This is a genomic window from Streptomyces hygroscopicus (assembly GCF_026168105.1).
Classification (GTDB): domain Bacteria; phylum Actinomycetota; class Actinomycetes; order Streptomycetales; family Streptomycetaceae; genus Streptomyces; species Streptomyces hygroscopicus_D.
The window spans coordinates 1-115,343 of sequence record NZ_LBMW01000004.1 but is presented as its reverse complement, the minus strand read 5'-3'; the positions used below and the strand labels follow the sequence as shown (position 1 = coordinate 115,343).

91 protein-coding genes and 5 pseudogenes are annotated in these 115,343 nt (G+C 70.1%); 43 read left to right on the top strand and 53 right to left on the bottom strand.

What is annotated here, in order from left to right; all coding sequences use genetic code 11:
* Window positions 1–58: 58 nt before the first annotated feature.
* Together ctaD and AAW14_RS05850 are read left to right on the top strand one after the other, a co-directional pair.
* Entirely contained in the window at window positions 59–1,732 is a 1,674-nt protein-coding gene (gene ctaD, locus AAW14_RS05855; RefSeq protein ID WP_265560577.1) for a cytochrome c oxidase subunit I, read from the top strand.
* Window positions 1,729–2,118 carry a cytochrome c oxidase subunit 4 gene (locus AAW14_RS05850; protein ID WP_265560576.1) on the top strand — a complete coding sequence of 130 codons (390 nt, stop codon included), beginning with the start codon at window positions 1,729–1,731 and terminating at the stop codon, window positions 2,116–2,118. The genes ctaD and AAW14_RS05850 overlap by 4 nt, the downstream gene beginning before the upstream one ends.
* On the opposite strand, the gene AAW14_RS05845 is transcribed toward AAW14_RS05850, so the two are convergent.
* From AAW14_RS05845 to AAW14_RS05825, 5 genes are all read right to left on the bottom strand, one after another.
* Window positions 2,045–3,592 (bottom strand): cytochrome b, encoded by a 1,548-nt coding sequence (locus tag AAW14_RS05845; RefSeq protein WP_265560574.1) that lies wholly within the window; start codon window positions 3,590–3,592, stop codon window positions 2,045–2,047. The genes AAW14_RS05850 and AAW14_RS05845 overlap by 74 nt on opposite strands.
* 239 nt (window positions 3,593–3,831) lie before the next feature.
* On the bottom strand, window positions 3,832–4,020 hold the full coding sequence (locus AAW14_RS05840) for a hypothetical protein (protein ID WP_265560572.1): 189 nt from the start codon (window positions 4,018–4,020) through the stop codon (window positions 3,832–3,834).
* A gap of 283 nt (window positions 4,021–4,303) precedes the next feature.
* Window positions 4,304–5,359 carry a cytochrome d ubiquinol oxidase subunit II gene (locus tag AAW14_RS05835; RefSeq protein ID WP_265560570.1) on the bottom strand — a complete coding sequence of 352 codons (1,056 nt, stop codon included), beginning with the start codon at window positions 5,357–5,359 and terminating at the stop codon, window positions 4,304–4,306.
* Entirely contained in the window at window positions 5,356–6,744 is a 1,389-nt protein-coding gene (locus AAW14_RS05830; RefSeq protein WP_265561020.1) for a cytochrome ubiquinol oxidase subunit I, read from the bottom strand. The genes AAW14_RS05835 and AAW14_RS05830 overlap by 4 nt, the downstream gene beginning before the upstream one ends.
* A 71-nt stretch (window positions 6,745–6,815) precedes the next feature.
* The gene (locus AAW14_RS05825) at window positions 6,816–7,655 is read right to left on the bottom strand and encodes an SDR family oxidoreductase (RefSeq protein WP_265560569.1); all 840 of its coding nucleotides are present in this window, start codon (window positions 7,653–7,655) and stop codon (window positions 6,816–6,818) included.
* A gap of 295 nt (window positions 7,656–7,950) precedes the next feature.
* On the opposite strand from AAW14_RS05825, the gene AAW14_RS05820 reads away from it, so the two are divergent.
* Window positions 7,951–9,828 carry a glycoside hydrolase family 15 protein gene (locus AAW14_RS05820; protein WP_265560567.1) on the top strand — a complete coding sequence of 626 codons (1,878 nt, stop codon included), beginning with the start codon at window positions 7,951–7,953 and terminating at the stop codon, window positions 9,826–9,828.
* Window positions 9,829–9,906: 78 nt separating this feature from the next.
* On the opposite strand, the gene AAW14_RS05815 is transcribed toward AAW14_RS05820, so the two are convergent.
* Genes AAW14_RS05815 through AAW14_RS05800 form a run of 4 tightly spaced genes read right to left on the bottom strand, consistent with a single transcriptional unit; the run spans window position 9,907 to window position 14,756 of the window.
* On the bottom strand, window positions 9,907–11,049 hold the full coding sequence (locus tag AAW14_RS05815) for an XdhC family protein (protein WP_265560565.1): 1,143 nt from the start codon (window positions 11,047–11,049) through the stop codon (window positions 9,907–9,909).
* Complete coding sequence (locus AAW14_RS05810; RefSeq protein WP_265560563.1) at window positions 11,042–13,180, bottom strand: xanthine dehydrogenase family protein molybdopterin-binding subunit; 2,139 nt, start codon at window positions 13,178–13,180, stop codon at window positions 11,042–11,044. Before AAW14_RS05810 ends, AAW14_RS05815 begins: the two co-directional genes overlap by 8 nt.
* The gene (locus AAW14_RS05805) at window positions 13,177–14,169 is read right to left on the bottom strand and encodes an FAD binding domain-containing protein (protein ID WP_265560561.1); all 993 of its coding nucleotides are present in this window, start codon (window positions 14,167–14,169) and stop codon (window positions 13,177–13,179) included. Before AAW14_RS05805 ends, AAW14_RS05810 begins: the two co-directional genes overlap by 4 nt.
* Window positions 14,166–14,756, bottom strand: coding sequence for a 2Fe-2S iron-sulfur cluster-binding protein (locus AAW14_RS05800; RefSeq protein WP_265560559.1), 591 nt, complete (start codon window positions 14,754–14,756; stop codon window positions 14,166–14,168). The genes AAW14_RS05805 and AAW14_RS05800 overlap by 4 nt, the downstream gene beginning before the upstream one ends.
* 257 nt (window positions 14,757–15,013) lie before the next feature.
* On the opposite strand from AAW14_RS05800, the gene AAW14_RS05795 reads away from it, so the two are divergent.
* Window positions 15,014–15,613 (top strand): TetR/AcrR family transcriptional regulator, encoded by a 600-nt coding sequence (locus AAW14_RS05795; protein WP_265560557.1) that lies wholly within the window; start codon window positions 15,014–15,016, stop codon window positions 15,611–15,613.
* Between the two features lie 82 nt (window positions 15,614–15,695).
* Here the strand turns inward: AAW14_RS05795 and AAW14_RS05790 are convergent, their stop codons facing one another.
* Window positions 15,696–16,265 (bottom strand): PfkB family carbohydrate kinase, encoded by a 570-nt coding sequence (locus AAW14_RS05790; RefSeq protein ID WP_265560555.1) that lies wholly within the window; start codon window positions 16,263–16,265, stop codon window positions 15,696–15,698.
* Between the two features lie 20 nt (window positions 16,266–16,285).
* Window positions 16,286–16,681 carry a bifunctional 4-hydroxy-2-oxoglutarate aldolase/2-dehydro-3-deoxy-phosphogluconate aldolase gene (locus tag AAW14_RS05785; protein WP_265560553.1) on the bottom strand — a complete coding sequence of 132 codons (396 nt, stop codon included), beginning with the start codon at window positions 16,679–16,681 and terminating at the stop codon, window positions 16,286–16,288.
* An 11-nt stretch (window positions 16,682–16,692) separates the two neighbouring features.
* On the opposite strand from AAW14_RS05785, the pseudogene AAW14_RS05780 reads away from it, so the two are divergent.
* Window positions 16,693–16,824: pseudogene (locus AAW14_RS05780) on the top strand (NADP oxidoreductase); the annotation flags it as partial.
* Between the two features lie 54 nt (window positions 16,825–16,878).
* Here the strand turns inward: AAW14_RS05780 and AAW14_RS05775 are convergent.
* Window positions 16,879–17,301 (bottom strand): secondary thiamine-phosphate synthase enzyme YjbQ, encoded by a 423-nt coding sequence (locus AAW14_RS05775; protein ID WP_265560552.1) that lies wholly within the window; start codon window positions 17,299–17,301, stop codon window positions 16,879–16,881.
* Window positions 17,302–17,523: 222 nt separating this feature from the next.
* On the opposite strand from AAW14_RS05775, the pseudogene AAW14_RS05770 reads away from it, so the two are divergent.
* Together AAW14_RS05770 and AAW14_RS05765 are read left to right on the top strand one after the other, a co-directional pair.
* A pseudogene (locus tag AAW14_RS05770) lies at window positions 17,524–17,646 on the top strand (sulfonate ABC transporter ATP-binding protein); the annotation flags it as partial.
* Between the two features lie 232 nt (window positions 17,647–17,878).
* Window positions 17,879–18,961: an NAD(P)-binding domain-containing protein gene (locus AAW14_RS05765; RefSeq protein WP_265560550.1), complete on the top strand. Its 1,083-nt coding sequence runs from the start codon at window positions 17,879–17,881 to the stop codon at window positions 18,959–18,961.
* Window positions 18,962–19,072: 111 nt separating this feature from the next.
* Here AAW14_RS05765 and mltG read toward each other — a convergent pair whose 3' ends face one another.
* The gene (gene mltG, locus AAW14_RS05760; RefSeq protein WP_265560548.1) at window positions 19,073–19,909 is read right to left on the bottom strand and encodes an endolytic transglycosylase MltG; all 837 of its coding nucleotides are present in this window, start codon (window positions 19,907–19,909) and stop codon (window positions 19,073–19,075) included.
* 43 nt (window positions 19,910–19,952) lie between these two features.
* On the bottom strand, window positions 19,953–21,755 hold the full coding sequence (locus AAW14_RS05755; protein WP_265560546.1) for an ABC transporter ATP-binding protein: 1,803 nt from the start codon (window positions 21,753–21,755) through the stop codon (window positions 19,953–19,955).
* 193 nt (window positions 21,756–21,948) lie between these two features.
* On the opposite strand from AAW14_RS05755, the gene AAW14_RS05750 reads away from it, so the two are divergent.
* Window positions 21,949–22,419, top strand: coding sequence for a MarR family winged helix-turn-helix transcriptional regulator (locus AAW14_RS05750; protein ID WP_265560544.1), 471 nt, complete (start codon window positions 21,949–21,951; stop codon window positions 22,417–22,419).
* A 193-nt stretch (window positions 22,420–22,612) separates the two neighbouring features.
* Here the strand turns inward: AAW14_RS05750 and AAW14_RS05745 are convergent, their stop codons facing one another.
* Both AAW14_RS05745 and AAW14_RS05740 read right to left on the bottom strand, forming a co-directional pair.
* The gene (locus tag AAW14_RS05745) at window positions 22,613–24,298 is read right to left on the bottom strand and encodes a peptide-N4-asparagine amidase (RefSeq protein ID WP_265560542.1); all 1,686 of its coding nucleotides are present in this window, start codon (window positions 24,296–24,298) and stop codon (window positions 22,613–22,615) included.
* An 88-nt stretch (window positions 24,299–24,386) separates the two neighbouring features.
* Window positions 24,387–25,202: a hypothetical protein gene (locus AAW14_RS05740; RefSeq protein WP_265560539.1), complete on the bottom strand. Its 816-nt coding sequence runs from the start codon at window positions 25,200–25,202 to the stop codon at window positions 24,387–24,389.
* Between the two features lie 274 nt (window positions 25,203–25,476).
* Here AAW14_RS05740 and AAW14_RS05735 point away from each other — a divergent pair, with 274 nt between their 5' ends.
* From AAW14_RS05735 to AAW14_RS05720, 4 genes are all read left to right on the top strand, one after another.
* On the top strand, window positions 25,477–27,285 hold the full coding sequence (locus AAW14_RS05735; RefSeq protein WP_265560537.1) for an ABC transporter transmembrane domain-containing protein: 1,809 nt from the start codon (window positions 25,477–25,479) through the stop codon (window positions 27,283–27,285).
* Window positions 27,282–29,099, top strand: coding sequence for an ABC transporter ATP-binding protein (locus tag AAW14_RS05730; protein ID WP_265560535.1), 1,818 nt, complete (start codon window positions 27,282–27,284; stop codon window positions 29,097–29,099). The genes AAW14_RS05735 and AAW14_RS05730 overlap by 4 nt, the downstream gene beginning before the upstream one ends.
* A gap of 260 nt (window positions 29,100–29,359) precedes the next feature.
* Window positions 29,360–29,830, top strand: a complete 471-nt coding sequence (locus AAW14_RS05725; protein ID WP_265560534.1) for a DUF5709 domain-containing protein — start codon at window positions 29,360–29,362, stop codon at window positions 29,828–29,830.
* 28 nt (window positions 29,831–29,858) lie between these two features.
* Window positions 29,859–30,134, top strand: a complete 276-nt coding sequence (locus AAW14_RS05720; protein WP_265560531.1) for a type B 50S ribosomal protein L31 — start codon at window positions 29,859–29,861, stop codon at window positions 30,132–30,134.
* A 143-nt stretch (window positions 30,135–30,277) separates the two neighbouring features.
* Here the strand turns inward: AAW14_RS05720 and AAW14_RS05715 are convergent, their stop codons facing one another.
* Window positions 30,278–31,072: a metal-dependent hydrolase gene (locus AAW14_RS05715; protein ID WP_265560529.1), complete on the bottom strand. Its 795-nt coding sequence runs from the start codon at window positions 31,070–31,072 to the stop codon at window positions 30,278–30,280.
* A gap of 145 nt (window positions 31,073–31,217) precedes the next feature.
* On the opposite strand from AAW14_RS05715, the gene AAW14_RS05710 reads away from it, so the two are divergent.
* Complete coding sequence (locus AAW14_RS05710) at window positions 31,218–33,731, top strand: DEAD/DEAH box helicase (RefSeq protein ID WP_265560526.1); 2,514 nt, start codon at window positions 31,218–31,220, stop codon at window positions 33,729–33,731.
* 19 nt (window positions 33,732–33,750) lie between these two features.
* Window positions 33,751–34,623, top strand: a complete 873-nt coding sequence (locus AAW14_RS05705; protein ID WP_265560524.1) for an acyl-CoA thioesterase — start codon at window positions 33,751–33,753, stop codon at window positions 34,621–34,623.
* Window positions 34,624–34,672: 49 nt separating this feature from the next.
* Here AAW14_RS05705 and AAW14_RS05700 read toward each other — a convergent pair whose 3' ends face one another.
* Together AAW14_RS05700 and AAW14_RS05695 are read right to left on the bottom strand one after the other, a co-directional pair.
* A complete protein-coding gene (locus AAW14_RS05700) occupies window positions 34,673–35,761 on the bottom strand; it encodes a DUF6397 family protein (protein WP_265560522.1) in 1,089 nt (362 codons plus the stop codon).
* Window positions 35,762–36,061: 300 nt separating this feature from the next.
* A complete protein-coding gene (locus AAW14_RS05695; RefSeq protein ID WP_265560521.1) occupies window positions 36,062–36,475 on the bottom strand; it encodes a roadblock/LC7 domain-containing protein in 414 nt (137 codons plus the stop codon).
* Between the two features lie 93 nt (window positions 36,476–36,568).
* Here AAW14_RS05695 and AAW14_RS05690 point away from each other — a divergent pair, with 93 nt between their 5' ends.
* Window positions 36,569–36,997: a PPOX class F420-dependent oxidoreductase gene (locus tag AAW14_RS05690; RefSeq protein WP_265560519.1), complete on the top strand. Its 429-nt coding sequence runs from the start codon at window positions 36,569–36,571 to the stop codon at window positions 36,995–36,997.
* A 3-nt stretch (window positions 36,998–37,000) separates the two neighbouring features.
* Here the strand turns inward: AAW14_RS05690 and AAW14_RS05685 are convergent, their stop codons facing one another.
* The 5 genes from AAW14_RS05685 to AAW14_RS05665 form a co-directional block, all read right to left on the bottom strand.
* Complete coding sequence (locus tag AAW14_RS05685; protein WP_265560517.1) at window positions 37,001–37,606, bottom strand: GTP-binding protein; 606 nt, start codon at window positions 37,604–37,606, stop codon at window positions 37,001–37,003.
* Window positions 37,607–37,805: 199 nt separating this feature from the next.
* A complete protein-coding gene (locus AAW14_RS05680; RefSeq protein ID WP_265560515.1) occupies window positions 37,806–38,219 on the bottom strand; it encodes a DUF742 domain-containing protein in 414 nt (137 codons plus the stop codon).
* Between the two features lie 19 nt (window positions 38,220–38,238).
* Window positions 38,239–38,676 (bottom strand): roadblock/LC7 domain-containing protein, encoded by a 438-nt coding sequence (locus tag AAW14_RS05675; RefSeq protein WP_265560513.1) that lies wholly within the window; start codon window positions 38,674–38,676, stop codon window positions 38,239–38,241.
* Window positions 38,673–41,192 carry a nitrate- and nitrite sensing domain-containing protein gene (locus AAW14_RS05670; RefSeq protein ID WP_265560510.1) on the bottom strand — a complete coding sequence of 840 codons (2,520 nt, stop codon included), beginning with the start codon at window positions 41,190–41,192 and terminating at the stop codon, window positions 38,673–38,675. The genes AAW14_RS05675 and AAW14_RS05670 overlap by 4 nt, the downstream gene beginning before the upstream one ends.
* Window positions 41,193–41,235: 43 nt before the next feature.
* Window positions 41,236–42,009, bottom strand: a complete 774-nt coding sequence (locus tag AAW14_RS05665) for an MHYT domain-containing protein (protein ID WP_265560508.1) — start codon at window positions 42,007–42,009, stop codon at window positions 41,236–41,238.
* 152 nt (window positions 42,010–42,161) lie between these two features.
* On the opposite strand from AAW14_RS05665, the pseudogene AAW14_RS05660 reads away from it, so the two are divergent.
* Window positions 42,162–42,746, top strand: a pseudogene (locus AAW14_RS05660) (class I SAM-dependent methyltransferase); the annotation flags it as partial.
* 17 nt (window positions 42,747–42,763) lie between these two features.
* On the opposite strand, the pseudogene AAW14_RS05655 reads toward AAW14_RS05660, so the two are convergent.
* Both AAW14_RS05655 and AAW14_RS05650 read right to left on the bottom strand, forming a co-directional pair.
* A pseudogene (locus AAW14_RS05655) lies at window positions 42,764–43,148 on the bottom strand (alpha/beta hydrolase); the annotation flags it as partial.
* Window positions 43,149–43,199: 51 nt separating this feature from the next.
* Window positions 43,200–44,105, bottom strand: coding sequence for an oxygenase MpaB family protein (locus AAW14_RS05650; protein ID WP_265561018.1), 906 nt, complete (start codon window positions 44,103–44,105; stop codon window positions 43,200–43,202).
* A gap of 97 nt (window positions 44,106–44,202) precedes the next feature.
* Here AAW14_RS05650 and AAW14_RS05645 point away from each other — a divergent pair, with 97 nt between their 5' ends.
* The 3 genes from AAW14_RS05645 (at window position 44,203) to AAW14_RS05635 (ending at window position 47,038) form a co-directional block, all read left to right on the top strand.
* Entirely contained in the window at window positions 44,203–44,499 is a 297-nt protein-coding gene (locus AAW14_RS05645) for a hypothetical protein (RefSeq protein ID WP_265560506.1), read from the top strand.
* A gap of 123 nt (window positions 44,500–44,622) precedes the next feature.
* Window positions 44,623–45,498, top strand: coding sequence for a hypothetical protein (locus tag AAW14_RS05640; RefSeq protein ID WP_265560503.1), 876 nt, complete (start codon window positions 44,623–44,625; stop codon window positions 45,496–45,498).
* Between the two features lie 163 nt (window positions 45,499–45,661).
* Window positions 45,662–47,038, top strand: coding sequence for a tannase/feruloyl esterase family alpha/beta hydrolase (locus AAW14_RS05635; protein ID WP_265560501.1), 1,377 nt, complete (start codon window positions 45,662–45,664; stop codon window positions 47,036–47,038).
* Between the two features lie 19 nt (window positions 47,039–47,057).
* Here the strand turns inward: AAW14_RS05635 and AAW14_RS05630 are convergent, their stop codons facing one another.
* From AAW14_RS05630 to xylA, 3 genes are all read right to left on the bottom strand, one after another.
* Window positions 47,058–47,240: a hypothetical protein gene (locus tag AAW14_RS05630; RefSeq protein ID WP_265560499.1), complete on the bottom strand. Its 183-nt coding sequence runs from the start codon at window positions 47,238–47,240 to the stop codon at window positions 47,058–47,060.
* A 124-nt stretch (window positions 47,241–47,364) separates the two neighbouring features.
* The gene (locus AAW14_RS05625; RefSeq protein ID WP_265560497.1) at window positions 47,365–47,793 is read right to left on the bottom strand and encodes a hypothetical protein; all 429 of its coding nucleotides are present in this window, start codon (window positions 47,791–47,793) and stop codon (window positions 47,365–47,367) included.
* Between the two features lie 131 nt (window positions 47,794–47,924).
* Window positions 47,925–49,091 (bottom strand): xylose isomerase, encoded by a 1,167-nt coding sequence (gene xylA / locus AAW14_RS05620; protein ID WP_265560495.1) that lies wholly within the window; start codon window positions 49,089–49,091, stop codon window positions 47,925–47,927.
* Window positions 49,092–49,287: 196 nt separating this feature from the next.
* Between xylA and xylB the strand changes: the two genes are divergently transcribed.
* The 5 genes from xylB (at window position 49,288) to AAW14_RS05595 (ending at window position 56,237) form a co-directional block, all read left to right on the top strand.
* Window positions 49,288–50,733: a xylulokinase gene (gene xylB, locus AAW14_RS05615; RefSeq protein ID WP_265560493.1), complete on the top strand. Its 1,446-nt coding sequence runs from the start codon at window positions 49,288–49,290 to the stop codon at window positions 50,731–50,733.
* 17 nt (window positions 50,734–50,750) lie between these two features.
* Window positions 50,751–51,959, top strand: coding sequence for an ROK family transcriptional regulator (locus AAW14_RS05610; protein ID WP_265560491.1), 1,209 nt, complete (start codon window positions 50,751–50,753; stop codon window positions 51,957–51,959).
* A gap of 551 nt (window positions 51,960–52,510) precedes the next feature.
* On the top strand, window positions 52,511–53,062 hold the full coding sequence (locus tag AAW14_RS05605) for an N-acetylmuramoyl-L-alanine amidase (RefSeq protein WP_265560490.1): 552 nt from the start codon (window positions 52,511–52,513) through the stop codon (window positions 53,060–53,062).
* A 121-nt stretch (window positions 53,063–53,183) separates the two neighbouring features.
* Window positions 53,184–54,497, top strand: coding sequence for a GAF domain-containing protein (locus AAW14_RS05600; protein WP_265560488.1), 1,314 nt, complete (start codon window positions 53,184–53,186; stop codon window positions 54,495–54,497).
* Window positions 54,498–54,713: 216 nt separating this feature from the next.
* Window positions 54,714–56,237, top strand: a complete 1,524-nt coding sequence (locus AAW14_RS05595) for an aldehyde dehydrogenase family protein (protein WP_265560486.1) — start codon at window positions 54,714–54,716, stop codon at window positions 56,235–56,237.
* Between the two features lie 445 nt (window positions 56,238–56,682).
* Here AAW14_RS05595 and AAW14_RS05590 read toward each other — a convergent pair whose 3' ends face one another.
* The 3 genes from AAW14_RS05590 to AAW14_RS05580 form a co-directional block, all read right to left on the bottom strand.
* Window positions 56,683–57,066, bottom strand: a complete 384-nt coding sequence (locus AAW14_RS05590) for a transposase family protein (RefSeq protein ID WP_265561017.1) — start codon at window positions 57,064–57,066, stop codon at window positions 56,683–56,685.
* A 220-nt stretch (window positions 57,067–57,286) separates the two neighbouring features.
* Window positions 57,287–58,858 (bottom strand): S1 family peptidase, encoded by a 1,572-nt coding sequence (locus AAW14_RS05585; RefSeq protein WP_265560484.1) that lies wholly within the window; start codon window positions 58,856–58,858, stop codon window positions 57,287–57,289.
* 310 nt (window positions 58,859–59,168) lie between these two features.
* The gene (locus tag AAW14_RS05580; RefSeq protein ID WP_265560482.1) at window positions 59,169–59,609 is read right to left on the bottom strand and encodes a hypothetical protein; all 441 of its coding nucleotides are present in this window, start codon (window positions 59,607–59,609) and stop codon (window positions 59,169–59,171) included.
* Window positions 59,610–60,015: 406 nt separating this feature from the next.
* On the opposite strand from AAW14_RS05580, the gene AAW14_RS05575 reads away from it, so the two are divergent.
* From AAW14_RS05575 to AAW14_RS05555, 6 genes and pseudogenes are all read left to right on the top strand, one after another.
* Window positions 60,016–63,981 carry a polymorphic toxin-type HINT domain-containing protein gene (locus AAW14_RS05575; protein ID WP_265560480.1) on the top strand — a complete coding sequence of 1,322 codons (3,966 nt, stop codon included), beginning with the start codon at window positions 60,016–60,018 and terminating at the stop codon, window positions 63,979–63,981.
* A complete protein-coding gene (locus AAW14_RS39705) occupies window positions 63,863–64,378 on the top strand; it encodes a DUF5958 family protein (protein ID WP_416223260.1) in 516 nt (171 codons plus the stop codon). The genes AAW14_RS05575 and AAW14_RS39705 overlap by 119 nt, the downstream gene beginning before the upstream one ends.
* 119 nt (window positions 64,379–64,497) lie before the next feature.
* Window positions 64,498–64,938, top strand: coding sequence for a hypothetical protein (locus tag AAW14_RS05570; RefSeq protein WP_265560479.1), 441 nt, complete (start codon window positions 64,498–64,500; stop codon window positions 64,936–64,938).
* Between the two features lie 1,114 nt (window positions 64,939–66,052).
* Window positions 66,053–66,355 (top strand): annotated as a pseudogene (locus tag AAW14_RS39435) (alpha/beta fold hydrolase); the annotation flags it as partial.
* Between the two features lie 378 nt (window positions 66,356–66,733).
* The gene (locus tag AAW14_RS05560; RefSeq protein ID WP_416223262.1) at window positions 66,734–67,498 is read left to right on the top strand and encodes a YqjF family protein; all 765 of its coding nucleotides are present in this window, start codon (window positions 66,734–66,736) and stop codon (window positions 67,496–67,498) included.
* A gap of 503 nt (window positions 67,499–68,001) precedes the next feature.
* A complete protein-coding gene (locus AAW14_RS05555; RefSeq protein ID WP_265560477.1) occupies window positions 68,002–69,849 on the top strand; it encodes a M1 family aminopeptidase in 1,848 nt (615 codons plus the stop codon).
* A gap of 209 nt (window positions 69,850–70,058) precedes the next feature.
* Here AAW14_RS05555 and AAW14_RS05550 read toward each other — a convergent pair whose 3' ends face one another.
* The 9 genes from AAW14_RS05550 to AAW14_RS05510 all read right to left on the bottom strand — a co-directional run bounded on the left by AAW14_RS05550 (window position 70,059) and on the right by AAW14_RS05510 (window position 80,081).
* Entirely contained in the window at window positions 70,059–71,258 is a 1,200-nt protein-coding gene (locus AAW14_RS05550) for a M6 family metalloprotease domain-containing protein (RefSeq protein WP_265560475.1), read from the bottom strand.
* A gap of 84 nt (window positions 71,259–71,342) precedes the next feature.
* Entirely contained in the window at window positions 71,343–72,608 is a 1,266-nt protein-coding gene (locus AAW14_RS05545; protein ID WP_265560473.1) for an alpha/beta fold hydrolase, read from the bottom strand.
* 183 nt (window positions 72,609–72,791) lie between these two features.
* Window positions 72,792–73,517: a GntR family transcriptional regulator gene (locus tag AAW14_RS05540; RefSeq protein ID WP_265561013.1), complete on the bottom strand. Its 726-nt coding sequence runs from the start codon at window positions 73,515–73,517 to the stop codon at window positions 72,792–72,794.
* Between the two features lie 62 nt (window positions 73,518–73,579).
* Entirely contained in the window at window positions 73,580–74,983 is a 1,404-nt protein-coding gene (locus AAW14_RS05535) for an aldehyde dehydrogenase family protein (protein WP_265560471.1), read from the bottom strand.
* A complete protein-coding gene (locus AAW14_RS05530; RefSeq protein WP_265560469.1) occupies window positions 74,980–75,984 on the bottom strand; it encodes a proline racemase family protein in 1,005 nt (334 codons plus the stop codon). Before AAW14_RS05530 ends, AAW14_RS05535 begins: the two co-directional genes overlap by 4 nt.
* A gap of 30 nt (window positions 75,985–76,014) precedes the next feature.
* Window positions 76,015–76,935, bottom strand: a complete 921-nt coding sequence (locus AAW14_RS05525; protein WP_265560467.1) for a dihydrodipicolinate synthase family protein — start codon at window positions 76,933–76,935, stop codon at window positions 76,015–76,017.
* Between the two features lie 79 nt (window positions 76,936–77,014).
* Window positions 77,015–78,577 carry an NAD(P)/FAD-dependent oxidoreductase gene (locus AAW14_RS05520; protein WP_265560465.1) on the bottom strand — a complete coding sequence of 521 codons (1,563 nt, stop codon included), beginning with the start codon at window positions 78,575–78,577 and terminating at the stop codon, window positions 77,015–77,017.
* Window positions 78,558–78,878: a (2Fe-2S)-binding protein gene (locus AAW14_RS05515; RefSeq protein WP_265560462.1), complete on the bottom strand. Its 321-nt coding sequence runs from the start codon at window positions 78,876–78,878 to the stop codon at window positions 78,558–78,560. The genes AAW14_RS05520 and AAW14_RS05515 overlap by 20 nt, the downstream gene beginning before the upstream one ends.
* Window positions 78,879–78,920: 42 nt before the next feature.
* Window positions 78,921–80,081 carry an NAD(P)/FAD-dependent oxidoreductase gene (locus tag AAW14_RS05510; RefSeq protein WP_416223259.1) on the bottom strand — a complete coding sequence of 387 codons (1,161 nt, stop codon included), beginning with the start codon at window positions 80,079–80,081 and terminating at the stop codon, window positions 78,921–78,923.
* Window positions 80,082–80,346: 265 nt separating this feature from the next.
* Here AAW14_RS05510 and AAW14_RS05505 point away from each other — a divergent pair, with 265 nt between their 5' ends.
* The 5 genes from AAW14_RS05505 to AAW14_RS05485 are packed head-to-tail and all read left to right on the top strand — an operon-like array spanning window position 80,347 to window position 86,123.
* Window positions 80,347–82,095, top strand: a complete 1,749-nt coding sequence (locus AAW14_RS05505; RefSeq protein WP_265560458.1) for an ABC transporter substrate-binding protein — start codon at window positions 80,347–80,349, stop codon at window positions 82,093–82,095.
* Window positions 82,096–82,112: 17 nt separating this feature from the next.
* Window positions 82,113–83,066, top strand: a complete 954-nt coding sequence (locus tag AAW14_RS05500) for an ABC transporter permease (RefSeq protein WP_265560456.1) — start codon at window positions 82,113–82,115, stop codon at window positions 83,064–83,066.
* A complete protein-coding gene (locus tag AAW14_RS05495) occupies window positions 83,063–84,049 on the top strand; it encodes an ABC transporter permease (protein ID WP_265560454.1) in 987 nt (328 codons plus the stop codon). The genes AAW14_RS05500 and AAW14_RS05495 overlap by 4 nt, the downstream gene beginning before the upstream one ends.
* Window positions 84,049–85,083 (top strand): ABC transporter ATP-binding protein, encoded by a 1,035-nt coding sequence (locus AAW14_RS05490; protein WP_265560452.1) that lies wholly within the window; start codon window positions 84,049–84,051, stop codon window positions 85,081–85,083. Before AAW14_RS05495 ends, AAW14_RS05490 begins: the two co-directional genes overlap by 1 nt.
* Window positions 85,080–86,123: an ABC transporter ATP-binding protein gene (locus tag AAW14_RS05485; protein ID WP_416223258.1), complete on the top strand. Its 1,044-nt coding sequence runs from the start codon at window positions 85,080–85,082 to the stop codon at window positions 86,121–86,123. Before AAW14_RS05490 ends, AAW14_RS05485 begins: the two co-directional genes overlap by 4 nt.
* 76 nt (window positions 86,124–86,199) lie before the next feature.
* On the opposite strand, the gene AAW14_RS05480 is transcribed toward AAW14_RS05485, so the two are convergent.
* Window positions 86,200–87,417: a M6 family metalloprotease domain-containing protein gene (locus tag AAW14_RS05480; protein WP_265560449.1), complete on the bottom strand. Its 1,218-nt coding sequence runs from the start codon at window positions 87,415–87,417 to the stop codon at window positions 86,200–86,202.
* Between the two features lie 99 nt (window positions 87,418–87,516).
* Here AAW14_RS05480 and AAW14_RS05475 point away from each other — a divergent pair, with 99 nt between their 5' ends.
* The gene (locus tag AAW14_RS05475) at window positions 87,517–88,482 is read left to right on the top strand and encodes a LysR family transcriptional regulator (RefSeq protein ID WP_265560447.1); all 966 of its coding nucleotides are present in this window, start codon (window positions 87,517–87,519) and stop codon (window positions 88,480–88,482) included.
* 1,038 nt (window positions 88,483–89,520) lie between these two features.
* On the top strand, window positions 89,521–90,405 hold the full coding sequence (locus AAW14_RS05470; RefSeq protein ID WP_265560444.1) for a transcriptional regulator: 885 nt from the start codon (window positions 89,521–89,523) through the stop codon (window positions 90,403–90,405).
* Window positions 90,406–90,743: 338 nt separating this feature from the next.
* Here the strand turns inward: AAW14_RS05470 and AAW14_RS05465 are convergent, their stop codons facing one another.
* From AAW14_RS05465 to AAW14_RS05455, 3 genes are all read right to left on the bottom strand, one after another.
* Window positions 90,744–91,898, bottom strand: a complete 1,155-nt coding sequence (locus AAW14_RS05465) for a glycosyltransferase family 4 protein (protein ID WP_265560442.1) — start codon at window positions 91,896–91,898, stop codon at window positions 90,744–90,746.
* Window positions 91,899–91,914: 16 nt separating this feature from the next.
* A complete protein-coding gene (locus AAW14_RS05460) occupies window positions 91,915–92,649 on the bottom strand; it encodes an FkbM family methyltransferase (RefSeq protein ID WP_265560440.1) in 735 nt (244 codons plus the stop codon).
* A gap of 285 nt (window positions 92,650–92,934) precedes the next feature.
* Complete coding sequence (locus AAW14_RS05455; RefSeq protein WP_322741013.1) at window positions 92,935–93,147, bottom strand: MbtH family protein; 213 nt, start codon at window positions 93,145–93,147, stop codon at window positions 92,935–92,937.
* Window positions 93,148–93,536: 389 nt separating this feature from the next.
* Here AAW14_RS05455 and AAW14_RS05450 point away from each other — a divergent pair, with 389 nt between their 5' ends.
* A complete protein-coding gene (locus AAW14_RS05450; protein WP_265560436.1) occupies window positions 93,537–94,340 on the top strand; it encodes an alpha/beta fold hydrolase in 804 nt (267 codons plus the stop codon).
* 120 nt (window positions 94,341–94,460) lie between these two features.
* On the opposite strand, the gene AAW14_RS05445 is transcribed toward AAW14_RS05450, so the two are convergent.
* The 4 genes from AAW14_RS05445 to AAW14_RS05430 all read right to left on the bottom strand — a co-directional run bounded on the left by AAW14_RS05445 (window position 94,461) and on the right by AAW14_RS05430 (window position 100,354).
* Window positions 94,461–96,890: an aminotransferase class I/II-fold pyridoxal phosphate-dependent enzyme gene (locus tag AAW14_RS05445; protein WP_265560434.1), complete on the bottom strand. Its 2,430-nt coding sequence runs from the start codon at window positions 96,888–96,890 to the stop codon at window positions 94,461–94,463.
* On the bottom strand, window positions 96,887–97,906 hold the full coding sequence (hppD, locus tag AAW14_RS05440) for a 4-hydroxyphenylpyruvate dioxygenase (protein WP_265560432.1): 1,020 nt from the start codon (window positions 97,904–97,906) through the stop codon (window positions 96,887–96,889). The genes AAW14_RS05445 and hppD overlap by 4 nt, the downstream gene beginning before the upstream one ends.
* A gap of 76 nt (window positions 97,907–97,982) precedes the next feature.
* Window positions 97,983–99,569: an MBL fold metallo-hydrolase gene (locus AAW14_RS05435; RefSeq protein ID WP_265560430.1), complete on the bottom strand. Its 1,587-nt coding sequence runs from the start codon at window positions 99,567–99,569 to the stop codon at window positions 97,983–97,985.
* 569 nt (window positions 99,570–100,138) lie between these two features.
* Window positions 100,139–100,354: an MbtH family protein gene (locus AAW14_RS05430; protein WP_322741012.1), complete on the bottom strand. Its 216-nt coding sequence runs from the start codon at window positions 100,352–100,354 to the stop codon at window positions 100,139–100,141.
* A 471-nt stretch (window positions 100,355–100,825) separates the two neighbouring features.
* On the opposite strand from AAW14_RS05430, the gene AAW14_RS05425 reads away from it, so the two are divergent.
* Complete coding sequence (locus AAW14_RS05425) at window positions 100,826–101,623, top strand: alpha/beta fold hydrolase (RefSeq protein WP_265560426.1); 798 nt, start codon at window positions 100,826–100,828, stop codon at window positions 101,621–101,623.
* A 30-nt stretch (window positions 101,624–101,653) separates the two neighbouring features.
* On the top strand, window positions 101,654–103,591 hold the full coding sequence (locus AAW14_RS05420; protein ID WP_265560423.1) for an ABC transporter ATP-binding protein: 1,938 nt from the start codon (window positions 101,654–101,656) through the stop codon (window positions 103,589–103,591).
* Between the two features lie 273 nt (window positions 103,592–103,864).
* On the opposite strand, the gene AAW14_RS05415 is transcribed toward AAW14_RS05420, so the two are convergent.
* The gene (locus tag AAW14_RS05415) at window positions 103,865–105,337 is read right to left on the bottom strand and encodes an amino acid adenylation domain-containing protein (RefSeq protein ID WP_265560421.1); all 1,473 of its coding nucleotides are present in this window, start codon (window positions 105,335–105,337) and stop codon (window positions 103,865–103,867) included.
* A gap of 278 nt (window positions 105,338–105,615) precedes the next feature.
* On the opposite strand from AAW14_RS05415, the gene sbnA reads away from it, so the two are divergent.
* Window positions 105,616–106,599 carry a 2,3-diaminopropionate biosynthesis protein SbnA gene (gene sbnA, locus AAW14_RS05410; RefSeq protein ID WP_265560419.1) on the top strand — a complete coding sequence of 328 codons (984 nt, stop codon included), beginning with the start codon at window positions 105,616–105,618 and terminating at the stop codon, window positions 106,597–106,599.
* Window positions 106,596–107,621 carry a 2,3-diaminopropionate biosynthesis protein SbnB gene (sbnB, locus tag AAW14_RS05405; protein WP_265560418.1) on the top strand — a complete coding sequence of 342 codons (1,026 nt, stop codon included), beginning with the start codon at window positions 106,596–106,598 and terminating at the stop codon, window positions 107,619–107,621. Before sbnA ends, sbnB begins: the two co-directional genes overlap by 4 nt.
* Before the next feature lie 343 nt (window positions 107,622–107,964).
* Here the strand turns inward: sbnB and AAW14_RS05400 are convergent, their stop codons facing one another.
* Window positions 107,965–108,453: a YbaK/EbsC family protein gene (locus tag AAW14_RS05400; RefSeq protein ID WP_265560416.1), complete on the bottom strand. Its 489-nt coding sequence runs from the start codon at window positions 108,451–108,453 to the stop codon at window positions 107,965–107,967.
* Window positions 108,454–108,793: 340 nt separating this feature from the next.
* The gene (locus AAW14_RS05395; RefSeq protein ID WP_265560414.1) at window positions 108,794–109,654 is read right to left on the bottom strand and encodes an ATP-binding cassette domain-containing protein; all 861 of its coding nucleotides are present in this window, start codon (window positions 109,652–109,654) and stop codon (window positions 108,794–108,796) included.
* A gap of 613 nt (window positions 109,655–110,267) precedes the next feature.
* Here AAW14_RS05395 and AAW14_RS05390 point away from each other — a divergent pair.
* The gene (locus tag AAW14_RS05390) at window positions 110,268–111,284 is read left to right on the top strand and encodes a threonine ammonia-lyase (protein WP_265560412.1); all 1,017 of its coding nucleotides are present in this window, start codon (window positions 110,268–110,270) and stop codon (window positions 111,282–111,284) included.
* 26 nt (window positions 111,285–111,310) lie between these two features.
* Here the strand turns inward: AAW14_RS05390 and AAW14_RS05385 are convergent.
* A partial coding sequence (locus AAW14_RS05385; protein WP_265560410.1) for a non-ribosomal peptide synthetase occupies window positions 111,311–115,343 on the bottom strand: 4,033 nt, incomplete at its 5' end.

Below are 115,343 nucleotides of genomic sequence, written 5' to 3'. Positions count from 1 at the left end.
TCGTCCGGCCCCTGGGACCGGCATGACGCCGCGGGGCGAAGGCCCGTGGAGGAGGACGATGACACAACTGTCGGAACGCATCATCGCCGCCGGGCGCAAGACCACATCCACGTCCTCTCTCGGCCGGGCGCTGGTGCGCTGGACCACGACGACCGATCACAAGGTGATCGGTCGTCTCTACATGGTCACGGCCTTCTGCTTCTTCCTCCTCGCCGGGCTGCTGGCCATGGGGATGCGGGCGGAGCTGGCCCGTCCCGGGCTGCAGTTCATGTCCGAGGAGGTCTACAACCAGTTCTTCACGGTGCACGGCACGGTGATGATGCTGCTGTTCGCCACCCCCATGTTCGCCGGGTTCGCCAACGCGGTGATGCCGCTGCAGATCGGCGCACCGGACGTGGCATTCCCCCGGCTGAACGCCCTGTCGTACTGGATGTACCTCTTCGGCGGCCTGATGGTCGTGTCGGGCTTCCTGGTGCCCGGTGGTGCCGCCTCGTTCGGCTGGTTCGCCTATGCCCCGCTGAACAGCGCGTACCGCACCCCCGGCGCGGGCGGCGACCTGTGGACGATGGGCCTCGTGGTGACCGGCGTGTCGACGACGCTCGGCGCGGTCAACTTCATCGCCACGATCATGTGCCTGCGCGCCCCGGGCATGACGATGTTCCGGATGCCGATCTTCACCTGGAACATCCTGTTCACCTCGATCCTGGTGCTGCCGGCCTTCCCCGTGCTCACCGCCGCGCTGCTGGCCCTGGAGTCCGATCGAAAATTCGGATCGCACGTGTTCGATGCCACGAACGGCGGTGCCATCCTCTGGCAGCACCTGTTCTGGTTCTTCGGCCATCCGGAGGTCTACATCGTCGCGCTGCCGTTCTTCGGGATCGTCACGGAGATCCTGCCGGTTTTCTCGCGCAAACCGTTGTTCGGCTACCTGCCGCTGATCGGCGCGACGATCGCCATCACCATGCTGTCCGCAGTGGTGTGGGCGCACCATATGTTCGCCACTGGCGCCGTGTTGCTCCCGTTCTTCTCCATGATGTCATTCCTGATCGCGGTGCCCACCGGGATCAAGTTCTTCGCATGGATCGGCACGATCCACCAGGGGTCACTGTCGTTCGAGACGCCGATGCTGTGGGCGTTCGGGTTCCTGGTGTCGTTCCTGCTGGGCGGTCTGAGCGGCGTGCTCCTCGCGTCCCCGCCGCTGGACTTCCATGTCACCGACTCGTATTTCGTCGTGGCGCACCTGCACTACGTGCTGTTCGGCACCGTGGTCTTCGCGATGTTCGCCGGCTTCTACTTCTGGTGGCCCAAGTTCACCGGGAAGATGCTGAACGAGCGGCTGGGCAAGCTCCATTTCTGGCTGCTTTTCCCGGCCTTCCAGCTGACCTTCCTGGTGCAGCACTGGCTCGGGGCGGAGGGCATGCCCCGGCGCTACGCCGACTATCTGCCGGCGGACGGCTTCACCCTGCTGAACACCCTGTCGTCCACGGGGGCGTTCCTGCTCGGGATCTCCACGCTGCCGTTCCTGTACAACGTCTGGCACACCGCCCGGCACGGACGGCGGGTCACGGAGGACGATCCCTGGGGGTACGGGCGCGGGCTCGAGTGGGCGACGTCCTGCCCGCCGCCGCGCCACAACTTCCTGGCCCTGCCGCGGGTGCGGTCCGAGTCGCCTGCCTTCGACCTGCACCACCCCGAGGTCGTCCGGCAGGAAGTGGAGGAGGGACGGCGATGAAGATCGAGGCACTGCTCTTCGGCGGCGTCGCCGTGTTCTTCGGGGGCGCCGCCGCGCTGTACGGCGCGTGGTCGCACGATCCGGCCGGTACCGCGGTGCTGATCGTCGCGTTCGGGATGGCCGGGGTGATCTCCTTCTTCTGCACGGTGCAGTACCGGCGCAGGGGGATCCGGCCCCAGGACCGGCCAGACGCCGAAGTGGCCGACGGCGCCGGGCCCCTGGAGTTCTTCCCGCCCCACAGCCCGTGGCCCGTGGTCACGGCGTTTGGCTTCGCCGTCGCAGCGACGGGCGTGGTCTACGGCCTGTGGCTGTTCATCCTCGGCGTCGGGATTCTCGCGCGGGGAGTTCTCGGTCTGGTTTTCCAGTACGCGGCGCGCGGGAGCTGAGCGGCTTCCTCGGTGCTCCCGGCGGGAACCGGGTCACGGGCCGGTGGTCGCTCGCATAGCCGCCTTCCACGGTCTGGCGCACCTCCCCTGTCTCGTCCCCCTTCGCCAGGCGTTTCTGCTCCGTCTCCGCCAGGGCGTGGCAGACCTGCCGGGTGAGCAGGAAGGCGATGACCGGCGCCACCACCAGGGCGATGCGCAGGATCCACGTCATGGCGTTCAGCGAGACCCGGAAGGCGTTCGCGATGATGTCGTTGCCACCGGCCAGCAGCAGGACACCGTAGAAGGTGATTCCCGCGACGCCGAGTCCGGTGCGCACGGGCCGTTCCCGCGGCCGGTCGCACAGGTGCTGCTCCTCGTGCCACTCCCCCGTCAGCCGCTGTTCGACGAACGGGTGGGCGTACAGCACGAGGAACAACAGCGCCGGCAGCACGACCGCCGGCAGCAGGACGTTCCACATGATCGTGTGACCGGCGACGACGGTCTCCCACGGCGGCACCAGCCGTAGCGCGCCCTCCAGGAAGCCGACGTACCAGTCGGGCTGCGAGCCGGTCGACGCCTGGTCAGGCCGGTAAGGACCGTACGCCCATACGGGGTTGATCTGGGCGAGACCGGCGAGAAGGGTCAGCACACCGAAGACGGTGAGCGACAGGCCGGTCGAGGACGCCGTGAACTGCGGGTAGAGCGGCTTGCCGATGACGTTCCGGTTGGTCCGGCCCGGCCCGCGCCACTGGGTGTGCTTCAGGTGGAAGACCAGGATCAGGTGCACGGTGACCAGGGCGATCAGTGCCCCGGGCAGCAGCAGGATGTGCAGGGCGTACAGGCGGGGGACGAGGTCCTCGCCGGGGAACTGGGACCCGAACACGAACATGCTCACGTACGTCCCCACGATCGGCAGGGACAGCATGATGCCCTGCGCGATGCGCAGCCCCGTGCCCGAGAGCAGGTCGTCGGGGAGCGAGTACCCGGCGAAGCCCTCGGCGAGGGCGATCATGAACAGCGTAACGCCGATGACCCAGTTCATCTCTCGTGGCCTGCGGAAGGCCCCGGTGAAGAAGATGCGCAGCAGGTGCACACAGATCGCGGCGACGAACACCAGGGCGGCCCAGTGGTGCATCTGCCGGATGAGCAGTCCGCCGCGGACGTCGAAGCTGATGTGCAGGGTCGAGTCGAATGCCTCCGACATCAGGACGCCGCGCAGCGGCACATACGGTCCCTGGTAGACGACCTCGCGCATCTCCGGCTTGAAGAAGAACGTCAGCCACACACCGGTCAGGATGAGGAGGATCAGACTGTAGAGCGCGATCTCACCGAGGAAGAACGACCAGTGCTCGGGGAAGGCCTTGCGCAGCAGCCGCCCGCCACCGTCCAGCACGGGCAGCCGCGCGTCCAGGGCGTCGGCGAAACGCTCTCCGGGACGGCCGGCCCCGGCCGTCGGCGCGGGTGCCGGCGGCGATGGTTCTTGCTCCTCGCTCATCGCGCGTCCATGTCGTGGTCGGCGGACCCTTCATGCCGGTCCCGGTGCACGGACCGCCTCCTTCCACAGCCTCTCACTGACCGCTCTCTGCCATGCCTTGCCCCGCGGCGGCAGGACGAGCACGCCGTGACGGCGAAACACTCGCGCGCCCGGGGCGGTACACCCGTTCGGATGTGTACGGACCCGGCCCCCGCGGGATGCCAGTGGTCAACCGACCCGGCCCCGCGGGATGCCCGTGCTCACGGGAAGAGCGCGATACCGAGGACCACCAGCAGGACGACGACGGTGACAATGGCCACCATCGCCCAGGGCCCCCCGGGGTTCACCGATTCCCCGGGCTGCGCTCCCCGTGGCCGGTCCTCCGCCAGCGTGGGGTGTGCGGGACGGTCGCGCTCGTAGAACTCTTCGTCGCGTCGGTGTTCGGCCATCGGACCTCCTCGGAGGTGTTCCCCTGTGCCTGTCGGGGCGCGGGTTCCCCGTTCTCGCCCGGAGATTCCGGCCGTTCAGGCAGTGGCTCCCGGGTGCGCAGGGCCCTGCGTCCGCCCGGCGCGCGTCGCTCCTGCACCACGCGCTGCTCCCTACCTTCAGTCGACGGACGAGACCTTCACCCGGAGAATGATGAACCGCCGCACCCGCCTGTGGCGGAGGCTGCACGACGACGGTGCCCAGGACAGGTGACGCGCACGGATACCGCAGTGGCCGGACGGCCCGTCAGACCGTCGGCGGAGTGTCACGTGCGGCCGCGGGTCGCCGCAGGTCCGTGTCGGAGAGCGCTTCCAGCCTTCCCCGGGTGTCCAGGCGGTACAGCAGCACCAGCGCAGGCCCGACGACCACCACCGCGACGACGATGACGAGGAGCAGCCAGCGCAGGGTCGTGGGGGCCCCGGCGGCCTGCGCCACGGTCAGCGAGGTGGGCACCAGGTAGGGACGCTGGGCGATGCCCCAGCCGAAGACGACGGCGGCCACACAGACGACGGCGGTGACCCTCGCCCATCCGAAGGCTCCCCGGGCCAGCAGCCAGGCCGTGCCGAGCGCGCCGACGACCGCGGCCAGGACGAGCACGAGACCGGCTCCGCTCGTGAGGCCGCCGTACACATAGGGCGCGTCGTCGCGGGTCACGACGGCACCGGCGAGGGCCAGCACGGCGAGCACGACAAGGCTTGCCCAGGCCCGTCGCCGGAAGTACCCGACGAGGTCCACGGCGGCCAGGCCGTGAGCGTCGGCGGTGAGGAACACCGACCCGAGGAAGGCGGTCGCGGCGACGGTGAGCAGTCCGGCGACGATGGAGGACGGGTTGGCCCAGGTGTCCGCGGACGCCTGGGTCCCCGGGGCCACACGCCCGGAGGCGAGGCCCCCCACAGCCGCACCCAGGAAGAAGGGCGTGAGCAGGGAGGCAACGGCGAAGGCCGCGCCGTAGACACGCCGCTCGGCCAGCCGTCGCGTCGGTTTGCGCAGGGCGAAGCCCGCACCGCGCAGCACAAGGCCCACGGCCGCCAGCGCGAGGGGCAGCCACAGGGCCGTGAACAGGGTCTGGAAGAACACCGGGAACCCTGTCCACGAGATCACCATGATGAAGATCAGCCAGACGTTGTTGGCCTCCCAGACGGGCTCCATGGAGTGGTCGATCAGCCATCTGGGCCGCTCACCGCGTACGGCGCCGCCGGCCACCAGGTCCCAGAAGCCCGCCCCGTAGTCGACGCCTCCCGCACAGGAGTAGGCGGCGACCACGATCAGCAGCACCAAGGCCACCAGGCCCCCGGCGCTCATCGGCCGCCACCGGGTACGGCTGTCTCGGGGCGGGGTCCGTAGGGCGTGACGCTTTCGGGTCCTTCGCCCTCCAGGCCCTCGTCCGCCTGCCGCCAGCGTGTCCGCATCTTCAGCACGATGGCGAGGAAGGCCGAGAAGACCAGCGCATAGACCACGATGACCAGGCCGAGCATCGCCCACAGGGCCCCGGCCCGGGTGCTCGTGACCGCTTCCGACACACGCATGTGCCGGTAGACGATCCATGGCTGCCGGCCGACCTCGGTGGTGACCCAGCCGCATTCCACCGTCAGCACCGAGGCCGCCCCAGCGAGGGCCGCGCACCGGTAGAACCAGCGCGACCCCGGCATGTCACGCCGCCGCAGCCAGGACCAGCCGTACCAGAGCGCCAACAGGATCAGCAGACTGCCGACGCCGACCATGATGTCGAAGGCCCAGTGCGCGATGGTGGCCTGGACGACGGTCGGATGGTCGCCCGCGGGGACCGAGGTCAGTCCCGTGACCTGGGTGTCCGGGCTGAATCCGGCGAGGATGGAGTCGAGTTGGGGGATCCTGATGCCGCCCTTGACGGTTCCGTCCGGCTGCAGCCGGCCGAACAGGTACTCCGGTACGTGCCGGTCGGTGGTCCACACCAGTTCGGTGGCCGCGAACTTGACCGGCTGCTTGTGGAAGACGGCCCGGGCAATCGCGTCACCGAGCACGAACTGCACCGGAGTGATCACGGCGGCAACGGTGAACGGCACACAGAAGCCGAGCCGGTGGTAGCGGTCCCTGCGGCCGCGCAGCCATCCGACGGCGTACACGCCCGCCACCACGTACCCGGCCGTCAGAAACATGGCGACCGCGAAGTGCCAGTACTGCGGTCCGAACATCGGTGTGAACACCGCTTGGCGCACACGGACGTCCACCGGGCGGCCCGCGGCGCCGAGACTGAAGCCCCCCGGTGTGTTCATCCAGGAGTTCGCGGCCAGGATGCCGAACGCGCCCAGCATCGCCACGAACGGCAGGGGTACGCCCAGCCAGAAGTGCGTCCAGGGCCTGAGCCGGCGCCAGCCGTAGAGGTAGATGGCCAGCAGCACGGCTTCGAGGAAGAAGGCCCAGCCCTCGATGCCGAAGCCGAGGCCGAACACGTCGCCCCAGCGCCCCATCATCGCAGGCCACAGCAGTCCGAACTCGAACGTGAGCACGGTGCCGGTGACGACGCCCACGGCGAATTGCACGGCCATCACCGCCGACCAGCGCCGGGCCAGCAACAGGGCGACGGGGTCACCGCGGCGCAGGCCCCGATGGTGCATCACCAGGGTGATGAACGGCAGCGCCACGGCCAGCGGCACCAGGACGATGTGGGAGGCCAGCGTGAAGGCCATCAGCTCCCGGGCGGGCAGCATCTGGGGCGGCGCGTGCGCCGAAAGCAGCGACAGGGCCGACGGAGCGGACGGCACTGCCGGGCCGCTCACGGTCAGCCCCCCGTGGCGAAGCCGGGGAACAGCGTCATGCCGCCATCCACGTAGAGGGTGCTCCCCACGACGTAGTCGAGCAGGTCGGAGGCCAGTACGGCGACCGCCCTCGCGATGTCCTCCGGTTCGCCCACCCTGCGGTAGGGGATGAGGCTCAGCAGGCTCGCCTCGGCCTCGGGGGTGTCCCAGGCGCTGCGGTTGATGGGCGTTCGGATGGCCCCCGGCGCGACCGCGTTGACCCTGATCCTGTGCGGTGCCAGTTCCTGGGCCAGGGTCTGCATCAGCATCAGTACTCCGCCCTTGGATGCCGCGTAGTTCACATGGCCCGCCCAGGGAATGATCTGGTGGACCGAGCTCATACAGATGATCTTCCCGGCGGAGGACGACACCTCCGGGACCACTCCCCGGCGCAGAAACTCCTTGGCCGCCTCGCGTGCGCACAGGAACTGCCCGGTGAGGTTGACGTCCAGGACCTTGTGCCACTGATCGACGGTCATGTCGGTGAGGGGCGCATCCCGTTGCAGGCCGGCGTTGGCCACCAGGATGTCGATGGTGCCGAGTTCCTCCACCATGCGGGACACCATCCCGACGACCTGGTCCTCCGAGGAGACGTCCGCCTCGTGGGCGTAGGCGCGCACCCCGAGGCTCTCGATCTCCTGCACCACCTTCTCCGCGGCGTCACGGTCGGCGACATAGTTGACGACGACATCGGCGCCCATCCGCCCCAGACCGATGGCGGTGGCCTTGCCGATCCCCGAGTTGGCGCCGGTGACCAGTGCCTTCTGCCCTCTCAGAAGCGGGAACGCGGTGATCTGCCCATCCACACTCACGCTGGTGCCCACGGTTGCCTCCAGTCGCTGCTGCCCCGGAACACGGCCCGGGACCGCGCGGATCGTCGGGGCCGATCACCCATGACCACACCACTGGCGAGAGCGTCCGGACCGCCGCGAAACCCATTTGTAGGCCGACCGGGACCTGATGTCAGACCAACGGCCCAGCTCCGCTTGCCGCCCCGCGCCGTGCAGCCCCGCGCCGTGCAGCCCCGTGGAGCAGGGCCGGACGGTGGACCGGCCTGCACCCTCGCACACCGTCGCGACTCGCCGCGCGCCAGGGCGCCTGATGCCGCACATTGGTGATATGGATCGCTATCCGCCGATCGCTGATCACGGGCTTGTCGGCGATCTGCAGACCGCCGCCCTGGTCTCCGCCAAGGGCGTGGTGGACTGGTTCGCCGCTCCTCGGTTCGACTCACCCAGTGTCTTCGCGGCCCTGCTGGACCACGATCGGGGAGGGTATTTCCGGCTGGCGCCGGAAGGCGCGGACGCGGGGAACTGGCGGCAGCTCTACTATCCGGACACCGCCGTGCTCGTGACCCGGTTCATGTCGCCCGACGGCGTGGGCGAGGTGGTGGACTGCATGCCGGCCGACCGGTCCGCGCAGGCCGGCGACCGCCATACGCTGATCCGGGTCGCACGTACCGTGCGCGGCACGGTCCGCTTCGCCCTGGAGTGCCGTCCCCGGTTCGACTACGCCCGCGCCGGCCACCGCCTCGATCTGCGGCCGGAGGGTGCGGCCTTCCACGCCCCGGACCAGACCGCCCATCTGCAGAGCACCTTTCCGCTCGAGCGCGACGGTGACGACGTCACGGGGCATGTGACCCTGCGGGAGGGACAGGCCGCGGCGGTGCTCTTCACCGTCTGCCGACCGGGCGGGCCCGCGCCCGAGCCGCCCTCCGAGGAAAGGATTTCCGAGGAGATCTGGCGCACCATCGACTTCTGGCAGCGGTGGGTGCGCACCAGCCGCTACCGAGGACGGTGGCCGGGCATGGTGCACCGGTCGGCCATCACCCTGAAACTGCTCACCTACGCCCCCACCGGCGCCCCGATCGCCGCGGCGACGATGGGCCTGCCCGAACAGGTGGGCGGCGAGCGCAACTGGGACTACCGCTACACCTGGGTGCGGGACGGCTCGCTGTCCGTCCGCGCCCTGCTCGACCTGGGTTTCGTGGAGGAGGCGACCGCCTTCACCCGATGGCTCGGGGACCGGCTGCACGACCAGGCGGGACCGGGCGAGGAACCGCTCCAGATCATGTACCGGGTGGACGGGGACCCGAAGCTGACCGAGGAGATCCTGGAGCACTTCGAGGGGTACCGCGGATCGTCTCCGGTGCGTGCCGGAAACGCGGCGGCCGACCAGTTGCAACTCGACATCTACGGCGAGGCGATGTACGCCCTCTCCGAGAACAGCAACATCGGCATGCACATCGGCTACCACGGCTGGAAGGGGCTCAGCCGGACCCTGGACTGGCTCTGCGACGCCTGGGACCGCCCCGACGAGGGCATCTGGGAAACCCGCGGCGGCCGCCAGCACTTCACCTACAGCCGCGTGATGTGCTGGACGGCTCTGGACCGCGGGCTGCGTCTGGCCGAGGACTGGCGCCGCCCGGCGGACACCGCGCGCTGGACGGCCGCCCGCGACACGATCCTGGAACAGGTCATGGAGCGGGGCTGGAGCAAAGAGCAGCAGGCTCTGGTCCAGCACTACGACGGTGACGTCCTGGACGCCTCACTGCTCCTGCTGCCGCGGCTCGGCTTCCTCGCCCCCCTCAGTCCGGCCTGGCTGACCACGCTGGACGCGATCGACCGCAAGCTGGTCTCCGACAGCCTCGTCTACCGCTACGACCCGAGCGCCTCGCCCGACGGCCTGCGGGGTTCCGAAGGCACCTTCAGCCTCTGCACCTTCCTCTACGTCGACGCGCTGGCCCGAGCGGGCCAACTGCGCCTGGCGCGCTATGCGTTCGAGAAGATGCAGACGTACGCCAACCACGTGGGCCTGTTCGCCGAGGAAATCGGCCCGGGCGGCGAGCAGTTGGGCAACTTCCCGCAGGCCTTCACCCACCTCGCGCTCATCATGGCCGCCGCCTCCCTCGACAAGGCTCTGGACGAGGCCGCGGACCGGGCACCGCGTCTGCACGATGACGACGAGGCGCCCCCATGGCGCGTCAGGGGAGCGTGACCACGACCCAAGAGGCTCCGTGCAGGGGGTGCCCGGCCGTACGGCACGACGCGAGGCCGCGGATCCGTGCGGGCGGCCTCAGGCGGCGGCCACGGTGTCCCGCCCTCCCTCGGCACGGTGAATCGGCGTCCGCGAACCGGTGAGCGGAACGCCCGTCCCTCCCCGCCGGGCCGCGACGATCTCCGCCGCGATCGACAGGGCGGTCTCCTCGGGCGTACGGGCACCGAGGTCGAGGCCGATCGGCGACCTCAGCCGGGCCAGTTCCTGGTCGCTCACGCCGGCTTCCCGCAGGCGCCGGTTGCGGTCCTCGTGGGTGCGGCGTGAGCCCATCGCGCCGACGAACGCGACCGGCATCCGCAGTGCCGTCTTCAGCAGGGGTACGTCGAACTTGGCGTCGTGGGTGAGCACGCACAGGACCGTGCGCCGGTCGGTCGCGGTGCGCTGCAGATATCGGTGCGGCCAGTCGACCACGATGTCGTCGGCCTCCGGGAAGCGGGCTCGCGTGGCGAAGACCGGGCGGGCGTCGCACACGGTCACGTGATACCCGAGGAACTTGCCCGCACGCACGAGCGCCGCGGCGAAGTCGATCGCACCGAAGACGATCATACGAGGCGGTGGCACGTCCGACTCGACGAACAGCGTGACGCCGCCGGGGCAGTGCGATCCGTCCTGCGAGAGGTCGGCCGTGCCGGTACGGCCGGTGTCGAGCATGGCCCGGGCGACGGCCGCCGCCGTCCGGTCCAGCTCCGGGTGGCCGCCGAGGCCGCCTTCGTACCCCCCGTCGGGGCGCACGAGCACGGCCCTGCCCAGGAGGTGGGCCGGGCCCCGGGCGATGGTGGCGATGGCCGCCGGCTCACCCCGGGCGGCGGCCGTGAGCGCCGAGCGCACCACCACGTCGGCGGGCGCTTCCGCGCCGACCGGCGTGACCAGGACGTCGATGACCCCGCCGCAGGTCAGCCCGACGGCGAAGGCGTCCTCGTCGCTGTACCCGAAGCGTTCCAGGACGGTCCTGCGGTCCTGGAGTGCCTGGACGCACAGGTCGTACACCGCTCCTTCGACGCAACCGCCGGAGACCGAGCCGAGGGCCGTGCCCTCGCCGTCGACGGCGAGGGCGGCGCCCGGGCCGCGTGGCGCGCTGCCGCTGACGGCCACAACGGTGGCGACGGCGAAGTCCCGGCCCTCCTCGACCCATTGGCGCAGCTCCTCTGCGATGTCAAGCATGCGGCGCCCCCGTCGCCCCCGGCAGAACGCGGTCGGGACGGATGGGCAGGCTCCGGTGGCGTACACCGGTCGCGTGCCAGACCGCGTTGGCGATCGCCGCCGCGGCGCCCACGATGCCGATCTCGCCAATGCCCTTGATCCCGACCGGGTCTTCCGGGTCCGGGTCGTCCACCCAGTCCGCCTCGATGAGCGGCACGTCGGCGTGTGTGGCGACGTGATAGCCGGCGAGGTCGGCTCCGACGTGGCCGCCCGAGGACTGGTCCCTGACCGCTTCCTCGTGCAGGGCCATGGAGATGCCCCAGGTCATCCCGCCGATGAACTGGTTGCGCGCCGTGAGCGGGTTGACGATCCGGCCCGCCGCGAAGACGCCGAGCATGCGCCGCACGCGCACCTCTCCGGTGGTGACGTCCACGGCGACCTCGGCGAACTGGGCTCCGAAGGCGTGCCGTTCCTTCTGCGCGAGGGCGCCGATGGCCGCAGAGGTGTCGGACCGTACAGTGATCCCCTCCGGCGGAACACCGGTGCCCAGGGCGAGACGTTCCCGCAGTTCCCCGGCCGCGGTCATGACCGCCCAGGACCATGAGCGGGTGCCCATCGAACCTCCGGCGATCATCGCCGGTCCGAAGTCGCTGTCCCCGATCCGCACCCGGACACGGTCGGGTGTCACCTCCAACGCGTCTGCGGCGACCAGGGTGAGCGCGGTCCGTGCTCCGGTACCGATGTCCGCTGCGGCGATCCGCACGGTGAAGGATCCGTCCGCCTCCGCTGTCACGACCGCCGTGGACGGTGCGGCTCCTGCGGGGAAGGAGGCTGCCGCCGTGCCGGTGCCCAGCAGCCAGCGCCCTTCACGGCGCAGCCCGGGGCGCGGGTCCCGGTCCGCCCAGCCGAACCTGTGGGCTCCTTCGCGGAAGCAGGCGAGCAGGTTGCGGCTGCTGAACGGCAGCCCGGACACCGGACCCCGCTCGGGCTCGTTGCGTACGCGTAGCGCGATGGGGTCGATCCCGCACTTCTCCGCGAGTTCGTCGAGCGCCGACTCGAGTGCGAACGAGCCGGGTGCCTCGCCCGGAGCGCGCATCCAGGTCGGGGTCGGTACGTCGAGCCGTACGAGCCGGTTGGCCGTGTGGTGGGCGTCGGCGTCGTACATCGCCCGTGCCACTCCGGCCCCGGGCTCGATGAACTCGTGCACGGTCGACGTGAGGCTCAGGCAGTGGTGTTCGAGCGCGCGCAGCCGCCCGTCGGCATCGGCGCCGAGCCTGATCCGCTGTGTCGTGGGGCTGCGGTAGCCGGCGAGCGAGAACATCTGACGGCGGGTCATGATCACGCGGACCGGACGCTGGAGGATCGTTGCGGCCATCACGGCGGCCACCTGATGGGCGCGCAGGCCCTTGCTGCCGAAGCCGCCGCCGACGTGTTCGGACCGCACCCGCACCGAGGCCGGATCGAGCGAGAACATCTTCGCCAGCTCGCCCGCCACCCAGGTGGTGCCCTGGTTGGAGTCGACGACTTCGAGCCGGCCGCCGTCCCAGAAGGCCGTCGCCGCATGAGGCTCCATCGGGCTGTGGTGCTCTTCGGGCGTGGTGTACTCCGCGTCGAGGACGACGGCGGACGCGGCGAGCTCGGACTCCAGGTCGCCCTTCTCGCTCACCGCCGGCATATGGGCGTCCAGCGGGTACGCGTCGGCGCGGCTGCCGGAGAAGGCGACGTCGTGGGGCTCCTCCTCGTAGTGCACCACGAGCGCTTCGGCGGCCTCCCTGGCCTGCTCCGACGTCTCGGCGACGACAAGCGCCACCGGCCAGCCCACATGCGGCACCCGGTCGTGCTGGAAGACAGCGGCGGTCGGGTCCGGCCGGACTCCCAGAAGGCCGATGTAGTCGGTCTCGACAGGCGGGGCGTTGCGGTGGTGCAGGACGGCGAGCACGCCCGGCATCCCGAGGACGGAGGCGTCCTGAACCGAGCTGATGCGGCCCCGGGCGACGGTGGACAGCACCAGCCAGCCGTGGGCGAGCTCGGCGAAGGGGATCTCTCCCGCGTAGCGGGCCGCTCCGGTCACCTTGTCCCGGCCCTCAACTCGGGTGTGCGCGGTGCCGACGGAGCCCTTCGCCGTCGTGGTCCCGGTCGTCACGGTGGTCATCGGGCGGCCTCCTCGGCGAGTTCGGTCAGCACGCCCACCACGAGGTTGCGCATGAGTGTCACCTTGTATCCGTTGTGCGGCAGCGGCTTCGCCGTCGCCAGTTCGGCTTCCGCGGCGGCGGCGAAGGTCTCGCCCCCGGCCGGTGCCCCCCTCAGCACGCGTTCGGCCGCCCGGGCCCGCCACGGCCGGGAGGCGACCGCGCCGAAGGCCAACCGCACGTCGTGCACGACACCGTCGCGGACCTCGAGCGCGGCGGCGATCGAGCCGATCGCGAATGCGTACGAGGCACGCTCGCGCACCTTCCGGTAGCGCGAGAGGGCGGCGACCGGAGCGGGTGGCAGGGTGACGCCGGTGATCAGCGCTCCCGGCGGCAGAGCGGTCTCCAGGTGCGGGGTGTGGCCCACGGGCGGATAGAAGTCGGCGAGTGGCAACTCGCCCGGTCCGTCGGCTGTTTCGTACGAAACGACGGCATCGAAGGCCGTCAGTGCCACGCCCATGTCGGAGGGGTGGACGGCCACACAGTGGTCGGAGGCGCCCAGGATGGCGTGGTTGCGGTGCTCGCCCTCGATGGCGGGGCAACCGCTGCCGGGGAGACGCTTGTTGCACGGTTTGGTGACGTCGGCGAAGTAGCCGCAGCGGGTGCGCTGGAGCAGGTTGCCGCCGACCGTTGCCATGTTGCGCAGCTGCCCGGAGGCACCGGCGAGTACGGCCTGCGTCAATGCCGGGTAGCGGCGCCGGACTTCGGGGTGGGCGGCGAGATCGCTGTTGGTCACGGTCGCGCCGATGCGCAGTGCGCCGTCCTTGGTCGACTCGATCCGGTCCAGAGGAAGTTCGCGGACGTCGACGAGGCGGGCGGGCCGTTCGACGCCGGTCTTCATCAAGTCGACGAGGTTGGTGCCCCCGCCGAGGAAGCGCGCGTCCGGATCGGCGCCGAGCAGCGCGACGGCGTCGGCGACGTCGGACACCCTCTGGTAGCCGAACTCCCTCATGCCACCGCCTCCGCCGTGTTCTCCGCCTCCGCCGTCTCCGCGTCGGTCGCGTCGGTCGCGGCCGCGCGGGCCACCGCCTGGACGATCGACACGTATGCGCCGCAGCGGCACAGGTTGCCGCTCATCCGCTCCCGGATCTCCTCGGCGGTCAGTGGTGGCGGCCCGGCTTCGGGCCGCACGTCGTCGGTCACGGCGCTCGGCCAGCCCGCCGCGTGTTCCTCGAGCACCGCGACGGCCGAGCAGATCTGCCCGGGCGTGCAGTAGCCGCACTGATAGCCGTCGAGGTCGAGGAACGCCTGCTGCACCGGATGGAGCCGTTCTCCCTGGGCCATGCCCTCGATGGTGGTGATCTCACGCCCCTGGGCCGCTACCGCGAGTTGCAGACAGGAGACGGCGCGGCGCCCGTCGAGCAGGATGGTGCAGGCACCGCATTGCCCCTGGTCGCAGCCCTTCTTGGTACCGGTGAGATCGAGGCGCTCACGCAGCGCGTCGAGGAGGGTGGTGCGGTGGTCGACGGACAGCGCGTACTTCTCGCCGTTGATGTTCAGGGTGATGGCGCTGTACGTCGACGAGGGCGCTGGGGCCATGATCAGCTTCTTTCGCGTATCCGGACCGCCTCGGGAGGGGCCGGGAGACAGACGATCAGGAGACGGGGAGATGGCGCTGTACGTAGCGATGTCGGGACGGGAAATGCAGGATGCAAGGAAGGAGCATCGGTGGCGGCGGTCACCGGTTGCAGGCGCCGGCCGCATCCGCCGCTATGGTGGACCCAACCGGACAGCTGTCCGCTACTGGCTTTCAACGTAACGGACAGCTGTCCGCTTAGCAAGGTCGGGTTCGCGCCATGAGCCCGCGAGGAGGAGACGTGCAGGCGAAGAAGGATCCGCCTCAGCGCTCGGACGCGCAACGCAACCGCGAGCGCATCCTGGAAGTGGCGCTGGTCGAGCTGACCCGCTCCGCGGACGCTCCGCTGAGCGTGATCGCCAAGAAGGCGGGCGTCGGGCAGGGCACGTTCTACCGCAACTTCCCCAATCGCGAGGCCCTCGTCCTCGAGATCTACCGCCATGAGATGCAGCAGGTCGCCGACAGCGCGGTCCAGCTGCTCGAGAGCCGGGAACCCGACCGGGCCCTGCGCGAGTGGATGGACCGCCTGGCCCAGTTCGCCATGGCCAAGGCCGGCCTGGCGGACGCCATCCGCCAGGCGAGCAGCACACCGGGAGGCCCGGCGAAACCGGGACACACCCCCGTGACCGCCGCGGCCGAACTCCTGCTCCGCGCCAACGAGGAGGCCCGTACCATCCGGCCGGGACTGTCCGCCGAGGACTTCTTCCTGGCCATCGCCGGTCTCTGGCAGATCGACCCCCACGGGGACTGGCAGCCGCGCGCGGCCAGGCTCCTGGACCTCGTCATGGACGGACTGCGCGCAGGCGCTTCCGGAGGGTGAGCGTACCCCCAGGGGCGCCCACGTACCCCAGGGGCGTCCGACCGTCCGCGAAGCCTTGAAGAGCCGGTTCGCCGACGGTCAGTCAGTGCCTCCGGGCGAGACCGGGATCAGCTGTACTCCGGCCCCGCAGTTCGTCACTTGGTTGGCAGCAGCGGAACACTCGCGGGTGTGATCGCCCCGGGGTGGGCGACCACCACTGCGGCGACCCGGCTTGCGGTCCGGAGGGCCTCGGTGGGGCCCTGCCTGTGATTCTGGCAGCGAGGTAGCCGCCGGCGAAGGCGTCGCCGGCGGCTGTCGTGTCGAGGACGCGGGCCGGAACGACGGCGGGTGTGTGATGGAGCTGGGTGCCGACGAGCAGGTGGGCGCCGTCCGCCCCCGTCTTCACGATGACTTCGCAGGGTCCGAGAGCGGCCAGCCGTTGTGCGGCGGCCTCCGGCGTCAGGCTGTCGTGCAGGGCGGTTTCGTCGTCCCAGGAGGCGAGGACGATGTCAGCGAGCCCGGCGAACCGGTCCATCACGTCCGCCGCCTCCTGGGGCGAGTGCCAACCGGAGGGGCGGTAGTCGGTGTCGAAACTGACCAGCGTGCCCTCCGGGCGCAGGTTCCGCAGTCGGGTCGACAGCGCTCGGCGGGCGGACGCGGAGGCGATCTGCAACGTGATGCCGGACAGATGGATCAGGTCGCCGGTGATGTGCTCGGCCCGTCGGTGCCGGCAAAGAGCTTTCGGGCCGCGGAGTCGGAACGCTGTGCCGCGCCAAGGACCTCGGTGGGGGTGGTTCCGCCTTCGATCAACGGAGTGCCGGTAACGCTCAGTTCGGCACGGACGTCCGGTACGAGGCAGGGGCTGACGCAGAACCGCGCGCCCGCTGCCACGGCCTGCCGGGCGAGTCGCGGTGTGGTGACGGGACCCGCGCCGAAGCAGATGTCCGGGCGGGTCTCCGCCGTGGTGCGCAAGACGTGGTCCCAGCCGTCGATCGTGGTGGTGATCTCGATGACGTCGAGACACGCGGTGGCGAGCCGGTCGACGAGGCCGAGGGCCGCGTCCGCGTTCCGTACACGGACGACGGGCACGATCCGGGCTACAGGACCTGCACGCGGCCTTGGAGGGCAAGGTGTTGCTCGACTGCCCCAGCCCGGTCGGACCGGGCTTCCGGCTGCTGACGGAGGGAGGCCCTTCAGCCGCGCAGCAACTGGCCGCAGCGGCACAGGGAGCCCGTACAAATTCCTCGATCATCGGCCGACCGCCAGAGCTGCTCCTCGGAAGGCAGTCACGCCAGGAAGCTCAGCCGCACCTGACGGTCGGGATTGTCCCTGTTCGTATCCACCAGGCACACGGACTGCCATGTCCCGAGCCCCAGTCGGCCGCTGACGACCGGCAGGGTCGCATGGGGCGGGACGAGGGCCGGGAGGACATGGTCACGGCCGTGGCCGGGACTGCCGTGGCGGTGCTGCCACCGGTCGTCGGCGGGGAGCAGTGTATGGAGCACGGCAAGGAGGTCGTCATCGCTTCCGGAGCCCGTTTCGATGACCGCCACTCCGGCGGTGGCGTGCGGGACAAAGACGTTCAGCAGGCCGTCACGGCCACGCGACGCTTCGCGGACGAAGGCCTCACACTCCTGGGTGATATCGACGACCGCTTCCGCGGAACCGGAGGCGATGTTCAAGACACGGGTGCTGAAGACATCGGACATGGCTCCATAGTCACCCATGCACCTGCCTTCACACCTGACCGGCTGTCCGTCCCGTAATACGCAGGATCCATTCCGCGAGGCGTCCGTTGACCGGGCATGGGCCATCTGGCTACTTTTCACCCGCATGTTGCGTTCAGCCCTGCTCACCATGCGCGGTCACATCGACCTGCTGCGGGTGGCCTCCGCCGCGTGTCGCCGCGGCCGCTGACGCCTTCTCCGTGCTTAAAGGCGCAGCGCTTGGTGTGCGAGCTATGGCAACGCCTGGGCTGCGCGGTGCTGTTGGTCAAGGATGACATCGAGGAGGCAGTGCTGCTCGCCGATCCTGTGCGGGTGATCGACGACGGCAGGGGCTACGCGCACACCGCGGCATGGGCCACGGTGTGGGCGGGCGGGGACGGCCGTGCTCTCGTGGACCGGCACGCCCACGCGCCCGAGGGACTCGGCATCGCCCGGGACCGCACGGTACGCCCTCCGGGCCTTGAGCAGCTGTTTCGGTCCGCCGAGGCCGCCGAGGCCGCCGAGGCCGCCGAGCAATCGTTCAGGGAAGATCCTCGACCCCCGTACGGTTGGTAGAAGCGTGAACAATATCGGGGTGCACCAGGTCGACGTCGTCGTCATAGGCGCTGGTCAGGCCGGACTGTCCAACGCCTATCACCTGCGGCGCACGGGTTTCGAGCCGGACCGCGACTTCGTGGTCCTCGATCACTCCCCCGGCCCGGGCGGTGCCTGGCAGTTCCGCTGGCCCTCGTTGACGTACGGCAAGGTCCACGGGATGCACGCGCTCCCGGACATGGAGCTGACGGACGCGGATCCCGCGCGCCCGTCGTCCGAGGTCATCGCCGAGTACTTCGACCTCTACGAGCGCACCTTCGCCCTACGTGTACGGCGGCCTGTCGACGTCCGGGCCGTGCGCGAAGGAACGGACCGGCGGCTGCTCGTCGAGACGTCGGCCGGGACCTGGTCGACGCGGGCGCTGATCAACGCCACGGGCACCTGGGACCGCCCCTTCTGGCCGCGCTACCCCGGCGGGGAAACCTTTCGGGGACGGCAACTGCACACGGCGCAGTACCCGGGCCCCGAGGAGTTCGCCGGGCAGCGGGTGGTCGTCGTCGGTGGCGGGGCGTCCGGCACCCAGCATCTGATGGAGATCGCGCCGTACGCCGCCGCAACCACGTGGGTGACCCGGCGTCCGCCGGTGTTCCGTGAGGGCCCGTTCACCGAGGAGGTGGGGCGGGCGGCCGTGGCGCTCGTGGAGGAGCGGGTGCGCCAGGGTCTGCCGCCGAGGAGCGTGGTCTCGGTGACCGGGCTGCCGCTCAACGACGCGGTGCGGAAGGCCATTGCGGACGGCGTCCTGGACCGCAGGCCGATGTTCGACCGGATCATGCCGGACGGCGTGGAATGGGACGACGGGCCGCACGTGGACGCCGATGTGATCCTGTGGGCGACCGGCTTCCGGGCTGCGATCGGCCATCTCGCCCCCCTTCGGCTGCGCGAAGTGGGTGGCGGCATCCGGATCGACGGCACGCGGGTGGTCTCCGACCCCCGGATCCACCTGGCCGGCTACGGCCCGTCGGCCAGCACGATCGGCGCCAGCCGGGCGGGCCGCGCAGCCGTGCGCGACATCGGACGACTGCTCTCGGGAGAGTCCGCCGCCGCATGAGGTCCGAGGACCCGGGCCACAGTCGCATGAGGTCCGGGGCACTCACATCCGCACAGGAGGTCCAGGAGTACCGGTCGCCGCCAAGGCCCGTCCGGGCCCGTACGCCGACTCCTAGCGTTGCGCCCTGCCGGCACGCAGCCGGTTGAACTCCTCGACGTTCCGACGGTGTTCCTCGTAGCCCGCCGCGAACCGTGTGTCGCCCGGTTTGACCGTCACGAAGTACAGCCAATTTCCCGGCGTCGGGTTGAGCGCGGCGCGCATCGCCTCCTCGCCCGGGTTGGCGATCGGCGTCGGAGGCAGACCCATGCGCCGGTACGAGTTGTAGGGGCTGTCGATCTTCGTGTCGGCCGTGGTGGTGTCCAGCGTGGAACGGCTCATCGCGTAGTTGACGGTCGAGTCCATCTGCAGCGGCATGCCCCGCTGCAGACGGTTGAAGATGACCCGGGCAACCTTGCCCATGTCGGCCCTGGTCGCCGCCTCGGCCTGCACGATGCTCGCGACGGTGACGGCCTGGTAGACATTCATCGCGTGGCGCTGGGCGCCCGCCGTGATCGTGCCGCCGCCGAATCTCTTGTTCGCCGTGTCGACCATGTACTGCAGCAGGGACTCGGGAGTCGTTTCCCCGCGGAGCGGATACGTGGCCGGGAAGAGGTAGCCCTCCGGATTGCCCTGCGCGTCGTTCGGCAGCTTGAGGTGAACCTTCGCCAGCGCCTTCCTGGTGGCACCCGGCGGCAGCCGGAGGGCCTTGTCGACGGCCCCGTAGACCTGGCCGGCGCGCCATCCCTCCGGGATGACGAGCGAGGCGGTCCGGGACTGGTCGTCGCCGAGCGGGGTCAGCAGCGGCACCGCCAGAGCGGCGGCCGCCGCGACGGCACCGGTCACGACGAGCGCGACCCGGCCGCGATGCGTCAGTCGGACCGGCTTCAGTGGCGGAGTGTGCGTCTGCATGCGGGCACCGTAACCCGCCGAAAGCCATAAACCTGGCATATCGTCATCTTGTCGGCTCCAGTTGGGCGTCTCTGCGAACGAGGGCCGCGTATCGGCCGTCCAGCTCCAACAGTTCCTCGTGCGTGCCCCTTTCGACCGTGCGTCCGGAGTCGAGGACGACGATCTGATCGGCGTTCCGAACCGTGGACAGCCGATGGGCGATGGTGAGCGTCGTGCGATTGGCGGACAGCGCGTCGATGGATTCCTGGACCGCCCGCTCCGTACGTGTGTCGAGGGCGCTGGTCGCCTCGTCGAGGATGAGGACCGGCGGGTCGCGCAGGATGGTACGCGCGATGGCGAGTCGCTGCTTCTCGCCGCCCGAGAAGCGGTGACCGCGCTCACCGACGACCGTGTCGTACCCGTCGGGCAGTGACGCGATGTGATCGTGGATCTGGGCGGCCCTTGCCGCCGCGTACAGCTCCTCGTCGGTGGCGTCCGGTTTGGCGAAGCGCAGATTGTCGGCGACCGAGGCATGGAAGAGGTACGTCTCCTGGGAGACGACGCCGACCGCTCGGGCGAGCGTGTCGAAGTCGAGGTCGCGTACGTCGACGCCGTCGAGCGTGACCCGCCCGCCCGTCACGTCGTACAGCCGGGGGACCAGATAGCTGAGCGTGGACTTCCCGGAGCCGGTGGGGCCGACCACGGCGAGACTGCCGCCCGCCGGAACGGTGATGTCGATGTCCTCGAGGATCGGACCGCTCTTGCCGTCGTAGTGGAACCCGACCCCCTCGAAACGGATCTCGCCCTTGACCTGGTCGAGGTGGACGGCGTCGTCGGGCTCGGTGATGTCGATGGGCAGGTCGAGGTACTCGAAGATGCGCTGGAAGAGCGCGAGCGAGGTCTGGATCTGGACACCGGTGGACAGCAGGCTCACGGTCGGCCGGAACAGGCCCTGCTGGAGCGAGACGAACGCGACGAGCGTGCCGATCGAGATGGACGGGCCGCCGAGTTGGAGCGCCACGCCCGCGGTCCAGTAGACGACGGCCGGCATGGCGGCCATGACGATGGTGATGACGGCCATGCGCCAGCGGCCCGCCATGTTGGACTTGACCTCGAGGTCGACGAGGCTCTCGGACTCGCTCTCGAAGGACCGGGTGAGCGAGTCGGCCCGGCCCATGGTGCGGCCCAGCAGGATGCCGCTCACGGAGAGCGACTCGGTGACCGTGGCGGCCATCGCGGCCATCTGCTTCTGGCGCTGGGTGGCTATCTTCTTGCGCTCGTTTCCGACACGGCGGCTGATCCAGACGAACAGGGGCAGCAGAAGCAGCGAGACGACGGTGAGCCGCCAGTCGAGGGCCACCATGGCCACGATGGTGGCGACCACGCTGGTGAGGTTGGAGACCAGCGAGGTCGCGGTCGAGGTGACTGTCGCCTGCATGCCGCCGATGTCGTTGGCGATGCGGGACTGGACCTCACCGGTGCGGGTGCGGGTGAAGAAGGCGAGCGACATGCGCTGCAGCCGGCCGTAGACGGCGGTGCGCAGGTCGTGCATGACGCGCTGGCCGACCGTCGTGGAGATCAGGGTCTGCAGCACGCCGAAGACGCTGGTGACCACGGCGCTCAGGATCATGCCGAGCGCAAGCAGGCTCAGCAGACCGGTGCGCCCCTGGGGAATCGCGACGTCCAGCGTCTCCTTGAGCAGGAACGGCGTGGCGACGGAGACCAGAGACGCGGCGCCGACCAGCAGGCCGACGATTGCGAGCCGGCCGCCGTACGGCTTGAAGAGCTTGAGGATGCGGCGCACCTGCCGCGGCTGTTCCGGCGAGTCGCCGGGGGACGGGGTCCAGGTGGGTTGGTCGGGGTGCATGGGCTCCTACGGAGGTGAGGCAGCGGCACACGGGATCGGGACGCTGCGGGCGGGACGGCGGCGATGCAGGACGGGAACGGGTCACGGATCCACGTCATGATGGGCCGCCGCACGGGTGCGGATGATCCGCCATCGGATCCTAGCTCATTGTTACCTATACTCACAATGAACCGCATCCTGATATTGTTCCCGCATGACCACCCCCGATCCCGACAGCCTGCTCGCCGAGCAGCTGCTGCGGCTCACGCGCCGGGTGCACCGCATCCAGAAGCGCCATCTGGAGCGGCGCGAGCTGGGCATAACGCCGGCCCAGTCCCGGCTGCTGCGGACCCTCGCGCACTTCGGCTCACCGCCCCGGATGGCGGATCTGGCCGAGCGGCTGGAGGTGGTGCCGCGGGCGGTGACCACTCTGGTCGACGGCCTGGAGACGAGCGGGAGAGTACGGCGGGTGCCCGATCCGACGAACCGCCGCGTGATCCGTATCGAGATCACGGACCAGGGCCGCGAGACGCTGCGCGAACTGCGCGGCGCCCGCAGATCGGCGGCGGAGGAGATCCTGGCCCCCCTGACGGAGGTGCAGCGCGAGGCCCTCGGGGATCTGCTCAACACGTTGATCGACGGCGGCGACCTCCCCGCCGCATCCGGGCCGAAGGAACAGTGCTGACGACGGCTCGGCGCCGACACGAGGAGGCCTTCCGGCCCCGGAACCGGATCGGGGCGCACCCGGACCGGAACGCACAGCGAGTCCGTATGCGAGCCCGGCAGCAGTGCGACGACCCGGCGGGGATCACCCGCGGGAAGTAGCGGTCGCGGACAGCGCGAGGCGAGCCGAACCGGGTACGCCCGTCATCCCCTGGTCAGCGGCCGCTGCGGTCCTCGGTGAGCACTCCCTGGACCGTGGTCAGCCGCCGGTCGTAGCAGCCGTCCGAGCCGTACAGCCGGTACCGCTCGCTCGTCGTTCCGACTGCGTGTCGCTGGTCGCGCGGCGCGTTGGCCGTGTAGGCGGCGTCGCCGGTGTAGGTGTCGTCGAGTCGTGACCAGGCGGTGCGCCGGCCGTCACGCGTCTCGATGACGGCGGCCCGGTCGCCGAGCGCCAGAACGGTTCGCAGCCGGTTGTCCGCCCCGAGCGTCGTGGTACCGGCCATCGTGTAGGTGCGGTGGGTGCGGCTGGTACGGACCGGGCCGAGCCCGTCGACGGTGACCGACTCGTCGTCCGTCCAGGTGGCCTCGAGCCCGTCCGTGTTCTCTCCGTCGGTCCAACGGTGCAAGGAGCTGTTCGCCAGCGTCCGGCTCACGGTGGTCGTGACCCGGCCGTGCGAGGTGTCGACGTATCCGGTGACCGTCAGCCGGTGACCGCCCTCGGCGTTCAGCCGGTTCTGCGAACCCGGCGTGTAGACCGTGGAGTTGGCGAGGCTTCCGGCCCGGTGCGCGGTGAGCCTCCCGGTGACGCCCACGCTCTTCGCATCCTGCCAGACGAGTACGTTCACCGGCGTCGACCAGCCGGTCTGTCCCGCAGGTACACCTGCGACGGAGACCTCCACCCGGTGCGGTCGGCCGTCGTCGAGGATCCCGGCGAAGGGCGTCAGGTCGTATTCGATCGGCTTGACGTCGAAGGCGCGTGGTCCCGGGATCACGTACCAGAGGAACGGATTCGACCAGCCGCCCGTCCACACGGTGGGAAAGGGTGCCGCGATTCCGGCGAGTTGGCCGTCGACACTGATCTGCACCTCGCGGTAGGGACCGCCGGCCGCCTTGCAGGAGTACGGCACGGAGTCGGGCACGGTCAGGTACCAGTCCTCCTCGCAGCCGCCGCCCGATCCGGTGGCGTACACCTCGGCGACGAGGCGCTCGCTGTTGCGGGGGGTGGTCAGTGTGCCGTCATGAAGGGTGAGGACGCGGTCGGGGATACGGGTGGAACTGCCCGCGGGAGCGGGCGTACGTTCGGGCCCGCCCCTGTAGAACGTCAGGGTGACCTTGACGTCGATGACCCCGGTGTAGGTGCCGTCGACGACGTTGCCGATGAGCATCTCGACGTCACGGCTGTGACGGAACGTGTCGCTGTATCGGGTGACGTCCTTCTCGACGGACCATTCGATCCCGTCCGGCGACGGCTCCGGGGTGGACGTGCGCAGGATCTCCACCCCGCCGACGTGCAGATAGCCGAGCCGGTCGAACTGCCGCCCCCTGACCTTCCCCTCGAGGCGCAGCACGACCTTGCTCCAGCGGTCGCCACAGCCGTTCGGCGGGCTGTACGTACCACGGTAGGGGGTGAAATCGCGGAACTGCGCCTCGGCGAGGGTGACCTGACAGGACGGTGAGTCCGGCCGCGTGACCGGTGGGGCGGCGGTCAGCGGATCGTGCCAGTCGGAGCCGAACTCGGCGGGTGGAGTGACGGTGACGGGGGACGCACCCGCGGGAGCCTTTGCCGACGCAGGAGCCATTGCCGACGCGGAGATCTCGGCCGACGCGGGACCCGCGCCGAGGAGGGCGCTGAGCGCGAGCGCCGTTCCGATGAGCATGGACATGATGATCCGGCTTCTCATGTCCCGTGTTTCTACGGGGAGTCGGCCCGGGCCGCAATGAGCACTCCCGGGCAGCCGAGCAGGGTGAGCCATGATCCAGCCGGGGTGTTTACTCCTTCAGGCTCTCCCTGTCCCCCATCACCACCATGGGGTGCCGGTTCGGGTCGAGCGTGCGCAGCAGGTGTGCCATGCCGGACTCCGGCAGAGTGATGCACGCCGAGGTGCCGTCGCCGTGGTCCAGGTGCATCCAGATGCCGCCGCCCTTCTCGTCACCGTCGGGGCGGGTCGGATCGTCCGGCGGGGTGCCCGGAAGCCGGTTGTAGTCGATGGCGATGACGTAGTCGAAGTCTCTCCAGTGCGACATCCCCCAGTCCTCCGGCGCCTCATAGGACTCGTTCTGGTCATAGGGCAGCCGGGCACCTGGATCCTCGAGGACTCCGCCCGCGGCGCTGAGCGTGAACACACCGACGGGGCTGCGCAGGTCGCCCTCCCAGTGGTCCACGGTCCAGCCGCTCCTGCCGTTGTGCCCGCGCCAGCGCCCGGCCTCGTTCCAGGTCGAGCCCTGCTTCGTGTAGAGCACGATCGTGGAGTCCGGTGAGTCCTTGTCGTCGCCGTAGACCGTCACGACCTGGCTCGAGTCGGCGGGAATCCGCGAATACATCCGGTCACCGATGCCCGGGATGCGCCACGGCTCGATCGTGGAAGCGGACCCTTCCCCGGTTTTGACGTTCGGTTCGGCCCTGGGGGCGGATGCCTCCCCGGTCGGGCCGCCCGCACCTGCGGGGGCAGGCACTCTCCCGGCGGCCAAGCTGCCGCCCGCACCGCCGGTCTTCGTCCGGTGGTGCCCGTCTCCTTCCGAACCGCCGCACGCCGACAGCGACATCAGAAGCAGGCCGCAGGCCGCCACCACGGCTCGCGAGCCCATCACGCCATGCACACCACCTGTTCGCATAAGTCATATCGTCACATCATCCTCAAGGTGATTGCTTGTCAATTGCGTCCATATGCGCGCTTTCGACAGCGCGTCATTGGACCGGGCCGGATCTCACCGCCGGGGCAGGAAAATCGTTTGCCTGCGAGCACCCTCCGAGGCGAACCTTTCACCGCTTGTTACGGGCATCAGCGGATGCGCGGCGCGCCGGCTCGGCTCTCCCGCGCCCGCGGTCCGGTCCATCCCTGACCCGAGCCACTGGGACGTCATGCATATTCAAGACCTTCCGTATCCCGACCCGGGTGTGCCGGACGCGCGCTCGGGTCCCCGGTTGTTGTGGTGGCTCGGCCGTGAGCAGTTGGGCGGGCAGGTCAAGTCCCTGGCCTGGGGGCTGCTGCACTTCCTGTCCGTCTGCGGGCTGCCGTTCTGCGTCGGCCTCGCCGTCGAGGCGGTCGTCCAACGGTCTGGCGAACGCCTCGCCCTGACGGGCGGACTGCTCCTGCTGTGCGGGGCGGGCATCGCACTGGGCGACACCATGCTGCACCGCACGGCAGTCACCAACTGGATCACCGCGGCCGCCCGGGTCCAGCAGCTGCTGGCCCGCAGGACGGCTCTGCTCGGCTCCGCCCTGACCCGGCGGGTGGCGGCCGGCGAGGTCGTCGCGGTCTCCACCGGCGACGTCGAGAAGATCGGCTGGTTCGTCGAGGCCGTCTCCCGCTTCAGCGCCGCCGCACTCACCGTGGTGGCGGTCTGCGTCGGACTCGTCGTGTACCAGCCCGCGCTCGGCATCATCGTGGCCGTGGGCGTACCGGTGCTGGCGCTCGCCGTGCTGCCGCTGCTGCCGCGCGCGACCCAGCGCGCCGACACGCAGCGCGAGAAGGCGGGCCGCGCGACCGAACTGGCCTCGGACACCGTCGCGGGGCTCAGGGTCCTCCGCGGCATCGGTGGCGAGGAGCTGTTCCTGGACCGCTATCGCCAGGCTTCGCAGGAGGTCCGCACCGCGGCCGTACGCAGCGCCCGGATGTGGTCGCTGATCTCGGCGGTCCAGGTACTGCTGCCGGGGCTGCTGATGATCGCGGTCGTCCTGCGCGGTGTGCAGCTGGCCCACGAGGGGCGGATCGGGGTCGGCGACCTGGTCACCGTGTACAGCGCAGTCATGCTGCTCACCTATCCGCTCCAGCACTTCGAGGAGATCGCCATGGCGTACTCCTTCTCGCGGCCGTCCGCCCGGCGTGCGGCCCGGGTGCTGTCGCTGGAGCGCGCCATGGACTCCGCCGGTTCCCTCGCGGGCAGTGTGCCGACCGGTGACCTGTATGACCCCCGGACCGGGCTGCTTGCGCCCGAGGGGCTGCTCACCGCCGTGGTCTGCGGCGATCCGGACGCGGCGGGCGTGCTGGCAGAGCGACTGGGCGGGCACCCTGCCGAGGAAGGCACCTCGGTGCTCCTGGGCGGTGTCGCGCTGGACGAGTTGCCGCTCGACTCCGCCCGTACCTCCGTCCTCGTCCAGGACAAGGACCCGGTGCTGCTGTCCGGCTCGCTGCGGGAGCTGCTCGATGTGCCCGCTTCGGGCGAGGTCAGGGCCGCGGACGCGCTCGCCGCCGCCCAGTGCGCCGACGTCCTGGAGGCGCTGCTGCAGGGGTCACCGACCGCCGAGGACCCCATGGACGCGCGGGTCAGCGAACGCGGCCGGTCCCTGTCCGGCGGCCAGCGCCAGCGGCTCGCCCTCGCGCGGTCGCTGCTCACGGACCCGCAGGTGCTGGTCCTGGACGAGCCGACGTCCGCGGTCGATTCGCACACGGAGGCACGGATCGCCGAGGGGATCCGCTCGCTGCGGGCGGGCCGCACCACGGTCCTGTTCACCTCGTCGCCGTTGCTCCTGGACCGCGCCGACCGGGTCGTTCTGGTGCACGAAGGCCAGGTCGCCGCGGTCGGCCTGCACAGTGAGCTGATGCACGGTGAGCCTCGGTACCGCGCGGTCGTGACCCGTGAGACCGACGACGAGGCCGCCGTACGCGGCGACGTACTGGCCGGACTGGATGAAATGCAAGAACTGGAAGAGATCGAGGAGAGCGCATGATCGGCGTGACGCCACCGCCGTACGACCCGGCGGCCCCGACCACGGCGGACACCCTGCCCGTCGGCGCCCTCACGACCGTCCGCGCCTACGTGGCCGAACTCTTCCGCCGGCACCGGCGGGCCTTCCTGCTGCTCATCGGCGTGAACACGATCTCCGTGGTCGCCTCGATGGCGGGACCCTATCTGCTCGGGGGGCTCGTGGAGCGCGTGTCGAACGGTGCGCGGGAGCTCCATCTGGAGCGCACCGCCGCACTGTTCGCCCTGGCCCTCGTGATCCAGGCCGTGTTCGTACGGCTGGTCCGGCTGCACGGTGCCGTGCTCGGCGAGCGGATGCTCGCGGATCTGCGGGAGGACTTCCTCGTACGGTCGGTGGGGCTGCCGCCGGGCGTCCTGGAACGGGCCGGGACCGGTGATCTGCTGTCCCGGATCACCACCGACATCGACCGGCTGGCCAATGCCATGCGCGAGGCCGTGCCGCAGTTGGCCATCGGCCTGGTGTGGGCGGTGCTGCTGGTCGGAGGCCTGGCCGTGACGGCTCCGACGCTCGCTCCGGCGGTACTGGTGGCGGTGCCGCTGCTGGTGATCGGCTGCCGCTGGTACTTCAAGCGCGCGCCCTCGGCCTACCGTTCGGAGGCCGCCGGGTACGCCGCTGTGGCCGCCGTCCTCGCCGAGACCGTGGACGCGGGACGCACCATCGAGGCCCACCGCCTCGGCCACCGGCGCATCGGCCTCTCGGACCGGCGGATCAAGGAGTGGACGGCGTGGGAGCGCTACACGCTGTGGCTGCGGTCGGTGCTCTTCCCGATCATCAGCATCACGCACGTCACGGTCCTGTCCTCGGTCCTGATGATCGGCGGGGTGTTCGTCCTGCACGGCTGGATCGGCGTGGGTCAGCTGACGACGGGCGCCCTCATCGCGCAGATGCTCGTCGACCCGGTGGGCCTGATCCTGCGCTGGTACGACGAGCTGCAGGTCGCCCAGGTGTCACTGGCCCGGCTGGTCGGGGTCCGCGACATCGAGCCGGCCACGGGTGACGACTCGCTGACCCCGGACGGGCGCGCCGTCGAAGCCGACGCGGTGCGCTTCGGCTACCGGGCGGGAGTCGACGTACTGCACCAGGTGTCCCTGCAGGTGGCGCCCGGCACCCGGCTCGCCCTGGTCGGCCCCTCCGGCGCCGGCAAATCCACGCTGGGCCGACTGCTCGCCGGGATCTACGCTCCCCGGGACGGCCGGATCACCCTCGGCGGCGCGGAGCTGTCCCGGATGCCCGCCGAGCGGGTGCGCTCGCATGTGGCTCTGGTCAACCAGGAGCACCACGTCTTCGTGGGCTCCCTGCGTGACAACCTGCTGCTGGCCCTCCCCCACTCCCGGCTCCGCTCGAGCGGGGGTACTGCCATGGACGCCGTCGACGCAGAGCTGTGGGCGGCGCTCGGCGCGGTGGACGCGGACGGCTGGGCGCGCGCCCTGGACGACGGGCTGGACACCGAGGTGGGCTCGGGCGGTCTGGCGCTCACCCCGGCGCAGGCTCAGCAGATCGCACTGGCCCGGCTGGTCCTCGCCGACCCGCACACGCTGGTCCTGGACGAGGCGACCTCGCTCCTGGACCCCCGCGCCGCCCGTCATCTGGAGCGCTCCCTGGCCCGTGTCCTGGACGGCCGCACGGTGGTCGCCATCGCCCACCGGCTGCACACCGCCCACGACGCCGACGTCATCGCCGTCGTCGAGGAAGGCCGGATCAGTGAGCTGGGCAGCCACGACGAGCTGGTCGCCGCCGACGGGGCCTACGCGGCGCTGTGGCGGTCCTGGCACGGGTGAGCGCGGCAGCACGCCAGGGCGGCGGTCCGGGAACCCTGATCGGCCGCCCGTCCCGGAGCGCCGCCGACGCACGATGTCCCCATGTCCCCCCTGCCGTTGCGCGGTGCCGAGGGGGGGTGGAAGGCTGGAGGTGTCACCGGTGCGGGGGGACGTGCCGGACCCATCCGGTTGGGGAGGGGCACGGCCCGCGCCGAGCGGTCCCCAGGTGCGCCGTCGCGCACGGCGGCACCCGGTTCCGTCGCATCACCTGGAGGTAACCCGTGGACAGCACCGACGGATGGGGAGACGACGTCTACCAGCCCGACGGATCCGAGGTGCAGGACGACGCGGGACTGCTCGACGCCGAGGACACCCTGCTCGCCGACGGAGTCAGCGACCCGCTGGACCGGGGCTGGTCACCACCGGAGCGGCCGTGGGCGGTGGAGCATGTGGGCGTGACCGCGGCCGAGGGACACCGCGGCGAAACCCTGGACGAGCGCCTCGCCGAGGAACTCCCGGACATCACGGTCCCGGACGGAGACGACATCGGGGACAGCCCCGACAGCGACGGCGAACCTCTGGACAACGAGGTGGGCGACGTCCGCTCCGGCCGTCTCGTCGCCCCCGACGAGGGAGCGCACGAGGACGAGGAGACCGGGCTGATCGCCACCGACGTCGGCATCGACGGCGCGGCGGCCTCCGCCGAGGAGGCGGCCGTGCACATCGTCGACGAGGACACCTTGTCCGGCTGACGCCGACCCCTGCGATGCAAGGAGCACCATGCAGCAGGACAAATACTCCGGCTACCGCCCCGTCGTCTTCCGCGACCGCGCCGCCGGATACGCCTTCCTCACCCGGTCCACGGCGACCAGCGATCAGACCATCGAATGGGACAACGGCGAGACCTACCCCGTCGTGGATGTCGAGATCTCCTCCGAGAGCCACCCCTTCTACACGGGAAAGGCGCGGACGGTGGACTCGGAGGGGCGCATCGCCCGGTTCGAGCGACGCTACGGGGGTAGGGGCCAGGGGGCCGACGGGGGCGGCACGGCCTGAACCGGCAAGGGCCGGGGGGCAGCCTGCACCGGCGCAGAGCCAGTGGCCGGCGGTCGTGCCCGCGGCCCGTCCGGGCCCGGAGCTGAGAGCAGGAGCGATGCGGCCAGGAGGCGGACCGAGAGGCCGCCGGACCGGCACCGCCCTCAGATGACGTTGAGCGCGGCCGCGCAGCCCACCCCGCCGAGCAGCATGAACACCGGCATCAGCACCTTGAGCTCGACCCAACTGCCCGCCCGGAAGCGCATGACCTTCGGCGGGCCAACCGGGTACCAGCGCTTGCGGCCCAACGGTATCGGCCACAGGATCGGGCAGCCGGAGACCGTCAAGGCGTCCCCGATGTCGTGCACCAGGGCCCCCAGGAGGATCGGCAGCCCGAGCCACAGGTACTGCTGGCCCGGCGCCGTGAACAGCCAGTGCGAGCCATTTCCTGGTTTGTCGAGTATGCCCGCGAGGATCCACGCGCTTGTCGCGGCGAGCAGCCACACCAGCACATCGCTGCTCGAACCGCGCGCCGCCCGCCACAGCAGCCCTTCGATGGCCAGCACCATGTGTACGAAGAGGATGGCCAGCACCGTCCACCTGCCGCCCGTGATGGCCGCCGCGGAGGTGCCCGCCCCGATAAGGACGGCCCACAGCCAGGTGTGCGTCAGCGTGCGGTGCCCGCCCGAGCGCCGCGCGTCGCCCGGCTTCCTGGTCGCCTTGTAGACGGCGTACGACAGCTTGTCGACGATCTCGCACAGCCAGCGGGAGAGGGGCCCGAAGGCCCGCGAGATCGTGGCCGCCTTGTGGTCCAGGTCCGGGGCCAGGGCCGCACCCGCGCAGATCAGCGAGCCTACGAGGAGGACCGGCCAGGGCATGGGGTGACCCGCAGCAGCAGCGGCCGCTCCGACTCCCAGCCAGGCCGCGGCCCCCGACAGTGAGTGTGCTGGTCCCATCATGGCCGATTCCCGCCCCATTCCTCTTGTCCCGCTGTCCAGTTGTCCGCGTGCGCTGACATGCCGTCGGCGTCACAGCCTAGCGTTCGTGATCTTCGGGTCGGCATCCGATTCCCCCATCGGGTGCAAGGCCAGGCAAGATGGGGGCGTGACCCTCATCGATCAGCTCCCGCAGACCGCAGACCCCGACGCCCTCTACGAAGCCTTCGAGTCGTGGGCCGGGGAGCGCGGCCTCACCCTCTATCCGCACCAGGAGGAGGCGCTGATCGAGGTGGTCTCGGGAACGAACGTGATCGTGTCGACACCCACCGGCTCCGGGAAGAGCATGATCGCCGCGGGCGCGCACTTCGCGGCGCTCGCCCGGGACCAGGTCACGTTCTACACCGCGCCGATCAAGGCGCTCGTCTCGGAGAAGTTCTTCGAGCTGTGCAAGCTCTTCGGCACCGAGAACGTCGGCATGCTGACGGGCGACGCCTCCGTCAATGCCGACGCGCCTGTGATCTGCTGTACAGCCGAGGTCCTGGCGTCCATCGCGCTGCGCGACGGCAGGCAGGCCGACGTCGGCCAGGTCGTGATGGACGAGTTCCACTTCTACGCCGAGGGCGACCGCGGGTGGGCGTGGCAGATCCCGATCCTGGAACTGCCGCAGGCGCAGTTCATCCTGATGTCGGCGACGCTCGGCGACGTCTCCATGTTCGAGAAGGACCTCACTCGCCGCACCGGCCGGCCGACGGCGGTGGTGCGTTCGGCGACCCGTCCGGTGCCGCTCTCGTACGAGTACCGGCTCACCCCGCTCACCGATACGCTCACCGAACTCCTGCAGACCCGGCAGGCTCCCGTCTACATCGTGCACTTCACCCAGGCGCAGGCCGTGGAGCGGGCCCAGGCGCTGATGAGCATCAACATGTGCTCGCGCGAGGAGAAGGACGAGATCGCCGAGCTGATCGGCAACTTCCGCTTCACCACCAAGTTCGGCCGGAACCTGTCCCGTTATGTGCGGCACGGCATCGGCGTCCACCACGCCGGCATGCTGCCCAAGTACCGCCGCCTGGTGGAGAAGCTGGCCCAGGCAGGTCTGCTGAAGGTTATTTGCGGCACGGACACCCTGGGCGTCGGCGTCAACGTCCCCATCCGCACCGTGCTGTTCACCGCGCTGACCAAGTACGACGGAAGCCGGGTACGCACCCTGCGCGCCCGTGAGTTCCACCAGATCGCGGGCCGCGCCGGGCGCGCGGGCTTCGACACGGCAGGCCTCGTCGTGGCGCAGGCACCCGAGCACATCATCGAGAACGAGAAGGCGCTCGCCAAGGCCGGCGACGACCCGAAGAAGCGCCGCAAGGTGGTGCGCAAGAAGGCACCGGAGGGCTTCGTCGGCTGGACGGAGAACACCTTCGAGAAGCTGATCGCCTCCGAGCCGGAGCCGCTCGCCTCCCGGTTCCGGGTCACCCACACGATGCTGCTGTCGGTGATCGCCCGGCCGGGCAATGCGTTCGAGGCGATGCGGCATCTGCTGGAGGACAACCACGAGCCGCGCAAGCAGCAGTTGCGGCACATCCGGCGTGCCATCGCGATCTACCGCTCCCTGCTGGACGGCGGCATCGTCGAGAAGCTCGAGGAGCCGGATGCCACCGGCCGTATCGTGCGTCTGACGGTCGACCTCCAGCAGGACTTCGCGCTCAACCAGCCGCTGTCGACCTTCGCGCTGGCCGCGTTCGAACTCCTCGACCCGGAGTCCCCGTCCTACGCCCTCGACATGGTCTCCGTCGTCGAGTCCACGCTGGACGACCCCCGGCAGATCCTGGTCGCCCAGCAGAACAAGGCGCGCGGCGAGGCCGTGGCCGCGATGAAGGCGGATGGAGTCGACTACGAGGAGCGGATGGAGCGGCTCCAGGACGTGACGTACCCGAAGCCCTTGGAGGAACTGCTCTTCCACGCGTACAACACGTACCGAAAGAGCCATCCGTGGGTCGGCGACCATCCGCTGTCGCCGAAGTCGGTCATCCGCGACATGTACGAACGAGCGCTGTCCTTCACGGAGTTCGTCTCGTTCTACGAGCTTGCTCGCACCGAAGGCATCGTGCTGCGCTACCTGGCCAGTGCCTACAAGGCCCTCGATCACACCGTCCCGGACGATCTGAAGTCCGACGATCTGGAGGACCTGATCGCGTGGCTCGGTGAGATGGTGCGCCAGGTCGACTCCAGCCTGCTGGACGAATGGGAGCAGCTGGCCAACCCGGAGGAGATGACGGCCGAGGAGGCCCAGGAGAAGGCCGACCAGGTCAAGCCGATCACCTCGAACGCGCGCGCCTTCCGCGTCCTGGTCCGCAACGCCATGTTCCGCCGTGTGGAACTCGCCGCCCTCGACCACGTCGAGGAGCTGGGCGAGATGGACGCCGATTCCGGCTGGGACGCCGAAGCCTGGGGGGCTGCCATGGACAGGTACTGGGACGAGTACGACGAACTCGGCACCGGCCCCGACGCCCGCGGCCCGAAGCTGCTGATGATCGAGGAGGAGCCGGAGCACGGGCTGTGGCGCGTCCGGCAGACCTTCGCCGACCCGAACGGCGACCACGACTGGGGCATCAGCGCCGAGATCGACCTCGCGGCCTCGGACACGGAGGGCCGCGCCGTCGTCCGGGTGACCGACGTCGGCCAGCTGTGAGCACAGGAGAGACCCACGCATGACGAACCCAGCCGAGAGACTCGTCGACCTGCTCGACCTGGAGCAGATCGAGGTCAACATCTTCCGTGGCCGCAGCCCCCAGGAGTCCCTGCAGCGGGTCTTCGGGGGCCAGGTGGCCGGACAGGCGCTGGTGGCCGCCGGACGCACCACGGACGGCGAGCGGCCGGTGCACTCGCTGCACGCGTACTTTCTGCGCCCGGGCATCCCGGGCGTGCCCATCGTGTACCAGGTCGAGCGGGTCCGTGACGGGAGGTCCTTCACGACCCGCCGGGTCACGGCCGTACAGCAGGGCCGGACGATCTTCAATTTGACCGCCTCCTTCCACAAGCCTGAAGAGGGGAGCTTCGAGCACCAGTTGCCGCCGGCCCGCAAGGTGCCGGATCCGGAGTCGCTGCCGACGGTGACGCAGGAAGTCAAGGAGCATCTCGGAGCACTGCCCGAGGCACTGGAACGGATGGCGCGGCGTCAGCCCTTCGACATCCGCTATGTGGACCGGCTGCGCTGGAGCGCCGGGGAGATCAAGGACGCCGAGCCGCGCAGCGCCGTCTGGATGCGTGCCGTCGGTCCGCTGGGGGACGACCCGCTCGTACACACCTGTGCGCTCACCTACGCGAGCGACATGACGTTGCTGGACGCCGTCCGTATCCCCATCGAACCGTTGTGGGGTCCGAGGGGCTTCGACATGGCGTCGCTGGACCACGCGATGTGGTTCCACCGGCCGTTCCGCGCCGACGAGTGGTTCCTGTACGACCAGGAGTCACCGATCGCTGTGGGTGGCCGCGGCCTTGCCCGCGGCCGCATCTACGACCTCGAGGGTCGTCTGCTCGTCTCGGTCGTCCAGGAGGGGCTGTTCCGCAGGCTCGAGCGGTGACGGCGCCTGCTGCGTCCGGTGCCCGGCAGGACGCCTGACACCGCGCCGGTCACGCGTTTCCGCGCCGCAGCCACCCGAACATGCCGCCCGGTCGAACCGGGTCCTTCGGCACGTGCCGCGCCTGACGTGTGACAGCCGTCGTGGTGAGCGCCTCGGACCTGTGGCCGTCTCCGGTACCGGACCGCGTCACGGTCTCGGGAGCTCTGGTGGTCCAACGGATGCTCTCCTGCTCCGGGGGCCGTTCGACCGGGACCCGCGGCGACGGTCGCGGGGCGGACCGATGGTGGCGGGCCTCGATGAGCGCCTCCCTCAAGTCGGCCCGGAGCCAGCCGATCTCGTCCAGGTCCTCCGCCGTCGTGATCCGCACCGCGATCCGGGCCGCTGGTGAGTCCGGCTCCCCGTGCACGGGCAGTGCGGGCCGCAGGCGTGTCAGCTGGGCTCGCTCGTACGGATCCCGGACGATCTCCGCCACCTGTGTCGGATCCAGCAGGGACGCCAGCACGGCGGCTTTCGCCCATGGGTCCTCCGTCTGACGCAGCTGGAAGCCGAGGTTGCGCCCGCGCCAGTTGCGGGGCCGCAGGTCCAGTCCGGCGTCCAACTGGTCGCGCAGGCCCTCGGGCGTGCGGCCGGTCAGCAGCCGGGCGTTCTCACGGCCGGCGGCGAACTGCCTGACTTCCTCGGCCAGATACAGCCAGACCACGGCGCGATAGCGGTTCAGGTACCACTTCACCGGCACCACCAGGCCCAGGCGGGCGAACCGGGTGAACCTGCCCGGGGTCACATCCATCAGGGCCGCCCCGTCCCTCGTACCCACGACCGCGACCCGCGCCCGGAGCTCCTCGGGGAAGCCGCGCTCGGAGCGGATGCGGTCGATCTCCGCGCGCGTGACGCGGCGGCCTCCGCCTCCGCCACCGCCACCGCCACCGCCACCGCCACCGCCACCAGGGATGGTTCGTACGTATCCGAGCTGCACGGCGAGGTCGAACTCGCTCCGTTTCAGGTCCAGTTCCCGGGCGGCGCGGCTCGGAGCCAGCGACGGGCTTCGGGAGGCGGCACCCGTGGAGGCGCCAGGGGCTTCGGCGCCCTCGACGCCGTCGGCCGTTTCAGCGATCGTGAATGTGACGGTGTTTCCGGACATGGCAGTTCTCCCCCGTGGAGTCTGCTGCGAGCGCCTTGTGCGTCCGCTTCGGAAAAACCGTAGCCGGATCGCCGGATCCCGGAATCTGCCTGTGGATAACTCCGTCTTCCGTTCGTTTCCGCAGGTCAGATGCTCTGCCTCACAGCAGGCGCACTCAAGGGCACAGGCTGGAGCCGCCGGTGCACGGCGGACGCGCGTCCTCAACCCTGGGTCCACAGCCGGAGTACGACCGCGCTCGAAGGCCAACAGTCGGCGTACGTCCCGGCGCCCAGAAACCTCAGCCGAAGTGCGTCCCGGCCCTCAGAGGTCGACAGTTGGTGTGCGCTCCTGCTGCCGCTCGTCCACGGCAAGGTGCTCCCCGACTCGGTTCACGAGAAGCGTCATCTCGTACGCTATCTGACCGATGTCGGCCTCGGACGCACTGAGCACGCACAGACAGCTGCCGGGACCGGCCGCGGTGACAAACAGGATCGCGTCATCGAATTCGATCATGGTCTGGCGCACCTGACCTGCGCCGAAGTGCCGGCCCGAGCCCTTGGCCAGACTGTGCAGCCCCGACGAAACCGCGGCGAGATGCTCGGCGTCCTCGCGCCGAAGTCCGGTGCTGGTGCTGGTGACCAAGCCGTCGTTGGACAGCACCAAAGCGTGCCGTATGTGTTCCACGCGCTCGGTCAGATCGTCCAGGAGCCATCCGAGCTCCGTGTTCTGCGCCATGGTCCGCTCTCCCCGTGATGTCGCTTCTCCTTGCCGGAGGGTCGATCAGCCAGCCTTCACCACAGCCGCCCTCCCGGCAAGCAGGATGGGCACATGGCACAGAAGATGACCGACGAGGAATGGCGGGGCTTCGTCTCGCACGGCACCCGCACCGGGAAGCTCGCCACCGTACGTGCCGATGGCAGTCCCCATGTGGCACCGATCTGGTTCCTGCTGGACGGCGACGACGTGGTCTTCAACACCGGGAAGGAGACAGTGAAGGGGCGGAATCTGGCCAGGGACGGCCGGGTCGCCCTGTGCGTGGACGACGATCGTCCGCCGTATGGCTTCGTGGTGCTCCATGGGAGGGCGGAGCTGTTCGAGGACCTCGAGCAGGTCCGGTACTGGGCGACACGACTCGGCGGCCGGTACATGGGCGAGGAGCGCGCCGAGGAGTTCGGCGCCCGCAACGGGGTTCCGGGAGAACTCCTCGTCCGCCTACGGATCGAGAAGGTGCTGGCGTACTCGGCCGTCGCCGAATAGCAGTCAGCCGACGGAGTCGAGAAGTCGGGCGGTGTGCATCCGCCCGGCGTACTCGACGAGGCGGATCAGCACCTCCTTCCCGGAGTCGCGGTCGCGTGCGTCGCAGAGCACCACGGGCGTGCCCCGGTCGAGGTCGAGGGCGCGCGACACGTCATGGGCGCCATAGGCGCGGGCTCCCGGGAAGCAGTTGACGGCGACCACGAAGGGGATGCGCCGGTGCTCGAAGTAGTCCACCGCGGGGAAGCAGTCCTCGAGCCGTCGTGTGTCCGCGAGGACGACGGCGCCGAGGGCACCCTGGGAGAGCTCGTCCCACAGAAACCAGAAGCGGTCCTGGCCGGGCGTGCCGAAGAGGTAGAGCGAGAGTCCGGAGCGGATCGTGATGCGCCCGAAGTCCATGGCGACTGTCGTCGTGACCTTCTGGTCCACGCCGTCGGTGTCGTCCACGGACTGACCGGCTTCGCTGAGCAGTTCCTCGGTACGCAGCGGCCTGATCTCGCTGACCGCACCCACCAGGGTGGTCTTGCCCACGCCGAATCCGCCGGCGACCAAAATCTTCAACGCCAGGGCGGACATCTCGTCCTCGGTGGCGTCGGAGTGCTCGGAGACCATCGATCACTTCTCTCGGGAGTGCCGACAACGTCGACGTCAGTGCATCCGTGCGGTTCAGCATCATGACAACTGCGGCTTGACTCTGTGGTGGTTGGACCGCTATTTGACCGATGTGGTCGGCTCTCGCCCATTTGGCGCCCGAATGGATGCGGAACTGGGTGCATGGCCGTCCCCGTGTGGTGCGGTGCGGGGCCGCGGCTTACAAGGCCCTCAGTCCCTTGATGACCTCCCGCAGAATCCGTTCGTCGGGCAACTGAGCCGGCGGTACGGGACGGCTGACCGTCACGCAGCCCGATTCCAGGAGGTCGCCGAGGAGCACGCGGACGACGCCCACGGGCAGATCGGCCCCGGCGGCGAGTTCGGCGACGGACTGTGTCTCGCGGCGGCACAGCTCGATCAGGGCGCGGTGTTCCGGGCCCAGCGAGGTGTCGTCGTCGGCGTTCGGCGCCCCGGTGTCGAGCGTCACCAGGGCGATGAGGTCGAACCGCACCCCGGAGGGACCCGGTTGGGTGCGGCCGCCGGTCATCGCGTAGGGGCGGACGAGGGGTCCCGCCTCGTGGTCGTACCACTGGCTGCCCGGCTGGAAGGGGACGCCCGTCGTGTCCTCGGTCATCTTCGACCGTCCTCGCCGCTCATCGCGCGGCGGGTGGACCCGCGGCCGTTCGAGGCGGCGTGTAGAGATGCTCGCCCACGCGCTTCACCAACCGCGCCATCTCGTACGCCACCAGGCCGATGTCGGCCGTGACGGCGGTGAGGACGGCGAGGCATGAGCCGTGGCCGGCGGCCGCCACGAAGAGAAAGCCGTCTTCCATCTCCACCATCGTCTGGCGCACTCCTCCGGCGCCGAAGTGGCGCCCCGCGCCCTTGGCGAGGCTGTGGAAGCCGGAGGCGACGGCGGCGAGGTGCTCCGCGTCCTCGCGGGTGAGGTCGGTGGAGGCACCGACCGCCAGCCCGTCGTTCGAGAGCACCACGGCATGCCGCACCTCTCCGATGCGCAACACCAAGTCATCCAGCAGCCAGTCGACTTCGCCCGACCGGTGGCCGGTCGTCACGCTCGGGTCCTGGATCATGCAGGGTCTCCTTCACTGCTGTCACCAACGGGACCGGCAGCTCGACCGGGTACGCGGCCACCGCCGCGGGCCCAGCCCGCGCGGTATGCCGCCATGCGGTCCCGTACGAGTTCGGGGGTGCGCTCGTCGTCGGGCCGCGAGCCGCGAGCGCTGGTCGGGGGCTCCTCCGCGCGTTCTCCGCGCAGTTGGGGGGCTAGGCTCGCCTGCCTTACGCGTCGTGGAAGGTCGTCGGAGGTCTCGGAGTGGTCCGCGGGGTGGTGCAGCCTCAGCGTGGCGACTTCGGGGGGCAGGCTCTGGGGTACGGAGCCGACGGACGCTTCCTGGGCGGATCGCACCAGGGCGGGCCGTTCCGAGGCCTGTTCGACGAGTTCCGTGCGCATCGCGTCGGCCGTCACGCGCGCGTACTCACGTTCCTCGTGCCGCTCGTTGCCCGCCGTGCGAGTCGAACGTTCCGCCGCGCCGCTGTGCAGGAGAGCGGTCGGAAGGAGGACGACTGCGGTCGTTCCGCCGTAGGGCGAGGTCCGCAGATGCACCTTGATCCCCTGCCTGGAAGCGAGCCTGCTGACGACGAAGAGCCCGAGCCGGTCGCTGTCGAACAGATCGAGCGCCTCGGACTGTTCGATACGCCGGTTGGCCTCGGCCAGGGTCTCCTTGCCCATACCGAGGCCCCGATCCTCCACCTCGAGGGCGTACCCGTTGCCCACTGGCTCTCCGCTGACGCGTACGCGTGTGTGGGGCGGGGAGAACTGGGCGGCGTTCTCGATGATCTCGGCGAGGAGGTGCGTGAGGTCGGCGACCGCGGCGCCGATCACGGAGGCGTCGGGGAGTTGTCGTACCTCCACGCGCGCGTAGTCCTCGATTTCGGAGACGGCGGCGCGTACGACGTTGGTCAGCGAGACGGGCATGCGCCAGGCGCGGCCCGGTGCGGATCCGGAGAGGATGATGAGGCTCTCGGCGTGACGGCGCATACGCGTGGTCAGGTGGTCGAGGCGGAAGAGGTCGCTGAGTTCGCTCGGGTCGTCGGAGCGGCGTTCCATGCTGTCGAGCAGGCTGAGCTGGCGGTGCACCAGGATCTGACTGCGCCGGGCGAGGTTGACGAAGACGCCGGAGATGCCGCTGGCGAGTTCCGCGCGCTCCGCGGCGGCGCGCAGGGCGGCGCGGTGCACTGTGCCCAGTGCCTCGGCGACCTGCCCGGTCTCGTCCTCGGCCGGCGGTCCGGGCGGTGCTTCGGCGTCGACGTCGATCTCTTCACCGGCCCGCAACTTGCGCATGGCTTGCGGAAGTTTGCGGCGTGCGATCTCCAGGGCACTGTTGCGCAGGCTGATCAGCTCGATGACGAGTCCGCGTCCGATGCGTACGGAGATGACGAGCGATGCGGCGACGGCGGCCAGGCCGAAGAGGACGGCCGCACCGGCGGGGCTGAGCGCGCCACGGGTGAGCGGGTCGGCCCGGCGCGCGACACCGCCGCCCGCGTCCGCTTCGATGGTTCGCATGCCGTCCTGCACGCGCGCGTGGGCCGGATTCCAGACGGCTTCGGGGGCGGCGGCGATGGCCGTCGTTCCGGGCCGGGCGGAGAGCACCTTGTCCTCGACGGCGCCGACGTCTGCGTAGTCTCCGCCCTGCGCGAGGTGGCGCCAGGCGGCGCGTTCGGAACCGCGCAGGTCGGCGGCGGCGGACGCGGTCAGGGCGCGGCGTGTGCCGACGGCGCCGGTGAACATGCTGAGGCGTCGGCCGTCGAGGGTTCTGGCGAGGCGGGCGCTGGAGAGGACCGCGTCCTCCTGGGCGAGCGACTCCCCTGCGCGGGAGAACTCGAGCAGTACGCGCGCGTCGGAGCCGAGGTCGGCGTTCTGGACGCCGGTGAGCGCGCCGCCCACGCCGAACGCCGCAGCGATGGTCTCGGTGTACTGCCCGTACGTCGTGTCCCAGCGGGCCCGGTGGGCGAGAACGTCGTTGCGCAGGGGCCGCAGACGCTCCGCTGCGGTGACGAAGGCCGCGAGACGGTCGGCCACTCCGGAGGGGAGGTCGGCTCCGTCGGCGACGGTGTTGTGGTCTCCGAGCCGCAGCTTGGCCACGTCCTGGTCGGTGCGGCCGGCGAGTGCCTTCAGATCGCTCTGCTGCTGCGCGGCGGGGTTGGTCGCATACCGCACTGCGGCCACGCGTTCGTCCTGGAGCGCCGCCACGGCGTCGGCGAGCGGGGCACGCACGGTGGAGTCCACCCGCTGGAGTTGGCGCAGCCGCGCCATGTCCTGGGCGGTGCTCACGGTGGCGTACGCCCACAGGGCGAGCAGGGAGATCACAGGCACCATCAGCAGGCAGACGATCTTCGCACGGACGGTGCGGGGGCGCAGGCGCCACCTTCCCGCTCGCATGTGTGTGCGGGTCGGTTCCGGGCCGCCGGGCTCGTCGGTCCTCGTGCGTTCATCGGCGGGTGGCCCGGCGTGCGCGCGGCGGCCCCGCACCGGGGTCCGGAGTGGCGGTTCGTCGCCTGGGCTGCGTGTCCTGCGGGGTGTTCGCATGGCCTCCTCGCTCGGTGTGTGGCGTGTCGTCCCGGGCCGGCGCTCAGCGGGCCGCGGTCTCGACCGGTCGCTGGGCGGACGCGGAGGCCTCGCGCTCCCCGGTGGTCGGCGACAGCGCGACGAACGCCGAGGTCAGGAAGAGATAGGACCCGAGGCCGACGGCGAGGGGGAAGATGAACTGCATCGCCGTGGCCCCGGGCAGGGCCGCGCCGGACGGTGTGACCTGCACGCTCACCGCGAACATCCCGGTGTAGTGCATGCTGCTGACGGCAGCCCCCATGACGAGCGAGGCGACGGTGACCGCGACGGGCGACTTGATGTTGAGGCCCGCCCACAGGGCCGCGGTCGCCGCGACCACGGCGATCAGCACGGACAGCCCCACGAGTACCGGGTCGTAGTGCACCGCTCCGTGCAGCCGCAGCGCCGCCATGCCCAGGTAATGCATGCTCGCGACGCCGAGGCCGGTGGTGAGTCCGCCGAGGAAGAGAGCTCGGGCCCGGTCCCGGCTGTAGCCGACGGCGAAGACGCCGACGCCGACGACGACCACGGCGACGAGCAGGCTGAGGATGGTCAGCGGCACGTCGTAGCGGATCTCGGTGCCGGTGACGCCGAAGCCGAGCATCGCCACGAAGTGCATGGTCCAGATGCCGGTGCCGATGGCCGAGGCCGCGGTGACGAGCCAGTTGCGCCGCGACCTGCCGGTGGCGCCGAGCGCGCGGACAGTGCAGCGCAGCCCCAGAGCGGCGCCTATGCATGCCATCACGTACGACAGCACGGGGGTCAGCCAGCCGAAGGTGGCGTGGTCCAGATGTCCCATGGCCCCGGGACGCTAGCGGGGGCATGGGCGCACGGTGGGGGCGCATTTCGAAAGCTGTTGGAATCTGACGAAGGGGAGCCCTGGAACGATCGCGTCCCGCTCGAACGTGTGCGCCGCGACATCCTTCGTGAAGGTGAGGAATCATGCGGAGCATGAGCGACGATCACACACACGTCCAGGAGTTCTTCGCCGCCCGCGCAGCCGACTGGGACACGCGGTTTCCCGACGACGGCCCGGCGTACGCCGCCGCGGTGGCCGCTCTGCGGCTGCGCGAGGGTGACCGCGTACTCGACGCGGGCTGCGGAACGGGCCGGGCCCTCACGCCCCTGCGTGCGGCCGTGGGGCCCTCCGGTGTGGTCCTGGGGGCTGATCTGACCCCGGCGATGCTGGCGACCGCGGTACGGGCCGGACGGGACCGCGACGGGCGGTTGCTGCTGGCCGACGTGGCCGCGCTTCCCCTGCGTTCGCAGTCCCTCGACGCGGTGTTCGCGGCGGGTCTGATCGCGCATCTCCCCCACCCGGCCGAGAACCTCCGGGAGTTGGCGCGCGTTGTGCGGCCCGGTGGCCTGCTCGCGCTCTTCCATCCGATCGGCCGGGCGGCCCTCGCGGCCCGTCAGGGCCGGCAGATCACCCCCGACGATCTGCGCGCCGAGTCCAACCTCGGTCCCCTGCTTGCCGGCTCCGGCTGGCGCATGACGTCGTACCTGGACGAGGACGCCCGTTTCCTCGCCCTGGCCTCCGGGAGGGGTGAGCCTCAACCGCGCCCCGCCACCTCGGCCACCAGAATCGGGACTGTCGAACATGACGTTGTGTCCGGCGCCGGGTACGGACACCACGCGGACTCCCGCGGACTCCAGGCCTTCCCTGCCGTCGAGCGCACCGCTCAGTTCGCCCTGGAGGTAGACGCGATCCGCCTTCAGGCCCTCGAGCATGCGGCGCATCGTGGGGTTCGTACCACGCGTGAGGTTGGTCGCCGTGCGGTGCAGGTTGCGCGGGTCGGCGAGGCGCATGGTCGCCGCCCAGGCGGGACCGATCTTCTCGAGCACACGCGCGTGACCGCCGTTTTCCACGTATTCGTCTTCCGAATACGTGGCTGTGCCGCTGCTGCCCGCGTCGGCCGGCGGGTTCTGGTCGACATCGCCCGGGCCACGCCCCGGGCCGGGCCGGGCCGGCTGCGAACGACCCTCGACTCACTCGGAGGGCGTGGTGGCTGACGGCCTCGCCTGCCGGACGGGGCAGCCCTTCATGCCGGGGACCGGATATGTGCCCAGGTCGGCAACGCGATAGCCGTTCGGGTAGCCCTTGATCTCCCAGTTCTGCCGTGCGAAGTGCGAAGCGCGGCGCGGTGGCATGAGACGGACGAGACGGCCACGGGCGCGGACCGTGCGGCGCACCAACGCGCGCGTGGCGGCGCCCGGCGGCTCATAGCGGAAGGCCCGCAGGAGCGGATCGTCGAGCAGGGAGAGTGTCACCCGGCGCAGGAGCGGTGCGAGCGGGCGCGGGTACCAGGAGGCCATGAGGTCCAGGGTCGCGTCCGACACACGGCGCGCTTGCGGGTCCCAGGCGAAGTGGGCCCCCTCGTAGGCGTCGAGACAGCCCTCGAACTCCTCGTACGTCTCCGGGATGTCCTTGATTCCCATGTGGCGCCCCAGAGTGCGGTAGTGCACGACGGAAGCGATCGTCTCGTGGCGGGACAGCCTGCGCCAGCCATAGGCGTCGATCCACCGCTTCGGCATCACCACGAAGGTGCAGAGCACGTATCGCATGTCCTCGTTGCCGATGTCGTAACTGCGGTGCATCTGGTTGATGCGGCGGATCGCGGTGCGGCCCTCGTCGCTGTCGAAGCCGTGCTCGAGAACCGTGTCGAGGAGCAACGCGGTGTCGTCGTAGCGCTTCTGTGTGCGGTCCGTGAGCTCCGCGGTCTCGGCGAGCAGTCGGCCGATGGCGGGAACCGCGTAGGTGCGATAGAGGGCGAGTTCGAGGGCGCGCGTGTAGTCCCAGGGGAACTCGTACGCGGCACTGAGCTGGTAGATCTCCAGAGCGTCCTTCTCCGGGTCCAGGCGCTGGATCCGTTCGAGCCGCTCGAAGCGCTTCACCGTTTCGTCCCCCTTCTGCCGTCGCGGGTCCAACTCTACGTTGAAGAACAGCAGATGCACGTCGGCGAGGAAACGACACAGGGGAAGGCGGCCCGGCATGTTCGGCAGGATCCGCGAGTCCGTCGGCAGATTCGTCAAGTCCCTGCGCGCGGAGGCGACCACGGGCGGTGAGAAGCGCGCGCACAACCTCTTCGAAGCGGCCGCCGCCTATGTCTCGGCGTGCGCCGAGGACGACCAGGACCGCATGGAGGAAGCCGTCGCATGGGTGTCGCCGGAGGCCCTGTCGTTCGGTGTGAACGAGCTGGCGTGCCGGGCGGTCATCGCCCTCGCGCGGGAGCGCGACGAGTCACCGCGGACCGTCGCGCGCACCCTCCTCGGCCTGCCCGCCGTCTGACGCGGGCCTCCGCCCGGCCGTTTCCGCCGCTGCCCGGCCCGACCTCATGTGATTCGCAGTCGTGACAACGGGCCGACGGGCGCATTAGGGTGCGCCGACGAAGAAACGGATCGGGAGGATGGCATGGCCGGGACAGACGAGGAGGCCGTCGCCGCCGAGGACGACGCGCTGTATGTGCTGACGGCGATTCTTTTGACGCCCGCGCAGTTCCCGAGCGTGCTCGGCGACGATTATCCGGAGGCCTGCGCGGCGCTCGACCTGCCTGCTGTGGCCGACGGGTACGGCCTCGTCCTCGGCCAGGACGGCGACGGTGCGCGCTGGACGGTGGTCATCGACGACGTCTCGCTGGTGGCTGTGGCGATCGCCTCCTGGGACTGCGGTATGGAGTACGACTTGTCGCCCGACGAGCGGACGGTCGTGACCGCGCTGCCGGGCTGGCCGCTGGCCGTGGCGGTCGCGGCGCCCGGCGTGCCCGCCCCGCACGACCCGGCCCCCGAACTCGCCGACCAAGAGCCGCTCCGTCCTGTGGACACCGACACATGGGGCCCCGCACAACGGCGCCTCGGGGCCGATCAGATCGCGCTCCAGTGGACCGTGTGGCGCGAGCAGATCAGCGATGCCGACTTCGCACCCGCAGACGCCGGGGCACAGCAGGCGGACGTGGAACGGGCGGAGGCCAAGGGGGCGGGCACGGAGACGGCCGAGGGCGAGAGCGAGGCCGGCAGCACGATCCGCAGCGGCGTCCGCCGCGCCCTCAGGGAGGCGCATGCGTACGCGGACTCTCCCCCGCCCCTCGGCCGTATCCGCTCCACGTTCGCACCCGGCGACGCACGCACCCTTCGCGTCGACGGGCCCGGCTGGTCCATGGTGGCCAGGACCGACGACATCGCGTTCATCCTCCTCGACGAGGAGCCCGGCGAGGTTGTCCCAGTGGGCCGGGGACCGGAGCTGCCCGGGCTGCTGGAGGCACTCGACAAGGCGGCGGTACGCCCGCTCTGAGGCCGCGGAACCCGGTGTGAAGGGGGAAGGGCTCCGTAGGCAGGTTGCGTTGTGAACCCCCATACGGCCGACCGCGCTCATATGGCCCGCCTCTATGGTCGGCGGGCTTCCACCGGTCGCAGCATGGGCAGCCCCGCCCTCCCCTCGTCTCCCGGAGGCCCCCATGCGCCTGTCCCGAAGCATCGTGCTGTTCGCCGCCGCCCTCGCGGCCTCGGCTCTCACCGGCCCCTCGGCGGCCGTGGGCGTCGGCCACTGCGAACGGCAGGAGCGGGTACGGGTCCCGGGCGCGGCACTCCAGCAGAGCGCCTGTCTGGACGACTTGACGACATCCGGGCTGGCGGGAACGCCCTACACGGACATGACCGACCAGGCGGGACTGACCTCCCGGGCGGCCCGCAATCCGTCCCATGTGCCGGGACTGCAGATCGACGGGTACTTCCCGGACGATTCACACCTCAACCCCACACACGGCTGGCGACACGACGCCCAGTTCGTCATCCGGCTGCCCGACCGGTGGAACGGAGGCCTGGTCGTCACGGGCGCCCCCGGAACGCGCAGGCAGTACGCGACCGACACGGCGATCTCCGACCGGGTGCTCGCCCAGGGCTACGCGTACGCGGCCACCGACAAGGGCAACAGCGGACCGGACTTCTATCGCGACGGAACGCGCCCCGGCGACGCCGTCGCCGAGTGGAACCGGCGCACGACGCAGCTCACGCTCGCCGCCAGGCGCACGGTGGCCCAGCGCTACGGCCACGCTCCCCGGCACACGTACATAACCGGGATCTCCAACGGCGGGTATCTCACGCGCTGGCAGCTGGAGGACCACCCCGAGCTGTACGACGGCGGTGTGGACTGGGAGGGCGCCCTCTGGACGGCCGACGGCCCGAACCTCTTGATGTCACTGCCCGTGACCGTGGCCCGGATGTTCGGTTCGGCGCGGGACGAGGACCTGTATGCGGCGGGATTCGCACGCGGCTCCGAGTTCCTGTGGCCGTACCACGAGAAGGCGTACTGGGGTGTCACGCAGAAGATCTACCGTGCCGAGTTCGACCCCGGCTACGACAGCGCCTGTCCCGGTGCGTCCGCCGGGTCGACGGCCGAGCAGATCCTGGCACCCTGCCCCTCGGACGCGGCGTACGACTATGCGGCGCGTCCCGCGTCCGTGCATCGCGCGGTGGCCAGGGTCGCCCTCACCGGGCGGATCGGCAAGCCGCTGATCACTCTGCACGGCGACCTGGACTCCCTCCTGCCCAAGGCCACGGACTCGGACGTCTACGCACGCATGGTCGAGGAGAGCGGGCGCGGGCCGCTGCATCGGTACTACACCATCGAGGGCGGCACCCACGTGGACGGGCTGTACGACCTCTTTCCCGGGCGGCTGCGGCCGATCCTGCCCTGTTACCGGGCGGCCTTCGACGCGCTCACCGCATGGGTGGAGCGGGGCGAGCGGCCGCCCGCGGACCGTAGCGTCGGAAGGCCCGCGAGCGGCGACGTGGTCGACTCCTGTGCACTGACGGGGGACGCGGCGGGCCGCTAGGGCGCCGGGCGGCGGCCCTTCAGCGGCCGAGTTCCTTGCGCGCCACGCGGCGCAGCCTCCGCCGCTGCGAGGGATCCAGCGTGAGGTATGCGGCCGTCGGGACTCCCAGAACGATCAGGAGGGCGGCCCACCAGGGCAGCCAGATCCACAGGATCAGTCCGGCCAGCACTCCCCCTGCGGCGATCTTCGCGTTCTTCGACATGTGTCGCCTCCTTCGCGGCCACTGCCACTCTCTGTGCTGAGAACGGGTGCGTGGCACGCCCGGTTCCGCCCGCGACCCTGATACAACCCTGAACCGGGACCCTCAGGCGGCCCTGACAAACACCTTATGCCGCCGGGGCCGAGAAGAACGATGCGATGTCGCTCGGGACCTCGCTCGGGAAGCCTGGCGGCAGGCTCGTCGGAAGCGCGGACGGGAGCTTCGAGGGCAGCGCGGTGGGGGGTGCGGTGGGGAGTGCGGTGGGCAGCGTGGTGGGCAGTTCCGACGGGATGCCCAGGGACGGGACGGCCGAGCGGCTCGGGCTGCTCTCGCCGGGCTGCTTCCGCTGCGACGACCCGCCGCCTCTGTTCACCACCAGGACCACGGCGACGATCCCCAGGGCGACGATCACGGCGAGGGCGAGGAAGAGGCTGTTGCGACGAGGGCCTGAGCCGCCTGGCAACCCCGGCGACGGCCCGGGCGGCGGGCCGAACCCGTCATGGTTCCCGGGCGGCATGTCTCCCGGCGGACGAGGCGGCATGGGCGGTGTGGCCATACCGTCAAGAGTCCCCTCCGGCCGGTCATGGCGCGACCCCCGCGCGGCAGTTGATGCGGACTCATGCCATGAACCGCATGGTTCCTGAACATTCCGCGCGAAGGGCCGCCACTCGGCACGGCAGCCGGTGATCAGCCGCGCGCGCCCAGCAGATGGTCCATGGCCAGCTGGTCCAGGTGCTCGAAGGCCATCCCGCGTGCGGCGGCCGCCTCCACGTCGAACTCCTCGAAGGCGCCCCGGTCCGCGAGGAGCGCATCGAGCCCGTCGGCGGCGGTCGGCTGCGCCAGCTGGTCGAGACGACAGGCGCGCAGGGCCTGCCGGACCTCGGGGTCCGCACGGAAGGCAGCCGAACGCTCCTTCAAAATGAGGTAGTTGCGCATGCAGCCCGCCGCCGACGCCCACACGCCGTCGAGGTCCTCGGTCCGCGGCGGCTTGAAGTCGAAGTGGCGCGGTCCGCTGTAACCGGCGCTTTCCAGGAGGTCGACCAGCCAGAACGCGGCCCGCAGGTCGCCTGCGCCGAAGCGCAGGTCCTGGTCGTACTTGATGCCGGACTGGCCGTTGAGGTCGATGTGGAAGAGCTTGCCCGCCCACAGGGCCTGGGCGATGCCGTGCGGAAAGTTGAGCCCGGCCATCTGCTCGTGGCCCACCTCGGGGTTGACGCCGTACAGCTCGGGGCGCGCCAGGCGCTCGATGAAGGCGAGGGCGTGGCCGACCGTGGGCAGCAGGATGTCGCCTCGCGGCTCGTTCGGCTTCGGTTCGATGGCGAAGCGCAGATCGTAGCCCTGGGAGGTGACGTACTCACCGAGGAGGTCGAAGGCTTCCTTCATTCGGTCGAGTGCGACGCGCACGTCCTTGGCCGCTCCGGACTCGGCGCCCTCCCGGCCGCCCCAGGCGACGTATGTCTGCGCGCCCAGCTCCACCGCAAGATCGATGTTGCGGATGGTCTTGCGCAGGGCGTAGCGACGGACGTCGCGGTCGTTGGCGGTGAACGCGCCGTCCTTGAAGACGGGGTGCGTGAAGAGGTTGGTGGTGGCCATCGGCACGGTCATCCCGGTTGTGTCGAGGGCCTGCCGGAAGCGCTTGATGTGCCCCTCCCGCTCGCTGTCCGAGGACCCGAAGGGGATCAGGTCGTCGTCGTGGAAGGTCACACCGTACGCCCCGAGATCGGCGAGGCGCCGCACCGTCTCCACCGGGTCCTGGGCAGGCCGGGTGGCGTCGCCGAACGGGTCCCTGCCCTGCCAGCCGACGGTCCACAGTCCGAAGGTGAACCTGTGCTCGGGGGTGGGCTGGTAGCTCATGCCGCGGCTCCTTGCTCGCTGGACACTATTTCGTCAGGGCGCTTAACAAATTAGTATGCGGAGGCATCTCTGGGAAGAGACGATGTGTCCTCGTACGGAGGCTTCGTACGGTGACGATGGGCGCACCCGGGCCGCGCCGGTCCGGGCACGCCCCCGACCGGCCAGATCCCGCGAGCCGCGGAAGAGGGAGAACCCGATGTCAGCAGCCGAGGGTCCGCTCGTCGTCGGGGTGGACTCGTCCACCCAGTCCACCAAGGTCCTGGTCGTCGACGCGTCGACCGGACAGGTGGTGGCGAGCGGCCAGGCGCCGCACACCGTCTCGTCGGGCGCGAGCCGCGAGAGTGATCCGCGCCAGTGGTGGGACGCCCTGTGCGAGGCCCTGCACCAGTGCGGCGAGGCGGCTCACGAGGCCTCCGCGGTGTCGATCGGTGGCCAGCAGCACGGCCTGGTCACACTGGACGCGCAGGGCGACCCCGTGCGCCCGGCCCTGCTGTGGAACGACGTGCGGTCGGCGCCGCAGGCCCGCCGGCTGGTGGAGGAGCTGGGCGGCCCCAAGGCCTGGGCGGAACGCACGGGAAGCGTGCCCGGCCCTTCCTTCACGGTCACCAAGTGGGCCTGGCTCGCCGAGAACGAGCCGGAGTCCGTGCGCGCGACCCAGGCCGTGCGACTGCCCCACGACTATCTGACCGAACGCCTCACCGGTCAGGGCACGACCGACCGCGGCGACGCCTCGGGGACCGGCTGGTGGGCGTCCGCGACGGAGTCGTACGACGAGGAGATCCTCGCGCACGTGAGGCTCGACCCCGCGCTGTTGCCGCGGGTGGTGCGGCCCGGTGAGGTGGCCGGGACGGTGCGCGACGCCCACGACCTGCCGTTCTCCAGAGGCACCCTGGTCGCACCGGGCACCGGTGACAACGCGGCGGCCGCGATGGGCCTCGGACTACGCCCCGGGACGGCGGTGCTGAGCCTGGGAACCTCCGGCACCGTGTACGCGGTCTCGAGACGACGTCCCGCGGACCCGACCGGGATCGTGGCCGGGTTCGCGGACGCGCACGGCGACTGGCTGCCGCTCGCCTGCACCCTGAACTGCACACTCGCCGTCGACCGGATCGCCTCGCTCCTTGGCCTGGACCGCGAGGCCGTCGAGCCCGGCGCAGGGGTGACTCTGCTCCCCTACCTCGACGGCGAGCGTACCCCGGCGCTCCCGCACGCCTCGGGACTGCTGCACGGACTGCGGCACGACACGACGGCCGGACAGCTGCTGCAGGCGGCCTACGACGGCGCGGTGCACTCGCTGCTGGGCGCCCTCGACCTGGTGCTCGACCCGGACGCGGACCGGGCGGCTCCATTGCTGCTCATCGGCGGCGGAGCGCGCGGCAGGGCATGGCAGGAGACCGTACGGCGCCTTTCGGGCCGTTCCGTCCAGGTGCCGGAGGCGAGGGAGCTGGTGGCGCTCGGCGCCGCCGCCCAGGCCGCCGGACTGCTGACGGGCGAGGACCCCGCCGCCGTTGCCCGGCGCTGGGACACCGCCCGCGGGCCGGTGCTTCAGGCCGTCGAGCGGGACGAGGCGGCGCTGACCAGGATCGCCGGGGTACTCTCCGACGCGGCGCCGCTGCTGGAGCGGGAGCCGGACCGTCGCTGACGAGATCCGAGAGAGGCATGACCCCACCGCTGCACGACGCCCATCCGGCCGGCCACGGCCGTCGGCTGCCCGACACCCAGCAGGGCATGCGCCGCCGCAACCTGGCGCGGGTCATGCACACCGTGAGCGCCGAAGGGCCCCTGTCGCGCGCCGCGGTGGCCGCCCGGATCGATCTGACCCGGGCCGCGGTCTCCACACTGGTCGACGAGCTGATCCGCTGGGAACTGCTCGAGGAGCTGGGGCCGGAGCGGCCCGGCCGGGTGGGGCGGCCCGGATCCGCCCTGGCCATCAGCGGCCACGGCCCGGCCGGGATCGGTGCGGAGGTCGGCGTAGACCATCTGGCGGTGTGCTCGGTCGATCTACGCGGCGTCGTACGGGCGCGGGCGGTGCGGCACGGCACGAACCGCGGCCGTCCACCGCAGCCGGTGCTCGCCGAACTGACCGCCCTGATACGGCAGGTCGTCGCGGAGGGGGAACGCGAGGGGCTGTGGCCGGCGGGGCTCGCGGTGGCGGTGCCGGGCCTGGTGGCGCGCGACGCCCGGACCGTGGTCCGCGCCCCCAACCTCGACTGGCACGACCTCGACCTGGGTCCGCTCCTGCCGGGCGAACCGCCGCTCACCGTGGACAACGAGGCCAACTTCGGCTCGCTGGCGGAACTCTGGCTCGGCGACGACACTCCCCGCGACTTCCTGCATGTCTCCGCGGAGATCGGCATCGGCGGCGCGGTGGTCGTGGATGGGCGGTTGCTGCGCGGGACGCGTGGCTTCGCGGGCGAGCTGGGGCATGTGCCCGTAGATCCGGAAGGGCCCAGGTGCGCGTGCGGCGGGCGCGGCTGTCTGGAGCAGTACGCCGGGGAGGAGGCGGTGCTGCGAGCGGCCGGTCTGACGCCGGGCGAGGACTCCGTCGGCCAGTTGGCCGAGCGTGCCGCACGGGGTGAGACGGACGTCTGCCGGGCCCTGGGGGGCGCTGGGACCGCGCTCGGCATCGCGCTGACTGGGGCGGTCAATCTGCTCGACCCGGAGGCTGTGGTGCTCGGCGGGGCGCTGGCCGCCCTCGCGCCCTGGCTCCTGCCTTCGCTGGAGCGGGAGTTGGCACGGCGGACAGCCGGCACGGCTTGTGCCGTCGCCGTCTCGCGGCTGGGGTCCGAAGGGCCACTGCTCGGTGCCGCGCACTCGGTGGTGCGTACGGTGCTGGACGATCCGGCAGCGGTCGCCGAGCGGACATAGCGCGGTGCCATTCCGTCGCCGCCGGGCTCTTTCGCATGAGCCACTCTCCTAGGACTGCTTCTCGGACTGCTTCCCGGGACTGCTTCCCGGACTGCTTCTCGCACTGCTTCTCGGATTCCTCCTCGAATTCCTCCTCGAACGGGTGAGGGGGTTATCCACAGTCTCCTCGTTGTCCACCGACGACACCGCGCGCATCCTGCCCAACCTCCCAGCGCCGTACTGTGATTCACGTGAGGCGCAGCCTTCGGGTGGGCGGTGGCTGTGTGCGATTCGAATCGGGGGATTCGCATGACGGGAGAGACTGGATGTCGCGGCTCGATCCGAGGCAGCGGCTGGTGCCCGACCGGGCGGGGAGCGGCTGCCCGAGCGCGAGACGCACCGAGGAATCCACGCCCGGTTGCGCGAAACGGCCGCCGCGCTGAGGCGTTGAGTAGGAAGGAACAAGACCTGCACATCTCGGAAGATCAGGAGCGTAAGACGCCTTGTCCGTGGAACAAGCCGAATCCGGGCGAACGAGACCCCTCACCAGCAGGCGGCGGTTACTGAAGGGCGTGGCCCTCGCGGCGGTTCCCTACGCGCTGCTCCCCTCGACACCGGCCGGTGCCCGGCCACGCGTCGTCGATCACCCCGGCGCCGACTGGATGTCGGCGGACCGGGCCAACTACACGGCCTCCGACCGGCCGTGGACCTACCCGCTCGAGTTCGTCGTCATCCATGTGACACAGACGACGTACACGAACGCCCTGGGCATCTTCCAGAACCCGAGGAAGAAGGTGTCCGCGCACTATGTCGTCCGGTCGGCGGACGGGCACATCGCGCAGTGCGTACGCGAGCACGACATTGCCTGGCACGCGGGCAATTGGGACTACAACACACGCAGCATCGGCATCGAACACGAAGGGTGGGTGGATCGGCCGGGTTATTTCACAAGCGCCCTGTACGAGGAGTCGGCCAAGCTCACGGCGGCGGTCTGCACCAGATATGGCATTCCGAGGGATCGGGCACACATCATCGGGCACTACGAGGTGCCGGGCACCGACCACACCGATCCGGGACCGGACTGGGACTGGGCGCACTACATGCGGCTGGTCAGCTTCGCCTGACCGAGGGCGCCCGCCCCGAGCGGTTGGGCGAGAGGAGCCGACCGGGCCAGACGCCTCCCCGGTGCGCCCTTCAGCTCGATGACGGTCGAAACGGTTGTCGGCGCCCATCCCGGGAGTGACGATGTTCCCAGCGCATCGCCGTCCCCGGGAGGCCGAGTTGACCGAACCGTGGGTGGCCCTGGAACCAGGGGCCGATCCCGTCGAACGGGTGCGTGAGCTGCGCCGCGCACATGAGACGTTCACGGCGGTGGGCACCGTGGCGCGGCGGGTGCGTCCCGTGGTGGCCGACTCATGGCGGCGTTCCGCGCGGGCGGGTGTCGGGCCGGAGGGCACAGCGCTTGTGGAGCTGACGGACGGCGACCTCGGCTCGTACCGCGCGGAGCATCCGCTGGCGCGTGTGATGCCGCTCGTCCGTGAGCTGATGGGGCCGTTCGCAGCGGACGGGGAACATCTGCTGGCTGTGTGCGACGCTCAGGGCAGGCTGCTGTGGGTCGAGGGTCATCCGGTGACACGGCGGCGTGCTGACCGGATGAACTTCGTTCCGGGCGCGAGCTGGGCGGAGTCAGCGGTGGGAACGAATGCGCCGGGGACGGCCGTCCTCATGGACCGGCCGGTGCAGGTGTTCGCGGCCGAGCATTTCATCCGTCGCGTCCAGCCGTGGACGTGCGCGGCGGCACCGGTGCACGATCCGCGCACCGGACGGGTGCTCGGCGCGCTGGACATCACCGGCGGGGACAGGCTCGCGCATCCGCACAGCCTGGGGTTCGTGCAGGCAGTGGCTCGGGCCGCCGAGTCCCACCTGGCGCTGCTGTCACCGGCCGAGGCCGCGGCGGGCAGGCTGGAGCTGACCGCGCTGGGCCGCGACGAGGCGCATCTGCTCGTCGATGGCCGGAAGATCAGGCTCAGTCGTCGGCACAGCGAGATCCTGGTGCTGCTGGCCCGACATCCGGAAGGGCTGACAGGGGACGAGCTGCTGTGCGCGCTCTACGAGGACGAGTCGGTGACACCGGTGACACTGCGCGCCGAACTGGCGCGGCTGCGCCGGATCCTCGGCTCGGGTCTGCTGGTCTCGCGCCCCTATCGTCTGACGGCTGCGGTCGAGTCGGATGTCTCGGTCGTGGAGCGACGGTTGGCGTCGGGGTCGGTCGCCGAGGCCGCCACCGCGTACACGGGTCCCTTGCTGCCCGGGTCGCAGGCACCGACTGTGGCCCGGCTGCGCCGTAGACTCAGCGACGGACTGCGGACCGCGCTCATCGCCCGCCGCGACCCCGATCTGCTGGCCGACTGGGCACACACGCCCTGGGGCGAGGACGACCTCGACATCTGGCGGGCGCTCGCGGCGGTGCGGCCCACGGCGGCCGTACAGGCGCGGCTGGACGAGTTGGAGTCGGAACTCGCGGCACCGGTGGGGTGGGCACGCCCGGCGCCTCGCTGACACGCGGCGCGGCACGGCGGCTTCCTCGCGCGGCGCTCCGTGCGGGCCTCCGTGCGGGCTTCCGTGCGGGCCTCCGTGCGGGCCTCCGTGCGGGCCTCCCCCGGCTGTTCCGCCCGGTGCGGCCCGCGACGCAACGTACTCGCAACGTCCCCGTTCCTAGCCTCGCACCGAGAGCTGCCCAACGGCGGGCAGCGCTTTCCCGGGAGGCAGACTCGCATGACCCGTTACGCAGCGCCCGGCAACGAGGGCGCGATCGTCTCCTACCAGGCGCGCTACGACCACTTCATCGGTGGCGAGTACGTTCCTCCGGCGCACGGCCAGTACTTCGAGAACCCGACTCCGGTGAACGGGCAGCCGTTCACGGAGATCGCGCGGGGCACCGCGGAGGACGTGGAACGTGCGCTGGACGCGGCGCATGCCGCCGCCCCCGCGTGGGGCCGTACCTCGGTGACCGAGCGCTCCGACATCCTCCGGAAGATCGCCGACCGGATGGAGGCCAATCTGGAGCAGCTGGCGGTGGCCGAGAGCTGGGAGAACGGCAAGCCCATCCGGGAGACCCTGGCCGCGGACATCCCGCTCGCGATCGACCACTTCCGCTATTTCGCGGGGGCGATCCGTGCGCAGGAGGGTTCGCTGGGCGAGGTCGACGACGACACCGTGGCATATCACTTCCACGAGCCGCTCGGCGTCGTCGCCCAGATCATCCCCTGGAACTTCCCCATTCTGATGGCCACCTGGAAGCTGGCACCGGCACTCGCGGCGGGCAACGCGGTCGTCCTCAAGCCCGCGGAGCAGACGCCGGCGTCCATCCACGTCTGGCTGAGCCTGGTCGCCGACCTGCTCCCGCCGGGCGTGGTGAACGTCGTCAACGGATTCGGTGTGGAGGCGGGCAAGCCCCTGGCATCCAGTCCGCGCGTGGCGAAGGTCGCGTTCACGGGCGAGACCACGACGGGCCGGCTGATCATGCAGTACGCGTCCGAGAACATCACTCCGGTGACGCTCGAACTCGGCGGCAAGTCCCCGAACATCTTCTTCGACGACGTCTGGTCGGCGAACGACGACTTCCGCGACAAGGCGCTGGAAGGCTTCACGATGTTCGCGCTCAACCAGGGCGAGGTGTGCACGTGTCCGTCGCGGGCGCTGGTGCAGCGGGGCCACTACGCCGAGTTCATGGAGGCGGCCGTCGCCCGCACGGAGCGGATCACAACCGGGCATCCGCTGGACACGGACACCATGATCGGCGCCCAGGCGTCGAACGACCAGCTGGAGAAGATCCTCTCGTACCTGGACATCGGCCGTCAGGAAGGCGCGAAGGTCCTCACGGGCGGTGAACGCATCGAGCACGATGGCGAGTTGAAGGGCGGCTACTACGTCCAGCCGACCATCTTCGAGGGCGACAACAGGATGCGCATCTTCCAGGAGGAGATCTTCGGCCCGGTGGTGTCGGTCACATCGTTCAACGACTTCGACGACGCCATCAAGACCGCCAACGACACGCTCTACGGGCTCGGCGCCGGCGTTTGGACGCGGGACGTCAACACCGCGTACCGCGCGGGTCGTGCCATCCAGGCGGGCCGCGTCTGGACGAACTGCTACCACCAGTATCCGGCACACGCCGCGTTCGGCGGATACAAGGGCTCGGGTATCGGCCGCGAGACCCACAAGATGATGCTGGAGCACTACCAGCAGACGAAGAACCTTCTCGTCTCGTACTCGCCGAAGAAGCTCGGTTTCTTCTAGACGCACGAGAAAAGGCGCCTGACTCCGGCTTTTGCTCGTCAGGCGCCTTCCGCCGGGCCCACCCAGAGCGGGGCCCGGTTTACGTTTTAACTGCCAGAACTCTGAAGCTGTTTCGAAGCGCCGCTCGCCGGACACCGGAGCGGGCTTGTACAGCGCCTCCGCGGCGTTGAGACCGAGCCCGTGACCCAGTTCGATGAACCGTATGCCCGATCCTTGGAGACCGAGCAGAACCTCACTGACTCAGGTTGAACTCGCCGTGTCCCTGGGCTGGTGACGGTTCTTGATCGTTGCGGTAGGAGGTCCTCATGCGGTACGCGCATGGATGTGGGCTGACGCGCAAGGAGGCGTTGCAGCCCCGGCCGTGTGGTTGGGCGTCAATCGCCGGACAGCAGACCAGCGGCGCCGGGATTGAGGAGCCTGCTGAAACGGGGGCCTGGAGGCTTATTCACAGGGCTTCACCAGCCCCTTTGTAGAAGGCGAGGGCGGTGACGGTTTTGGCGACGAGGGCGAAGCGGTTGAGGGGGCCGCGGTAGCGGGTGGCGAAGATCTTCCACTCCTTCAGGTGTGCGATGGCCCGTTCCACCGCGGCCCGGAGTGTGCTGATGGAGCGGCTGGCGATCTTGTCCCCGGTGGATCGCTCCTGGCCGGGTGGCTTGCGCCTTGGTGTGAGCAGTCCGGAACCGACGTAGCCCAGATCGCCCATGCCCCCCCGTTGTGCGAAGGCGTCGGGGTAGTCGGACTGGCGCCAGGCGTGCATGTCGTGGCGGGAGCCCGGGACGGGCGCGGAGACCGCGAGGAGGTCCCCGGCGAGGGTGGCGGCGACCTGCAGCCTCGGTGGTTCATTGATGCTCTCTCGAATGCCACGCTACCGAGCAGGGCCGCCCTCCTGATGCAGAACGCCAAGCCGAAAACTTCCGTGAACAGGCCTCCTCGGGCGCTGCGGCGCCGACAGCCACGGTGAGGCCGCGGCGGCGGCCGAGGGGCGGTCCACCGTTTGTCGTGGGGCCGCCCCTGGTGAGCCGTGTCGGTGAAAACCGCGTCCCGGTACGTCAGTTGGCGGGAGCGAGTTGGACTTCGTCGTGCAGGCCCTTGGCGTCGACGCCGGTGAGCAGGCTGACGTGTCCGTCGTTCCAGCGGACGAGGATGTCGTTGGTGGTGGTGTTGGCGGTGAAGGCGCCAGCGGCGACCACGGCGGCGTCCTTCCACTCCGAGTTCCTCGGCCGGACCTTGATCTCCCCCGGCAGGGCCTTGCCGGTCAGGCCCGGGTAGATCGTGGTCTCGCCGTCGACCCATCGCACCAGCAGGTCGTCGGTGCTCTTGCCGGTGAGGGACCCGGTGGTGAGGTTCTCGGCGTAGGGCCAGGTGGTGGTGTTCTTGGCGACGATCTGGGTCTGCTTCTTCAGCCCGTTGGCCGCCAGGTCACTGAAGACCGAGACGTGGCCGTCCTTCCACTCCACCAGCAGGTCGTCGCGGTGGCCGCCCGGAGTGAAGCGGCCGCCGGTCAGCAGACGCGCGTCGTTCTGCCACTCGGGAGTCTGCCGAGGGGCGAGCTGCTTCTCACCGTGAAAGCCCTTGGCATCCACGGTCGTGTACTGGGTCATCTCCCCGTCGACCCACCGCACCACCAGCCCGTCCGTGTCGCCACCGGCATTGATGCTCGTGATCGCCAGGGCCTTGGCCCAGATGCTCTTGCGGGGGGCCAGCCGGTGTTCGGCGGCGAAGGGGTGGGCGGCGTCGTTGCTGTCGCCGCCCTGGTAGAGGGTGACCTCACCGTCGTTCCACAGGACGATCAGGTCCATGTGGCGGCTGCCGCCTGCGGAGCCGCCGGTGTAGTAGCCGGCGGTCATCTGCACGGCGTCCTTCCACGGCGCATTCGCGAAGGTCGTGCTGTAGGCGACCTGCTGGACCCAGCCCGCCAGGTCATCGACCCGGGCCGCCACCGCCCCCGTGCGGGTCTCGGACGGGTCGGCGCCCAGGCAACCGCCCTGCCAGGAGCGGCTGTTGACGCCGACGACCGTGGTGCGGCCGTCGGTGGTGGTCAGCGCGGGGCCGCCGGTGTCGCCCTTGCAGACGGCGGCGCCATCAGTCTTCGCCGCCAGGTCCACGGTGGTGGCACCGACGTTCTGGACGGTGAAGGCGGCCGCGTGCACCTGATCGGGCACCCACTCGTCCTTCGTGCGCCCATAGCCCGCAGCCTGCACTTCGTCCCCCACACCGGGCGCTGCGCCCGCCACCAGGATCGGCGTGACACCGCCGACGGGCTTGGCCAACTGCGCCATCACCACATCCCGGTCGGCGCGAGGAGCGAGGTTCACCACCTGCTGCGCCGCGCCGCCGATGGTGGCTGTCGTCTTCAGCTTCGGCGCGCCGGGGGCAAGGGCGGCGCCCGGGGTGTCGGTGAAACAGCTCGCCGCCGTCAGCAGCCACTGCGGCGCCACCAGTGTGGCCGAACAGCCCCGCTGGCCACCGATGTCGAGCCGTGCGGTGGCGGCCGCTGTGGCGGCGGGAGCCTGCGGACCCGACACGGCGGCCGCGGGCGCGGCCGACAAACCGGCGGCAGCCAGAGTCGCAGCGGTGATCAGGCCACTGGTCCGCGCAATGGGCGGACGAAAGCCGGACATGAACATTCCCCGTTTCATGTGAGGTCGGTGAGAAGAAAGACACGTGAGCGCGGTCAGCTCACGAGGGGCAGCACCGACAGAAGGTTCGGCGCGCCTGCGGCGCCGTTCAGCAGCCCCCGTCTACTGCCGCTGACACACCAGACGGGCATCGGCTCGGTTGAGGAGCCGGCTTCGGCGTCTGCTGTGCCGGTGGCGACAGTGGTCGGTCAGAGAGGGCAGGCAGGCTGTCGTGCTGCCGGTGAAGGCCGGGCGTGCGGCGCGCGGGACCGGCGACTGGCCGATCCGTAGCGGCAAGGACTCGTCCGGGGGTTCAGCCGGTGACGCGGAGTTCGACGAGGACGGACCGCTTGCTGGCGTCGCCTGCCTCGCCGACCGGCGTGTAGTCGTTCTTGGGGGCGTTGACGACGGTCTCCTTGCCGTCGGTGGTGAGTGTGGCCTGGACCGGGTGGTCCTGGGTCCAGATGCCGTATGCGTCGGGCAGTTCCATGGTCAGGTACCCCTGCTTGCCGCTGACCTTGAAGCAGTAGTACATGCCCGCGGTGCGGGACTCGACCTTTATGTCGTAGGCCGAGGTGCAGTCCGTGAGCATGATGTGGCCGTCGCCGCGCTTGAGGGTGATCTTGCGTTCGGCCTGGATCTTCGCGGCTCCGGGATAGTCGAACGTCTCAACGGCGGACGGCATGTCGGTGTCGGAGGGCGCGGGCGTGGCCGGCGAGGCGCCCACGGCTGACGCGTATGTGACAAAGCCCACGGAACTTACGACAGCGGCTACAGCTCCTACGACGAGGGATCTTCCGGCACGAGACATCGCCATGATTCCTTCCGATTGACGCGAACCTGCTCAACCCCGACGGGGCTGCACAAGTGAAGCATATGTAAAGTACTTGCGAAGCACCCCCCCAATTACTTTGAGTTTCAACTGAGTTGACGACATGTCAGGCCGGGTCGCCTGATCGTCGGACAGCCTGCTGGATCGCGCGCATGCCCGCTCCCGTCGTTGCTCGGGAGCCGCACGCGCAATTCCGCCGACCGGTGGTCAAGACGCCGTGGAACTCACCAGGTATGAGTAAGGACTTCGCATGAAGAGACGTTGGCGTCCCGTGTGGGCGTCGCACGATCGGGTCGGCGAGCCCATACGGGCACGAAGCCGCGCCGCATTGCGCGGTGCAACCGCCGGACTGCTGCCGCTGGCCTTGGCGGCGGGGCTCCTCGGCATCTCGCCGACCACCGCAACAGCCGATGACTCCGACCCTCTGCTCAACCGAGAGGTGGCAGTCGAGTACTGGCGTGACGGTGGCAGTGGTGTGAAAGAGGCCGCCGAGCGGGCCCTGCTCGGTGGTGACGACGAGATTCGCGCATTCATCCACGACAAGCCGGCGCTGCAGGCCGTGGATGACCGGGTGGACGTCAGCCGGATCATCAACAGTGGTGGTCCGGCGGTGCGTGAGGCGGCGAAGACGGCGCTTGCGTCGCAGAACCCGGAGCAAGTGACCGCGTTCTTGCTCGGCGGCTGGAAGGCTCCCCTGGAGCAGGACCAGCGCGTCGAGGCCTCCAGGGTCATCAACCTCGGAGGTCCGGGTGTGCAGCAGGCCGGCAAGACGGCGTTGCAGGGCTCGCCGGAGGATGTGGCGAAGTTCCTGGCGGAGGGCCAGTACACGGCGCGTGAGACGGACAACCGGGTCAAGGTCTCCCAGCTGATCGGCTCGGGTGGTCCGGCGATGAAGGCGGCCGGGAAGGCCGCCCTGCAGGGGACGCCGGACGACATCGTCGAGTTCCTGGAGGTCGGACAGTTCACTGCGCGAGACCGTGACCAGGAACACGCCACGATCGCGCAGCTGACCGAGCAGGCCGAACGGGCCGGCGCGCAGGCCGACGACGCCACCAAGGCGGCGCAGGAGGCGTCGGCCAAGGCTGTCGCGGCCTCTGCGCTGGCCAAAGCCGCGGCGCAGACAGCTGCGAAGGAGACCGCGGCCGCGAAGAACGACTCGCTGCGGGCCGCGTCCAAGGCGCGGCAGGCAGCAGATGCGGCACGGGCCGCCGCCGAGGCCGCGCAGACCGCGATCAGCGCGGCGAACGCCGCTGACCGTTCGGCCCGTACAGCGGCGCTGGCTGCCGCGCAGACGGCCGCGGCGGCGACCGCTGCCGCCGATGCGGCCGGAGCCGCCTACAAGGCCGCCGCTGATGCGGCCACCGACAAGAACAAGGCCGACGACGCACGGACCTCCGCCCAGCAGGCCCGTGCCGCCGGCGCCCTGGCGAAGTCCTCGGCGGCGGCCGCCGAGCAGGCCGGCAGAGCCTCTCTGGCCGCGGGCGCTGCCGCCAGGGCATCGCTGAGCGCGACCGACGACGCGAACGCGGCCGCTGACGCGGCCGACGAGGCCAACCAAGCCGCGGACGCCGCCGGGGCCCACTCCGCCGAAGCGCAGGCGGCCGCCGCCGAGACACGGCGTCATGCCCGTGAGGCGAACCGGGCGGCGAACGCGGCCGAGGCCTTGGCAGGCGAATCCGCCCAGGCCGCCTACGAGGCGCGCGACGCGGCGAACTCGGCAGCCACGCACGCCGACAACGCCGCGGATGCGGCCGAGGAAGCCGCCAAGCAGGCGGGCAAGGCGACGAACGCGGCCAACGAGGCGGCCAAGCAGGCTGCCAAGGCCAAGGAAGCGGCCGACACCGCGACCAAGGCTGCTGCCACCGCGCACAAGGTGTTCACCATCGCCCGCAAGACCGAGGCCGAGGACCTTGCGACCCGGACCAATGCGGCGATGGAGGTCGCCCAGTCGCAGAAGGACGGCGCCGACGAGTTCACCTCGCAACTGGCAAAGGTCGCGCTGGAGGACAAGCAGATCGGAGAGGACACCGCCGCTCTGGCGACCGAGGCCGACAAGCCCGGAGCCGACACCAAGGCCATCGCCGCCAAGGGCCGCGCCGTCGCCCTGCGGGCCCTGAAGCAGTACGGAGTCTGGCGACAGGAAGCCGCCGCCAGGGCCCTCTCCGGCGACGACGACGCGGTCCTGGACTACCTGCGCACCGGCGCCGGGCAGGCCGAGACGGACGAGATCCGCCAGCAGGTCACCGACCTCGCCGAGTCCAGCCCGTATGAAAGCGTGCGCAGCGGCGCCACGGAGGCGCTGAAGGGCAGCGACCAGCAGATCCGGGACTTCTACACCACCGGCCAGTACACGGTGGCCACGGCTGACTACCGGGTGCTCGTCTCCCAGATCGACAACGCCGGCGGCCCGGCCGTGAAGGACGCCTCCAAGGCCGCTCTGGCGGACGGCAGCCCCCAGGCGATGATGGCGTTCCTCAACGGCGGCCAGTACCAGGCCCGCAACCAGGACGAGCGGGTGCTGGCGTCCAAGCTGGTCAACGACGGCGGTCCGGAGGTACAGGCAGCCGCGAAGATCGCGCTGACCGGCCCCGCCGACCAGCTGCACGAGTTCCTCCAGGTGGGCCAGTACATGGCCGATCGCAAGGACAAGCTCGCCCAGACCCACGTCGCGCAGATGCAACGGCTGCTCGACGAGGCCGACGGCATCGCCGCCGACGCGCGCAAGGACAGCTGCCTGGCCGCCAAGGCCGCGGCGACCGCCAAGAACGCCAAGGACGAAGCGAACAAGGCGGCGGCCGACGCAGAGCGGAACGCCCGCCAGGCAGGCAAGTACGCCGAGGACGCGAAGAAATCCGCCACCCAGGCGCAGGACAGCGCCAACCAGGCAGCCGACTCCGCCAGGACCGCCCGCAGCGCCGCCGACCGAGCCGACCAGGACGCCACCAACGCCGACGAATCCGCCGCCCAAGCAGAATGGTCCGCAACCTACGCACGGGACTCGGCACACGACGCCGACGACGCAGCCGACGCCGCCCAGCAGGACGCCGTCGCAGCAGGCAAGAGCGCCGCGGAGGCCAAAACGGAGGCGTCCAAGGCCTGGTCGGACGTGGTGACCAAGCGCCGGGCCGAAGAGGCCGCGGCCCGCAGGCAGGCCGAGGAGCAGCGCAAGCAGCAGCGCGAGAAGGAACAGCAGGCCAAGGACAAAAAGCACTGCATCGCCTACATGTCCCGGGACAGCCTCCCGCCCTGCGCGCTGGCCGGCCAGCCCCTCGAACTGCCCCAGGCCTCCCCGGACCTGGCCAAGCTCCTACTCAAGGGCGGCATGGAGGTCCTCGGCATCACCGACCTCATCGACTGCGCCAAGAACCCCACCCTCGGCAAATGCACCTTCGCCGTGGCCGGTGTCCTCCCATGGGGCAAGCTGAAGCTGCTCAAGAAGGCCGCCGACGGCGTCGAGGAAATCGCCGAAGCCTCCCGTGCCGAAAAGGCCGCAAAAGCCGTAGGGAAGTGCTTCAAGTGCTTCCTCGCCGGCACCAAGGTACTCATGGCGGACCGTTCGACGAAGAACATCGAGTCCGTCAAGGCAGGCGACACGGTGCTCGCCACCGACCCCCTGACCGGGCTCACCGGGCCGCGCACTGTCACCAACCGCATAGTCACCGAACATGACAAGCGGTTCGACGAACTGACCCTGCACACTCGCTACGGCCTCGAGCACCTCACCGCCACCAACGAGCACCCCTTCTGGTCCCCTTCCTCCGGGAGATGGGTGGAAGCCCAGAACCTCCGAACAGGGGCAACCCTCCGAACGGTCGACGGCAGGACCATCACCGTCCAAAAGAACCGCTCGTTCGAGAAGACCGCCCGGACGTACAACCTCACCGTTGCCGACCTGCACACGTACTACGTGCTGGCGGGGAAGACCCCGGTCCTGGTGCACAATTCGAATGGGTGGTGCGGGCCGGGATTCAGAACGGCGGCAGAGGCTGGTATCAGTCCGAACGATGCGCAGCGTATCCAGAACGCTGCCGACAGGATTGGACAGCCGATCATTGTGGTAGGAAGTCGCGCAGGCGGAACGGCGCACGCCGCTTCGGACTGGGACTACATCCTGTCCGGACCGTCCAGACTCCGTAACAAAATCAAGAACTCCCTGCCGAGAGGAACCGGGGACGGTGAAGGGAGTGGGCGCGGCAGGGACTTCTGGCAGACCTACAACCCGAACAGCCCCAGCAGGGATTACACAGTATTGGATAGGGACAAACCGTACGTGGTGTTCGAGCCCAGGAGTTAGCGTGAATGAATTGCGGAGCTCAGAGCGGATCATCAACGAGGTAGCTCAGGGGACGCGCAGCCTGGACGAGGCGGTGGACTGGTTCTCATCGCTGCAGCAAGGGGAACAGGATTCGGTACTGCGTGAGATCGTTCTTTACTCGATTCAGGCACACGTCACTGCAGAAGACGGACGCGAAGGCCTCGCGAGATCGGGAGTCAAGGCAACCATGACCCCCGCGGTCCTCATTCTCCGGGAGCCGATCCTCCAACAGATGGGAAAGATTGCAGGGCTGCCCCCAAACGAACACTTGAAGGCCTTCCGCGTTCTTTTGTCCACGTTCGCAGTGGCTGACACGCGACGGAGGGAGACGGAATGTCGAGGGGCTTGTAGCCACGCCTGGCACAACCTGTCGTAGCCACGGGCGACGCCTGAGGTACGAGGCCCCGGGACGGTTCGGAAGCCCTCACCAAGTCCGCACTTGGTGAGGGCCTTCGCTGCGCGGCCGTGCGAGCCTTGATGACGGGAGAATAAGACGTGGTCGAAGTAGAGACATTTCTGAAGGGGCCGGACGGCGAGTTCGTGCCACTGGGAGCCTGCCACACCCCACCGAACGACCTCGACTACATCGAGGGCGCTGTCCGGGTGTCCCTCGATGGTCTGCCGATCATAGGCCTTGAAGAATGGGATTATGTTGACCAGCTCTGGTGCTATGTCGCCGACATGGTGACGCAACTGAGCACGACAGGCTACGCGGAGACGTATTTCCCAGACCAGTCCATCAAACTGTCCTTCCAGTCCGCGGGGACGCGCGTCTCGGTGACCGCAGAGATCGGCCAGGAAGTCAGGAGGGCAAGCGCTTCGTCCGCCGCCTTCTTGGAGGCCGTCAAGACGGCAGGCACCCGATTCTTCGAGAAAATGTCCGAGCTGGCCCCGGGAAATTCTTACGCCGAGGCACGCCAGGAGCTGTCGAACTGAGAAATTCCCCGCCAGCACGGGTACAGATGCGCAGGTCGGCTGGGTCAGCCGGATCTGAACCAGCAGATCTCGATGAAATCACTCGGATCATCACGCATGGCCATATCCTCGGCAATGCGGTTCAACACCTCGCCCTTGGACATGCTCCATGGGACCGTATCCTCGTCGGCATTGGAGCTCGGCTCCCCGACCTTACGCGCCGCTCGATCATATCTGAGACGAGCGTCAAAGTGGCTTGCCGAATCTTGGATTCCGTGAGGCCTCTTCACGGAAGTTTTCGGCTTGGCGTTCTGCATCAGGAGGGCGGCCCTGCTCGGTAGCGTGGCATTCGAGAGAGCATCAATGGACCACCGAGGCAGGGACGTTGAGCTGGAGCGTTGCGACAGGGCTGGACACTGATCGGCTTGATGAGCTGGTCGCACGGGTTCATCAAGAGCTCCTGGAGGATGCGGACCCGCCAGTGGAACGGGCCATGCACACCTGAAGGACTGGAAGATCTTCGCCACCCGCTACCGCGGCCCCCTCAACCGCTTCGCCCTCGTCGCCAAAACCGTCACCGCCCTCGCCTTCTACAAAAGGGCTGGTGAAGCCCTGTGAATAAGCCTCCTCGACCGGAAAAGATCGTCCGCAAGCTTCAAGGACAGTGGAAACTGTGGGACAGCCCTCCCCGATGTGATCAGGAGCACCAGTGGACGACATGGAATTCGCCGATGCTCTGGAGACCGTCCTGCGGGACCTCCGAGCACAGTGCGCGGTGCAGCCGGACATACGTACGGACGACAGGTACGGGATCATGCTCTGGGCCCCGGACCGTTCAGCCCAGGGCCTGACTTCACCATTGGGTGGCACCGCCGCAGAGCTGCTGGCGCACCTGGCAGATCAGGTCCAGGACTGGGCGGTGGAGGCACTATGGTCCGAAGGCGCATCGGCGGTCTGGCCACAGTGTCCGACCCACCCTGACACGCATCCGCTGACGGCAACTGTCCGCAGGGACACGGCGGTGTGGGTATGCCCGAAGAGGGGAACGACGGTGGCGCGGATCGGGGAACTGGAGACCCAATAGAGCGGGCGGCGCCTGCGGCCGGCGACAACCAGGGCCAGCCGTGCAGCGGCTGTGGGCCCCGGTTGCCGTACGGGGGTGACTCGTCGTCAAAGCCGTGCGCGAGCGGAACCACGCCGTAACTCCCGCTCCAGCCGCTTCCACCGCGCAGGGCTCAACCGCTCCACCGACACCGGCTCCGCAGAGCACAGCGACAGGCCTCACCCGCCCTACTCCACCGAGCGGTTCGCCGACGACGTGGTCGCGGTCCTCGACGAACTGGCCGTGGACCGCGCGGACGTGTACGGCACCTCCATGGGCGGGCGCGTCGCCCAGTGTCTGGCCGTCCGCCACTCCCGGCGGGTGCGCGCCCTGGTGCTCGGTTGCACCTCGGCCGGCGGTCGGCACAGCATCGACCGCGGCGGCGAAGTCCGCAGATCTCTGATCCAGCCCGATCCGGTCGCGGCGCGACAGGCTCTGCTGGAGCTGATGTACACGCCCGCCTGGCTCGCGATGCACCCGGGCCCGTACCACACGCTCGGCGACCGGAGCATGCCGGCACATGCCAGGCGCGGGCACCTGGTCGCGAGCGACGGGCACGACGCGTGGGACGCGCTGCCCGGCATCGTCGCCCCGACCCTGGTGCTGCACACGGGGTTCGGCGGCGACGAAGGGGACGCCGAGGCCACAGGCCTGCCTGAGGTCGCACACGGACCGCCCCAGCACAGGACATTGGGGCTGTGCGATCCTGTCGAAGTGTCGACTACGCGTATCGGTCCTGAGCCAGTAACCCCGGATCCGGTGCACTTGACGCAGCGCCCCCTCCTCACCCAGTCGTGGCTCGATCTGGCCTTCGTCCACTGGGCCACCGACCCGGCGGATGTTGCGCCGTTCCTGCCCGCCGGTACCGTCCCCGATACCTTCGATGGCGCCACCTACATCGGTTTGGTCGCTTTTCGCATGCATCGCGTTGGTTGGTTCCGGCTGCCCGGCATACCGTATCTCGGCACCTTCCCGGAGACGAACGTCCGCCTGTACTCCGTGGATTCCCTCGGGCGCCGAGGTGTCGTCTTCCGCTCGCTCGACGCCTCCCGTCTCATCCCCGTGGCGATCGCACGGACCGTCTTCCGACTGCCGTATCTGTGGTCCCGTATGAGCATCAGCCGCCGCGCCGACACCATCAGCTATCACAGCAGCCGCCGCTGGCCCGGACCGCGCGGCGCGCACAGCAGGGTGACGATAGGCATAGGTGAGCAGATCGAGGAACCGACCGCACTCGAACACTTCCTGACGGCACGCTGGGGTATGCACAACAGTTTCTTCGGGCAGTCGATGTACCTGCCGAACACCCACCCACGGTGGCCACTGCACCGCGCCGAGCTGATCGAGTGTGACGAGAACCTGGTGACGGCCGCGGGGCTTCCCGAGCAGAGCGGGACACCGGCGAGCGTGCTCTACTCGCCAGGCGTTCCCGTGCGCTTCGGACGGCCCGCCCGTCCAGGCGGGATCCCAACCCCCTGACCGCCGCGCTTGCCCCCGCATATCGCGGCAAGGAGCCGTCGGGGTGTCTTCGAGCAGGTCGGACAGCCAAAAGCGGGTCGGCCTGCTGTCGCCGGCCGGCCACTCTGCGGGCAGCCGCACCAGGGCAGGACGCCGTCCAACCTGGCCGTGGTCGGCCACTGCGGATGCCCGGGGCCGGTCGACGCGAGCGCACTCCGGCCGCCGGACCCATCGGCGTCAGCCGTCGCCGCAAGGAAGCGGGAGGTCACCGGGGTGCGGGAGCCTCCCGCCAGCTCGACATCCGTGGCGGGACAGCGGAACTCACGAGCATGGACACCTTTGCACCGCTCTGGCATGCTCCGATCAAATCTGCAGGCTACCGGCAGACGTCGCCCTGCCCCAGGGCGACCAGCGGAAGACTCACCCCACCGATCGCGCAACCCGCGGCAGCCCTCCGGCGCACCCAGGTCGGCCGGGCGGCCACCGAGCAGGCCGGAATCCCGGCCGCCGCAAAGGAGTTCCGTGTGAGATCGACCCCCCACAAGACCCTGGCCGCGAGCGCACTCGCCCTCGCCGCATGGGCCGCCGCCTCGCTCCCCGTCACCCCGGCGGCAGCCGCGCCGTCCGCAACAGTCTGTACCCCGAGCCAAGTGGTCGCCAACGGCGGCTTCGAAGGCGGCATCTCGCCCTGGAGCCAGTCGTCGACCGGTGTGATCACCAACCGCGTCGGTCAGACAGCCCACGGCGGAACCACCTTCGCCTGGCTGAACGGTGTCGGCAGCAGGCACACAGACACCCTCTCGCAGAGCGTCACCATCCCGTCCGGATGCGCCAGCGCGACCCTCACCTTCTGGCTCCACATCGACACCGCCGAGACGACCTCGTCCACCGCGTACGACAAGCTGACGGCGAAGATCGGCAGTACGACACTGGCGACGTACTCGAATCTCGACAAGAACACCGGCTACGTGCAGAAGTCGTTCGACGTGGCGGCGTTCGCGGGCCGGACCGTGGACGTCGCCTTCATCGGCACCGAGGACTCCAGCCTCCAATCGAGCTTCGTCCTCGACGACATCGCCCTCAACACCTCTGGCGACACCACACCGCCGATGGACCCCGCCCGCACCCCGGCCGCACCCTCGTACACCGTCAGCCTGAGCAGCAACACCAGCGGCACCGTCTGGACCGGCCACGAGAGCGCGGCTTTCACCAACGCCTCCTCCACCGCGCTCGGTGAGGTCTACCTGAGGCTGTGGGACAACTACCACGGCACCTGCTCCGCCACGCCGATCACGGTCAGCAACGTCACCGGCGGCACCGCGGGCGCCCTGTCGGTCGGCTGTACGGCCCTCAGGATCGACCTGCCGACGCCACTGGCACAGGGACAGACCGCCACGATCGGCTTCGATCTGGGCATCACCGTCCCCAGCGGCGCCGACCGTTTCGGATACGACGGGGCCTTCAGCTTCATCGGCAACGCCCTGCCTGCCCTCGCGGTCAAGGACACGGCCGGCTGGCACCTGGATCCGTACACCGACAACGGCGAGTCGTTCTACTCGCTGGCCGCCGACTTCAAGGTGACCCTCGACCACCCGAGCACCCTGCTGGTACCGGCCACCGGCAGTTCGGTCGACACCCCCGGCTCCAGCGGACGCACGGTCACGACCGCGACCGCCTCCCGCGTCCGTGACTTCGCCTGGGCCGCCGGCCCCTTCACCAAGATCTCCGGCACCTCGACCGCCGGCACTGCGGTGAACATCTACTCCGTCTCGGGCATCGGCTCGGCCGACGCACAGTCGATGCTCACCACCGCGAAGACCGCCGTCGACGCCCACGCATCGCGGTTCGGCGCCTATCCGTACGGCGAGTTGGACGCGGTGATCGACAACAACTTCTGGTTCGGCGGCATGGAGTACCCGGGCTTCGTCCTCGACCTCGTCAGCACCACTGCACTCACCCACGAGATCGGTCACCAGTGGTGGTACGGAATCGTCGGCGACGACGAGTACAACAGCCCCTGGCTCGACGAGGCGTTCGCCGACTACGCCACCGACCTGGCACTGAACAGGACCGGCACCAACTGCTGGAACAGCGTCTCGTGGGCCTCGACGGCGGAGAAGATCACCAATTCGATGGCCTACTGGGACGCCCACTCGTCCCGGTACTCCACCGTCGTCTACGGATACGGCAAGTGCGCCCTGCACGACCTGCGGCGCCTCCTCGGCGACACCGCCATGGCCAAACTGCTGAAGGACTACGCCACTTCGCACTGGTACGGCGTCTCGACCACGTCCGAGTTCAAGGCAGCCGCCCAGGCCGCCACGACCACGGACCTCACCTCGTTCTGGACCCAGCACCGCATCGACGGCTGACGCGGCACCCGTTCGCCGCGGTCGGTGCCGTCCGGCCTCGCCCGCGGCGAACCTGCGCGCCAACAGGGCCCTGCTCGCGGGGTACCTCCCGGGCTCTCCCACGGCTGTCCTGTGACCGGCAGCTTCCGGAAGTCACAGACCCGCGGCGTGGTGGGGGTCACCCGCACCCGGCGACGGTACCGGCGACAGCCCCGACCTCCAGAGTGGCGTTACGGCTTGCCCATGCGCACCGTGTCGCCGGAGGGACCGCCCCTGCGTACGTCGATGTGGATGCCGGTGGCCGGATCGGTGAAGGACTGGCCGGGTGCGAACGCGGCCAGGTCCAGGGGCGCGCAGCCGCTCGGCGGCGTGGTGTCCGGGTTGGCGTTGATGACGTGGACGGGGCCGTCGCCGGTCTGGGTCGCCGAGTCGACCTTGTAGATCAGTACCCCTGTGGAGCAGGCCGAGCGGTCGTTGTGCTCGGCCCTGCGGGACTCCGCCACGTAGGCCGTCGTCTCGCCGGTGCGGATCACGGCGATCTTGGTGCCGCCGGGGCGCTCCACCGGTGTGAGTCGCACGGTCCGCGTGCCGCTCGCGGGGAGGCAGGCGACCTGGCTGTCGCGGATCCAGCCGAGTTTCCAGGAGTGCCAGCCGAGGTATTGCGGCGCGGGACCGGCGATGTTGCCCATGAGGTCCCAGCCGCTCACGTACCGATGGGTCTCACCGGTGAAGGCGTACAGGTCGGGCAGGCCGAAGGTGTGGCCGGTCTCGTGGTCGGCGACCTTGTACCCCCAGCGCCACATGTCCTGGCCGAAGGTGACGGCCCACTTCAGGCGTGTGCCGTCGGCGGTGATGCCGGGGGTGGCCGGATCGTAGAGGTAGGTCGGGGAGAAGGAGATCGCGCGCGCCGCCTTGGCCGGGACGATGTAAACCATGTCGTAGCGGGAGAAGTCCACGAAGGGGTCGGCCGCCGCCACCGCGTCGCGCACGTAGCGCTCGTGGGTCTCGAAGGTGATGCCCCGGTCGAAGCCGTAGGACGTGGAGTCCGAGGGCATACGGATCCACTGGCGGTACGGCGTTGCGATGTCGAGCCGCGAACGGCCGTAGGAGGCTGTGCGCATCCAGTCGGCGGCGGGCGCCAGGTGAGCCGCGTAGGCGTCGGTGGAGTCGGTGGCCGGAGCGTCCGGAAAGTCCACGAACAGGGTCAGCACCCGGTGGGTACCGGTGGCGCGCTGGAACTGGGCGCGGTCGGTGTCGTGACCCTCGTCGGTCCAGCCGGTTCTGCCGGGCAGCGCACACTCGGCCGCGGTGGACGGCGAGTCGGGCTCCTGCTCCTGCGCTGTCGCCGTGGTGGCGGTGGTCAGGCAGGCGGCGAGGGCGGCGGCCACGGCGAGGGACCGAGTGCGGGTACGAAGTGGCGAGGTACGCATGTCTCTCCTGTGTCTGTTCTGTGCGTTCAGCACGCCTGTGTGCGGTCAGGACCTTGTGCGCTCGGTGAGGCAGCAGGCGGCTCGTCAGACGCGGCCGGCGGCCAGGTCCATGAGGCGGGCGAGAACGCGCCCGCCGGACGCGGTGAGCCCGTCGTGCTCCCACTCGTTGGTGACCCAGACGCGGGTGGCACCGACGTGCCGCGCGGTACGCAGGGACAGGTCCGCGTCCACGTACATGTCGTCGTGGTAGACGACGGCGGCCAGCGGAACCTCGTTGGCGGCCAGGCGGCCGACGTCGTACAGCGGCGGCCAGTCGGTCCGGCGCGCGAGGAGGTCGGCAGCCTGCGTGAAGGGGCGCAGGGTCCGGATGTCCTCGAACATCCAGGGGTAGATCATTTCGCCGGTGAGCAGGAGTGTCTCCGCGTCCTCGGCGAACTCGGGAAAGGCGGCAAGCGCCCGGTGGGCCGCCCAGCCCGTGGGTGCGGCCCCCTGCCCGTACAGCGTCTCCTGCAGCACGGCGAACAGTGGGTTGTCGGTGAAACCGGTCAGGCCCATCACCTGGTGGAGGAAGGTGTCGGTCAACTCGCCGCGCTCGTCGAGGGATTCGTCGAGCAGCCAGTGCACGCGCTCGAATCCGTCGCCCATGCCGAGGGCGAGGCCGAGGGTACGCAACCGCCGGACGGTGAGACGGTCTCCGTCGGGCAGGCGTACGTCACCTGTGGCGAGGCGGTCGGCGACACGGCGAAGGAGCTTGGCGTCGTCGGGGTAGCGGTCGTAGTACTCCAGGACGCGGTCGCGTACGCGCGGATGTGTGCGGGCGTAGACGTCGTCGGCGGTGGCGGTGAGCCCCGGCAGGCCCCCGGCCACGTGGCATGCCGACAGCCCCTCGGGGGCCTGGGAGAGGTACGTGAGGGTGACGAAGCCGCCGTAGCTCTGGCCGAGCGTCTCCCAGGGCCGCTCGCCGCACAGCTCGCGGCGTATCAGCTCCGCGTCCGCGACGATCGAGTCGGCCCTGAAGTGGGCGAGGTACGCGGCGAGTCGGCCGGGATCCGGGAACCGGGTGGCGGCCTTGGCGGTCACGGGTGTGGAGCGGCCGGTGCCGCGTTGGTCGAGGAGCAGCACGCGGTGGGTCTTCAGCGCCTGGGCCAGCCAGCCGGGCGAATCGGCCGACGGGCGGGGCGACTTGCCGCCCGGTCCACCCTGGAGATACAGCAGCCAGGGCTGGTCGTCCTCGGCGCGGGCCGGATCGGCGACTTGTCGGGCGAAGATCTGGAGGGTGGGGCCGCCGGGGTCAGCGTGGTCCAGAGGGGCGGTGAAGGAGTGGTCGACGGTCGCGTACGCGGGGTTCATGGCGCTCTTTCCCGAACCTGCGCGGCAGGGCCGACAGGCAGGTGAGTGGAGGGCGGCAGTGTGCCGGATGACGTGTGACGTGTACCGCCCAGTGTGTGGCGGCCCGATCCGCCCGCGGCAGCCCCCGCTTGACCATAACCCCGCGTTATGCGAGGAAGCGCGCGCTTGTTTCGCGGAGCCGGCTCAGCGGGACGCGCCCAGCTTCCTCCCGGTGACGCGCCTGGCGGGCTTCTCCTGCTGTTCCTGGACGCCCTTGGCCCACAGCGAGCGCACATGTCCGAGGTGGCGGGTCATGCACTTCTCGGCGCCCTTCACATCACCCGCCACCATCAGGTCGAGGAGTTCGATGTGCTCCTCGGCCGACGGGATCAGCTGTCCACGCTCGTCCAGGGCGGTCAGTCCGTACAGGCGCGAACGCTTGCGCAGGTCGCCGACCGTCTCGACGAGCCGGTCGTTGCCGGCGAGCGCGAGCAGGGAGAGATGGAACTGGCGGTCGGCCTCCAGATAGCCGATGAGGTCGTGCTCACGAGCCGCGCGCACGATCTCCTCGGCGACCGGGCGCAGCGCCTCCAGGTCTTCGCGGGCGGCGCTGCGGGTGATCCGGCCGACCATGGGGACCTCGATCAGGGTGCGGATCTCGGTGTACTGGTCGAGGTCGCGCTCGTTGACCTCGGTGACGCGGAAGCCCTTGTTGCGAACGGGCTCGACAAGGCCCTCGCGGGCCAGGTCGAGCATCGCCTCGCGCACCGGTGTCGCGGAGATGCCGAAGTCCTCCGCGAGGCCGGGCGCCGAGTAGACCTCGCCGGGTCGCAGTTCGCCGGAGATCAGCGCGGCGCGCAGGGCGTGGGCGACCTGGTCGCGCAGCCGCTCCCTGGTGGTGATGAGGTTGCGCTGCTTGAGGTGGCCCATGGTGGTGGTGTTCCCTTCGTGCCCTGTGCCCTCGTGGCCGAGCGGATCACCAGCGTACAATGTCACGTTGTTTTCGCAGGTGCCCCTGGGTGTGCGGGGGCCAGAGTGTAGGTGCGGTCGGAGGTGTAGAACGCCAGGGCCGCGCGTCCCTGTTCGCGTGGACCGTGGCTGGAGGCCTTGGCTCCGCCGAAGGGCAGGTGAAAATCCACCCCGGTGGACGGGGCGTTGACGCGGATCATGCCGGTGTCGAGGTGGTCGAGCCCGTGCAGTGCCGCGTCGAGCGAGGCGGTGTGCACCGAGGTGACCAGGCCGTACGGGACGGAGTTGGTGATCCGGACCGCGTGAGCCAGGTCGCCGGCGGGAAGCAGCGCCGCCAGCGGTCCGAAGACCTCCTCGCGCAGCAGCCGGTGGCCGGGCGGCACCTTCTCGACCAGGGCCGGGGCCGCGTACCAGCCGTCTGCCCCCTCGGGGACGGCGGCGGCCGCGACTGTTGACAGACCCTCTCTCGCCTGGGTCACCCGGTCGCGAGCCTGCTCGTCGACGACCGGTCCGCACACCGTTGCAGGGTCGGCGGGGTCACCCACCGGGAGCGCTCGCAGCGCCTCGGCGAGGGCCTCGCGCAGGGGGTCGAGGGCGGCGCCGACCGCGATCACGCGGCTGGTTGCGGTGCACTTCTGTCCCGCGTATCCGGCGATCGCGGCGGCGATGTGCGCGGCGGCCCGGGGGATGTCCGCGTCGGGCAGGACGATCGCCGCGTTCAGCCCGCCCATCTCGGCCTGCACGGGGGCGCCCCGCGCGGTGGCGGTGCGGACGACCGCCTGGCCCACGGTGGTGGAGCCGGTGAAGGAGACGACGTCGGCGGCGGAGACAACGGCGTTGCCCTCGGTGGGTCCGCCGGGCAGCACGGTGAAGACCCCGGCCGGCACCGCCTGGTGGACGATCTCGGCCAGGCGCTGGGCGCACGCGGTCGCCTCCGGTGCCGGCTTCAGGACGACGGTGTTGCCCGTCGCGAGCGCAGGTGCCGCCTTCCAGCTGGGGATCGCGAAGGGGAAGTTCCACGGGGTGATGAGGGCCGCGGCTCCGTGCGGGCGGCGGCGCGTCAGCAGGAGCCCAGCACCGTCACCCGTCTCGTGGACGGCACCGGTGGGTTCGAAGGGGGCCTGGGCGTAGTACCGCCAGATGGCGGCGGTGCGGGTCACTTCGGCGCGTGCTTCGCTGACCGGCTTGCCCACCTCGCGCACGGCGAGGGCCGCCAGTTCGTCCGCGGCGGAGTCGATGGCGGCGGCGACGGCGCCGAGCGCGGCCGAGCGTGCGGTCGCGCCGACCAGGAGCCAGCCGGGCTGGGCGGCGCGGGCCCGCTCCACGGCGTCGACGGCGGCGAGGGCACCCGGGGCGGGTACCCGCACCAGAACCTCGGAGGGATCGGCCGGGTTGCGCGAGACGACCTGGGCAAGGGCGGTGGTCACAGGAGGAAACCTCCGGGGAAGGGGTCGTCCGGGTCGAGGAAGTACTGGGCGGTTCCGGTGATCCAGGCACGTCCCGTGATGCTGGGAACGACGGCGGGAACCCCGCCGACCTCGGTCTCCGTCACGAGACGGCCGGTGAACTCGGTACCGATGAAGGACTCGTTGACGAAGTCCTCGTGCAGCGGCAGCGCGCCTCGGGCATGCAGCTGCGCCATCCGCGCCGAGGTGCCGGTGCCGCACGGGGAGCGGTCGAACCAGCCCGGGTGGATGGCCATGGCGTGGCGTGAGCGATGCGCGTCGGAGCCGGGCGCGGCGAGGTAGACGTGCTTGACCCCGGCGATCTCGGGCTGAACCGGATGGACGGGGCGGTCCGGGGACGCATTGATCGCGTCCATGACGGCGAGCCCCGCGGCCAGCAGGTCGTCCTTGCGGGACCGGTCGAACGGCAGCCCCAGCGCGTCGAGTTCGACGAAGGCGTAGAAGTTGCCGCCGAAGGCGATGTCGTACGTCACTGTTCCGTACCGGGGCACGTCCACCTTGCGGTCGAGGCCGACGCAGAAGGCGGGAACGTTGGTGAACGTGACCGCCTTCGCCGCCCCGTTGTCGACGTGTACGTCGACGGAGACGAGCCCGGCGGGGGTGTCGAGGCGGATGGTGGTGACCGGTTCGGTGACGGGGACCATGCCGGTCTCGACGAGCACGGTGGCCACGCCGATGGTGCCGTGCCCGCACATCGGGAGCAGGCCCGACACCTCGATGTACAGCACTCCGAAGTCGGCGTCGGGGCGGGTCGGCGGCTGGAGGATCGCGCCGCTCATGGAGGCGTGGCCGCGCGGCTCGTACATCAGGAGCGTGCGCAGGTGGTCCATGTGCTCGATGAAGTGGAGCCTGCGCTCGGCCATCGTGGCGCCGGGGATCACCCCGACACCTCCGGTGATCACGCGCGTGGGCATGCCCTCGGTGTGTGAGTCGACGGCGTGGAAGACATGACGGGTACGCACGAACGTCCTTTCCTGTGAGTCGGCTTGCGGTCAGTGGTGGCCCTCGGCGACGGCCTTCTCGGTCGCCGCGCGCACCGCGGCACCGATCGCGGCGGGCAGCGGCAGGCGCGGCGGGCGGGTGGTTCCGCCTCGGCGGCCGACGAGGTCCATGGACAGCTTGATGGACTGCACGAACTCGGTCCTGGAGTCCCAGCGCAGCAGCGGGTGCAGTGACCTGTAGAGCGGCAGTGCGGTGCCGAGGTCCCCGGCGACGGCTGCGTGGTACAGCTCGGCGCAGGTGGCGGGGAAGGCGTTCGGGTAGCCGGCGATCCAGCCGACCGCCCCCGCGAGAGCCAGCTCCAGCAGGACGTCGTCCGCTCCGATCAGCAGGTCGAGGTCGGGGGCGAGTTCGGCGATCTCGTAGGCCCTGCGCACATCGCCGCTGAACTCCTTGACGGCCACAATGCTGCCGTCGCCGTGGAGTCCCGCGAGGAGGGCGGGGGTGAGGTCGACCTTGGTGTCGATGGGGTTGTTGTAGCCCACGACGGGCAGCCCCGCCCGTGCGACCTCCGCGTAGTGGGCGCGCACAGCCTTCTCGTCCGCACGGTAGGCGTTCGGCGGAAGCAGCAGGACGCTGCCGCAGCCTTCCTCGGCGGCCTGTTCGGCCAGGCGACGGGATTCCGCGCTGCCGTAGGCGGCCACCCCGGGCATCACACGCGCGCCGTCACCCGCGGCCTCGACGGCTGTGCGCACCACGCGGGCACGCTCCTCCCCGGTGAGCGTCTGGTACTCGCCCAGGGAGCCGTTGGGCACGACGCCGTCGCAGCCGTTGCCGATGAGCCAGCGGACGTGCTCGGCGTAGGCGTCGTAGTCGACGGAGAGGTCCTCGCGCAGGGGAAGCGCGGTGGCGACCATGATGCCGCGCCAGGGGCGGTCGGCCTGCCACGTGGCGCAGGCGGTGGTGGCGGTCATGCAGCAGCTCCTTATGTAGCGTGTGACATTTTATTGTTGGCGGCGCCGCGTACAACAGGTACGGGATCGGCGGGGCCCGTCAGGAGGCCGGCGTGTCGGCCTCCTCCGCACCGGCCACGAGGGGCCGCCCGCCCGGGTCGGTGGGTGCGAGGGGGGCGGCGGGCTCGGCGGGCGCGTCACCCGGGTCGAGCGCACCCAGCACCCCGAGCGGGACCGGCACCGCGAGTGGCCGGCGTTCGGAGGACGGTGGCACGGATGCGGCGCCCGGCCCGGCCGCGAGGGCCGTCACGGCCGCTCCGCACATCCGCCCCTGGCACCAGCCCATGCCCGCGCGGGTGAGGAGCTTGACGGTGCGCGCATCACGGGCACCGTAGTCGGCCACCGCCTCACGAATGGCTCCGGCGGTCACCTCCTCGCAGCGGCACACGTCCGTTGCGTCGTCGAGCCACTGCACCCAGCCCGGCCCCGGAGCGTGCGCCGCGGCCATGGCGTCGGCGAAGGCCCGCATCCGGTCGCGGCGGCGCTGAAGATCCCGCACGCGCCCGCTGCGGGTGAGCGCGGGCTTCCCGTACACCCGGGCGGCGGCCGCGATGCCCGCGATGTCGCCTTCCACACGGGCGAGTTGCGCGCCGCCGACGCCGGTCTCGCCCGCAGCCCAGAGACCGGGTACCGAGGTTTCCTGGAGTCCGTCCAGTTCGAGGGCGTACGTTCCGTCCGGGGTGCGCCGGGTCGCGCACCCCAGGCTGGTGGCCAGCTCCGCCTGTGGGACGAGACCGTGCCCGACCGCCAGCGCGTCGCAGGCGATCCGGCGGCCCGTCCCCCGCAGGGGGCGCCAGTCGCGGTCGACACGGGAGACGGTGACCGCCTCCACCCGGTCCGTGCCGTGGACCAGGGTCACCGCGCTGTGCGTGCGCAGGCGCACGCCGTGGCGCAACAGCGCCACGCCATGGACCAGGGCCTCCGCCAGCTTGTGCGGGTTGGCGGCGAGGGCGCTCGGGCGGCGGGCGTAGCCGAGATAGCCGGACGCCTCCACCACCGCGGGGACACGCGCCCCGGCCGCGGCAAGTGACGAGGCGACGGCGAGGAGCAGCGGGCCACTGCCTGCCACGACGACACGCCTGCCGGGCAGGACGAGACCGGACTTCAGCATCGCCTGCGCTCCCCCGGCGCCCACGACTCCCGGCAGCGTCCAGCCGGGGAAGGGAAGGTGGCGTTCGTATGCGCCCGTCGCCAGCAGGACCGTGCGGGCGCGCACACGGACCGGGCGCTCCCCACAACCGTCCGCGCCGGTGACCGCGTGCACCGACCACGCGGTGTCTCCTTCGCTCACCCGCGTCACGGTCCACACGTGGTGCCCGGCGAGATGGACGATGTCACTGGCCTCCAGTCGTCGGCGCAGGTCGACGAAGGCGGACCAGTCATGGTGCAGGGCTTCGGGGCGCACCGCGCCGAGGGCCGGGGCGGGCCTGCGGTAGAACTGGCCGCCGATCTGGCCGGAGGTGTCCAACAGGGCGACGGAGAGCCCCAGTTCGGAAGCAGTGACGGCGCCTGCCAGGCCCGCGCAGCCCGCGCCGACCACCGCGAGGTCGTACGGTTCCCGGTACGCGTGGTCGGTCGCCTCGTCAGACGGCGAGTTCGGCATGACCGTGCCCTTCCTGGGTGGTGATCGTGTCGCCGGGGCGGGCCGGCACCAGGCAGGCTCGCCTGTTGGACTGAGCGTTGATCGTGGCGAGGCAGTCGTAGCACTGGCCGATGCCGCAGAACGCTCCGCGCGCACGACCGCCGCGGCGTGTGGTGCGCCAGGCGAGGATGCCGGCCGACCAGAGCGCGGCGGCGACCGACTGTCCGGGCAGCGCGGTGAGCGTGCGCCCGTCGAAGGTGATTTCGAACGGGGCCTCGGGCGCCGCGCCGACGAGTTCGGCGGCGCTGCGGTCACGCGCCATGGCGCGGCTCCTTCCTGGGAAAGGGCATGGAGGCCGGTCGCCTCATCGCCCGCTGCCGAACCGGTCCGGCCTGAACGGCTCGATGTCCAACGGAGGTTGCTCCCCTGTCAGGATCCGGACGACGATCACCCCTGTCGCCGGGGCGAGTCCTATCCCCGCGCCCTCGTGACCGCAGGCGTGCAGCAGTCCGGGAACGCGCGGGTCGGGCCCGATCGCGGGCAGATGGTCGGGCAGATACGGGCGGAATCCAGCGTACGTCCGGATCGCCCGCACCCCGGCGAGCACCGGGAACAGGCGTGTGGCCTGGGCCGCGAGGCGGCGCAGCACCTCCACCGACAGTGTGCGGTCGAAGCCGACCCGTTCCCGGCTCGCGCCGATCAGAACCGGACCCGCCACGGTGCCCTCGACGACGGCGGAGGTCTGCAGTGCCGCCGAGCCACTGGCGACATCGGCGACGTAGTCGGCCGCGTACACCTTGCGTCGCACCAGTCGCGGCATCGGTTCGGTGACGAGCACGAAGCCGCGCCGGGGCAGCACCGGCAGGTGCACGCCCGCGAGCCGGGCCAGCTCACCGCCCCAGGTCCCGGCCGCGTTCACGACATACGGAGCGTGCAGGTCACCTCTCACCGTCCGTACGCCCCGCACCGCGCCGTTCGCACCCGTCAGCACACCGGTGACCTCTTCGCCGAGCCGCAGCCGCACCCGGCCGGAGGCCTGCTCGCCCGCGGCCCGCAGCAGATGCGCCGCGGCCAGCGCGGGCTGTACCTGGGCGTCCTGCGGATAGTGGAAGCCGCCCGCCAGGCCCGGGGCGAGGTGGGGCTCCAGATCGCGGAGCCGGTCGCTGGTGACCTCCTCCGTCGTCATCCCCGCCCGCTGCTGGCGTGTGGCGAAGTCCCGCAGGGCCGTCATCCCCGCGTCGTCGGATGCGACGACCAGGCCACCCTTCGCCTCGTACTCGATGTGGGGCGACAGGACGTCGGACAGCGTGCGCCACAACCGCGTGGACAGCAGGGCCAGGTCGAGTTCGGGGCCCGGCTCCTTGTCGGAGACCAGCAGATTGCCCTCACCGGCTCCCGTGGTCCCGCCGGCGACGGGGCCACGGTCGATCACGGTGACGCGGAGGCCGGACCGGGCGGCGTAGTAGGCGCAGGCGGCGCCGACCACGCCCGCTCCGACGACGACGAGATCGGCAGAGGTTCTCATGGGCACGTGCAGTAATATTTCACATTGCACTTCGGCTTGCCAAGAGACACACACGCCGGCCCCGCGCAGTTCGGCCGGGGCCTCGCGAAAGCAGCGACTGCGCCGACGCGAGCGACGGGCCGCGTACGACGTCGCCGAAACCGGCGGTCATGGACACAGCTGGGTAAAGGAGCGGGTGACACCTTGTCAGTGCAATTTCACATTACTATGTTACGGGTCACATTCCAGCCTCTCCGGCTGTCCGACTGTTCACGGAGCGACCACGATGAACAAGCGCACCTGTACCGCCACCGCCTCCGCGCTGGTGGCGGCCCTCGCCCTGGGCGCGGCGGGCTGCTCCGGCGGCACGCACTCCACGGACGGCAAAGGCCGCGGCGAGAACCCCGCCCTCGCCAACCAGGGCGCCGTCGTCGGCGGCACCCCGAAGAAGGGCGGCACCCTGACCGTCCTGTCCAACCAGGACTTCACCCACCTCGATCCCGCCCGCAACTGGGTCATGAGCGACATGGAGTTCGGCACCCGGCTGCTCTACCGCACCCTGGTGACCTACAAGGCGGCCCCCGGCACCGGTGGCGGTGAGCTGGTCCCCGACCTCGCCACCGATCTGGGCAGGTCCTCCGACGGCGCCAAGACCTGGACCTTCCACCTGAAGGAGGGCATCAGATACGAGGACGGCACGCCCGTCACCGCGCAGGACGTGAAGTACAACGTGGAGCGGTCCTTCTCGCCCGACCTGCCGGGTGGCGCCGACTACGCTGCCCGCTACCTCGCCGGAGCCGAGGGCTACCAGGGGCCGGCGCAGGGCAAGCATCTCGACTCCATCAAGACGCCGGACGACCACACGATCGTCTTCGAACTGCGCAAGCCGTTCGCCGAGTTCCCCGACGCGACCGTAATGCCGACCTTCGCGCCCGTGCCGAAGGCGCGGGATACGGGACCCCGATACGACAACCGGCCGTTCTCCTCGGGCCCGTACAAGATCCAGTCGTACGGGCGCGACAAGCAACTCGTCCTGGTCCGCAATCAGTACTGGGATCCGAAGACCGACGAGGTCCGCAAGGCGTATCCGGACAGGCTGGTCGTGTTGATGGGACTGAAGGGCGACCAGATCGACGACCGCCTCATCGCGAGCCAGGGCGCGGACGCCTCCGCCGTCTCCTGGGGGGCGCTGCGGCCGGAGAGCGCGGCCAAGGTGCTGCCGGACACCGAGGTGCGAAAGCGCCTTCTCGCGGAGTCGACCAACTGCACCGACATGGTGCAGATGCACACGGGCCGCGCGCCGTTCAACGACGTCAGGATCCGCCGGGCGGTGCAGTACGCCCTCGACAAGGACGCCGTCCTGACCGCGTCCGGCGGGCCCGCCTTCAACGACCTGTCCACCGCGTACATGCCCGCCACTCTCTTCGGCGGCAGGCAGCCCGACACCCTGAAGATCCCCACCACGGGCGATGCGGCCAAGGCCAAGCAACTGCTCGAGGAGGCGGGCAGGCCGAACGGCTTGTCCACCGAGATCACCGTCTCCTCCGGTGACAAGGGGCGTGCCGAGGCGATCCAGCAGTCCCTCGCCAAGGCCGGCATCAAGGTCACCATCGACACCGTCGACCCCTCCGCGTTCTACGCCACCATCGGAGACACCACTCATCGCACCGACCTCGTCTATACGGGCTGGTGCCCGGACTACCCCTCCGGCTCGACGTTCCTGCCCTTCGTCTTCGACGGTCGCTACATCAAGGAGAAGGGCAACTCCGGCAACCACTCGCTCTTCCGCGACAAGGCGACCATGGAGCGGATGGACGAGATCGCCGCGATGACCGACGCCAAGGCGGCGAACAGAGCCTGGCAGAAGCTGGACGGCGAGATCCTCAAGAAGGCGCCGGCCGTCCCGGTCCTCGTGCGCCGCTGGCCGCTGGTGCTCGGCAGCAACATCGCGGGCGCGTACGGACAGACCTCGTTCGGCGGACAGCTCGACTACGCCTCCGTCGGCCTCAAGAACCCGGCCGCGAGTCAGAACTGACGGAGCCTCCGATCACCATGTCCTCCACCGCACCGGACTCCGCCGCCACGTCAACCACCGCGACGGCCCCCACGGGCAGCGGCCCCTGGCAGCTCGCCCGCCGGGAACTGCGCCGCCGGGCCTCCGTGAAGGTCTCCCTGGCCATCGTCGCCGCCTTTCTGCTCATGGCGGCGGGGGCCCCGCTGCTGAGCGCGCTCGGCGGCCGGTCGCCCGACGAGTTCGACAAGTCCGCCATCGACCCCTACCTGGGCGGCAAGCCCATCGGGCCGCTCGGCGGGGTCTCCGCCGACCACTGGCTCGGCGTCGAACCGGTCACCGGGCGCGACCTGTTCGCCCGTGTCGTACACGGCGCCCAGGTCTCCCTCCTCATCGCCCTGACGGCCACCGCGATCGTCGTCGTCGCCGGAACGGCGGCCGGGATCGCGGCCGGCTACTTCGGGGGCCGCACGGACGCCGTGCTCTCCCGTCTCATGGACCTCACCATGTCCTTCCCGTCGCTCATCTTCATGATCGCGATGATGTCGGTGGCCAAGGACGTCAACCGGATCGTGCTGATGACCTTGGTCATCGGCCTGTTCGGCTGGCCCGGCATCGCCCGCGTGGTGCGCGGACAGACACTCTCGCTCAAACACCGCGAGTACGTCGACGCGGCCCGCGTCGGCGGTGCCGGCTCGTGGCGGATTCTCACCCGCGACATCCTGCCGGGCGTTGCAGGCCCCGTCATCGCGTACACGACCCTGATCATCCCGGGCATGATCGCCACCGAGGCCGCCCTGAGCTATCTGGGCGTCGGCGTCCGCCCACCCACTCCGTCCTGGGGCCAGATGATCGCCGAGAGTGTCTCCTTCTACGACACCGACCCGATGTACTTCGTCATCCCGAGTGCCTGCCTGTTCCTGACCGTGCTCGCGTTCACACTGCTCGGCGACGCCCTGCGGGACATCCTCGACCCGAGGGGAGGCCGCACATGATCCTCTACACGCTGCGGCGGCTGGCCGGCGTCATCGGTGTGCTGATCGCCGTCGCCGCCGTCACCTTCACCATCTTCTACGTCCTTCCCTCCGACCCCGCCGCCGCGGCCTGCGGAAAGGCGTGCAGCACCGAACGCCTGGCGGCGATCCGCGCCCATATGGGTCTCGACCGTCCGCTGTGGCGGCAGTTCTGGGACTTCGTCAGCGGCATCTTCACCGGCCGCACCATGGGCAGCGGTCAGTACGCGCTGCGCTGCGACTTCCCCTGCCTGGGCTACTCCTACCAGAACAGCGAGGCCGTCTGGGACCTGCTGATGGACCGGCTCCCTGTCTCAGCGTCGCTGGCCCTGGGCGCCGCCGTACTGTGGCTCGCGCTCGGCCTGAGCACCGGCGTGACAGCCGCCCTGCGCAAGGACACCCTCACCGACCGCGTGCTGATGGTCGGCGCGGTGGGCGCCGCCTCGCTGCCGGTCTACTTCACCTCGATGATGCTGATCTACGGGCTCATCCGGGTGGCGGGGCTGCTCCCCTATCCGCAGTACGTGTCCTTCGGCGACGACCCTGCGAGCTGGGCGTCGAACCTGCTGCTGCCCTGGCTGGCCCTCGCCATCCTCTACGCGGCCATGTACGCGCGCCAGAGCCGAAGTTCGATGATCGAGACGATGGCGGAGCCGTACATCCGCACCGCACGCGCGAAGGGCCTGCCGCGCCGCACCGTCGTCGTCAAGCACGGCCTGCGCTCCGGCATGACGCCGATCCTCACCCTTTTCGGAATGGACCTGGGCGGCCTGCTCGCCGGTGCGGTGATCACCGAGTCCATCTTCGGCCTGCCGGGGATCGGTCGGCTCTTCTACGGGGCCCTGTCCACCGGCGACCAGCCGGTGATCCTCGGCGTGACCCTGCTCGCCGCCGCCTTCATCGTCGTCGCCAACCTGGCCGTCGACCTGCTGTACGCCGTCGTCGACCCGCGAGTGAGGCTGTGATGGCCGCCGAACCCGAAACACTTCTGTCCGTAAGAGACTTGTCGGTCACCTTCCAGGCCGAGGGCGGACCCGTACGCGCCGTCGACTCCCTCGGCTTCGAGGTCCATCGCGGACGGACCCTCGGTATCGTCGGCGAGTCCGGCTCCGGCAAGTCCGTCACCTCGATGGCGGTGATGGGTCTGCACACCGGCGCACAGGTCACCGGCTCGATCACCCTGGACGGCCGTGAACTGGTCGGACTCGCGGAGCGCGACCTGAACCGGCTGCGCGGCCGGAAGATGGCCATGGTCTTCCAGGACCCGCTTTCCAGCCTGCACCCCTACTACACGGTCGGCGAACAGATAGCGGAGCACCACCGGGTCCACTTCGGTTCCCGTCGCGCCGCCGCCCGGCGGCGCGCCGTGGAGATGCTCGCCGAGGTCGGCATTCCGGAACCGAAACGCCGGGCGGGCGAGTACCCGCACCAGTTCTCCGGGGGCATGCGCCAGCGAGTGATGATCGCCATGGCGCTGGCCTGCGAGCCGGAACTGCTGATCGCGGACGAGCCGACCACCGCCCTGGACGTCACCGTGCAGGCCCAGATCCTGGAACTGATCGCCCGGATCCAGCAGGAGCGGTCCCTCGCCGTCGTCCTGATCACTCATGACCTCGGGGTGGTCGCCCGCGTCGCGCACGAGGTCCTGGTGATGTACGGCGGCCGAGCGGCCGAACAAGCTCCGGTGGAGGCCGTGTTCGCCGCCCCGGCCCACCCTTACACGCGGGGTCTCCTCGACTCCCTGCCCCGCCTCGACGACGCCGACGACGCCCCGTTGCGGGCGATCCCCGGCAGCCCGCCATCGCTGCTCGCGCCCGCCCCGGGGTGCGCGTTCGTGCCGCGCTGCCCGCGGGCCGCCGCGGCCGGCACCGATGCGAGCGAGCGCTGCGAGCGGGTCAGGCCCCGCCTGGTCGCGTCCGACGGGCGCGCGGTGGCCTGCCACCTGCCCTTGAGTCCGGCCATCGCCCCCACGGACCGCACCCGGAAGGTCATCCCATGACACCCACCGACAGGCCGGCCTTCTCGGCCGGCACCCCCGCCGGCCAGTCCGCCCAACCGGCGCCTCCTCACACCGATCCGCTGCTGTCCGTACGGAACTTGACAATGACCTTCCCCGGCCGACGAGGCCGTTCGGCCGCCGTACGGGCCGTCGACGGCGTCAGCTTCGACGTGGCGGCGGGCGAGACCCTCGGCCTGGTCGGGGAGTCCGGCTGCGGCAAGTCCACCACGGGCCGGATGATCGTGCGGCTCCTGGAACCGACCGGCGGCTCGGTCTCGTACGACGGCCGCGACATCAGCCACCTCGCCCAGCGCGAACTCAGACCGCTGCGGCGGGAGATCCAAATGGTCTTCCAGGATCCGCACTCCTCCCTCAACCCGCGCCAGACCGTGGCCCGGATCATCGCCGATCCGCTTCTGGTACAGGGGAGCCCGGCGGCCGACGCGCGGCGCAGGGCCGCGGAGCTGATGGAGCTCGTCGGGCTCATCCCCGAGCACATCGACCGCTATCCGCACGAGTTCTCCGGCGGCCAGGCACAGCGCATCGGCATCGCCCGCTCACTGGCCACGAGCCCCCGCCTGGTCGTCGCCGACGAACCGGTCTCGGCGCTCGACGTCTCCGTGCAGGCACAGATCGTCAACCTGATGGAGCGTCTGCAGGGCGAACTCGGTCTCGCCTACCTGTTCATCGCGCACGACCTCTCGGTGGTCAAGCGGGTCTGCGACCGGGTCGCAGTGATGTACCTGGGGCGCATCGTGGAAATCGGCCCCAGGGAGAGGGTGTACACGGCTCCCGCTCACCCTTACACCCGGGCCCTCCTGTCCGCCGTACCCCTGCCCGATCCGGTCGCCGAGCGGAGCCGGGAGCGGATCACCCTGCTCGGCGACCCGCCGAGCCCGGCGGCTCCTCCGCCCGGCTGCACGTTCCACCCCCGCTGCCTCAAGGCCCAGGCGATCTGCCGGTCCGAGGCGCCGGTGCTGAGCATTGCGGCGCACGGCGGGACACGTCAGGTGGCCTGCCACTTCCCCGAGGCCGCCTGAAGGGACACGGCCGTGTCCCGGACCGCCGGTGGGTCCAGGACACAGCCGTGCTCGGGCGGCCGAACGTGTCGGGCGCCTACCACCTGGTGATGCGGACGGTGTCCGAGTCTCCGGCCGCGCTCAGGACGTCGATCCGCACCCCCGCGGCCGCGTCGGTGAACGACTCCCCGGCCCAGTACGGTGCGTCGTCCAGCGGGCGGCAGCGGCCTGCCGGAGTGTCGTCCGGCTTGGCGTCCATCACCTGGATCGGTCCGCCGCCGGTCTCGACGGACGAGTCGACCCGGTACACCAGCGCACCGGTCGAACACAGGCCCACGTCCGCGAGGACCGCCCTCCGCGACTCGACGACATACGCCGTCGTGGGTCCGGTGCGGACGACGGCCATCTTGGTTCCGCCGCCGTACTCGACCGCTGTCAGGGTGACCGTGTCACTGCCCGCCGAGGCCCGGCAGACGACCTGGCTGTCGTCGATCCAGCCGAGCTTCCACGACTGCCAGGCGAAGTACTGCGGCCCGGCCCCGCCGATCAGGCCCATCACGTCCCAGCCGCCCACGAAACGATGCGCGTCACCGCCCGTGTCGAAGGCGTACAGGTCGGGCAAGCCGAAGGTGTGCGCGGTCTCGTGGCCGACCAGCTTGTAGCCCCAATGCCACATGTCCTGACCGAAGGTCACCGCCCACTTGATCCGGGTGCCGTCGGCGACCACCCCGGCCGTCCCCGGCTCGTACACATAGGTGGGCGTGAAGGAGATGGCCGCCGCGTTCCTCGTCGGCACGACGTACACCATGTCGTAGCGCGAGAAGTCCACGGCCGCATCCGCGGCCGTCACGGCGTCCTTGAGATAGGCCTCGTGCGCCTCGTGGCTGAGGCCGCGGTCGAATCCGTAGTCCGTGGAGTTGTGCGGCATCCGCACCCAGTGCCGGTACTGGGTGATGGCGAGCCACGTCTTGCCGTAGGAGGCGTTCCACACCCAGTCCGCGCCGGGCGTGAGCCGGGCCGCGTCGTCGGCGGCGGACTCGGTGGCGGGGGCGTCCGGGAAGTCCACGAAGATCATGGCGACTTCGATGGTTCCGGCGGGGCGCCGGAAGGCGGAGAAGTCGGTGTCATGGCCTTCGTCCGTCCACCCGGTGGTGCCGGGCAGCGCGCAGTCCGAGGCGCTGTCCGCCGTCCGGGCCGCCGTCACCGCGCGGGCGTACGGCGCGCCGGGAACGCCGAGCAAGAAGAGAAGGAGGCCGACGAGCACCGCCGGCAGCAGCGCGCCTCGCCTCCTCGGCGCGTGGAGGGTCGCTCTCATGGATTCACCACCTCCATAACTACGACATGTGACATTTCACATAAGACTGTGGGTGCCGCACACTGTCGGGAACCTCCCAGTGGTCCATAACATCCGCGCATGGATCTGGAGATACGGCATCTGCGCGTGGTGTGCGCCGTCGCGGAAGCCGGCAGCCTCACCCGCGCCGCGGCGTCGCTGGGGATGACCCAGCCGGGCCTGAGCGCCCAGGTGCGGCGCGTCGAAAGGCTCCTGGGAGGCACGCTGTTCGAGCGTGGCCACGCCGGAGCCGTGCCCACCTCGCTGGGCGAGCTCGTGCTCGCCCGGGCCCATGCCATCCTTCCGGGCATCGACCAGCTCATCGCGGACACCGACCGCGCCACCCGCCGCGCGACCTCCCCCGCCCGTGTCCGCGTCGGCTCGGTCGGCGCCCCGCTCCTGGGCCATCTCCTGCGGGCCGTACGCGACGTGGTGCCGCAGGCCGAGGTGACCTCCCGCTGCCGGTACGCGCCCGCTCCGCTCCTCGACGACCTCACGGCCGGCCGCCTGGAGGCCGCGGTTCTCGGCGACCACCCGGGCCAGGAACTCGCACCGCGGGACGGCGTGATCCTGCACCCGCTCGTCACGGAGCCCGTCTTCGCGCTGCTCCCCGCCGACCACCCCCTGGCTGTGCGGGAGGAAGTGAGTCTGGCCCGGCTCACCGAGGAGGATTGGGCCGTGCCTCGACCCGGCAGCGACCGCACCCACGAGTACTGGACGTCCGTCTTCGCCGTCACCGACCGCCGTCCGCGTACCCCCTACGAGGCAGAGGGGCGTCAGCTGATCGAGATCGTCCGGGCGGGACTGGCCGTCAGCCTCTGCCAGGCCACCTTCATCGAGGTCCCCGGCGTCGCCGTCCGTCCCTTGGCGGGCAATCCGCTCTGGTACCGCCATGTACTCGCCTGGCGCGTGGACGGCCCCCTCGTCCCGCACGGCGAGGCGATCCTGCGCCGGGTCCACGACGGCCATCTGAGCAGCTGCGCGACCGGCACCGCGTATGCACGCTGGCGGGAACGGCACCCGCACGCGGCACATCCGCGCAGCTGAACAATTCGACTTCTTCCGGAAGTTCGCCGGGGTACCGGCGTCCGCAGCGGGACCTGTCGGTCCGAGCAGCCTGAAGCAGAAGGCGGGAATCGGCCAGAGCGGCGTACTGCAGAGGTGCTGACGCTCAGCGAGGCGGCAGCAAACGCGCCATTCCACTGGCCAGTGAAGGGTGCCTTTCAGACATCATGAGCAGCCGCTCGCAAGGTGCGAGGTAGCTGAACCTCGAACGCCGCCAAGTGTTTCCGCACGTCGGGAGGGGAATCCCGGCCAGGGCCCATGTCTGTCCGCGCGGTACCGATCCCTACTCGCTCTCCCGCCCCATAAATGGCTGAGAATGAGCCAGGTATTCAGCCGCGCCCGCGTACGCGCTCTGATCGACAACCGGCGCCTCCGGTGACTCTTTACCGTTCCACGGCAAAGCGGTCACTCTTTGAGGGCTCCGACTTTGAGGGCTCCGATTCGCATGTGGCGGCCACACGCAGCGGCCGAAACGTGCGGCCTTGAACGTCTCGACAGCATCGTGACGAGACATGATCATGAGTGCATTCCCAGCCGATCGACTACCCCGTATACGGGTCGATCGCGGGGCAGCGCAAGATCGGCAACAGCACTGTACGACGCAACTTCCCGGAAGGGTGAACCTACGGTGTCTTCCGATGCGATGACGCTCCGAACCAGGCGCAAAACGATGCCGCTCTCCTTCGCGATCCGGCCGTACTCGTCTCCCGCGACCAGGGCAACGACGGCTCAGCTCACTGAAAATGCAGCGGCCAGCAGCTCATGAGTATCGACAAACGGGGTAAATGAATGAATCAGGCAGACGACGGAATACCCGTTCCGGCGCACAGCAGAGCCATCAGCCGTCAGGAGAGCGCTTCCGCGCCCGCCGTAGCCCGCGGGCCGAAAACCACTCCCGTTCCGATCGCAGCCCTCCTGCCCGGTGAGTCCCCCCGGTCACAGGGTCCCGACCAGGAGCACGTCGCGCGGCTGGCCGACGTCGACGGGCCCCTGCCCGCCATACTCGTCCGCCGTTCAGACATGCGCGTGATCGATGGCACGCACCGGCTCCTGGCCGCATTGGCCCGAGGGCAGGACACCGTCGACGTCGAATTCTTCGAAGGTTCCGCGGAAGACGCCTTCCTGCGCGCGGTCCAAGCCAACATCGCGCACGGTCTGCCGCTGTCGCAGGCCGATCGGCGCGCCGCCGCGTCGCGGATCGTCGCATCGCATCCACACATGTCGGACCGGGCCATAGCACGGGCCTCCGGCCTGGGGGCCAAGGCCGTGGCCTCCATCCGACGCCGTGCCACTGACTCCGTTCCGCAGTTGAACGCACGGGTTGGCCGCGACGGGCGAGTGCGCCCGCTCAGCAGCGCGAAGGGCCGTTGGCGAGCCGCCGAAGTAATGGCCCAGAACCCTCAGGCCTCGTTGCGCGAGGTTGCGCGGATCGCGGGAATCTCGCCCGCTACCGCGAGCGATGTCCGAAAGCGCCTCCAGGCCGGTGAGTTACCCTCGGCAGTGCGGCCGGAGGCCCTCAGGCCTTCTACGGCGCCGGCACCGGCCCCCGGGCCCGCTGTGGCGGCCGCGACGCAAGGGGAGGGCGAGGGTGACGTCACTGTCCCCTTCGGGGGTGGCCGGCGACGAGATGAACGCCTCACGCGGCCGGCACAGCCCGATCCGGTCCAGGTGCTCGAAAAGCTCCTGCGTGACCCCTCGCTGCGGCTCAAGGAGGAGGGGCGGCATCTACTGCGACTCCTGCAACAGAACGCGCTGGCGGAGTGGTCCGGCCTTACCGCGGCTGTACCGCCGCACTGCGGAGCACTGGTGGGGAGCCTCGCTCGCCAATACGCCGACACCTGGCTGAAGTTCGCACAGCACCTCGATGAACGCGACCAGCCTCTCACGCGCAGGACGGCCGGCTGACGACCGCATGTCGACTTCGCCTGCCCCGGGTCCTCGCTTCCGCGTTACGGATTGCCTCGGCAGCTCACGGAGGGAATGAGAACCCGCGCGTACTCGGGCGGTCGCCTCACCTTTCTGATGCTTGAGATCAACAGCGCAATCCCCCCGACAAGCGACCGTCCCGCCGAGTCCGAGAACCGGCGGGACGGCATTCGTGGCAAGTGCGGCGGCCCGTGAAGGCCCTCATCGATGACGGCATCGTGCCGCGCCGGACCGGAGCGACCCTGTGGCCGTACGCGGCCGTGGAGCCGTCCACGCCCGAACCCAACAAGGTGTTCGGGCGAGAAGCAGTCCCTCGGCTATTCCTTGGCGGGGGTCACCACCGGCATGTGTTCGGGTGTCAGCAACTGCATCAGGTGGCGGGCGGAGGCGTCCCAGGACCAGGAGTCCTGAACCCACGTGCGGCCCGCGGTACCCATCGCCGCGGCCCGGTCGGTATCGAGCAGTATCCCGGTCAGCGCCTCGGCAATCGCCGTGGCATCGGTGCCGTCCACGACCCGGCCGGTCGTGCCGTCGAGCACCGTGTCCGGGGCGCCGCCGGAGTCCCCGACGACCACCGGCAGCCCGCTCGCCGCCGCTTCCAGGAACACGATCCCGAGCCCCTCCGCCTCCAGCCCCGCCTTACGGGTACGGCACGGCATGGCGAAGGCGTCCGCCGCCGCGTAGTACCGCGGTGTCTCGGTGTGCGCCTTGCCGCCCGCGAACCAGACCGCGCCCTCGGCGTGGCGGCGCGCCAGCTTCCGCAGCCGGGCTTCGTCCGGCCCCTTGCCGACCACGAGCAGCACCGCTTCGGGCACCTGCCGCCTGATCAGCGGGAGGGCCCGGATGAGCATGTCCTGGCCCTTGCGCGGGACCATGCGCGCCACGCAGAGGATCACGCGCTTGCCGTGCAGGCCAAGCTGTGCGCGCAGTTCGTCGCGCGCGTCGGCGTCGGGCCGGTACACCTGCGCGTCCACCCCGGGGACCAGGCGGCTGAGCTGCGCACGGGGCCCGAGGGCGGGTGCGATCCGGTCGCGTGTGTACTGGCCGAGGTAGGTGACGACGTCCACGCCGTTGCCGATCCGGCGCATCATCCCGCGCGCACCGGGAGTCCGGGCCCACCAGATCTCATGACCATGAGTGGTGGCCACGATGCGTCGGATGCCCTCCCGGCGCAGGGCCGGTGCCATCAAGGCCAGGGGCGCCGCCGCCCCGAACCAGACCCGGTCGCAGCCATGAGCCCGGGCTATCTCGACGGCCCTCCTGGTGACACGGCGGGTCGGCAGCAGCGTGCGCGTACCGTCCCGTACCACGGGGAAGGGGAGGGTCGCGTCGTAGGCGGTGTCGCCGGGCTCGTGCGAGGTGTAGACCACGACGTCGTCGTCCGGCATACGCGTGGTCATGGCATGCACGAACGTCTCGATCCCTCCCTGACGGGGCGGGAAGTCGTTGGTGATGACAAGGGTGGAACCCATGGATGAGTCGGATCCTTCAGCCGAGGGAAATCGAAGACGCCGAGAACAGGTAGTTACGGCAGTCGTCCGTGACATACGCCACGCGCTCCCAACCCCCCTCGCGCCATCGGTACATGTCGTAATCGAGGTCGGCGAGCCGGTCGACCAGGTCCCTCGACTTCATGTCGTACTTGGCCAGATGACGGTCCTCGATTTCCAGCAGCAGAACGGGCCGGTGCTCCTGCAGCGTGCGCCGCGCCCCGGACAGCACGGCCGCCTCCGCCCCTTCGACATCGGCCTTGATGAAGTCGACCCGCTCCAGCCCCATGTGCCGGCACAACCCGTCCACCGTCCGCACCGCCGTGGGAACCGGACGGGAGACGGGGAACTCGACGTTCGGGCCCGGCCCCGAAGCACCCTCGGTGAGATAGGCGCGTCCGTGCACCGGAAGCAGGCGCCGCCGCGGCAGGCTCATCGTCCCTTCGTGGGCCCGCTCCCCCAGAGCCATACGGTGCACGATGACGTTGTCACAGCCCAGAGCGGCGGCCGTGGTTCGCAGCCACGTCGCAGGGCCTGGCAGCGGTTCGACGCAGTGCACCTGCCCGGACGGCCCCACCAGCGCGGAAAGGCTCCACGTGTACAGGCCGTACTCGGCCCCGATGTCGAGGCACACGGCTCCCGGCCGCACGAGTTGACGCAGGCCGGCCACTTCCTGCTCCACGAAGGACCACCGCGAGGACGCCCAGCGGAGCCCGGACGCCACCGAGGTCACGCGGGCTCCCGCGGACGGACGCCCGCCGGAACGCAGAGGTAAGGCACGCACCCGACGCGTCAACCTGCCGCTCATCACAAGCCTTTCGATAGAACACGAACACGGCGAACGTCCGGTTCCGGAGCGACGCCATCTGAGCTCGGCCTACCATCACATCATCCGACGCATCGGGATCTCATCCACCCACAGATGGAGAGGCATCTCAGGGTCAACCCTGAGATGCACACATGGCTTCGCATCCGGTGCGGTCCGGGGTGCGAAGCCATGGGTGGCACAGGACGGCCGCTACTTCTGCTCCATCGCCGCGATCAGGCTCTTGGGACGCATGTCGGTCCAGTTCTTCTCGATGTAGTCGAGGCACTCCTGCCGTCCCGCCTGCCCGAACACCGACTTCCAGCCGTCGGGCACATCGACGAAGACCGGCCACAGGGAGTGCTGGCCCTCCTCGTTGACCAGGACCAGGTAGTCGGCATCGGGGTCTTCGAACGGGTTCGTCACCACGTCATCCTCTCTCGGGGTTTGATGTGGTTCGCGTCGGTGGCGGGCAGCGAGCGGCCGGGGTTCCGGCTCACGCCGTCGTCCGGGTGCGGTGGCTGCCTCGGACACCGGTCGGCCCCACTGAAGATCCACTATGGACCAGGGCCTGGCCGGCCAGTCAACCACACCCGCTCCGCCGGGTTCGCGAAGCCGCCTGATACGCGTTCAACTGCGGCGATGCCTCAGTTGAACGACCCCGACCAGGGCCGTACGGGCGTGTCTTGATCAGCGTGACGGCCCGGTGCCATGGTGGTCCTGCGAGCCCGAAGGGCCCCCGGCGCGTCCTCCCGCCTCCCCTACGTCGATCAGGAGACCCCCATGCACACGATCATCTGCAACGAGGGCGCGCCATGCCCTTCGTGAGCACGAACGGCATCCGCCTCTCCTACCAGCGCGCGGGCCGTGGGGAGCCCGTCCTCCTCATCATGGGCTCGGGAGCCGCGGGCCACGTTTGGACGATGTACCAGACACCGGCGCTGCAGCAAGCGGGATACGAGACGATCGTGTTCGACAACCGGGGCATCGGGGCGTCGGACGCCCCTGAGGGGAAGTACTCGCTCGCCGACATGGTCGCCGACACCAGGGGGCTGATCGAGGCCCTGCAGCTCGGACCGTGCCGCATCGTCGGGACCTCCATGGGCGCCATGATCGCCCAGGAACTGGCCCTTGATTGCCCGCACTTGGTCCGTTCCGCGGTTCTGCTCGCCACCAGGGCGCGCTCGGACACGACGCGGCGAGCACTGCAGGTGGCGGAACAAGTGGTGCGGGAGAGCGGAATCAGGCTGCCCCCCAAGTACGAGGCAGCCAGAACGGTCCTCGAGATGCTGTCCCCGGCGACGCTGGACGACGACGCCTCCGTCGCGTCCTGGCTGGAGATATTCGAACTGACCGCCGGCAACGACACCACCGCGGAGGGGCAGGCGTGGGTCTCCCACACCGGTGACCGACGTGAGGCTCTGCGGGGGATCACCGTGCCCTGTCGGGCCATCGCCTTCGCCGACGACCTGATCTGCCCGCCGCACCTGGTCGCCGAGGTGGCCGACGCCATCCCCGGCTGCGACTTGATGGAGATTCCCGACAGCGGGCACCTCGGCAATCTGGAGCGCCCCGACGCCGTCAACGCCGCGATCATCGAATTTCTCGACAAGTACTGACACACGCGTCAGCGGATCGAACCCGGCACCGTGCGGCGGTACGCCCGGGTCAGGGCCGAGCGCGGACCCGTCTGCTGCGCATGATGCGCGAGCGGTTCAACGCGTCCGGGACCACGCTTCTCATGCGCGGGCGTGGGCCCTGATGAACCGTGCCAGCCGCGCGACCCCGTCCGTGATCTGGGTGTGCGTCAGGTAGCTGACGGACAGTCGAAGGGTGTGTTCCCCTCCGCCCTCGGGATAGAAGTACGACATCGGAGTCCAGATGACCCCGAACTCCTCCGCCGAGCGCACCAGCGCGGCGTTGTCCGCGCGGAACGGCACCGTGACCGTGAGGAAGAAACCGCCGCTGGGCTCGTTCCAGCGCACGCCCAGCTCGGCCTGTTCGTCCTCCGGGAAGCGGACCGCCAGTTGCTCCAGGGTGACCCGCATCGCGTCGCCGTAGTAGGCGGCGGTCTCGGTGGTGAACTCCGAGGCTCGCCCGCCGGCGGCGGCGAGCATGCCCCCGACCACCGCCTGGCTCACCGGGGAGGTGTTCACCGTCACCATGCTCTTGATCTTGGCGAGTTCGTCCGCAAGGAGTCCGCTGCGCCCGTCGCCGTCGACGACGAGTTGGTCCGCGACGGCGAAGCCGATCCGGGCACCAGGGAAGAGCGTCTTGGCGAACGAGCCGAGGTGCAGCACCCTGCGGCTCCGGTCGAGGGACTTGAGCGTCGGCAACTGCTCGCCCGGACTGACCATGCGATAGGGGCTGTCCTCCAGGATCAGGATGTCCTCCCGCTCCGCGAGATCGAGGAGCTCCCGACGGGCTTCCAGGGACATGGTGGTCCCGGACGGATTCGAGTGGTCGGGCACGACGTAGAAGGCTCGGGGTCTGCGCCCGCGCGCACGCTCGGCGTGGATGGCCGTCTCAAGGTCGGTGCAGCGGAATCCGCCCTCGGCTTCCGCGACCGCGGTCGGTACGACGTCGAGCAGACGGGCGGCGCCGGTGATGCCCACATAGCAGGGGCTGGAGACGAGGAGCGCGTCCTCCGGACCGGAGATGAGCGCCCGCACCGCGAGGAGCATCGCCTCCTGCGCGCCGACAGTGACCACGATGGCCTCCGGCAGCACATCAATGCCCTCGTCCAGGCGCAGTGACTCGGCGACGAGTTCGCGGATCTGGCCGCCGGTCGGGCCGTACTGGAAGAGTGCCGAGCGAACCTGGGCGGGCGAAGCACCGCCCGCTTCCAGATGGTCCAGGTAGCGACGGAGATACGTGAAGATCTGCTCTGTCTCGAAGAATCCGTCGTACGGCCTGCCCGGAGCGAACGAGATCGCCTCGGGATAGCGGTGAGTGACCTCGTTGAGGAAGTTCATGGTGTCGAGGACCGGGTCGGAGACACTGCCGTGCAGGTCCTCCTTCCGTAGTCCGGGGCCACGCTGCGTCCCGGGCCGCGGGGCCGGACGGTCGGCCGCGGTTTCGGACGACGGCTCCAACTCCCCCTCTTTCCATATAAGTTGGCGCGTAGCCTCGCTGGTCGAACGTGTTCCGGTGAGCGTCATCGCCTCGGTCAGTTCCTCGGTGACGATGCCCAGGACGTCCGCAACGCCCTGCTGTCCGGCCACCGCGAGGCCGTACAGCACCGGGCGGCCCAGAAGGACGGCATCGGCGCCCAGGGCCAGGGCCGCCAGAACGTCCGCACCGCAGCGTACTCCCCCGTCGACGAGAACCGGGCAGGCGCCGTCGACCGTCACGGCGATGTCCTGGAGCACGTCGAGCGTTGCGGGGGCGCCGTCCAGCTGCCGGCCGCCGTGGTTCGACACCACGACGCCGTCGACGCCCGCGGCGACGGCCCGCCGGGCGTCAGAGGCAGCCAGAACTCCCTTGACCAGCACGGGGAGTGAGCTGATGGACCGCAGCCACTCGATGACCGACCAGTCGAGCGACGGATCGAACTCGGTGAGGGCGTGGCCGCTGGGCGAGGAGTAGTCGCCGCCCGCGAGATTGGCCGGCACCACACCCGGCGGCAGCCTGAAGTCATTGCGCAGGTCCCGCAGCCGGCGTCCGAGCCGGGGGGCGTCCACGGTGAGCACCAGCGCCTCGAACCCGGCCCGCTCGGCACGTTCCACGAGGCGCCGTGTCGTCGCACGGTCGCGGAAGCAGTACACCTGGAGCCAGAGCGGACCCGTGGCCGCCTCCGCGATGTCCTCGAAGCTCCGGCTTGCGAAGGTGCTGACGACGAACGGGACACCGGCCGCCCCGGCGGCGCGGGCCGTCGCGACCTCGCCGTCCAGGTGAGCCAGTGCGTGGTAGGCCACGGGCGCGACGGCGACCGGCAGCGACCAGGTACGGCCCAGGAGCGTGGACTTGGTTTCGGGCACTCCGAGACCGGTCAGTACCCGTGGTCTCAGCCGCGTCCGCCCGAACGCCTCCAGATTGGCCGCGAGGGTACGCTCCTGTCCCGCGCCTCCCGCCAGGAAGTCCCAGACACCGGGATCGAAGCTCCGGCGGGCCTTGGTCTCGTAGTCGGCCAGGGTGAGCAGGCGGGCGGACGATCCGGTGACGCTCATCCGGCGGTCAGCCGGTCGCGCTCCACCGCTTCGTACAGGGCCCGGATGTTGGCGCTGCCGAATCCGCGGGAGCCCCGGCGCTGTATGAGTTCGAAGAAAAGCGTGTTGCGCTGGTACGGCGAGCGGGTGAACAGCTGCAGGAGGTGGCCCCACTCGTCGCGATCGGCGAGAACCTGGGCGTCTTTGAGTGCGTCGATCTCACCCCGCAGATCGGCGATGCGCTCGGTGAGCATGTCGTAGTACGTGCTCGGGGTGGAGAGGAAGTCCACACCGGCGTCCCGGAACTCCCGCACCGCGGGAATGATCTCCTCCACGAGGAACGCCAGGTGCTGCACGCCCTGGCCGCCGTTGCGCTCCAGAAAGGCATCGAGCTGGCCGGCGTCCTTGCCCGGGTCGGGGGCGACCAGCGTGAAGATGACTCGGCCGGATCCGCTGCGCACGACGATGGAGTCCATCGCCTGCCCACCGACGGCGACATACTCCGACGAGTACCGGGAGAGCCCGAAGGCGTCGCGGTAGAAGTCGGCGTACTTCCCCAGGCTGCCCCCTTCCAGACAAATCGCGACATGGTCGAGGAGCTGGATCCGGCCCGCCGGCCTCAGGGGCGCCCCCGCTGTGGCGACCCAGTTGCGGCCGACGGGCAGCCCGATCGTGGGGCCCTCGGCAGGGATGAGGGTGTGGGAGACGTCGCCGAACCCCGACACGAGGGGAAGGCCCTGTGCCGAGCGGGTCACCCGAGCACCGGCCGCCGCCGCGGCGTCGGCGCTCGTCTCCACGTCGTCGCAGGTCATCGCGATGTCAGCGATGCCATCGCCGTGTTCGTCCAGGAACTTCCAGATACCCCGGCCGGAGGTGACGACCAGTTGCACCTCCCCCTGACGAAGCAACACCGAACTCCTGTCGACCTCCACGGAGTCAGCGACCCGCGTGAAGCCCATGGCCGAGACGAAGTAGTCGACGGTGGACACTTTGTCTCTGGTGTAGAGCTCGACGTAGGCGATGTCGTGCGCAACCACGGGAGTACCTCCTGAAGGTGCTGGTGGCCGGAGTCGGTGGTGTTTCGTCAGGGATCCGCCAGGAGTCAGAAGCGCGTCACTGCCAGCGCCACTCCTGCTGCTTGAAGAGGTGGCCCGCCTTGATGCCGCGGTCCGCGCACCACTTCAGGAACTCCTCGATCTGCTTGATCTGGTAGGTGTCCTCGTTGTACGTCGTGGCCATGACGTGGCCGAGCCAGTCCTCCTCGCCCATGGCGTAGACGTACGCCTCCTTGGCACCGAGCTCGGTCATGATCGCGGCGGCCTGTTCCGCGTTGGAGCCCGACAGCTTGCGCGAGTTGCTCATCTTCTTGGTGACCGGGATGGTCAGCAGCGCCTGGTAGAGCCAGGTCAGCGGCGCTCCGTCGCACTCCATGCCCAGGAAGGCGTAGTCGGCCGTACCCAGGTGGTTCTTGATGTAGCGGTAGAGCTGCGGCTCGATACCGGAGGAGTCGGCGCCGATGAAGACCTTCTTGCCGGCGAGCTCGGCCCAGTACGTCGACTTGGCGCGGATGTCCAGGTCGCAGTGCTCACCGAGGAACGGCGTCGCGGTGATCTTGCCGCCGGGGAACTCGACCTCGTCGAAGTCGTCGACCTCGATCACCGGGAAGCCCTGGTTTTCGAGCATCAGCCTGATCGACGGATCGGCCAGGTTGCCCTTGGAGTAGCGCGGCACCACGATCGCCCCGACGCGGCCGCGGAGCTGCAGCAGCGTCTCCATGACGATGTGGTCCTGGTGGCCGTGGGTGATGAGGACGAGGTCGATGAAGTCGGGCAGGTCGTCGAGCGTGTAGCGGTCGTCGGCGTCGCTGTCCGCGCTGATGAACGGGTCGGTGACGATGGCCGCCTGGGGCGTCTGCAGCACAAGACAGGCGTGGCCGAAGTACCGGATCCGGCCTCCGTTCTCGATGTGGCGGTCCTCCGCCAGGCTGGGCCTGTCGCTGAGCATCCCGGACAGCTGGGCCGTCTGGGCGTCGTCGAGACCCAGGGCCTCGCGCAGGTGGCCGAGCGTCGTGGGCCGCACGCGGGTCTTGAACAGCTCCGCGAGCCCCTCGTGACGGAACGGAACGTCGATCTCGAGGACGTCCGGCGAGGTCAGTCGCGGAGTGCTCAGGATGAACGGGCGCTCGATGCCGGTCTCGAAGGACAGCTGCACCGACTGGCGTGCCTCGGTGTAGACGGGGCTCTGGTAGACCAAGGGCTCCATGACGCGCAGCTGCGCCTGGTTGTCCGTGTCGTAGGCCAGCTCGACCAGGCCGCCGAGCTCCGCAGGAAGCTTCGGGTAGAGCGGGGTGAGGTCGAACCCGGTCGCGTTCGTCCGCAGCAGCTCCTGGCCGGCCGCGATCGCCTCGGCGAACCGCAGCATGTCCGCCCGGTCCCGCTTGATCGCGGCGAGCAGGTCACGCACCTCGTCGGCGCGCTCCTCGGGGATGTTGATGAAGTAACCGCCGCGCAGCTCGGGGTTGTTGCTGGCCGCGACGTGCACCTGCGGGGACTGCAGATACGACTCGAGCAGTGGCACGTGCAGGAACGCGAGATTCATCGCCGCCTGCACCGGAGCAATCGTGTGTGGCTGGGCGATGAACCTGTCCACCATCGGCTCAACTATGACCTTGGACCGCAGAAACAACTGCTCGTCAGCCATCTCCGCCCCTCCTTTCAGGGATACCTACAAAATCGACCGGCCCGCGATTCACTGCGCCTGTGCACCGGGCGCCACCACACCGGACCGTGGAGACAAAAACCGCGAAGAAACAACGAAGCCTGAATTTCAGGGCGTCGAACCGAACACACCCGCCTCGCTCCACAGGGTGCTCTTCAGCATCAGAATGACTCCGGGGCACGCGGTTGATCAATACTCTGCGGCACCGCACGGCTTTTGAGCACCGGTGAACGCCGAAGGGACCACGTCGGGCCGCGGTCACGCGTTCAAACGCCGCGATGCCGCAGTTGAACAACGGCCTCGTCGCGCGAGGTTCGTGATGGTCTCGCCGATACACCTCGGCCGTCCGCGAGACGTCAAGTCCCGGGAATTCAGCAAGGAGAAAGCGCGAGCGAGGTGCACATCTGTGATTTCGCTGCGGAGGAATTCACGAGGGGCCCGGTCGCCCCCTCCGACTGAGCTTGCCCACCGTCCGCGGACCCTCCGCCCGGTGCCCGTCGTGCCGATGCCGCCGGCCATCCGTGGACGACCGGCGGCATCGGCGCCACAGGCTACTTCTGCGCAGCCATGGCCTCGATCAGGCTCTTGGGCCGCATGTCGGTCCAGGACTTCTCGATGTAGTCGAGGCACTCCTGACGCCCCGCCTTCCCGAAGACCGACTCCCAGCCGTCGGGCACGTCGATGAAGACAGGCCAGAGCGAGTGCTGGCCCTCGTCGTTGACCAGGACCAGGTACTCGGCATCGGGATCCTCGAACGGATTCGTCACCACGCCGTCCTTTCTTGGGTACGGGAGATGCATCGCATCGGTGGCAGCTCTCAGGCGGTTCGCCCGGCCTCACCCCACCGCCGGTGGCCGTCCGGCGCGGTGCCGGGCCCCCTGAGGACCCACTATGGCCAAATGCCGCCTCGGCGCGTCAACCGGAACCCGGCTCCTGACCCGTCCGGCTGTTCAACTGCCCCTGCGCCCCAGTTGAACGAGGCCCGCGGCGCCCGCGCGGCCGGGACCGGTGCGCCCTTGATCGGCGCGCCGACCCGGTGTCATCGTGGAATGCTCCCACGCCGCATCAACGCCGCGCCCTGCCCGTCGGCACCGACCGCCCGAGCCGGCGACGGCCGGCGCCAGGAGTACCGGGGCACATCTCACTTCCGGCTGCGGACGGTCCGCCCCGGACCCTTTCTCCTTCGACTCCCAGGAGGCTGTCTTGCCGCTGCCCACGCCCAACGAGGGAGCACCGTCATGCCGTTCGTGAGCGCCAACGGGATCAGGCTCTCCTACCAGCGGTCGGGGCAGGGCGAGCCGGTTCTCCTCGTCATGGGCTCGGGCGCCGCCGGCCGCGTTTGGACCATGCACCAGACACCGGCTCTGAACCGGGCGGGCTACGAGACGATCGTCTTCGACAACCGGGGCATCGCCCCCTCCTCCACGCCGCCCGGCGACTATTCGCTCGCCGACATGACCGCGGACACCCTCGGGCTGATCGAGGCGCTGGACGTCGGGCCCTGCCGCATCGTCGGGACCTCGATGGGAGCCATGATCGCCCAGGAGCTGGCGCTCGTCCGGCCCGATCTGGTGCGTTGCGCCGTCCTCATGGCCACCAAGGCCCGCTCGGACGCCACCCGCCGGATGTTGCTGGCGGCGGAGCGCGAGCTGCGTGCCGACGGCATCGCCCTCCCACCCAGGTACGAGGCCGTGCGCACCGTGCTGGAGATGCTGTCTCCCACCACACTCAACGACGACGCAACCGTGTCCGGATGGCTGGAGCTCTTCGAACTGACCACAGGTCAGAGTGCCCCCGGCCAGCACGCCGTCGACACCGTCGGCGACCGTCGAGAGGCCCTGCGCGGACTCGGGGTGCCGTGCCGTGCGATCTCCTTCTCCGACGACCTCATCTGCCCTCCCCACCTGGTAGCCGAGGTGGCGGACGCCATCCCGGACTGCGACTACGTGGAGATCCCCGGCTGCGGCCACCTCGGAAACCTGGAGAACCCGGACGCGGTCAACACGGCCATCATCGAGTTCCTCGACAAGCACTGACAGCCCCTCACGAGCGCGGAGTTGGTTCCCATGGCAAGGATCAAGGGGTCGGCGCGGCACCGAGCCCAGGCAGGGTCCGACGACGCCCCGGCCACCGGCGGCCGGATCAGAAAGGGAACGGTTCGACGGATCGTCCCGTACGCCCTGAGCTACCCCTGGAGCATGGCGCTGCTGCTGCTCAGCACAGTGGTCGACGCCGTGGTCACCGCCTCCGGCCCGCTGGTGCTGAAGAAGGTCATCGACGACGGCATCCTGCCCGGACGGACCGCAACGGTGGTGTGGCTGTGCCTGGCCGTCACCGGCCTGGCGCTGGTCGAGGGCTGCGCCATGTACGTGCAGGCGTGGTGCTCCGGACGGATCGGCGAAGGTGTCGTCTACGACCTGCGCAACAAGGTGTTCGCGCACATTCAGAGGCAGTCGATGGCGTTCTTCACCCGGACGCAGACCGGAGCCCTGGTCAGCCGTCTGAACACCGATGTGGTCGGCGCCCGGCAGGCCGTGGCGGGCCTGCTGTCGCAGTCGCTTTCCGTCGTTCTCTCGATAGGCCTGGTGCTGGCCGCGATGTTCTACCTGTCGTGGCAGGTCACCCTCGCCGCGCTGGTGATGATCCCGTTCTTTCTGCTGCCGGTGCGACTGATCGCGCGCCGGCTCCAGAGGATCACCCGGAGGCGGATGGAACTCGACGCCGACATGAGCACGCTGATGAGCGAACGGTTCAACGTCGCTGGCGCCATGCTCACCAAGCTCTACGGCCGAGCCGAGAACGAGTCGGGCATGTTCGCGCGCAAGGCGGCCCAAGTGCGCGAGACCGCCGTCTCGGCGGTCGTCCACGGCCGGATCCTCGGTGTCATCGGGACCGTGCTCACCGCGATCACCGCAGCCCTTGTCTACGGCGTGGGCGGCGTCCTGACCATTCACGGTTCGCTGGAGCTCGGCACGCTGGTCGCCTTGGTCGCCCTTCTGATGCGGCTCTACAGCCCGATCGACCAACTGTCGGGGATGCAGGCGAGCGCCATGATGGCCCTGGTCAGCTTCGACCGCGTCTTCGAGATCCTGGACCTGCGGCCGAACGTCTCGGAGCGCTCCGACGCCCGGGACCTGGCCGAACTCCGCTCCGCCCGGAACACCGGGGACGCTCCCTCCGTCACCTTCGAGCGGGTGTCCTTCCGTTACCCGAACGGTGACCAGGACTCCCTCGCCTCGCTGGGGCACCCGGCCGCCCGGCGCCCCGAGCGGTCCGAGGAGGCGTGGACCCTGCGGGACCTCAGCTTCGATGCCCCGGCAGGTCGGCTGACCGCCCTGGTAGGCCCCTCGGGTGCGGGCAAGACCACGATCACCCAGCTCCTGCCGCGACTGTACGACCCCACCGAGGGCGCCGTGCGCATCGACGGTCACGACGTCAGGGAACTGACACTGCAGTCCCTGCGCGACACGATCGGTGTGGTCACCCAGGACGCCCACCTGTTCCACGACACCTTGCGGGCGAACCTCGAGTACGCCCGGCCGGGTGCGAGCGAGCAGGAGCTGATCGAGGCCTGCGAAGCCGCGCTGATCTGGGACACGGTCCGCGCTCTGCCGGACGGCCTCGACACCGTGGTCGGCGACCGCGGATACCGCCTGTCCGGTGGCGAGAAGCAGCGGATCGCGCTGGCCAGGCTGCTGCTCAAGGCGCCGCCCGTGGTCATCCTCGACGAGGCCACCGCCCACCTCGACTCGGAGGCGGAGGCGGCGATCCAGCGCGCGCTCAGGACCGCCCTGGCCGGGCGCACCTCGCTGGTGATCGCCCACCGGCTCTCCACGATCCGCGAGGCCCACCAGATCCTGGTCGTGGAGGCCGGGCGGATCAGCGAGCGCGGGACGCACGAGGAGCTGCTGGCCGCCGGCGGCCTGTACGCCGACCTGTACAAGACACAGTTCGCCAAGCACGACCCGCTGGAGAAGGCGGTGTTCAGCCCGGACCCGCGCTGACGCCTGCCCGCGCGGTGCGCATGACGAAGGTGCCGTCCGCCTGCCCGGCGCAGCCCCTCGAGGGCTCGGCCGAGGCCGGTGCGGACGGCACCTTCGTCATGTCTCGGGCCTGTCCCGCGCCGCGGTGGTGAGCCCCCCGCCGTGCGGGTGCGCGCACCCGCACGGCAGCGCGATGCGCGTACCCGGCCAACCGCGGCGGCGCGACAGTTGAACAGCCGTCGGACGACCACGGGTTGGCTGGGGCACTGCCACGACCCGGCCGCGGGGCTCGTCCTAGCGTTCCCGGGCGAAGTCGTGCACAACTACCGCGACGGCGCCGACGGCAGGGTGACGCTGCAGGACCGCCTCGATCTCGCCCAGCTCCATCCGCACTCCTGCGATCTTGACCTGGCGGTCGACACGGCCGAGGTACTGCAGCGCTCCCTGCGGGAGGACCGTCACCGCGTCACCGGTCCGGTAGAGCCGCCCGGCGGGAGTGTCGCGGAACGGGTCGCGGAAAAACGCGTCCCGGGTCCGGTCGTGGTCGCCGACGTAGCCGCGCCCCACGCAGATCCCGCCGACGAACAACTCCCCCGTCTCCCCCGGCTCGCAGGCGTGCCAGCCTTCGTCCTCGCGACGCAGGACGTAGAGCTGGGTGTTGACGACCGGGGTGCCGATGGGCAGGCGCAGCAGGTCGAGATCTTCGGGCAGCACCGTGTGGTGGGTGACGTCGTCGGAGCACTCCGTCGGGCCGTAGGCGTTCATCAGCCCGGCCTGGGGCATCTCCTGGAGCCAGCGCCGGGCGACCTCGGTAGGCAGCTCCTCGCCGGTGGCGAGCATCCACCGCAGCCCCTCCAGCCGACTCGCCGTCGGAGCGTCGGCCAGGTCGTCCAGCAGCAGGCGGACCATCGTGGGCACCAATTCGACGACGGTGACTCCCTGTTCGTCGACGAGCCGGGCGAACGCCACCGAATCATGGGCCGTCTCGTCACCGACCACGGTGACCTCACCGCCGACGATCAGCGGGCAGAGCATCTGCCAGATCGAGATGTCGAACCCGAGCGGGGCGGTCTGCGCGACGACGTCGCGGTCGGTGAGCCCGAGGTCGATGACCTTGGCGTGGAGGTGGTTGAGCATGCCCTGGTGCTCGACCACCGCACCCTTGGGCGATCCGGTCGAGCCGGAGGTGAACAGCACGTACCGGGGCTGGTCGGGGCCGTCCAGCCGGGCAGGGCCCTGCCACGGGTCGCAGGAGGACGCCTCGGCGGCGCGTATGACCGGTACGCCGGCCTGCTCGGCGCCCTGGGCGAGCGAGGGGGAGACGGTCTCCGGGTCGGTGTTGAGGAGCAGGACGGCTCCGGCTCGGGCGAGGACGTCCGCCACTCGGCGGGCCGGCCAGTTCCCGTCGGCGGGCACATAGAGCGCACCGAGGAGCTCGGTGGCGAGGAAGGCGGCGACGACGGTGCTGCCGCGCTCGCCGCCGACCGCGACGACAGTGCCGGGGGTGACGCCGGAGCGTTCCATCAGCGTGGCCAGTCGGCGTGCCTCCAGGGCAAGTTGGGCGTAGCTGAGGCGCCCGCGGGCATCCCTGACGGCCGGCCGGTCGCCGTCCCCGGCGAAGCGCTCCACCCAGGTGATCACGGCGTCCGCGAGGTCGACCGCGTGGTCCCGGCTCACCGCGAGCCCGCGGGCGCGCCGCAGTTCCCCCGGGGAGATCGCCAGTTCCGGCAGTTCCGCGGGGCCGAGCAGGCCGTCCACGATCGTCATGAATCCGCTCCTTGTGATCGGCGCCAATATCCGCTATTGACTGCTCAGGAAATAACCGGATCTTGCCGGGGCAAGTTTCCTTGAAGTACGGTAATCGACGTTGGGGGCGATCGGGTACCGCTTTCATCGCCCGATGGAAGACACTGCGGATTTGCACTTGGGCGGCGGCAGTTGAACGCCGGACAGGTGGTCAAAGCATCTTTCTTGACGCAGACTCTTCGGTCCTCTTGCCGACCGTTTTCCCACCCATTTACCGTCCTGCCGAGGTGTCCGGCACCATGCCCATTATCAGCTCTCCTCATGAATTCAACGTCGAGGACCTCTACATAGATCTGCGCAGGGTGAACGGCACTCCGCTGTACCTCAAATGCGAGGGGTTCAACTTCGCGGGATCCATCAAGCTGAAGGCTGCCGCCGAGATGGTCGACGCTGCCGAGCGGGACGGCCTGCTCGGCCCGGGCTCGGTGCTGGTGGAGTCGTCCTCGGGCAACCTGGGCATCGCGCTGGCCATCATCACGGCCGACCGGGGCTACCGCTTCGTGTGCGTGACCGACCCCCGGTGCAACTCCACCACCCAGCGGCTGATGCGCTCACTGGGCGCGGAGGTCCGGGTGATCTCGACGCAGGACGCCAACCTGGGCTACCTCCACAGCCGGATCCGGTACGTCCGCGACCTGTGCGCGTCCGACGACCGCTACGTGTGGCTCAACCAGTACGCGAACCCCAACAACTGGCGGGCGCACTACGAGCACACCGCGCCGGCGATCGCCCGCAGCTTCCCCGACCTGGAAGTGCTGTTCGTCGGCGCGGGCACCACGGGCACCTTGATGGGGTGCGCGCGCTACTTCAAGGAGCAGCTCAGACCCGTCACGATCGTGGCCGTCGACGCCGTCGGCTCGGTCACCTTCGGCGGTATCCCGGAGCGCCGGGTCGTCCCGGGCCTGGGCACCAGCACCCGTCCGGAGCTGGTCGACGAATCGTGCATCGACGACGTCGTACACGTCTCCGAGCCGGACACCATCCGCGCCTGCCATGCCATGGCCGCCCGAGGCTTCGTGCTCGGCGGCTCGAGCGGCACGGTGGTGAGCGGCGCCACCCGGTGGCTCGGCGAGAAATACCCGGGCGAGGAGCCCGTCGCGGTCGCGATCTCCCCCGACCTCGGCGAGCGCTACCTCGCCTCCATCTACGACGAGAGCTGGCTGCGCGAACACTTCGGCCAAACCGACCTGTCCACCGATCCCCACCGGAGCCGACACCCATGACCCAGGCCCCCACGTTCTCCGTCATCTCCGGCGAGCAGGTCGTCGACGTCCTGCGCGGCCGCGAGAAGCAGGTCACCGCGATGGTCGAGCAGGCGTACCGGCTGCACGGCGAGGGCTTGACGGTGAATCCGGACTCGTACTTCCTCCGCTTCCCCGAGCAGCCCTCCTCGCGCATCATCGCGCTGCCCGCCTCGGTCGGGGGCGAGGTGGACGTGCACGGCATCAAGTGGATCTCCTCCTTCCCCGAGAACGTCGCCGCCGGTATCCCCCGGGCCTCCGCGGTGGTCGTCCTCAACGACACGGCAACCGGCTACCCGCTGGCATGCCTGGAGAGCTCCGTCATCAGCGCCTCACGCACGGCAGCATCCGCGGCGCTGGCGGCAGTGACGATCGCCGACCGGCGGGGGGTGGCGCCGCGCCGGGTCGGGTTCATCGGGGTCGGGTTGATCGCCCGCTATCTGCACACCTACCTGGTGGCCAACGGGCTGACCTTCGACGAAGTGGGCGTCTTCGACCTGGCGCGGGAGCACGCGGAGGGCTTCGAGGAGTACCTGACCCGCTCCGGAGCCGGCTCGGTGACGATCCACGACAGCGCCGAGTCGCTCATCGCCGAATCGGACCTGATCGTGCTGGCCACGGTGGCGGGCGAGCCGCACATCCTCGACCCGGGGCTGTTCTCCCACAACCCTATGGTCCTGCACGTCTCGTTGCGCGATCTCTCCCCGGAGATCATCCTGTCCTCCTACAACCTCGTCGACGACATCGACCACTGTCTGAAGGCCAACACCTCGCCGCACCTGGCGGAACAGCGGACCGGCTCCCGGGACTTCGTCGACGGAACCCTCTACGACCTGCTGGAGGGCCGGACCACGCCCCCGGCCGACCGCCCCGTCGTGTTCTCCCCCTTCGGCCTGGGCGTACTCGATCTGGCCGTCGCCAAGTACGTCTACGACGAAGTCGCCGCGGTCGGCGCACTGCACACCGTCCCCGGGTTCTTCCACGAGATGAAGCGTTACGGCTGAACCCGATTCCACCGGGGAAACACGAAGGGCCCGCCTGTCCGGCGGGCCCTTCGTGGTGGGTGCGGAGCACGGTCTCGCTCAGGGCCGCCTCAGACGGATGACGCAGCGCACGGGTCGGAGTGGTCCGCGAGCACAGGGAACGCCCCCGGGCATGGGCGGCGCACGCATGCCCGCTCGACGAGGATCGTCGCCTCCGGGTCGGCGCATCGGCAGCGGGGCACGGTCGTTGAGTACGGTCGGGCGGCGGGGCGCGCCACGAAGGCTGCGACGCCCGCCGTCCGCTGTGCAACTGCATCGGCGCGGCGCTTGAACGGCCGGCGGGAAGTCGGCTCGGGGAAAGCGGTCAGACCGCGATCGCCGCGACGGCCGGCCTGGCCAACTGCACGTAGTCCGCGACGGACAGGGCGACGGACACGTCCAGCCGCCCGGCGTTGAAGTAGATCTCGTCGTGGACCAGCAGGCCCTCGTCGACGAGCAGGTCCAGCTCGGCGGAGAAGGCGAACGGGGTGATGGACCCGCTGACGCTGCCTGCCAGGCGCTCGGCCACCTCCCTGGCGGCGAAGGAGGCCTCCCGGCCGCCGTAGCGCACTGCCAGGGCGGAGAGGTCGACCCGGCGGTCACCGGGGACCACCGCGAGCACATAGCGGCGCGAGCGTTTGCCGGTCGCCACCCGGACCACGATGGACTTGGCGGCCTGCGCCGACGGGTGCCGGCGCAGCCGGCTGGCGGCTTCGGTACGGCCCTCGGGTTCGTGACGGATGGTCCGGTAGGACGCCGCGCCGGAATCGAGGAGGTCCTTGAGGCGCTCGAAGACGTCGCGGTCCTCAGGCATCCGGGGCCTCCCCGAGCCGGGCAGCGGGCCGGACGGGCCCCTGTGGGGCCTTTGCAGGGCGGACGGGACCCTGTGGTCCCTTTGCAGGGCGGGCGACGGCGGTTCGGGGGCAGCGTGGACGGCGGTACACCGTTCCTCCGTAGGCAGATGGGCGCCGTCGGGAAGGACCGACGGTCGTGACGCATGCCCAGCGGGATCCGGCCGCCGGCTCGGGCGTCCGCGCACGACTCGTGGAGGTGCGCAGGGATGTCGACGAGCCGTCATCATAGGAAAAGGGTGACGGCCCTCGGCATACCGTGCACCCTGAACACCCCTGCGCAGCAGCGGGGTTGGTCGGACCTCACCGCACGGGAGCCTCCGGGGCGAGCTCATGCAGCGGCACGATGTTCAGAAAGGCGACATCGCCGATGCGCTGCGCGCTCAGACCCGTCACGGTCAACGAGTTGTCGTCGTTCACCTCCACCGACGCCCCTTCGTCGGCCAGCAGGGCGCTGAGCACCGCGACATCGGGCGTCCGCACCGACACCCGCGCCCGGCCGCCACGGACGGCGAGTCGTGCCGCACGTTGGCCCGCGACCAGCTCGCCCCGCGCGATGACCACCAGCTCGTCCACCACGTCGGCCAGTTCGACGGGCAGTTGGCCGGAGACGAGCACCGTACGGCCCTCTGCGGCCAGCCGCTGGAACAGGGCGCGTGCCCAGACCAGACCCGGCTGGTCCAGCCCGCCCAGCGGTTCGTCGAGCACCAGGACCGGCGGGTCGGCGAGCAGCGCGCAGGCGATGCCCAGCCGCTGCCGCATCCCGAGCGAGAAGGTGCCGACCCTGCGCTGCCCCGCCTCGGTCAGCCCGGTCTCGTCCAGCACCGTGTCCACGCGGCCGTGCTGGATGCCGTGCCGCCGGGCCAGCCCGGTCAGGAATTCCCGCGCGGTGTCGCCGACGTGGGGGCAGTACACGCTGTGGGTGTCCAGCAGCGCGCCGACCTCGCGCGGGCCGGGCGGGCAGTCCCGGAACTCCCGGCCGCCGATCGCAGCGCTGCCGGCGGTAGGGCTGTTCAGGCCCAGCAGTAACCGCAGCGTCGTGCTCTTGCCGGCGCCGGCCGGTCCGAGCAGCCCGGTGACGCGCCCGGCCCCGGCCGTGAAGCTGAGGCCGTTGACGGCCGTGACGTCGCCGTAGCGCTTCGTCAGTTCCCTGATCTCGATCATGATCACCATGGTGGAGTGGACCGGGCCCGTGCCGCATCGGGCCACCGGATCCAATCGCCGGGAAACCTGCCAACCGCGGGATTACCCCCTCGGCCCGATGCCGCACACGAGCGGATTTGATATTTGTCGCCGCGACGGTCGCCGTCGGCCGTACTCACCTCGCCATCCGGTGCTCCGTCACTCGGCGCTCCGTCACCCGGCGCATCGGCTGCCGGTACGCACGGCTTGCTTTCTCGGCTTCCGGGCTTGATCAGGTCGACTGCGTGGTAGAGGTGTGGACCGCCGTGGTCGAAGGCAACTGCGAGGCTGCGCCATGCGCCCAGGGCTGTGACGGCGTTGCGCATGGTGTCATGACGCGAGTTGCGGTGCCAGTGCGGATCTTCGAGGCGTCCGTCGCGCAGGTCAATTCCGGGCCCGGGCCGACAGGCCACCGGCCCATTGTTCGAGCCTTTCGGCCAAAGAACCCTCCCTGCAAGGATGACGGACACTTCTGCACTGTCCACAGACAGCCCCTTTGAGGAGGCCCCGATGGGCAATAGATCGGCGTGGAAAAAATACGTCGGCCCGGTCGGCCGAAATGGAATCGGCGGCGCCGGCGGAAAGGCGGCGCGGAATGTCTGAACGCCCTGTCGGACCGTCCCCCGGCCTGATGGCCGAAGCACCGCTCGACCGTGCCGACGTCGAGCGCGCCGAACACGAACTCGCCGGCCGCGTCTGGCGCACTCCGGTGGTGCGCTGCGACCCGCTGGACGCGACTGCCGGCGCCCGCCTGTGGCTGAAGGCCGAGAACCTCCAGCGCGGCGGATCGTTCAAGGTCCGCGGGGCCCTGCTGGCCGTCGACGAACTCGCTCGCGCCGGAACCCGGGGCGTGGTCGCGCAGAGCACCGGCAATCACGCGATCGCCGTCGCGCTCGCCGCTCGCGAACACGGGCTGCCCGCCGTCCTCGTCCTGCCCTCCGACGCACCACCCGCCAAGATCCGGCGGATCCGCGACACCGGCGCCGGGGTGGTCACCACCGGCACCCTTCTGGCCGAACGGGTCGCCGTCGTCGAGGAATTGCGGGAGAGGTACGGCTACGACACGGTCGACCCCTACCAGAACCCCCGGGTCGTGCTTGGCCAGGCCACCGCCACCGCCGAACTGCTCGGCCAGGTGGCCGCGGAGGGCGCCCGACTGGACGCCGTGGTCGTCCCCGTCGGCGGTGGCAGCGCCATCGCGGGCGCCTGCCTGGCCGCCTCCGGATCCGGCACGGCGGTGATCGGCGCGGAACCCGAGGCCGTACCGGCGCTCACGGCCGCACTGCGCGCCGGCCGGCCGGTGACCGTTCCCGCCCGGCACACCGTCGCCGACGGACTGCGCCCCGACCGGATCGGCGCATTACCCTTCGACCTTGCCGGGCGGGCGGTCACCTCGGTGGTCACCGTCCCGGAGGCATCCATCGCCGACGCTCTGCGGGCCGCGTTCCTGCACGCCCGGTTGGTCGTCGAACCGGCCGCGGCCACCGCGCTCGCCGCGGCGCTGGCTCACGCCGCCGACCACGGCGGCGAGGTCGGTGTCCTGCTCAGTGGTGGCAACGTCGAGCCCAGCCTGATCGCCTCGATGCTTGCCGCACAGAGCGGCCCCGTCTGAGGCCGCTCCGCACGGCGCGCCCGGGGTCAGTCGTCCCAGCCCAGCCAGGCGGCCACCTCGGCCCAGACCAGGCCGAGGTTCTCCGGCTTCGCGAGGTCGTAGTGGGTGCACGGCACACCGGCCTCCGACACCACGCCGGTCACATGCGCCGCCCATCGGTCCGCGGTCGGCCCTTCCTCCTCACGGCCGACCTTGGCGACGATCAGCAGCGCATCGCCGTCGAACCGCCCGTGCACATGGGTGCGCCGGATCCTGCGGCCGTTGTGCAGCACCCTCGCGAAGGTCCGGTACTCCTCGTCGGTGACAGCCCCCAGCGCGCCGCCGGCCTCCAGCCGCACCAGGTCGACCAGTTGGTCGATCTCGGCCTCCGGATCGAGCTCCTCCTCCTGCGCCGCCAGGGCTGCCTCCGCCGCGCTGTCCCACGGGTACTGGTCGAGCATCACCAGCGCCCCGACCTCCTCGCCGGCCGCCTGCAGCTGGACGGCGATCTCATGGGCGATCACCCCACCGTACGACCAGCCCAGCAGATGGTACGGGCCGCTCGGCTGCACCGACCGCATCTGCGCAATGTAGTCCGCGGCCATCTCCCCTATGGATCCGGCGAGTTGTCCGGTGCCGTCAAGCCCTCGAGCCTGCAGGCCGTACAGCGGGACGTCCGCAGGCACGTACCGCACCAGCGGCATGTAGCACCAGCTCACGCCGCCCGCCGGGTGGAAGCAGAAGATCGGCGGTCGCTCGCCCTGCGCCCGGATCGGCAGCAGCACGTCCAGGGCGTCCCGCACCGAGGACAGGTTCATCCGCTTCATCAGCTCGGCCACGGTCGGCGCCGCAAACAGATCGCGCACCGTGATCGCCACTCCGCGCTCCCGCAACCGCTCCACCAGCCGGACCGCGAGCAGTGAGTGACCGCCGAGGACGAAGAAGTCGTCGTCCACGCCGACGCTTTCCACGCCGAGGACTTCGGCGAACGCCGCACCGATGTTCGCCTCGAAGGAAGTGACCGAGTGGTGCGCCTCCTCGCGCACCACGACCTCCGGCACCGGCAGAGCCTTGCGGTCCAGTTTGCTGTTCGGCATCAGCGGCAGCTTCTCGATCACCACGACCGCCGACGGCACCATGTACCCGGGCAGCCGGTCCTGTGCCACCGCGCGCACCGCCTGGCCGAGTTGCTCCAGCTCCTCCTGCGCGAGACCGCGGTTCGGCACCACGTACGCCACCAGCCGCTGGTCACCGGGGATGTCCTCGCGCACCAGCGCCACGGCCTGGCCGACCGAGGGATACTCGGCAAGCACCGCCTCGATCTCCCCGAGCTCCACCCGGAAACCGCGCACCTTCACCTGGTCGTCCGAGCGCCCGACGTACTGCAGGTCGCCCGCCGCGGTCCACCGCACCACGTCGCCGGTACGGTACATCCGCTCACCGGCACCGCCGGACGGGTCCGCCACGAAGCGGCCCGCCGTCAGATCCGGCCGGCCCAGGTAACCGCGCGCCACGCTGCGACCCGCGATGTACAGCTCACCGGCCACTCCCACGGGCACCGGCGCCATCCGGTCGTCCAGCACATGGACGCGGGTGTTCCCGATCGGACCGCCGATCGACGACACGTCCGCGTTCTCCCCTGACAGCTCCTTGCCGGTGGACCAGACCGTGGTCTCGGTCGGGCCGTACAGATTCGTCAGGGTCGGCGTCCGGGCCAGCAGCGTCCTGGCCAGATCGGCCGGCAGCGCCTCGGCACCGATCATCGCCCGCACCCGGGTCCAGTCCACCGGGTCGTCCGCGTCGGCCACCAGGCCGCGCCACAGGCTCGGCGTGGCGTGCACCATCGTCGCGCCGGTGTCCCGGATCAGGCCACGCAGCGCCCACGGGTCGAGCACCTGCTCCTGCGAGGCCAGCACGATCCGGGCCCCGTTCAGGAGCGGCAGGTAGAACTCGAAACCCGCCATGTCGCAGCCGTGCGTACTCACCGCGAGCAGCCGGTCCTCGGAGTCGAGAACGAAGCGGTCCTGCATCGCCGAAAGGAAGTTGACGATCGCCCGATGCTCCACCAGCACCCCCTTGGGCCGCCCGGTGGACCCGGAGGTGTAGATCACCCACATCGGGTGCTCGGGCCGCAGCGCCGCCGTGCGTTCGCCGTCCGTCAGCGGGCCGTCCGCCAGGGCAGCGAGCTGTGCCACGACCGGGGCCGAGTCGAGCAGCACCACCGGGACCTCGTCCGCCGCGTCGGCCTCGTCCAGGGGCCGGCCTTCGGGCTCCGCCGGCCGCTCGCCCAGGCTCTCGCTGGTGAGTCGGCAGACCGCACCCGAGTCGGCGATCACGTACGCGATCCGGTCCGCCGGGTACGCCGGGTCGATCGGCAGGTAGGTGGCACCGGCCTTGATCACCGCCAGGAGCGCGACCACCAGGTCGACCGTACGCTCGAAGACCGCCGCGACCACCGACTCCGGGCCGATCGCCCGGCCCACGAGGAGCCGCGCCAGCCGGTTCGCCCGGGCGTCCAGCTCGGCATAGCTGAGCTCGACGTCGCCCTGCACCAGCGCGACCGCGTCGGGCGTCCGGCCGACCTGTGCCTCGAACAGCTCCACCACCGTCGCGTCGGGCACCGGTGCCTCGGTGGCGTTCCACTCGGTGAGCATGCGGTGCCGCTCGTCCGCGCCGAGCACGTCCACCTCGCTGAGCCGGACACTCGGGTCCGCCGCGAGCGCTTCGAGCACCCGGGCAAGCCGCTCGGCAATGCGGGCGCCCGATTCGGCGTCGAACAGGTCCGCCGCCGCGATGACCGCGCCATGGAGCCCGGCCGGTGCGCCGTTCGCATCATGTACCTCGACCATGCTGACGTCGAGGTCGAACTTGGCCACGGCGAGGCTGGTGGGGAGAACAGCGCCACCGGAGGCCTGGTTGTCGAGCTGGTCGTCGCCCTGGAGGCCGCGCCGGTCGGCGGTCCGGTCGGCGGACGTGTCCGGCGACGCGTCGATGGCGTTCTCCACCAGCAGCATCACCTGGAAGAGCGGGTGGCGGGCCATCGAGCGGGCCGGCGCCAGTTCCTCGACCAGCTTCTCGAACGGCACGTCCGGATGTGCGAACGCCCCCAGCCCGGCCTCCCTGACCCGCCTGAGGACCTCGCTGAACGTCGGGTCGTCCGACAGATCCGTGCGCAGCACAAAGGTGTTGACGAAGTACCCGACCAGGTCGTCCAGCGCCTCGTCGGACCGCCCCGCGATCGCCGACCCGATCGGCAGGTCGGTGCCGGCACCCAGGCGGTTCAGCAGCACCGCCAAGGCGCCGTGCAGGACCATGAACATGGTCACGCCCTCGGCCCGCGCCACCTCGGCCAGACGCGCGTGCACCTCGGCCGGGATCTCCAGGTGCGTCCGGTGTCCGCGGTGACTCGCCGTCACCGGACGTACCCGGTCCGTCGGTAGTTCCAGCTCCTCCGGCACCCCGGCCAGCGCCTCACGCCAGTACGACACCTGACGGGCGATCAGGCTGTCCGGGTCCTCGGTGTCGCCCAGCAGCTCCCGTTGCCAGAGCGCAAAGTCCGCGTATTGAACCGGCAGCGGCTCCCACTCGGGTTCCCGGCCTCCTCTGCGCGCCGCGTAGGCGACCGACAGGTCGCGCTCCAGTGGCCCCCACGACCAGCCGTCACCGGCGATGTGGTGCACCACGACCACCAGCACGCACTCGCCGGGGGCGCTCCGGAACAGCGACGCCCGGATCGGGAGTTCGGCGGACAGGTCGAACCGGTGCTGCTCGGCCTCGACCACCGCGTCGTCCAGCGCCGCCGGGTCGATGTCGGCCGTGTGCAGCGCCCAGTCCACGTCCGAGAGCTCGAGGATCCGCTGGTACGGCTCGCCGTCGGCCACCGCGAACACGGTGCGCAGGACCTCGTGCCGCCCGATCACGTCGCGGAACGCCGCGTTCAACGCCTGTGCGTCCACGTCGCCCGCCAGCCGGGTGGTGACGGGGATGTTGTAGGTGCTGCTGGGCCCGTCCATCTTGTTGATGATCCACAGCCGACGCTGTCCGTAGGAGAGCGGGAGGCGGTCGGGCCGGGGCATGGGC

What these genes read in the sequence shown, in the direction of transcription:
- ctaD (WP_265560577.1), top strand. Translation starts at nt 59, where the DNA reads ATGACACAACTGTCGGAACGCATCATCGCCGCCGGGCGCAAGACCACA.
- AAW14_RS05850 (WP_265560576.1), top strand. Translation starts at nt 1,729, where the DNA reads ATGAAGATCGAGGCACTGCTCTTCGGCGGCGTCGCCGTGTTCTTCGGG.
- AAW14_RS05845 (WP_265560574.1), bottom strand. Translation starts at nt 3,592, where the DNA reads ATGAGCGAGGAGCAAGAACCATCGCCGCCGGCACCCGCGCCGACGGCC.
- AAW14_RS05840 (WP_265560572.1), bottom strand. Translation starts at nt 4,020, where the DNA reads ATGGCCGAACACCGACGCGACGAAGAGTTCTACGAGCGCGACCGTCCC.
- AAW14_RS05835 (WP_265560570.1), bottom strand. Translation starts at nt 5,359, where the DNA reads ATGAGCGCCGGGGGCCTGGTGGCCTTGGTGCTGCTGATCGTGGTCGCC.
- AAW14_RS05830 (WP_265561020.1), bottom strand. Translation starts at nt 6,744, where the DNA reads ATGCTGCCCGCCCGGGAGCTGATGGCCTTCACGCTGGCCTCCCACATC.
- AAW14_RS05820 (WP_265560567.1), top strand. Translation starts at nt 7,951, where the DNA reads ATGGATCGCTATCCGCCGATCGCTGATCACGGGCTTGTCGGCGATCTG.
- AAW14_RS05815 (WP_265560565.1), bottom strand. Translation starts at nt 11,049, where the DNA reads ATGCTTGACATCGCAGAGGAGCTGCGCCAATGGGTCGAGGAGGGCCGG.
- AAW14_RS05810 (WP_265560563.1), bottom strand. Translation starts at nt 13,180, where the DNA reads ATGACCACCGTGACGACCGGGACCACGACGGCGAAGGGCTCCGTCGGC.
- AAW14_RS05805 (WP_265560561.1), bottom strand. Translation starts at nt 14,169, where the DNA reads ATGAGGGAGTTCGGCTACCAGAGGGTGTCCGACGTCGCCGACGCCGTC.
- AAW14_RS05800 (WP_265560559.1), bottom strand. Translation starts at nt 14,756, where the DNA reads ATGGCCCCAGCGCCCTCGTCGACGTACAGCGCCATCACCCTGAACATC.
- AAW14_RS05795 (WP_265560557.1), top strand. Translation starts at nt 15,014, where the DNA reads ATGAGCCCGCGAGGAGGAGACGTGCAGGCGAAGAAGGATCCGCCTCAG.
- AAW14_RS05775 (WP_265560552.1), bottom strand. Translation starts at nt 17,301, where the DNA reads ATGTCCGATGTCTTCAGCACCCGTGTCTTGAACATCGCCTCCGGTTCC.
- mltG (WP_265560548.1), bottom strand. Translation starts at nt 19,909, where the DNA reads ATGCAGACGCACACTCCGCCACTGAAGCCGGTCCGACTGACGCATCGC.
- AAW14_RS05755 (WP_265560546.1), bottom strand. Translation starts at nt 21,755, where the DNA reads ATGCACCCCGACCAACCCACCTGGACCCCGTCCCCCGGCGACTCGCCG.
- AAW14_RS05750 (WP_265560544.1), top strand. Translation starts at nt 21,949, where the DNA reads ATGACCACCCCCGATCCCGACAGCCTGCTCGCCGAGCAGCTGCTGCGG.
- AAW14_RS05745 (WP_265560542.1), bottom strand. Translation starts at nt 24,298, where the DNA reads ATGAGAAGCCGGATCATCATGTCCATGCTCATCGGAACGGCGCTCGCG.
- AAW14_RS05740 (WP_265560539.1), bottom strand. Translation starts at nt 25,202, where the DNA reads ATGGGCTCGCGAGCCGTGGTGGCGGCCTGCGGCCTGCTTCTGATGTCG.
- AAW14_RS05735 (WP_265560537.1), top strand. Translation starts at nt 25,477, where the DNA reads ATGCATATTCAAGACCTTCCGTATCCCGACCCGGGTGTGCCGGACGCG.
- AAW14_RS05730 (WP_265560535.1), top strand. Translation starts at nt 27,282, where the DNA reads ATGATCGGCGTGACGCCACCGCCGTACGACCCGGCGGCCCCGACCACG.
- AAW14_RS05720 (WP_265560531.1), top strand. Translation starts at nt 29,859, where the DNA reads ATGCAGCAGGACAAATACTCCGGCTACCGCCCCGTCGTCTTCCGCGAC.
- AAW14_RS05715 (WP_265560529.1), bottom strand. Translation starts at nt 31,072, where the DNA reads ATGATGGGACCAGCACACTCACTGTCGGGGGCCGCGGCCTGGCTGGGA.
- AAW14_RS05705 (WP_265560524.1), top strand. Translation starts at nt 33,751, where the DNA reads ATGACGAACCCAGCCGAGAGACTCGTCGACCTGCTCGACCTGGAGCAG.
- AAW14_RS05700 (WP_265560522.1), bottom strand. Translation starts at nt 35,761, where the DNA reads ATGTCCGGAAACACCGTCACATTCACGATCGCTGAAACGGCCGACGGC.
- AAW14_RS05695 (WP_265560521.1), bottom strand. Translation starts at nt 36,475, where the DNA reads ATGGCGCAGAACACGGAGCTCGGATGGCTCCTGGACGATCTGACCGAG.
- AAW14_RS05690 (WP_265560519.1), top strand. Translation starts at nt 36,569, where the DNA reads ATGGCACAGAAGATGACCGACGAGGAATGGCGGGGCTTCGTCTCGCAC.
- AAW14_RS05685 (WP_265560517.1), bottom strand. Translation starts at nt 37,606, where the DNA reads ATGGTCTCCGAGCACTCCGACGCCACCGAGGACGAGATGTCCGCCCTG.
- AAW14_RS05680 (WP_265560515.1), bottom strand. Translation starts at nt 38,219, where the DNA reads ATGACCGAGGACACGACGGGCGTCCCCTTCCAGCCGGGCAGCCAGTGG.
- AAW14_RS05675 (WP_265560513.1), bottom strand. Translation starts at nt 38,676, where the DNA reads ATGATCCAGGACCCGAGCGTGACGACCGGCCACCGGTCGGGCGAAGTC.
- AAW14_RS05670 (WP_265560510.1), bottom strand. Translation starts at nt 41,192, where the DNA reads ATGCGAACACCCCGCAGGACACGCAGCCCAGGCGACGAACCGCCACTC.
- AAW14_RS05665 (WP_265560508.1), bottom strand. Translation starts at nt 42,009, where the DNA reads ATGGGACATCTGGACCACGCCACCTTCGGCTGGCTGACCCCCGTGCTG.
- AAW14_RS05645 (WP_265560506.1), top strand. Translation starts at nt 44,203, where the DNA reads ATGTTCGGCAGGATCCGCGAGTCCGTCGGCAGATTCGTCAAGTCCCTG.
- AAW14_RS05640 (WP_265560503.1), top strand. Translation starts at nt 44,623, where the DNA reads ATGGCCGGGACAGACGAGGAGGCCGTCGCCGCCGAGGACGACGCGCTG.
- AAW14_RS05635 (WP_265560501.1), top strand. Translation starts at nt 45,662, where the DNA reads ATGCGCCTGTCCCGAAGCATCGTGCTGTTCGCCGCCGCCCTCGCGGCC.
- AAW14_RS05630 (WP_265560499.1), bottom strand. Translation starts at nt 47,240, where the DNA reads ATGTCGAAGAACGCGAAGATCGCCGCAGGGGGAGTGCTGGCCGGACTG.
- AAW14_RS05625 (WP_265560497.1), bottom strand. Translation starts at nt 47,793, where the DNA reads ATGGCCACACCGCCCATGCCGCCTCGTCCGCCGGGAGACATGCCGCCC.
- xylA (WP_265560495.1), bottom strand. Translation starts at nt 49,091, where the DNA reads ATGAGCTACCAGCCCACCCCCGAGCACAGGTTCACCTTCGGACTGTGG.
- xylB (WP_265560493.1), top strand. Translation starts at nt 49,288, where the DNA reads ATGTCAGCAGCCGAGGGTCCGCTCGTCGTCGGGGTGGACTCGTCCACC.
- AAW14_RS05610 (WP_265560491.1), top strand. Translation starts at nt 50,751, where the DNA reads ATGACCCCACCGCTGCACGACGCCCATCCGGCCGGCCACGGCCGTCGG.
- AAW14_RS05600 (WP_265560488.1), top strand. Translation starts at nt 53,184, where the DNA reads ATGTTCCCAGCGCATCGCCGTCCCCGGGAGGCCGAGTTGACCGAACCG.
- AAW14_RS05595 (WP_265560486.1), top strand. Translation starts at nt 54,714, where the DNA reads ATGACCCGTTACGCAGCGCCCGGCAACGAGGGCGCGATCGTCTCCTAC.
- AAW14_RS05585 (WP_265560484.1), bottom strand. Translation starts at nt 58,858, where the DNA reads ATGTCCGGCTTTCGTCCGCCCATTGCGCGGACCAGTGGCCTGATCACC.
- AAW14_RS05550 (WP_265560475.1), bottom strand. Translation starts at nt 71,258, where the DNA reads ATGCGTACCTCGCCACTTCGTACCCGCACTCGGTCCCTCGCCGTGGCC.
- AAW14_RS05545 (WP_265560473.1), bottom strand. Translation starts at nt 72,608, where the DNA reads ATGAACCCCGCGTACGCGACCGTCGACCACTCCTTCACCGCCCCTCTG.
- AAW14_RS05540 (WP_265561013.1), bottom strand. Translation starts at nt 73,517, where the DNA reads ATGGGCCACCTCAAGCAGCGCAACCTCATCACCACCAGGGAGCGGCTG.
- AAW14_RS05525 (WP_265560467.1), bottom strand. Translation starts at nt 76,935, where the DNA reads ATGACCGCCACCACCGCCTGCGCCACGTGGCAGGCCGACCGCCCCTGG.
- AAW14_RS05520 (WP_265560465.1), bottom strand. Translation starts at nt 78,577, where the DNA reads ATGCCGAACTCGCCGTCTGACGAGGCGACCGACCACGCGTACCGGGAA.
- AAW14_RS05515 (WP_265560462.1), bottom strand. Translation starts at nt 78,878, where the DNA reads ATGGCGCGTGACCGCAGCGCCGCCGAACTCGTCGGCGCGGCGCCCGAG.
- AAW14_RS05510 (WP_416223259.1), bottom strand. Translation starts at nt 80,081, where the DNA reads ATGAGAACCTCTGCCGATCTCGTCGTCGTCGGAGCGGGCGTGGTCGGC.
- AAW14_RS05505 (WP_265560458.1), top strand. Translation starts at nt 80,347, where the DNA reads ATGAACAAGCGCACCTGTACCGCCACCGCCTCCGCGCTGGTGGCGGCC.
- AAW14_RS05500 (WP_265560456.1), top strand. Translation starts at nt 82,113, where the DNA reads ATGTCCTCCACCGCACCGGACTCCGCCGCCACGTCAACCACCGCGACG.
- AAW14_RS05495 (WP_265560454.1), top strand. Translation starts at nt 83,063, where the DNA reads ATGATCCTCTACACGCTGCGGCGGCTGGCCGGCGTCATCGGTGTGCTG.
- AAW14_RS05490 (WP_265560452.1), top strand. Translation starts at nt 84,049, where the DNA reads ATGGCCGCCGAACCCGAAACACTTCTGTCCGTAAGAGACTTGTCGGTC.
- AAW14_RS05485 (WP_416223258.1), top strand. Translation starts at nt 85,080, where the DNA reads ATGACACCCACCGACAGGCCGGCCTTCTCGGCCGGCACCCCCGCCGGC.
- AAW14_RS05480 (WP_265560449.1), bottom strand. Translation starts at nt 87,417, where the DNA reads ATGAGAGCGACCCTCCACGCGCCGAGGAGGCGAGGCGCGCTGCTGCCG.
- AAW14_RS05475 (WP_265560447.1), top strand. Translation starts at nt 87,517, where the DNA reads ATGGATCTGGAGATACGGCATCTGCGCGTGGTGTGCGCCGTCGCGGAA.
- AAW14_RS05470 (WP_265560444.1), top strand. Translation starts at nt 89,521, where the DNA reads ATGCGCGTGATCGATGGCACGCACCGGCTCCTGGCCGCATTGGCCCGA.
- AAW14_RS05465 (WP_265560442.1), bottom strand. Translation starts at nt 91,898, where the DNA reads ATGGGTTCCACCCTTGTCATCACCAACGACTTCCCGCCCCGTCAGGGA.
- AAW14_RS05450 (WP_265560436.1), top strand. Translation starts at nt 93,537, where the DNA reads ATGCCCTTCGTGAGCACGAACGGCATCCGCCTCTCCTACCAGCGCGCG.
- AAW14_RS05445 (WP_265560434.1), bottom strand. Translation starts at nt 96,890, where the DNA reads ATGAGCGTCACCGGATCGTCCGCCCGCCTGCTCACCCTGGCCGACTAC.
- AAW14_RS05435 (WP_265560430.1), bottom strand. Translation starts at nt 99,569, where the DNA reads ATGGCTGACGAGCAGTTGTTTCTGCGGTCCAAGGTCATAGTTGAGCCG.
- AAW14_RS05425 (WP_265560426.1), top strand. Translation starts at nt 100,826, where the DNA reads ATGCCGTTCGTGAGCGCCAACGGGATCAGGCTCTCCTACCAGCGGTCG.
- AAW14_RS05420 (WP_265560423.1), top strand. Translation starts at nt 101,654, where the DNA reads ATGGCAAGGATCAAGGGGTCGGCGCGGCACCGAGCCCAGGCAGGGTCC.
- AAW14_RS05415 (WP_265560421.1), bottom strand. Translation starts at nt 105,337, where the DNA reads ATGACGATCGTGGACGGCCTGCTCGGCCCCGCGGAACTGCCGGAACTG.
- sbnA (WP_265560419.1), top strand. Translation starts at nt 105,616, where the DNA reads ATGCCCATTATCAGCTCTCCTCATGAATTCAACGTCGAGGACCTCTAC.
- sbnB (WP_265560418.1), top strand. Translation starts at nt 106,596, where the DNA reads ATGACCCAGGCCCCCACGTTCTCCGTCATCTCCGGCGAGCAGGTCGTC.
- AAW14_RS05400 (WP_265560416.1), bottom strand. Translation starts at nt 108,453, where the DNA reads ATGCCTGAGGACCGCGACGTCTTCGAGCGCCTCAAGGACCTCCTCGAT.
- AAW14_RS05395 (WP_265560414.1), bottom strand. Translation starts at nt 109,654, where the DNA reads ATGATCGAGATCAGGGAACTGACGAAGCGCTACGGCGACGTCACGGCC.
- AAW14_RS05390 (WP_265560412.1), top strand. Translation starts at nt 110,268, where the DNA reads ATGTCTGAACGCCCTGTCGGACCGTCCCCCGGCCTGATGGCCGAAGCA.